The 99,438-nt window shown below is 69.2% G+C and carries 82 protein-coding genes; 44 read left to right on the top strand and 38 right to left on the bottom strand.

Going from position 1 to position 99,438, the window contains the following annotated elements:
• Window positions 1-340: 340 nt before the first annotated feature.
• The 3 genes from Acor_RS26375 to Acor_RS26385 all read left to right on the top strand — a co-directional run bounded on the left by Acor_RS26375 (window position 341) and on the right by Acor_RS26385 (window position 5,493).
• Window positions 341-3,844: a BTAD domain-containing putative transcriptional regulator gene (locus tag Acor_RS26375; protein ID WP_246239135.1), complete on the top strand. Its 3,504-nt coding sequence runs from the start codon at window positions 341-343 to the stop codon at window positions 3,842-3,844.
• Window positions 3,845-3,937: 93 nt separating this feature from the next.
• Window positions 3,938-4,564 carry a hypothetical protein gene (locus tag Acor_RS26380; protein WP_155339444.1) on the top strand — a complete coding sequence of 209 codons (627 nt, stop codon included), beginning with the start codon at window positions 3,938-3,940 and terminating at the stop codon, window positions 4,562-4,564.
• A complete protein-coding gene (locus tag Acor_RS26385; protein WP_155339445.1) occupies window positions 4,561-5,493 on the top strand; it encodes a hypothetical protein in 933 nt (310 codons plus the stop codon). The genes Acor_RS26380 and Acor_RS26385 overlap by 4 nt, the downstream gene beginning before the upstream one ends.
• Here the strand turns inward: Acor_RS26385 and Acor_RS26390 are convergent.
• The 5 genes from Acor_RS26390 to Acor_RS26410 form a co-directional block, all read right to left on the bottom strand.
• Window positions 5,483-5,974, bottom strand: a complete 492-nt coding sequence (locus Acor_RS26390; RefSeq protein ID WP_155339446.1) for a methylated-DNA--[protein]-cysteine S-methyltransferase — start codon at window positions 5,972-5,974, stop codon at window positions 5,483-5,485. The genes Acor_RS26385 and Acor_RS26390 overlap by 11 nt on opposite strands.
• Window positions 5,975-5,985: 11 nt before the next feature.
• Window positions 5,986-7,371: a DNA-3-methyladenine glycosylase 2 family protein gene (locus Acor_RS26395; RefSeq protein ID WP_155339447.1), complete on the bottom strand. Its 1,386-nt coding sequence runs from the start codon at window positions 7,369-7,371 to the stop codon at window positions 5,986-5,988.
• Between the two features lie 64 nt (window positions 7,372-7,435).
• Window positions 7,436-8,386 (bottom strand): NYN domain-containing protein, encoded by a 951-nt coding sequence (locus Acor_RS26400; RefSeq protein WP_155339448.1) that lies wholly within the window; start codon window positions 8,384-8,386, stop codon window positions 7,436-7,438.
• Window positions 8,387-8,497: 111 nt separating this feature from the next.
• Window positions 8,498-8,722: an acyl-CoA carboxylase epsilon subunit gene (locus Acor_RS26405; RefSeq protein ID WP_155339449.1), complete on the bottom strand. Its 225-nt coding sequence runs from the start codon at window positions 8,720-8,722 to the stop codon at window positions 8,498-8,500.
• A complete protein-coding gene (locus tag Acor_RS26410; RefSeq protein WP_155339450.1) occupies window positions 8,719-10,299 on the bottom strand; it encodes an acyl-CoA carboxylase subunit beta in 1,581 nt (526 codons plus the stop codon). Before Acor_RS26410 ends, Acor_RS26405 begins: the two co-directional genes overlap by 4 nt.
• An 83-nt stretch (window positions 10,300-10,382) precedes the next feature.
• On the opposite strand from Acor_RS26410, the gene Acor_RS26415 reads away from it, so the two are divergent.
• The 4 genes from Acor_RS26415 to Acor_RS26430 all read left to right on the top strand — a co-directional run bounded on the left by Acor_RS26415 (window position 10,383) and on the right by Acor_RS26430 (window position 16,927).
• On the top strand, window positions 10,383-11,729 hold the full coding sequence (locus Acor_RS26415) for an APC family permease (RefSeq protein WP_155339451.1): 1,347 nt from the start codon (window positions 10,383-10,385) through the stop codon (window positions 11,727-11,729).
• 163 nt (window positions 11,730-11,892) lie between these two features.
• On the top strand, window positions 11,893-12,654 hold the full coding sequence (locus Acor_RS26420) for an ABC transporter ATP-binding protein (RefSeq protein ID WP_155339452.1): 762 nt from the start codon (window positions 11,893-11,895) through the stop codon (window positions 12,652-12,654).
• Window positions 12,651-14,222 (top strand): hypothetical protein, encoded by a 1,572-nt coding sequence (locus Acor_RS26425; RefSeq protein WP_155339453.1) that lies wholly within the window; start codon window positions 12,651-12,653, stop codon window positions 14,220-14,222. Before Acor_RS26420 ends, Acor_RS26425 begins: the two co-directional genes overlap by 4 nt.
• A 65-nt stretch (window positions 14,223-14,287) precedes the next feature.
• A complete protein-coding gene (locus Acor_RS26430; RefSeq protein WP_155339454.1) occupies window positions 14,288-16,927 on the top strand; it encodes a phosphoenolpyruvate carboxylase in 2,640 nt (879 codons plus the stop codon).
• Window positions 16,928-16,931: 4 nt separating this feature from the next.
• Here the strand turns inward: Acor_RS26430 and fdhD are convergent, their stop codons facing one another.
• Together fdhD and Acor_RS26440 are read right to left on the bottom strand one after the other, a co-directional pair.
• Window positions 16,932-17,759, bottom strand: a complete 828-nt coding sequence (gene fdhD, locus Acor_RS26435; RefSeq protein ID WP_155339455.1) for a formate dehydrogenase accessory sulfurtransferase FdhD — start codon at window positions 17,757-17,759, stop codon at window positions 16,932-16,934.
• A complete protein-coding gene (locus Acor_RS26440) occupies window positions 17,756-19,957 on the bottom strand; it encodes an FdhF/YdeP family oxidoreductase (protein ID WP_155339456.1) in 2,202 nt (733 codons plus the stop codon). Before Acor_RS26440 ends, fdhD begins: the two co-directional genes overlap by 4 nt.
• 143 nt (window positions 19,958-20,100) lie before the next feature.
• Between Acor_RS26440 and Acor_RS26445 the strand changes: the two genes are divergently transcribed.
• The 9 genes from Acor_RS26445 to Acor_RS26485 all read left to right on the top strand — a co-directional run bounded on the left by Acor_RS26445 (window position 20,101) and on the right by Acor_RS26485 (window position 27,193).
• The gene (locus tag Acor_RS26445) at window positions 20,101-20,925 is read left to right on the top strand and encodes a biotin--[acetyl-CoA-carboxylase] ligase (RefSeq protein WP_155339457.1); all 825 of its coding nucleotides are present in this window, start codon (window positions 20,101-20,103) and stop codon (window positions 20,923-20,925) included.
• Between the two features lie 58 nt (window positions 20,926-20,983).
• Window positions 20,984-21,496 carry a PH domain-containing protein gene (locus Acor_RS26450; RefSeq protein ID WP_155339458.1) on the top strand — a complete coding sequence of 171 codons (513 nt, stop codon included), beginning with the start codon at window positions 20,984-20,986 and terminating at the stop codon, window positions 21,494-21,496.
• Window positions 21,493-22,506: an adenylate/guanylate cyclase domain-containing protein gene (locus tag Acor_RS26455; protein WP_155339459.1), complete on the top strand. Its 1,014-nt coding sequence runs from the start codon at window positions 21,493-21,495 to the stop codon at window positions 22,504-22,506. The genes Acor_RS26450 and Acor_RS26455 overlap by 4 nt, the downstream gene beginning before the upstream one ends.
• 48 nt (window positions 22,507-22,554) lie before the next feature.
• The gene (locus Acor_RS26460; RefSeq protein ID WP_155339460.1) at window positions 22,555-23,640 is read left to right on the top strand and encodes an S-(hydroxymethyl)mycothiol dehydrogenase; all 1,086 of its coding nucleotides are present in this window, start codon (window positions 22,555-22,557) and stop codon (window positions 23,638-23,640) included.
• Window positions 23,637-24,260 (top strand): MBL fold metallo-hydrolase, encoded by a 624-nt coding sequence (locus Acor_RS26465; protein WP_155339461.1) that lies wholly within the window; start codon window positions 23,637-23,639, stop codon window positions 24,258-24,260. The genes Acor_RS26460 and Acor_RS26465 overlap by 4 nt, the downstream gene beginning before the upstream one ends.
• An 85-nt stretch (window positions 24,261-24,345) precedes the next feature.
• A complete protein-coding gene (locus Acor_RS26470) occupies window positions 24,346-24,525 on the top strand; it encodes a (2Fe-2S)-binding protein (protein WP_155339462.1) in 180 nt (59 codons plus the stop codon).
• 16 nt (window positions 24,526-24,541) lie between these two features.
• Entirely contained in the window at window positions 24,542-25,024 is a 483-nt protein-coding gene (bfr, locus tag Acor_RS26475; protein ID WP_155339463.1) for a bacterioferritin, read from the top strand.
• A gap of 222 nt (window positions 25,025-25,246) precedes the next feature.
• Entirely contained in the window at window positions 25,247-25,915 is a 669-nt protein-coding gene (locus Acor_RS26480; RefSeq protein WP_155339464.1) for a response regulator transcription factor, read from the top strand.
• A 6-nt stretch (window positions 25,916-25,921) separates the two neighbouring features.
• A complete protein-coding gene (locus tag Acor_RS26485) occupies window positions 25,922-27,193 on the top strand; it encodes an ATP-binding protein (protein ID WP_155339465.1) in 1,272 nt (423 codons plus the stop codon).
• Here Acor_RS26485 and Acor_RS26490 read toward each other — a convergent pair.
• Window positions 27,166-27,648 carry a GtrA family protein gene (locus tag Acor_RS26490; protein ID WP_155339466.1) on the bottom strand — a complete coding sequence of 161 codons (483 nt, stop codon included), beginning with the start codon at window positions 27,646-27,648 and terminating at the stop codon, window positions 27,166-27,168. The two genes, Acor_RS26485 and Acor_RS26490, sit on opposite strands and share 28 nt — an antisense overlap.
• Before the next feature lie 219 nt (window positions 27,649-27,867).
• Between Acor_RS26490 and Acor_RS26495 the strand changes: the two genes are divergently transcribed.
• Genes Acor_RS26495 through purE form a run of 3 tightly spaced genes read left to right on the top strand, consistent with a single transcriptional unit; the run spans window position 27,868 to window position 30,522 of the window.
• Complete coding sequence (locus Acor_RS26495) at window positions 27,868-28,815, top strand: hypothetical protein (protein ID WP_155339467.1); 948 nt, start codon at window positions 27,868-27,870, stop codon at window positions 28,813-28,815.
• A gap of 35 nt (window positions 28,816-28,850) precedes the next feature.
• Complete coding sequence (locus Acor_RS26500; RefSeq protein WP_281353262.1) at window positions 28,851-29,966, top strand: 5-(carboxyamino)imidazole ribonucleotide synthase; 1,116 nt, start codon at window positions 28,851-28,853, stop codon at window positions 29,964-29,966.
• 28 nt (window positions 29,967-29,994) lie between these two features.
• Window positions 29,995-30,522, top strand: a complete 528-nt coding sequence (gene purE / locus Acor_RS26505) for a 5-(carboxyamino)imidazole ribonucleotide mutase (protein WP_155339469.1) — start codon at window positions 29,995-29,997, stop codon at window positions 30,520-30,522.
• 19 nt (window positions 30,523-30,541) lie between these two features.
• On the opposite strand, the gene Acor_RS26510 is transcribed toward purE, so the two are convergent.
• Window positions 30,542-31,849, bottom strand: a complete 1,308-nt coding sequence (locus Acor_RS26510) for a UDP-glucose dehydrogenase family protein (RefSeq protein ID WP_155339470.1) — start codon at window positions 31,847-31,849, stop codon at window positions 30,542-30,544.
• Window positions 31,850-32,045: 196 nt separating this feature from the next.
• On the opposite strand from Acor_RS26510, the gene Acor_RS26515 reads away from it, so the two are divergent.
• A complete protein-coding gene (locus Acor_RS26515; protein WP_155339471.1) occupies window positions 32,046-33,209 on the top strand; it encodes an acyl-CoA dehydrogenase family protein in 1,164 nt (387 codons plus the stop codon).
• Between the two features lie 82 nt (window positions 33,210-33,291).
• On the opposite strand, the gene Acor_RS26520 is transcribed toward Acor_RS26515, so the two are convergent.
• The 5 genes from Acor_RS26520 to Acor_RS26540 form a co-directional block, all read right to left on the bottom strand.
• Complete coding sequence (locus Acor_RS26520; RefSeq protein WP_155339472.1) at window positions 33,292-34,020, bottom strand: hypothetical protein; 729 nt, start codon at window positions 34,018-34,020, stop codon at window positions 33,292-33,294.
• Between the two features lie 535 nt (window positions 34,021-34,555).
• Window positions 34,556-35,218: a maleylpyruvate isomerase family mycothiol-dependent enzyme gene (locus Acor_RS26525; RefSeq protein ID WP_155339473.1), complete on the bottom strand. Its 663-nt coding sequence runs from the start codon at window positions 35,216-35,218 to the stop codon at window positions 34,556-34,558.
• Window positions 35,215-35,793, bottom strand: coding sequence for a TetR/AcrR family transcriptional regulator (locus tag Acor_RS26530; protein ID WP_155339474.1), 579 nt, complete (start codon window positions 35,791-35,793; stop codon window positions 35,215-35,217). The genes Acor_RS26525 and Acor_RS26530 overlap by 4 nt, the downstream gene beginning before the upstream one ends.
• A 42-nt stretch (window positions 35,794-35,835) precedes the next feature.
• A complete protein-coding gene (locus tag Acor_RS26535; RefSeq protein ID WP_155339475.1) occupies window positions 35,836-36,696 on the bottom strand; it encodes an alpha/beta hydrolase in 861 nt (286 codons plus the stop codon).
• Entirely contained in the window at window positions 36,693-37,529 is an 837-nt protein-coding gene (locus Acor_RS26540; RefSeq protein ID WP_155339476.1) for an MBL fold metallo-hydrolase, read from the bottom strand. Before Acor_RS26540 ends, Acor_RS26535 begins: the two co-directional genes overlap by 4 nt.
• Before the next feature lie 75 nt (window positions 37,530-37,604).
• Between Acor_RS26540 and Acor_RS26545 the strand changes: the two genes are divergently transcribed.
• Both Acor_RS26545 and Acor_RS26550 read left to right on the top strand, forming a co-directional pair.
• Window positions 37,605-37,931: a winged helix-turn-helix transcriptional regulator gene (locus Acor_RS26545; protein WP_155339477.1), complete on the top strand. Its 327-nt coding sequence runs from the start codon at window positions 37,605-37,607 to the stop codon at window positions 37,929-37,931.
• A gap of 63 nt (window positions 37,932-37,994) precedes the next feature.
• A complete protein-coding gene (locus tag Acor_RS26550; RefSeq protein ID WP_155339478.1) occupies window positions 37,995-41,558 on the top strand; it encodes a CHAT domain-containing protein in 3,564 nt (1,187 codons plus the stop codon).
• An 11-nt stretch (window positions 41,559-41,569) separates the two neighbouring features.
• Here Acor_RS26550 and Acor_RS26555 read toward each other — a convergent pair whose 3' ends face one another.
• The 4 genes from Acor_RS26555 to Acor_RS26570 are packed head-to-tail and all read right to left on the bottom strand — an operon-like array spanning window position 41,570 to window position 46,147.
• Complete coding sequence (locus Acor_RS26555) at window positions 41,570-42,337, bottom strand: SDR family NAD(P)-dependent oxidoreductase (protein ID WP_155339479.1); 768 nt, start codon at window positions 42,335-42,337, stop codon at window positions 41,570-41,572.
• A gap of 2 nt (window positions 42,338-42,339) precedes the next feature.
• On the bottom strand, window positions 42,340-42,837 hold the full coding sequence (locus tag Acor_RS26560; RefSeq protein ID WP_155339480.1) for a (2Fe-2S)-binding protein: 498 nt from the start codon (window positions 42,835-42,837) through the stop codon (window positions 42,340-42,342).
• Complete coding sequence (locus tag Acor_RS26565; RefSeq protein ID WP_155339481.1) at window positions 42,834-43,838, bottom strand: FAD binding domain-containing protein; 1,005 nt, start codon at window positions 43,836-43,838, stop codon at window positions 42,834-42,836. Before Acor_RS26565 ends, Acor_RS26560 begins: the two co-directional genes overlap by 4 nt.
• Complete coding sequence (locus tag Acor_RS26570) at window positions 43,838-46,147, bottom strand: xanthine dehydrogenase family protein molybdopterin-binding subunit (protein ID WP_174876199.1); 2,310 nt, start codon at window positions 46,145-46,147, stop codon at window positions 43,838-43,840. The genes Acor_RS26565 and Acor_RS26570 overlap by 1 nt, the downstream gene beginning before the upstream one ends.
• Before the next feature lie 278 nt (window positions 46,148-46,425).
• On the opposite strand from Acor_RS26570, the gene Acor_RS26575 reads away from it, so the two are divergent.
• On the top strand, window positions 46,426-47,703 hold the full coding sequence (locus tag Acor_RS26575) for an esterase-like activity of phytase family protein (RefSeq protein WP_155339482.1): 1,278 nt from the start codon (window positions 46,426-46,428) through the stop codon (window positions 47,701-47,703).
• A gap of 124 nt (window positions 47,704-47,827) precedes the next feature.
• Here the strand turns inward: Acor_RS26575 and Acor_RS26580 are convergent, their stop codons facing one another.
• Both Acor_RS26580 and Acor_RS26585 read right to left on the bottom strand, forming a co-directional pair.
• Entirely contained in the window at window positions 47,828-49,564 is a 1,737-nt protein-coding gene (locus Acor_RS26580; protein ID WP_155339483.1) for an ATP-binding protein, read from the bottom strand.
• 193 nt (window positions 49,565-49,757) lie between these two features.
• A complete protein-coding gene (locus Acor_RS26585; RefSeq protein WP_155339484.1) occupies window positions 49,758-50,153 on the bottom strand; it encodes a hypothetical protein in 396 nt (131 codons plus the stop codon).
• A gap of 226 nt (window positions 50,154-50,379) precedes the next feature.
• Between Acor_RS26585 and metH the strand changes: the two genes are divergently transcribed.
• On the top strand, window positions 50,380-53,982 hold the full coding sequence (gene metH, locus Acor_RS26590; protein ID WP_246239140.1) for a methionine synthase: 3,603 nt from the start codon (window positions 50,380-50,382) through the stop codon (window positions 53,980-53,982).
• A 177-nt stretch (window positions 53,983-54,159) separates the two neighbouring features.
• Here the strand turns inward: metH and Acor_RS26595 are convergent, their stop codons facing one another.
• The 9 genes from Acor_RS26595 to Acor_RS26635 all read right to left on the bottom strand — a co-directional run bounded on the left by Acor_RS26595 (window position 54,160) and on the right by Acor_RS26635 (window position 63,125).
• Window positions 54,160-54,807 (bottom strand): hypothetical protein, encoded by a 648-nt coding sequence (locus Acor_RS26595; protein WP_155339486.1) that lies wholly within the window; start codon window positions 54,805-54,807, stop codon window positions 54,160-54,162.
• On the bottom strand, window positions 54,807-56,075 hold the full coding sequence (locus Acor_RS26600) for a hypothetical protein (protein WP_155339487.1): 1,269 nt from the start codon (window positions 56,073-56,075) through the stop codon (window positions 54,807-54,809). The genes Acor_RS26595 and Acor_RS26600 overlap by 1 nt, the downstream gene beginning before the upstream one ends.
• Before the next feature lie 21 nt (window positions 56,076-56,096).
• Complete coding sequence (locus tag Acor_RS26605) at window positions 56,097-56,825, bottom strand: hypothetical protein (protein ID WP_155339488.1); 729 nt, start codon at window positions 56,823-56,825, stop codon at window positions 56,097-56,099.
• Window positions 56,822-57,568, bottom strand: coding sequence for a hypothetical protein (locus Acor_RS26610; protein WP_155339489.1), 747 nt, complete (start codon window positions 57,566-57,568; stop codon window positions 56,822-56,824). The genes Acor_RS26605 and Acor_RS26610 overlap by 4 nt, the downstream gene beginning before the upstream one ends.
• Before the next feature lie 718 nt (window positions 57,569-58,286).
• Window positions 58,287-59,768, bottom strand: coding sequence for an AAA family ATPase (locus Acor_RS26615; protein WP_155339490.1), 1,482 nt, complete (start codon window positions 59,766-59,768; stop codon window positions 58,287-58,289).
• A 79-nt stretch (window positions 59,769-59,847) separates the two neighbouring features.
• Complete coding sequence (locus Acor_RS26620) at window positions 59,848-60,567, bottom strand: dienelactone hydrolase family protein (protein ID WP_155339491.1); 720 nt, start codon at window positions 60,565-60,567, stop codon at window positions 59,848-59,850.
• Window positions 60,568-60,773: 206 nt separating this feature from the next.
• Window positions 60,774-61,139 (bottom strand): PepSY domain-containing protein, encoded by a 366-nt coding sequence (locus tag Acor_RS45575; protein ID WP_155339492.1) that lies wholly within the window; start codon window positions 61,137-61,139, stop codon window positions 60,774-60,776.
• Between the two features lie 46 nt (window positions 61,140-61,185).
• Window positions 61,186-62,448, bottom strand: coding sequence for a sensor histidine kinase (locus Acor_RS45580; RefSeq protein WP_155339493.1), 1,263 nt, complete (start codon window positions 62,446-62,448; stop codon window positions 61,186-61,188).
• Window positions 62,445-63,125: a response regulator transcription factor gene (locus Acor_RS26635; RefSeq protein WP_155339494.1), complete on the bottom strand. Its 681-nt coding sequence runs from the start codon at window positions 63,123-63,125 to the stop codon at window positions 62,445-62,447. The genes Acor_RS45580 and Acor_RS26635 overlap by 4 nt, the downstream gene beginning before the upstream one ends.
• A gap of 128 nt (window positions 63,126-63,253) precedes the next feature.
• Here Acor_RS26635 and Acor_RS26640 point away from each other — a divergent pair, with 128 nt between their 5' ends.
• The gene (locus Acor_RS26640) at window positions 63,254-63,679 is read left to right on the top strand and encodes a hypothetical protein (RefSeq protein ID WP_155339495.1); all 426 of its coding nucleotides are present in this window, start codon (window positions 63,254-63,256) and stop codon (window positions 63,677-63,679) included.
• A 25-nt stretch (window positions 63,680-63,704) separates the two neighbouring features.
• On the opposite strand, the gene Acor_RS26645 is transcribed toward Acor_RS26640, so the two are convergent.
• Window positions 63,705-64,655 (bottom strand): NADP-dependent oxidoreductase, encoded by a 951-nt coding sequence (locus Acor_RS26645; RefSeq protein WP_155339496.1) that lies wholly within the window; start codon window positions 64,653-64,655, stop codon window positions 63,705-63,707.
• 49 nt (window positions 64,656-64,704) lie between these two features.
• Between Acor_RS26645 and Acor_RS26650 the strand changes: the two genes are divergently transcribed.
• Window positions 64,705-65,328: a TetR/AcrR family transcriptional regulator gene (locus Acor_RS26650; protein WP_246239141.1), complete on the top strand. Its 624-nt coding sequence runs from the start codon at window positions 64,705-64,707 to the stop codon at window positions 65,326-65,328.
• On the opposite strand, the gene Acor_RS26655 is transcribed toward Acor_RS26650, so the two are convergent.
• Window positions 65,314-66,768, bottom strand: coding sequence for an LCP family protein (locus tag Acor_RS26655; RefSeq protein WP_155339497.1), 1,455 nt, complete (start codon window positions 66,766-66,768; stop codon window positions 65,314-65,316). The genes Acor_RS26650 and Acor_RS26655 overlap by 15 nt on opposite strands.
• A gap of 94 nt (window positions 66,769-66,862) precedes the next feature.
• Between Acor_RS26655 and Acor_RS26660 the strand changes: the two genes are divergently transcribed.
• A complete protein-coding gene (locus Acor_RS26660; protein ID WP_155339519.1) occupies window positions 66,863-67,864 on the top strand; it encodes a glycosyltransferase family 2 protein in 1,002 nt (333 codons plus the stop codon).
• Here the strand turns inward: Acor_RS26660 and Acor_RS45585 are convergent.
• Together Acor_RS45585 and Acor_RS26670 are read right to left on the bottom strand one after the other, a co-directional pair.
• Window positions 67,815-69,470: a CDP-glycerol glycerophosphotransferase family protein gene (locus Acor_RS45585; protein WP_281353263.1), complete on the bottom strand. Its 1,656-nt coding sequence runs from the start codon at window positions 69,468-69,470 to the stop codon at window positions 67,815-67,817. The genes Acor_RS26660 and Acor_RS45585 overlap by 50 nt on opposite strands.
• Before the next feature lie 78 nt (window positions 69,471-69,548).
• Entirely contained in the window at window positions 69,549-70,931 is a 1,383-nt protein-coding gene (locus Acor_RS26670; protein ID WP_246239142.1) for a bifunctional cytidylyltransferase/SDR family oxidoreductase, read from the bottom strand.
• Between the two features lie 142 nt (window positions 70,932-71,073).
• On the opposite strand from Acor_RS26670, the gene Acor_RS45590 reads away from it, so the two are divergent.
• The 6 genes from Acor_RS45590 (at window position 71,074) to Acor_RS26700 (ending at window position 76,800) form a co-directional block, all read left to right on the top strand.
• Window positions 71,074-72,501: a CDP-alcohol phosphatidyltransferase family protein gene (locus Acor_RS45590; protein WP_281353264.1), complete on the top strand. Its 1,428-nt coding sequence runs from the start codon at window positions 71,074-71,076 to the stop codon at window positions 72,499-72,501.
• Window positions 72,498-73,121, top strand: coding sequence for a DUF5941 domain-containing protein (locus tag Acor_RS45595; protein WP_155339501.1), 624 nt, complete (start codon window positions 72,498-72,500; stop codon window positions 73,119-73,121). Before Acor_RS45590 ends, Acor_RS45595 begins: the two co-directional genes overlap by 4 nt.
• 98 nt (window positions 73,122-73,219) lie before the next feature.
• On the top strand, window positions 73,220-73,954 hold the full coding sequence (locus Acor_RS26685) for a phosphocholine cytidylyltransferase family protein (protein ID WP_155339502.1): 735 nt from the start codon (window positions 73,220-73,222) through the stop codon (window positions 73,952-73,954).
• 27 nt (window positions 73,955-73,981) lie between these two features.
• Entirely contained in the window at window positions 73,982-75,022 is a 1,041-nt protein-coding gene (locus Acor_RS26690) for an iron-containing alcohol dehydrogenase family protein (RefSeq protein ID WP_170317091.1), read from the top strand.
• The gene (locus Acor_RS26695; RefSeq protein WP_155339504.1) at window positions 75,000-75,758 is read left to right on the top strand and encodes a CDP-alcohol phosphatidyltransferase family protein; all 759 of its coding nucleotides are present in this window, start codon (window positions 75,000-75,002) and stop codon (window positions 75,756-75,758) included. Before Acor_RS26690 ends, Acor_RS26695 begins: the two co-directional genes overlap by 23 nt.
• Before the next feature lie 160 nt (window positions 75,759-75,918).
• Complete coding sequence (locus Acor_RS26700; protein ID WP_155339505.1) at window positions 75,919-76,800, top strand: glycosyltransferase family 2 protein; 882 nt, start codon at window positions 75,919-75,921, stop codon at window positions 76,798-76,800.
• Here Acor_RS26700 and Acor_RS26705 read toward each other — a convergent pair.
• From Acor_RS26705 to Acor_RS26725, 5 genes are all read right to left on the bottom strand, one after another.
• Window positions 76,797-77,525, bottom strand: a complete 729-nt coding sequence (locus Acor_RS26705; protein ID WP_155339506.1) for an acetoacetate decarboxylase family protein — start codon at window positions 77,523-77,525, stop codon at window positions 76,797-76,799. The two genes, Acor_RS26700 and Acor_RS26705, sit on opposite strands and share 4 nt — an antisense overlap.
• Window positions 77,526-77,566: 41 nt before the next feature.
• Complete coding sequence (locus Acor_RS26710) at window positions 77,567-78,652, bottom strand: glycosyltransferase family 4 protein (RefSeq protein ID WP_155339507.1); 1,086 nt, start codon at window positions 78,650-78,652, stop codon at window positions 77,567-77,569.
• A 60-nt stretch (window positions 78,653-78,712) separates the two neighbouring features.
• Window positions 78,713-80,617: an acyltransferase family protein gene (locus Acor_RS26715; RefSeq protein ID WP_155339508.1), complete on the bottom strand. Its 1,905-nt coding sequence runs from the start codon at window positions 80,615-80,617 to the stop codon at window positions 78,713-78,715.
• Between the two features lie 242 nt (window positions 80,618-80,859).
• Window positions 80,860-82,941, bottom strand: a complete 2,082-nt coding sequence (locus Acor_RS26720) for an LCP family protein (protein WP_246239143.1) — start codon at window positions 82,939-82,941, stop codon at window positions 80,860-80,862.
• Window positions 82,942-83,208: 267 nt separating this feature from the next.
• Complete coding sequence (locus Acor_RS26725) at window positions 83,209-84,597, bottom strand: glycosyltransferase family 39 protein (RefSeq protein WP_246239145.1); 1,389 nt, start codon at window positions 84,595-84,597, stop codon at window positions 83,209-83,211.
• A gap of 92 nt (window positions 84,598-84,689) precedes the next feature.
• On the opposite strand from Acor_RS26725, the gene Acor_RS26730 reads away from it, so the two are divergent.
• The 11 genes from Acor_RS26730 (at window position 84,690) to Acor_RS26780 (ending at window position 99,043) form a co-directional block, all read left to right on the top strand.
• Window positions 84,690-86,795 (top strand): hypothetical protein, encoded by a 2,106-nt coding sequence (locus Acor_RS26730; RefSeq protein WP_170317090.1) that lies wholly within the window; start codon window positions 84,690-84,692, stop codon window positions 86,793-86,795.
• Between the two features lie 48 nt (window positions 86,796-86,843).
• On the top strand, window positions 86,844-87,761 hold the full coding sequence (locus tag Acor_RS26735) for a glycosyltransferase family 2 protein (RefSeq protein ID WP_155339522.1): 918 nt from the start codon (window positions 86,844-86,846) through the stop codon (window positions 87,759-87,761).
• On the top strand, window positions 87,758-88,831 hold the full coding sequence (locus Acor_RS26740; protein ID WP_155339509.1) for a glycosyltransferase family 4 protein: 1,074 nt from the start codon (window positions 87,758-87,760) through the stop codon (window positions 88,829-88,831). Before Acor_RS26735 ends, Acor_RS26740 begins: the two co-directional genes overlap by 4 nt.
• A gap of 38 nt (window positions 88,832-88,869) precedes the next feature.
• Window positions 88,870-89,712, top strand: a complete 843-nt coding sequence (locus Acor_RS26745; RefSeq protein ID WP_246239146.1) for a class I SAM-dependent methyltransferase — start codon at window positions 88,870-88,872, stop codon at window positions 89,710-89,712.
• On the top strand, window positions 89,709-90,635 hold the full coding sequence (locus Acor_RS26750) for a lysylphosphatidylglycerol synthase domain-containing protein (RefSeq protein ID WP_155339510.1): 927 nt from the start codon (window positions 89,709-89,711) through the stop codon (window positions 90,633-90,635). Before Acor_RS26745 ends, Acor_RS26750 begins: the two co-directional genes overlap by 4 nt.
• A 220-nt stretch (window positions 90,636-90,855) precedes the next feature.
• Window positions 90,856-91,989: a glycosyltransferase family 4 protein gene (locus Acor_RS26755; protein WP_155339511.1), complete on the top strand. Its 1,134-nt coding sequence runs from the start codon at window positions 90,856-90,858 to the stop codon at window positions 91,987-91,989.
• A gap of 15 nt (window positions 91,990-92,004) precedes the next feature.
• Complete coding sequence (manB, locus tag Acor_RS26760; protein WP_155339512.1) at window positions 92,005-93,102, top strand: mannose-1-phosphate guanylyltransferase; 1,098 nt, start codon at window positions 92,005-92,007, stop codon at window positions 93,100-93,102.
• 302 nt (window positions 93,103-93,404) lie between these two features.
• Window positions 93,405-94,187, top strand: coding sequence for a DNA-3-methyladenine glycosylase family protein (locus Acor_RS26765; RefSeq protein ID WP_308805692.1), 783 nt, complete (start codon window positions 93,405-93,407; stop codon window positions 94,185-94,187).
• A gap of 48 nt (window positions 94,188-94,235) precedes the next feature.
• Entirely contained in the window at window positions 94,236-96,842 is a 2,607-nt protein-coding gene (locus Acor_RS26770; protein WP_155339513.1) for a bifunctional FO biosynthesis protein CofGH, read from the top strand.
• Window positions 96,843-97,019: 177 nt separating this feature from the next.
• Window positions 97,020-98,309 (top strand): AAA family ATPase, encoded by a 1,290-nt coding sequence (locus Acor_RS26775; RefSeq protein WP_155339514.1) that lies wholly within the window; start codon window positions 97,020-97,022, stop codon window positions 98,307-98,309.
• A 98-nt stretch (window positions 98,310-98,407) separates the two neighbouring features.
• Window positions 98,408-99,043 (top strand): RloB family protein, encoded by a 636-nt coding sequence (locus Acor_RS26780; protein ID WP_246239157.1) that lies wholly within the window; start codon window positions 98,408-98,410, stop codon window positions 99,041-99,043.
• Window positions 99,044-99,438 lie beyond the last annotated feature (395 nt).

Below are 99,438 nucleotides of genomic sequence, written 5' to 3' on the forward strand. Positions count from 1 at the left end.
GCCCTATCCGGTGCTGCGGGGGGAGCAGGAGGACTGGGATCTGACGCGGGATCGGCGTCCTGCGGGGAGAGGTGCGGGGCGCGGGGGGTCGTTTGAGCGGTGGCGGGAGGACGAGTTTCCTGCGGAATCGTCGGGCGATGAGGGTGGTCGGGGGGCTTCGGGGTCGAGTGGGGGAGATGTCGCTCCGGTTCGGAGAGGGCGGGGTGCGGGTCAGCGGGAGCGTGAGCTGGGGCCCGGTGGGCGGCCTATCAGGGGGGTGGCTCAGGCGCGGCGGGCGCGGGGGTCGGTTGAGGGAGAGCGGTCATCGGGGGCGCAGCGACTCGCTGCGCAAGGGGGTACGGTGCGACGGCGTACGGAGCCGGTTCGGATTTCGCGGCGGCGGACGGTCGGGGATGTGTTCATCGGCTTGGCCGCGTTGGTGGCTTTGGTCGGGCTCGTGGGCGGAGTGCCGTTCGCGTTGACTCGGCTGGCGGGTCCGCCGGTGCCGGACGGGCTCTTCGATCTGGATGTGTTCACCAGCCAGGTCGGGCCGGAGACGATCATCGCGGTGCTGGTGCTGCTGGTCTGGCTCTCCTGGCTTCAGCTGGTCATCTGTGTGGTCGTCGAGGTGTACGCCGGAGTTCGGCGGATCGGCATTCCCGCCAGAGTCCCGCTCGCCGGCGGCACCCAGGCCCTGGCCAATCGGCTGGTCGGCGCGGTCCTGGTGCTGTTCACCGCGACCGCCGTGGCGGTCCCGTTCGCGAGGGTCGCGACCGCCCCGCCGATCCAGCCACACCTGACCTCCCAGACGGCCCCGGTCCTGACCCCCACCGCAGAAGAACGCCCAGCCCTTCAACCCCGAGAGGTCAAGAAGGTGTACGTCGTGCAGCCCCCGCACGGCCGTCACCACGAAAGCCTCTGGGAGATAGCCGAAAAATGCCTCGGCGACGGCCGCAGATACGCCGAGATCTACCAACTCAACCAGCACAAGGAACAGCCAGACGGCAGCCGCCTCCACATGGCCGACCTGATCCGCCCCGGCTGGGTCCTCGACATGCCCGACGACGCCAGAAACGTCCACGTCGTCTCCGCCGACGACAACCGCCGGGAAATCCTCGGCGAACACCCCGGCCCTCCCGCCGAACTCGACGGCCAGGTCCGCTACACACCGCCGAACGCGGCCGACCTCCGCGACGACCCCACCGCGACCAATCGCGACAACAGGTCAGACGCGGGCAATTTGGGTTCGGACAAATCGCAGACCAGACCGGACGCGGGCAAGTCCGGAACAGACCTGGACGGATCGCAGACCAGGCCGGACGCCGGCAAATCAGGGGCGGATCCGGATAGATCGCAGACGAGGCCGGAGGCGGGTAACCCCGATGGGTCGCGTACCGGTTCTGGAGGTAACGAGCGGTCCGGCGCCGGTGGGTCCGATTCGCGTGGCGGTACCGAACTAGACATCACGCGCCCGGACACGGGTGACGTGAGAAGCGGGCAAGCGGGGCGTACGGATGTGGACGATTCGCCGACCAGGCCCCGAATCGTCCTTCCTCAGCCTGAGCGGCCCGATCAAACGGGTGATCGGTCCGGTAGCTCTTCGGCAGGAGAGTCGGCGTCTCCCGGTAAAGCCGGGGTGCCGGACAGTTCGCCCACTCGCCCCGCAGGAATAGAGGGCCAGCTCGGAATCCCGGGAACCGACGGCAGAACCTCCGAAACCGGAGGGTTCTCCGGCGGTTCCCGGGGAGCTTCGGCCGGCGCGTCCATCGGCGTATCGATCGGTATGTCAGCCGACGACAAACTGCCCTTCTCCAGATCCAACGGCTCATCGAGTGGCGATGCGGCATCTCGCCCAGGCAGCGGCGTCCAACCGGGAACGACCCAACCAGGAACGACTCAACCCGGGAGCACGCAGCCCGGAACGACAGGGTCAGGAACGACTCAGCCCGGAACCACTCAGCCGGGGAGCATTCAGCCAGGTGGCGGGCAAGCCGGTGATTCTCCGGCGGTGTCGGCAGATGGCAGTCAGGCCGTTGCCGAGCCGGAAGAAGCCGCCGCTGGGCTGGATCTTGTCGACTACCTGGCAGGCGCCTCCCTGCTGGCGGCCGGCGTACTGGCGCTGCTCGGTCGAAGGCGCCGCGAGCAGTTGTGGCGGCGGGCGTTCGGGTATCGCGTGGTGCGGCCTCGGGGCGACGCGGCCAGCGCAGAAGTGGCCATTCGGATCGGGGCGGACGCGCCCGGGAGCCGGATGCTCGACGCGGGGCTGCGGTTGCTCGGGCGGCAACTGGCCGACGCCGATCGGCGGCCACCGGCGATCTACGGCGTGCATCTGTCCAGCCGCAGCATGGATCTCTGGATCCACCCCCCGGACCGCAATCCACCCGAACCATGGGAAGTCGTCGACGACGGCCAGGTCTGGCGGCTGGCCGCGCACGAGGGCCGCAGGATCGACGAGAACGCGATGAACGACGTGCCCGCGCCGTATCCGGGGCTGGTCTCCCTGGGCACCGCAGGCGGCGGCCGGGTCCTCGTCGACCTGGAAGCGGCCCGCGGCGTGATCTCGATGACCGGCCCGAACACCGTCGCCGCGCTCTCCGCGCTGGCGGTCGAGCTGGCCACCAACCGCTGGTCGGACCACATGCGCATCACCCTCGTCGGCTTCGGCGAGGAACTCGCGCTGCTCGCGCCCGACCGCGTCCGGGCGGCCGGCAGCCTGGCCGAGGTCCTGCCCGAGCTGGAGGAACACGCGCACGGCCAGCCGGGCGACGTCCTCACCGGCCGGATCCACGGCAGGGCCCACGACCCCGCCTGGCCGCCGCACTACCTGCTGTCCGCGATTCAGCCGACCCCGGAGGAGGCGCGCCGGCTCGCCCTCCTGAGCAAGGGTGACAGGACGGCGTCCGGATACGTCGTCGCGGGAGCCGTACCCCACGCCACCTGGACCTGGGAGATCACCGAGGACGGCCGCGCGGTCATCGAGACGCTCGGGTTCGACGTGGACGCGCAGCTGCTGCCGAGGCGGCACTATCAGGCGGTCGTGGACCTGTTCAGGACAGCCGGGCGGACCGAGGGGGAGCCGATGTCCGAGCCGTGGTCGGATCCGGCCGAGGGCCGTCGCGCCGACCTGCCGCCCGCCATCGAGGTGCGCATTCTCGGACCGATCGAGATCAGCCCGGTGCGCGTCCTGGAGGACGGCCGTGCCGCGCTGGCGCAGGAACTGGTCGTGTATCTGGCCACTCACCCGGGCGGCGTGCATCCGGTCGTGCTCGGCGGGGTGCTGTGGCCGCGCGGAGTCCAGCCGATGGTCCGGGATGCCACGATCGCCCGGGTCGCGCAGTGGCTGGGCGAGGATTCCCGGGGCCGTTCCCACCTGTACACCGACGAGTCCGGCCGATTGCGCCTCAGCCCGGAGATACGCACCGACTGGGACCTGTTCCGCGAACTGGTCCGCCGGGGCGACCCGAACTCCCTGGAACGCGCGCTCGGCCTGGTCCGGGGCCCGCTCCTGAACGCCCGCCCGGCGAACCGCTACGCCTGGCTGGCGGCCGATTCCCTCGAATACGACGTCACCGCCGCCGTGGCCGACGCCGCCCACCGGCTCTGCGAGGCCTGGCTGGGCCGGGGCGCGGCGGACGCGGCGGTCGGCGCGGCCAGGGCGGGGCTGCTGCTGGCCCCGGACGACGAGTCCCTCTGGCGTGACCTGCTCCGCGCCGCCCACGCCACCGGCGACCACGCGCGGCTCCGCGCCGTCGTCGACGCCCTGCACCGCCGCGCGGCCTCGCACCCGTACGGCGGCGGCATGGCCCCCCAGACCGAATCCCTGATCGACGAGCTACTCCCGGCCTGGCGCCGGACCACAGCCTGAGGAGGAGCCGGAATGCGCCATGCCGAAACCCGCATAACGGTGGATCCACCCCGGCGTCCGTCATTACGGTCCGATCGACGCACGGGAGGACACGTGGCGACCCTGACCCTGATAGCCGTACTGTCCGCCTGCGCGCCCCCGGCCGAGCAGGATTTCGTCCCGGGCGGCAGCGACGGCACCACCACCACCCAGGCCCGCCCGGCCGCCTCGACCGCTCCCGCCCCGGACCCCGGCGTCGAAACCGTCACCGCCTCCCCGGGCCTTCGGATCGCGATCGAATGGCCGTCCGAGCGGAACGCGATGATCAAAGCCTTCACCGACACCTACGTCCGCCAGTGGCGGGCGGTCGGCACCGGCGGCCGGGACGAGTCCTACCTCGGCGGCGTCATCGAACCGGCCAACCGAGACTCCTACCGCTGGGTGTCGAGCTTCCTGAACGAGAAGTTGTCGGCCCGCGGTACGGCGAAGCTCTACGCCCTCCGGGTCGCCTCGGTGACCGGCCGGGGCGCGGAGATCAACGCGTGTGTGGACGAGTCCGGCATCCAGGTCACGGATGCGGGGGGCGAGCCGATCGCCGATCAGCCGCCCTGGACGACGCCACCACGCTCGACCTGGTTCCAGGTTGCCGCCGTGCGGAGAGGGGACGACGGCACCTGGCGGGTCAAGCTGCTCAAACACGCCGCCTATCCAGACGAACTCGCGAAGGAGTGCCTCCGATGAGAGTGCTGCTCGCCCTGGCGCTCGTGCTCGCCCCGGTCCCCGCCAATCCGGGCGGACCGGGCGGACCGGGCGGCGAATTCTTCCAGAACGGCCGGAGCGTCGGCGTCCAGCTGGCGAATTCCACCATCGTCATCACCGGAAACGGGCTGGGCGCCAAACCAGACGGATACCGGATCAAACGCCCGTGCTGGTACGAGCCCGGACGCAGCGCCGAAGACATGCTGAAAACCCAGGAAGACCTGCGCGCGTTCTGGTTCCACACCTACCCCGGCAGCACCGAGGAGGAGTTCCAGGAGTTCCTGAAACAGTTCAAGGACAAGGTCGGCCAGCCGGGCCGCTGGTGGGCGCCCGCCTACAACGCGGCCGATCCCGCCGGCACGTCCTGCTGGACCGCCCTGGAGGGCGCGATCTGGGTGGATCAGGGCAACACGCCCCCGGCCGGGCTGACGATGACCGAACTGCTGGACATCGCCCGCGCCGCGCTGACCGTCCCCGAACCGCAGGTCCAGCTCAATCCGGACGCCAAGAGCTACGTGAACCTGCCCACCTGGGTCTGGCTGAACGGCCAGGGCCAGACGACCCGCTCGGTCACCGCGACCCTGCCGGGCCTGCTGTCGGCCACGGTGACCGCCACCCTGGGCGACATCAAGATCGACGCCGGCACGACGAGTGACCGGGCCGAAGTCAAGGAGAACTGCGGCCCGGCCGGTCGCCCGTACGTCAAGGGCGGCACTTTCACGTGCGGTGTCCGGTACCTCCGTGCGTCGGCGGACCAGCCCCGCAAGGTCTACACGCTGACCGTCACCACCGTCTGGCCGGTCACCAGCAACGCCGACCAGTCGGTGGTTCCGTTCGTCTTCGACCCCGTCGAGGGGTCCGTCACCCGGGACATCCCGGTGGGGGAGGTCCAGAGCACCGTCAAACGTTGAGCTCGTGGTTGAGCAGCCACTGCTTGACGGGTGGGCCGTAGTAGTAGCCGCCGACGCCTGCCGCCGGGAGCACCCGGTGGCAGGGGACGAACGGCGCGATCAGGTTCTGCGCGCACGCCGAACCGGCGGCCCGAGCGGCCGTCGGCGGGAGTCCCGCGCTGCGAGCCAGCTCGGCGTAGCGGACGGTCATGCCCGCGGGAACCGCGCGAAGCGCCTCGTAAAGGCGCTGCCGGGTGGGTGTCCCGGGCTGGGACACCGGGATCGCGTCCAGCGCGTCCAGCTTGCCGTCCAGGTAGTCGGCCACGGCCTGGGCGGCTTCGGGGAGGTCGCCCACGGTCAGGCCCTCGGCCTGGAGCTGGGGCGAGAGCCGTACGAACATCTCGTGCGGGTCGGCGGTGAAGCCGGCGGCGACGAGGACGTCGTCGCGGGCGAGCAGGGCGAGCGGGCCGACGGGTGTCGGAACGGTACGGGTCACGATCATTGTGGGTCTCCTTACGCATTCCAGATATGGAGGGCGGCGTAGGCGCGCCAGGGGCGCCACCGCTCTATCTCGGAGTCGGGGATGGCCAGCTGGGCCATCTTCTTGCGGAGCACGAGGTCCCCGCCCGGCCAGGCGTCGGGGTCGCGCAGGGCGCGCAGCCCGATGTAGCTGACCGTCCAGGGGCCGATGCCGGGGATTTCCAGCAGCAGCGCCGCCGTTTCCGCGGGGTCGCCGCCGTCCAGGTCGATGTCGCCGTCGGCCACCGCGCGGGCGACCGCGTGCAGGGTGTCGATGCGGCGGTTGGTCAGGCCGAGGCCGGTCAGGTCCTGCTCGGCGAGCTGTTCCGCCGTCGGGAAGCTGTCGCCGCCCGCGATCCGGCCGAGCAGGGTACGCGCTCCGGCGACCGAGATCTGCTGGCCGACGATCGCCCGGACCACCAGCTCGAAGGCGTCGAGGGCCCCGGGAACGCGCAGCCCCGGTCGTTTCGCCACCAGCGGGCCCAACGCGGTGGGTTCCAGGACGGCGGCGATGGCGTCGGGGTCGGCGTCCAGGTCGAGCATGCGTCGGCAGCGGGCGACGATCCTGGCCAGCTGGCGAATGTCGTCCGCGTTCACCGTCAGCCGGATGTGGTCGTCGGCGGGGGTCAGCGTGATCTCCCCGCCGGGGATCACCCGCTGATAGCTGGTCACCAGCTCGTCCTGAAATGTCGTGCTTTCGATGCCTGGGATCGCTCGGGAGGCCAGGAACCGCAGCAACGCCTGCGCATCATAGGGCGCGCGATACGCGAGCCGGAGCGTCACCCCCTCCAGGCCGCCCGCCGCGCGCAGCGGCCCCACCGCCCGGCGCAGGTCCCCGGGCGCGAACCCGTAGGACTCCTTCATGGCGGCGTTGAACTGCCGCACGCTGCCGAACCCGGCCGCGAACGCCACATCCGTGATCGGCAACGCCGTCTCGGTCAGCAACTGCTTGGCCAGCAGCAGCCGCCGGGTCCTGGCCACCGCCAGCGGCCCGGTGCCCAGCTCGGCCACGAACAGCCGGTGCAGATGCCGCTCGGTGACGTGCAGCCGCCGGGCCAGCCCCGCCACCCCGGCCTCGTCCGCGACCCCGTCGTCGATCAGCCGCAACCCCCGCCCGACCAGGTCGGCGCGGGCGTCCCAGCCGGGCGACCCGGGGCTCAGCTCCGGCCGGCAGCGCCGGCACGGCCGGAACCCGGCCGCCTCGGCGGAGGCCGGGTAGGGATAGAACCGCACGTTCTTCCGCGCGGGCGTCCGCGCCGGGCAGATCGGCCGGCAGTAGATCCCGGTCGAGGTCACCGCCGTGTAGAAGCGCCCGTCGAACCTGGCGTCCCGCGCCGAGATCGCCAGGTAACACCGGTCGAAGTCCAGAGTCGTGCTCATAAAGAACACGCTATGCGCCGCTCAGCCCACCCTGCTGGCGGAAATCGGACCTCAGCGTGCGGCCCTATTTGCTGGAGATGCCCACCCCCAGGTCGAACTCCCGGTACACCCTGGCCCAGAAGCCGTCCCGCAGCCAGACCCTGGCCTCGGGGTAGGGCCGCAGCGAGTGACCGAGCTCCTTCTCCGCCTCGATGAGCAGTTCGGTGTCGATGACCGTGGGCAGGATCGGGCCTGGCAGCAGGTCCCTGATGTTGTCCCGGCCGCGGGTGAGGATCCACTTCTGCGCCACATGCTCGCCGACCTCCTCCACCCGGGGACGGCTCGGGCCCAGCTTGGGGCTGCTGGGGGCGCCGTGCAGCTGTTTCGTCGGCGGCGCGACCGGTTTGGCGGCGCGGGCGGCGAACACCTGTGCGGGCGACGGCGGGGGCGTGACCGGCACCGGGATGGGGGCCCGGTTGAAGTACGGCCGGAGAAAGTCGGCGCTGAGAATCTCCACCGTGTCGGATTCCCACACCAGCCGCTCGGCTTGGTTCGTTCCGAACGGCGGTTCGACGCCCCACAGGTGCACCCGGACGCCGTACGCCTGGGCGGCCTCGACGGCGGGGACCATGTCCTCGTCGCCGGCGATCAGCACGGTGTCGCTGACCGCGTGGTGCCGGGCCAGCGCCTCCAGGTCGCTGCGGATCTGCGCGTCCACGCCTTTCTGCTGGCCGCGCGCGTTCAGGTTGCCGAGTCGTACCTTGACCCAGGGGAGCTGGGCGATGACGCGCTGGTCCACGGTCGGTACGCGGTCGCGAGCCGCGTCGTACCAGTAGACGCGCAGCAGTTCGCCGGGGATGCGTTCCAGCGCGTGCTTCTGCAGCGACTGGATCAACTCGTCGGCCGCGACGCGATACTCCTTACGCTCCTTGGCCGAGAGGAGTACCTCTCCGGCCGCCGCGTAGAGGTATCCGACATCAACGAGTACCGCATATTTGGCTGCCATGCTGTGCGCTGCGAGGTCCGGGATGGCCATCTTGTCCTCCAGGCCTCGTCTCCATGTGTTTGGCTGAGGGTAATCGCCCTTTTGTAGATACTCCCAACTCTTGGGCCACTTGACACCCGGTTCGGCGGATCTAATCCATCGCTATTCCGGCAGTCCGCTCGCCCGCCAGGCCCCCGGACCGGCCCGCCAGGCGCGACCTGCGCCGGAGACGCCACGCAGGCTTCTGCCCCGATCCCGCCATGATCCACCCCCCGGTACGGCTGCCGCCGGTGATGGCGTGGCTGCGCTGAGTGCGACGACCAGGGCCGCGATCTCCTCGGGGGAGGCGTCTCCCTTGACGATCTTCAAATGGTTCGACTGGCTCACAGCGGGATGTTCCCATGCTTCTTCGGCGGCAAAGAAGCCCGTTTGTTGCGCAGTGCGCGCAGCGCCCGGACCACCTGGGCGCGGGTGTCGGACGGGCGGATGACCGCGTCCACATACCCGCGTTCCGCGGCCAGGTAGGGGTTGGCGAGGGTGTCCTCGTAGTCGGCGATGAAGCCGGCCCTGGCCGCGTCCGGATTGTCGGCGGCGGCCAATTCCCGCCGGTAGAGGATGTTGACCGCGCCCTGCGCGCCCATCACGGCGATCTGCGCGGTCGGCCAGGCGAGGTTGACGTCGGCTCCGAGGTGTTTTGACCCCATAACGTCATACGCCCCGCCGTACGCCTTTCGGGTGATGACCGTGACGAGCGGCACGGTGGCCTCCGCGTATGCGTAGAGGAGTTTCGCGCCGCGCCGGATGATGCCGTTCCATTCCTGATCGGTCCCCGGCAGGAATCCCGGGACATCAACAAATGTCAGCACAGGGATATTGAAAGCATCGCAAGTCCGGACGAATCGTGCGGCTTTTTCCGAGGCGGAGATGTCCAGCGTGCCGGCGAAACTCATCGGCTGGTTGGCGACCACGCCCACAGAACGCCCCTCCACCCGCCCGAATCCGACCAGGATGTTCGGCGCGAACGCCGCGTGCACCTCCAGGAACTCCCCGTCGTCGAGCACGTGCCCGAGCACGGTGTGCATGTCATACGGCTGGTTCGCGGAATCCGGGATCAGCACATCCAGTTCCGGCACCGGATCGAGCGCCGCGTCCGCCGGGAAGACCGGGGCTCCGTCCAGGTTGTTCGACGGCAGATAGGACAGCAGCGCCCGCGCGAACGCCAGGCAGTCCTCCTCGTCGACGGCCTCGTAATGCGCCACACCCGACTTGGAGTTGTGCGTGTGCGCCCCGCCGAGTTCCTCGAAGGTGACCTCTTCACCGGTCACCGTTTTAATGACATCCGGCCCAGTGATGAACATATGTGACTTTTCCTGAACCATTAGGACAAAGTCGGTCAAAGCGGGCGAATAGACGGCGCCGCCCGCGCACGGCCCCATGATCAGCGAGATCTGCGGGATCACCCCGGACGCGTGCACGTTCCGCTTGAAGATCTCCGCGTACAGCCCGAGGCTGACCACGCCCTCCTGGATCCGCGCGCCGCCCGAGTCGTTGATCCCGACCATCGGGCAGCCGGTCTTGAGCGCGTGGTCCATCACTTTGACGATCTTCTCCCCGAAGACCTCCCCGAGTGACCCGCCGAACACGGTGAAGTCCTGCGCGAACACCGCCACCGGACGCCCGTCCACGGTCCCGTGCCCGGTCACCACACCGTCCCCGTAGGGCCGTTCGCGTTCCAGGCCGAAGCTGGTGGACCGGTGCCTGGCCAGTTCGTCGAACTCCACGAAGGAGCCGTCGTCCAGGAACGCGGTGAGGCGCTCCCTGGCCGTCATCTTGCCCTTGGCGTGCTGCTTCTCCACCGCCCGCGAAGAACCGGCATGCTCCGCCTCGTGCAGCCGCCGGTCCAGCTCGGCGAGCTTGCCCGCGGTGGTGTGTATGTCGATCTCGGAGGCCCGTTCTGCCGTCATTCCGTCAGGGTAACCATTCGCTCACGGCCGTGGCCGCGCGGGCTCCGGCGTTATTGTCGGTGACTCTGGGTAGTGTCCCGGTCATGGAAGCGCAAACATCGCTCAAGCGAGTCATCGGTCGGCGGGTCCTGCTGCTGTTCGTGGTGGGCGACATCCTGGGCGCGGGCATCTACGCGCTGGCCGGGAAGGTCTCCGGGCACGTCGGGGGCGCGCTCTGGCTGCCGTTCCTGGTCGCTTTCGTGCTGGCCGCCCTCACCGCGACCGCCTACGCGGAGCTGGTCGGCAAATATCCCCAGGCCGCCGGGGCCGCCCTCTACGCGAACAAGGCGTTCGGCATCCCCTTCGTCACGTTCATCGTCGCGTTCGCGGTGATGATGAGCGGCATCACCTCGGCCAGCGCCGCCGCCCGCGCCTTCGGCGGGCAGTATCTGGCCGAGTTCGTCAGCCTGCCCACCGTCGTGGGGGCGCTGATCTTCCTGGCCCTGGTGACCCTGGTCAACTTCGCCGGCATCTCGGAATCGATCAGGGTCAACGTGGTGCTCACCCTGATCGAGGCGTTCGGCCTGCTGGTCATCATCGCCATCGGGGTCTACGCGCTGATCGCCGGCGAAGGGAACCCCGGCCGGGCGCTGGAGTTCCACCCTGTCAACGGCGCGTTCCTCGGTGTGCTCGGCGGCACCGCGCTGGCCTTCTACGCTCTGCTCGGCTTCGAGGACTCGGTCAACCTGGCCGAGGAGGCCAAGGATCCGCAGCGCGACTTCCCGCGCGCCCTGTTCGGCGGCCTGGCCATCGCCGCCCTGATCTACCTGGCGGTCGCGTTCACCGCCACCATGCTGGTGGACACCGAGACGCTCAGAACCTCCACCGGGCCGCTGCTCGAAGTGGTCAAGGTGGCCGGGCTGAGCTTCCCGCCCAAGCTGTTCGCGCTGATCGCCCTGCTCGCGGTGGGGAACACCGCGCTCATCAACATGCTGATGGCCTCCCGCCTGGTCTACGGCATGGGCCGGGAGAAGATCGTGCCCGCCGTGTTCGCCGCCGTGCACCCGTCCCGGGCCACCCCGTGGGTGGCGATCCTGTTCACCGTCGGCATCGCGGTCGCGCTGGTCAGCACCGGGGACGTGGGCGGTCTCGCCGACACCACCGTGCTCCTGCTGCTGTGCGTGTTCGCGCTGGTCAACGTCTCGGTCCTGGTGCTGCGGCGGGAACAGGTCGAGCACTGGCACTACCAGGCGCCGTCCTGGGCCCCCGCCGTCGGCGCGGTGGTCTGCGTGCTGCTGGCGCTCCCGATCACCGGCCGGGACGGCTCGGTCTACCTGCGCGCCGCCGTGCTGATCGCGGTCGGCGTGCTGCTCTGGTTCGTGAACCGGCGGTTCGTCGGCGGCCCCCGCGACCTCGACACGACGAAGAACACAACGAAGATCAGCCCGTGACCGCCGAAGCCCTGACCGCGGAAAGCTCTGACCGCCACAGCCGCGTGACCGCCGAAACTTTTGACCGCGAAAGCTCATAACCGATAAACGGTTTGCAACTTCGGTCTGGCTATGTTCGTTATTTCAGAGACGGGGGCACCGTCACGTAGAGATGGGTTGACGCATGGATGAGGCGGTCCGCACACGGGGGCTGGTCAAGCGGTTCGGGCAGCAGACCGCGGTGGCAGGGGTCGATCTGATGGTGCCGAAAGGCAGCTTCGCCGGCCTGGTCGGCCCCAACGGCGCCGGCAAGACCACCACGCTGTCCATGTGCACGGGCCTGCTCCGCCCGGACTACGGGTCGATCGCCATCGACGGGTTCGACGTGTGGACCGACCCGCTGAGCGTGAAGTCCAGGATCGGCGTGCTGCCCGAGGGCCTGCGCCTGTTCGAACGCCTCTCCGGGCGGGAACTCCTGCTCTACAACGGGCAACTGCGCGGCATCCCGCGCGCCCAGGTCCAGCAGCGGGCCGAGGAACTGCTCCGGGTGATGGACCTGGTCGACGCGCAGGACAAGCTGGTCGTCGACTACTCCACCGGCATGCGCAAGAAGATCGGCCTGGCCGCCGCGCTGCTGCACAACCCCGAGGTGCTCTTCCTGGACGAGCCGTTCGAGGGCGTCGACCCGGTGAGCGCGAACACCCTGGTCGAGGTCCTCCAGCGATATACCGGCTCCGGCTCCACGGTGATCTTCTCCAGCCATGTCATGGACCTGGTCGAACGCCTCTGCGACTGGGTCTCGGTGATGAGCCAGGGCCACATCGTCGCCCAGGGCCCGGTGGCCGAGGTCCGGCAGGGCCGCACGCTCAACGAGGCCTTCCTCGATCTGGTCGGCGCGCGCGGGCACGGTGACGGCGAGGGCCTGTCCTGGCTGGGGTCCCGATGATCGGCACCTTCGTCCGGCTCAAGCTGCGCCTGATCGCCGGCAGCCTGCGCGGCGAGCTGATCCGCCAGCTCGGCTTCGGGTTCTCCATCTTCGCGGCCGTGATCTGCGCCTCGCTCGGCTTCCTGCTCTTCAGCCTGGCCCGGTTCGGTGCCGCGGACCTCGCCGTCCAGGTCGGCGCCGTGGTCTTCACCGGGGCCGTGCTCTCCTGGATGATCGTGCCGCTGCTCGCCTTCGGGCTGGACGAGACACTGGACCCGTCCCGGCTGGCCCTGTTCCCGCTCACCACCCGGCAGCTGGCGACCGGCCTGTTCGCCGCCTCCGCCACCGGCGCCTGGCCGATCGCGTCGCTGGTCGCCCTGTTCGGCGGCGTGGTCGGCCTGTCCCGCGGGCTCGGTGGCGTGCTGATCGGCCTGGTCGCGGTGCCGCTGGTGTTCGCGCTCTGCCTGGTCGCCTCCCGGCTGGTCACCACCGCGCTGTCCGGCGCGCTGCGCAGCCGCCGCGGCCGGGACCTGCTCGCGGTCGCCGTGGTGTTCGTGGTGCTGCTCACCCAGCTGCCGAACCTGGTGCTCAACCGCGGCCTGCCGGGCGACGGGATGGGGATGTTCCGGGCCGCGGCCGACGCGCTGCGCTGGACTCCGCCCGGCCTGGCCGCCCACGCCATCGCCGACGGCGGCCTGATCGGCGTGCTGGACCTGCTGATCCTGGCCGCCGTGGTGCTGCTGCTCGGCTGGCTCTGGATCCTCGCGCTGCGGGCCGCGCTGGTCCGCCCGGACGCCTCCAACCAGGGCGGCTCGGTCCGCCGCTCCCGCCGGACCGGCCTGCTCCCGGACAGCAGGCTCGGCGCGATCATCGCCAAGGAGCTCAAATACGCCCGCCGCGAGCCGCGCGGCCGGGTCGCCTGGTTCTCCGCCGCCGCGATCGGCGGCATCATGCTGTTCTCGCTGAACGGCACGCAGAATGCGCAGGATGCGGTGAACGCGCCCGGCTTCGGCCTGGCCGTCGGCCCCGCGCTGATCGCCGCGCTCATGATCGGCGTGCAGTCGGCCAACACGTTCGGCATCGACGGCCGGTCGCTCTGGATGAACGCGGTCGCCTTCGGCTCCGACCGCGACGTGCGCACCGACTTCGCCGGGCGGCAGCTCGCCAACTTCCTGATCTCGGGGCCGCTGCTGGCCGTGATCTCGGTGATCGGGGCCGTGCTGGGCGGGAATCTGCTCTGGGCGGTGCCGGCCACGCTGCTGGCCTGGTGCATGCTCGGGCTCGCGATGGGGACGGGCGCGTTGATGAGCGTGCTCTCGCCGTACACCTATCCGGAGCGGATGAACGCGTTCAGCGGGGCCGCGCCAGGTCAGGGCGGGCAGGCGTTCGTCGCCGGGTTCGGCGCGCTGTTCGGGGCCGGCCTGCTGATCCTGCCGGTGCTGATCCCCACCGTGTTCTTCGCGCCCTGGGTGAGCGTGATCGGGGCGGTCTACGGCGCGGCGGTGGCCTGGGGCGGGCGGCGGATCGCCGCCAAGATCGGCTTCCGGCGTTTCCCCGAGCTGCTGGCGGCCGTCTCCCGGCCCACCTGAGTGGTCTAGTCCAATGGGTGAGACCGGTATCGGGCGGATCACGGCCACTCGCTACTCTTCGAATCATGGCCTCGATCGAACGCCACAGCGCTGTCACTGAGATGCCCGACGAGCTCCGCGCAGACGTCCGCCTGCTGGGCGAACTGCTGGGTCAGGTGATCGCCGAACACGGCGGGCCCGACCTGCTGGCGGACGTGGAAAGGCTGCGCAAAGCGGTGATCGCCGCGCGCCGCCGGGAGACCACCGTGGATGAGGTGGCCGCGCTGGTGAACGCCTGGCCGGTGGAGCGCGCGGTGGAGATCGCCCGCGCCTTCACCTGCTACTTCCACCTGGCCAACCTGGCCGAGGAGCACTACCGGATCCGGATCCTGCGCCGCCGCGACAGCGACGACGTGCCGGTGCCCGAGTCGCTGGCCCAGGCCGTCCGGGAGCTCAAGGACGATCTCGGGGTGGAGGAGCTCAACCGGCTCATCGCCGGCCTGGAGTTCCGCCCGGTGCTCACCGCGCACCCGACCGAGGCCAGGCGGCGGGCCGTGGTCACCGCCATCCAGCGGGTCAGCGCCCAGCTGGACCTGTACAACACGCCGGGGCGGGGCGCGGCCGAGCGGGAGGAGGCGCACCGGCGGATGCTGGAGGAGATCGACCTGCTCTGGCGGACATCCCAGCTCAGAAGCACCAAACTTGACCCGCTCGACGAGGTCCGCACCGCGATGGCCGCCTTCGACGAGACGCTGTTCCGGGCCGTCCCGCACATCTACCGTTCGCTGGACGCCGCGCTCGAACCCGGCACCGGCACCCGCGCCCCCCGCTCCCGCGCCTACATCCGGTACGGCAGCTGGATCGGCGGCGACCGGGACGGCAACCCGAACGTCACCGCCAAGGTCACCAGGGAGGCCGTGCTCATCCACGCCGAGCACGTGCTGACCGCGCTGGAGACCGCCGCCACCCGGATCGCCCGCACGCTGACCGTCTCCGCCGCCTACACGCCCCCGTCCGACCAGATGCTGGCCGCGCTGGCCCAGGCCGAGGGCGACTTTCCCGACCTGGTCTCGGAGATGGCCACCCGGTCGCCGCAGGAGCCGCACCGGCAGTGGCTGCTGTTCACCGCCGCCAGGATCGCCGCCACCCGCCGCCGCGACCTGGACCTGGCGTACCTGTCGCCGGCCGATCTGCTGTCCGACCTGCGGCTGGCTCAGGACTCGCTGAGCGGGGGAGGCGCGGTCCGGCAGGCGTACGGGGAGGTGCAGAACCTGATCTGGCAGGTGGAGACCTTCGGCTTCCACCTGGCCGAGCTGGAGGTGCGGCAGCACTCGCAAGTGCACGCGGAGGCGCTGGCCGAACTGCGGGCGGGCGGCCGCCGCTCGGAGCGCACCGAGGAGGTGCTGGCCACCATCCGGACCATCGCCTGGATCCAGGAGCGGTTCGGGGTCAAGGCCTGCTCCCGCTATGTGGTGTCCTTCACCCGTTCGTCCGACGACGTGATCGCCGTCTACGAGCTGGCCAGGCACGCGCTCGGGGACCGGGCGCCGGTGCTGGACGTGGTGCCGCTGTTCGAGTCGGGCGCCGACCTCGACAATTCGGTGTCCGTGCTGGCCGGCATGGTGGAGTCCGAGCCGGTCCAGCGTCGGCTCGCCGCCAACGGCCGCAGGATCGAGGTCATGCTCGGCTACTCCGACTCGGCCAAGGAACTCGGCCCGGCCGCCGCCACGATGCGCCTCTACGACGCGCAGGCCGCGCTGGCCGCCTGGGCGACCGCCAGCGACGTGCGCCTCACGCTCTTCCACGGCCGCGGCGGCGCGCTCGGCCGGGGCGGCGGCCCCGCCAACCGGGCCGTGCTGGCGCAGGCCCCCGGCTCGGTGGCCGGCCGCTTCAAGGTCACCGAACAGGGCGAGGTCATCTTCGCCAGGTACGGCCACCAGGCCATCGCCCGCCGCCACATCGAGCAGGTCACCAACGCCGTCCTGCTGGCGTCGACCTCCACGGTCGAGTCCCGCACCGCAGAGGCCGCCGCCAAGTTCCGCGACCTGGCCGGTCAGGTCGCCTCGGCGTCCGAGCAGGCCTACCGTGGGCTGACCGAGGCGCCCGGCTTCCCCGAGTGGTTCGCGCTGGTCAGCCCGCTGGAGGAGATCGGCTCGCTGCGCCTCGGCTCGCGCCCGGCCCGGCGGGGACTGGGCGCGCCCAAGTCGCTGGACGACCTGCGGGCCATCCCGTGGGTGTTCGCCTGGGCGCAGACCCGGGTCAACCTGCCCGGCTGGTACGGCCTGGGCAGCGGCCTGTCCGCCGTGCTGGACGCGGGCGGCCGGGCGGAACTCCAGTCCGCGTACAAGGAGTGGCCGCTGTTCGCCTCGCTGCTGGACAACGTGGAGATGTCGCTGGCCAAGACCGACAAGGCCATCGCGTCCCGCTATCTGGCGCTGGGCGGGCGGGACGACTTCGCCAAGCAGGTGCTGGTCGAGTACGACCTGACCCGCAAGCTGGTGCTGGAGATCACCGGGCACTCCCGGCTGCTGGAGAGCCGCCGGGTGCTGTCCCGCGCGGTGCAGCTGCGCGACCCGTACGTGGACGCGCTCTCGCATCTGCAGTTGCGCGCCCTGTCGGCGCTGCGCTCGGAGGAGGCGCTGACCGAGGAGGAGCGGGACCGGCTGTCGACGCTGCTGCTGCTCAGCGTGAACGGGGTCGCCGCCGGGCTGCAGAACACCGGCTGACGGTTCAGAGGATGCGTTCGGGGCCCGCGTACACGTTGAAGCGCTCGTTCCGGAGGAAGCCGACCAAGGTCATGCCGAACTCCCTGGCCAGGTCCACGGCCAGGGAGGACGGCGCGGAGACGGCGCAGAGCAGTTCGAGGCCGGCGGCCAGGGCCTTCTGGCCGATCTCGTAGCTGGCCCGGCCGCTGACCAGGAGCAGCTGGCCGGTGAGCGGGAGACGGTCGTGCAGCAGGGCCCAGCCGACGAGTTTGTCGACCGCGTTGTGGCGGCCGACGTCCTCGCGGGACTGGATCAGGACGCCGTCGGGGGTGAAGAGTCCGGCCGCGTGCAGGCCGCCGGTACGGGCGAACACGCCCTGGGCGTCGTGCAGGGTGGCGGGCAGGCCGTACAGGATCTCGGGGTGGACTTTCACGGCGCTGGTGACAAGCGGGACACAGCGGTCCTTCAACGCGTCGAGGCTGGCGCTGCCACAGACGCCGCAGGCGCTCGAAGTCATGAAATGTCGTTCCAAATGGGGGACTTCGGGGAGGTGGGGGAGGCGGACGGAGACCGTGTTGTAGCGGGCCTCCGGCGGGACGTCGTCGTCGGTGCAGTAACCGATCGCCTGGATCTCGCCGGGCCGGACCAGGCCCTCGCCGTGCAGGAAGCCCGCCGCCAGCTCGAAGTCCGCCCCCGGGGTGCGCATGGTGATCGCGACCGTGCGGCTCACCCCGCCGGCCAGGACCCGGATCTCCAGCGGCTCCTCGGTCGCGAGATCATCCCGCCGATCTTTCGCGATATTTCCGGAAACCTGGCGGACGCGGTAGCGGGTCACCGGGCCTGGGCGGATCATGACGGGTCGAGCGTCGCGTAGGCGTTGTAGTCCGGGATGCGCGCGTCGGGGGAGCGGCGCGCCTTGTCCAGCAGCACGTTGCCCTCCGGCCAGTGGATCTGCAGGTTGCCCGGCATCAGCGGCGCCCGCAGCACATTCCCGGTGAAACTGCCGGTCGGGCTGGTCAGAGTGACCTCGGCGCCGTCGGCCAGGCCGAGCCGGTCCGCGTCGTACCCGCTGATCAGCACGGCCTGCCGGGTCGCGCCGTTGAAGCCGTCCCTGCGCTCGTGGACCATGCTGTTGAACTGCTTGCCGCGCCGGGTGGCGACCAGGAAGGAGCCGTCCGGGCGCTGGAGCTCCGGCAGGTCCACGGCGGCGAAGTGGCCGCGATGGTCCGGGGTCGGGAACAGGCCGTCGGCGCAGAGGTGCCGGCCGCCGTACTGCACGTTGTCCCCGAACTTGGACAGGCCCGCGATGCCCGCGTAGAAGGGCACAGAGCGCTCGATGTCCTCGCGGATCGCCGCCGTGCCGCCGGGGTAGCGGATCAGGTCGGCCAGGTCCGGGCGGGTCCGCGCGGCCAGTTCGGTGAAGATCTTCCACTCGGGCCAGGCTTCTCCGATTCGGCGGCCCTGGACCTCGGGGGAGTAGATGATCCGGCGTTCGGTGGAGGTCTCGGTCACGCCGCCGGCCATCTCGTAGCGGGTCTGGGCGGGCAGCAGCAGCACGTCGCCGGCGCCCGGGACCAGCATCTGGGAGGAGAGCACGATGTCGATGTGCACCCGCAGCCCCGGCCGGGACAGCGCCTCACGGCAGTAGCCGGGGTCGGGCAGGACCTCCAGGAAGTTGCCGCCGGAGGAGATCAGCACGTCCAGGTCGCCCGCGTGCGCGGCGTCGATCATGTCCGTGGCTGTCAAGCCCGGGGTTGTGGGAATCTCGAATCCCCACAACTCCTCGAATTTGGCCGCGTTCTCGGGGGTGACCGGGAGGCCGCCGGGCAGGCCGGTGGCGTACGCGCCCATCTCCGCGCCGCCCTGCACGCCGCTGTGGCCCCGGATCGGCATCAGGCCGCAGTTGTCCCGGCCGACGAAGCCCCTGGCCAGCGCCAGGTTGACGATGGCGCGGACGTTCTCCTCGCCGTACGCGTGCTGGGTGATCCCCATCGACCAGACCAGCACCGCCGACTTCGCCTCGCCGAGCAGCTTGGCCAGTTCGAACATGTCCTGCCGGGTGGCGCCCGACAGGGCTTCCAGCGATTCCCACGACTGCGCGGCGACCGAGTCCCTGACGGCGTCGAATCCGGCCGTGTGGGTGTCGATGAACGTCTTGTCCAGCCAGTCGTTCTCGGCCAGATGCTTGAGCACGCCGTTCAGGAAGCCGATGTCGCCGCCGATGTTCACCCCGAAGAAGTGATCGGTGATCTTCGTGCCGAACAGCGCGGACTCGGCGTTGGACGGCACCCAGTACCGCTCCATCCCCGGCTCGCGATAGGCGTTGAGCATCGCGATCTTCGTACCGGCCTTCTTCGCGTGGTACAGGTACTTCATCGCGACCGGCTGGTTGTTCGACGGGTTCGACCCGATGAACACGATCAGGTCGGACCCGATCCAGTCCTGGTAGGAGCAGGTCGTCGCCGCGGCCCCGATCGCCTGCTTGAGCGCCACCGTCGACGGCGAATGGCAGATCCGCGCCGCGTTGTCGATCGAGTTCACCCCGATCGCCCGCACCGCCTTCTGCGCCGCGAAGTAGTTCTCGTTGGGCACTCCCCGGCTGGTGAGATAGACCCCGACCTTCCCGCCCAGCCGCGCCGCGGCCAGATCCAGCGCCTCATCCCACCCGATCCGGGCGAACCCGGCCTCACCCTGCCGCCTGATCATCGGGTACGGCAGCCGCCCCAGCGCCCGAAGCTCCCCGCTCCGCTTCGGCAACGCGGACACGTCCCGCAGCAGCGCCACATCCAGCGCCGGCATCGTGTTCAGCTCCAGCAGCCGCAGCCGGATGTTGCACAGATGGATCTCGCCCATCGTCCAGTCGCGCATGCCCTTGGTCCCCAGCGCGCACCCGTCGCACGTCCCCTGGGTGAGGATCCGCCAGGCATACCGCCGGTTGCCCTTCACCGACCGGAACGCCTTCCAGAGCTCCAGATAGTTGTTGGGCTTCTGCTCGCCGATCCCGAATGGTTTCCAGCTCGCCCAGTTCTTCGGGTCCGGCCGCTTGCTCATCTTTGACTCCTCTACCAGCGCTTTCCACACCTTATGCCGGAACTTGACTACCTGTCGTAGTCGATCAACAGCAATCCGTAGTTATTCCAGGTCATTGCGGCAATCCGGTCACAGAGCGCCGCTCGGGAGGTGAAAATAGCCGGGTGCCAGACTCACCGTTCCTGGATCTTGACCGTCCGCCGTTGTCGCAGGCAGCGCTGCAGAGCGCGCTCGTGCGACCCGGCTCGCTCTGGTCGGCCGTCAAGGTCGTCGAGCGCACCGGCTCCACCAACGCCGACCTCGCCAACGCGGCCAGGGAGAACATCCGGGAAGGGGCGATCCTGGTGGCCGAGTCGCAGTTCGCCGGGCGCGGGCGGCTGGGCAGGAGCTGGACCGCTCCGCCCCGGTCGGGGCTGACCTTCTCGGTGCTGCTGCGGCCCGACGTCCCGACGGCCCGGCAGGGCTGGCTGCCGCTGCTGTTCGGGTTGGCCGCCGCGACCGGGGTGCGCGCGCACACCGGCGTGGACGTGCGGCTCAAGTGGCCCAACGACCTGCTGGTCGGGGAGCGCAAACTGGCCGGGGTGCTGGCCGAGCGGGTCGATTCCGCGGTCGTGGTGGGCATGGGGCTCAACGTGACGATGCGGCAGGAGGAACTGCCGGTGGACCGGGCCACCTCGCTGCTGCTGGCCGGCGCGCCTTCCCTGAACCGGGGGGAACTGCTGATCGCCGTGCTGCGCGAGCTGGAGGCGCGGTATCGGGAGTGGGTGGACGCCAACGGGGACGTGGAAGCCTGCGGGTCGCGGGCGGCGTACCTGGCGGGGAGCGCGACGGTGGGGCGGGAGGTGCGGGTGGAGTTGCCCGGGGAGCGGGTACTGATCGGGGAGGCGACCGGGATCGACCGAGCCGGCTACCTCGTCGTGCGGTCCGAAGGGACCGACCATAAGCTGAGCGTGGGGGATGTGGTGCATGTCCGGCCAGCCAATCCGTGACGACCGAGTGCCGGACAAAACACGACACGCGCCCGGTGAACGTGCCACGATTCGCTCCATGGGTCTGCCCGATCACCACCTTACGCAGGGGGAGCGAGTCGTCCACTCGTTCCACCCGCACTGGAAGCGGCTCATCGTGCCCTTCCTCGCGCTCCTTCTGGTCGTCGTCGCCTCCAGCGCCGCGATCTACTTCATCCCCGGCGATTTCGAGTACGCCTGGCTGGCCAGGATCACCGTCGCCGTGGTCGCCGTCGTCGCTCTCACGCTGTTCTCCTTCGTGCCGTACCTGCGCTGGAAGACCACGTCGTACACGCTGACGACGCACCGGTTCAACATCAGCACCGGCATCCTGAACAAGTCCGACGACGACATCCCGCTCGCCAAGGTCAACTCGGTCAGCTCCGACCAGACCCTGCTGGAGCGCCTGTTCGGCTGCGGCACCCTGAAGGTCGAGTCGGCCTCAGAACGCGGCGAGATCCTCTACCGGGACATCCCCAAGATCCAGACCGTCAGGACCGAGCTGTTCCGGCTGGTCGAGGACGCCTCGGACGGGAACATCGACGGCAAGTGACGCCCGACGGCAGCGCCCAGGACGCCCAGGACTTCGCCGGTCGGCCGACGGCGGCCGACATCCAGCGGCTGTTCCTCCCTCTGCCGCCGCGCTACACCCGGCACGAGATCGCCTCGGCCGCCGAGATCCCGCAGGAACTGGCCGAGCGGATCTGGCGGGCGCTCGGCTTCGCCACCCTGGCCGACGACGCGGTCGCCTTCACCGACGCCGACCTGCGGGCGCTGACGCGGATCAAGGCGATCCTGGACGCCGGGCTGCTGGACGAGATCACCCTGATCCGGATGACCCGGGCGCTCGGCCGGACCACCGCGCGGCTGGCCCAGTGGCAGGCCGAGATCATGATCGGCGCCATGCTGAATCCGCACGGCACCCCCACCGACGCCGACCTGGCCCGGGTGATGCGCGCCGCCCACCTGCTGCTGCCCGACTTCGAGCGCACCCTGGTGCACGTCTGGCGGGCCCAGCTGGCCGCCTCGGCCGGCCGCCAGCTGGCGCTGACCGAGGTCGGGGAGCACCGGACCACGCTGGCCGTCGGCTTCGCCGACCTGGTCGCCTTCACCCGGGTCTCCCGAGAACTGGACGAACCGGCCCTGGCCGACCTGGTCGAGGGCTTCGAGTCGCGCGCCTCCGACGTGGTCGCCCAGCACGGCGGCCGGCTGGTCAAGACGCTGGGCGACGAGGTCCTGTTCACCGCCACCGAACCGGAGTCGGCCGCCCGGATGACCCTCGACCTGGTGGACGCGCTCGGCCAGGGCGACCCGGGGGTCAGGATCGGCCTGGCCTACGGTCAGGTGCTGCCCGTGATGGGCGACGTCTTCGGCACCACCGTCAACCTGGCCGCCAGGCTGACCGCGATCGCCCGGCCGGGCAGCGTGGTCGCCGACAGCGCGCTGGCCGAGCACGTCACCGGCCTGCCGGGCATCGAGGTAGTCAAGATCCGCCGCCGCCCGGCCAGGGGGCTCGGGCTGATCCAGCCGTACGTGCTCCGGCGGGGGCCCGGCCCTGCTTGACGGCGGGGCCGCTCATGGAAATCCTGATCAAACACACGGAGGTGCGGAATGTCGTATGAAGTCCAGGGCGTGATCGCTAAGGGTAAGGGTGCGCCGGTCACCTTGGAGACGGTGCTGGTTCCCGACCCCGGCCCCGGCGAGGCGGTTGTCACGGTCCAGGCGTGCGGGGTCTGCCACACCGACCTGCACTACCGCGAAGGCGGCATCAGCGACGACTTCCCGTTCCTGCTCGGCCACGAGGCCGCCGGCGTGGTCGAGGCCGTCGGCGACGGCGTGACCGACCTGGCGCCCGGCGACTACGTGATCCTCAACTGGCGGGCCGTCTGCGGCGCCTGCCGGGCCTGCCTGCGCGGCCGGCCCTGGTACTGCTTCGCCACCCACAACGCCAAGCAGAAGATGACCCTGACCGACGGAACCGTGCTCAGCCCCGCGCTCGGCATCGGCGCCTTCCTGGAGAAGACGCTGGTCGCGGCCGGTCAGTGCACGAAGGTCGACCCGCGGGCCAAGCCGGCCGTGGCCGGTCTGCTCGGTTGCGGCGTGATGGCCGGGCTCGGCGCGGCGATCAACACCGGCGGGGTGACCCGGGGCGACTCGGTGGCCGTGATCGGCTGCGGCGGCGTGGGCAACGCGGCCATCCTCGGCTCCCAGCTGGCCGGGGCGGGCACGATCATCGCCGTCGACGTGGACGACCGCAAGCTCGAATGGGCCCGCGGCTTCGGCGCCACCCACACCGTGAACTCGCGCGAGAGCGACGCCGTCGAGGCGATCCGGGATCTCACCGGCGGCCACGGCGCCGACGTGGTGATCGAGGCGGTCGGCCGCCCGGAGACCTACGAGCAGGCGTTCTACGCCCGCGACCTGGCCGGGACCGTCGTCCTGGTCGGCGTGCCCACCCCCGAGATGCGCCTGGACCTGCCGCTCCTGGACGTGTTCGGCCGCGGCGGCTCCCTCAAGTCCTCCTGGTACGGCGACTGCCTGCCCAGCCGCGACTTCCCCATGCTGATCGACCTCTACCTGCAGGGCCGCCTCAACCTGGACGGCTTCGTGTCCGAGACCATCGGCCTGGGCGACGTCGAGGGGGCCTTCGCCAAGATGCACCGCGGCGAGGTGCTGCGCTCGGCGGTGATCCTGTGAGCGTCGACCGCCTGATCACCTCGGGCACCTTCGCGCTGGACGGCGGCAGCTGGCAGGTCGACAACAACGTCTGGCTGGTCGGCTCCGACGAGGAGGTCGTGGTCATCGACGCGGCCCACGACGCCGCGGCCATCCTGGCGGCGGCGGGCGGGCGGCGGATCACCGCGATCGTCTGCACGCACGCGCACAACGACCACATCAACGCCGCCGCCGAGGTCGCGGCCGCGGCCGGGGCGCCCATCCTGCTCCATCCGGCCGATCAGGTGCTCTGGGCGATGCAGTATGGGCCGGAGGTTCCGTACCTGCCGCTGAAGGACGGGCAGGTGATCGACGCCGGGGACGTGGCGCTCACCGTGCTGCACACGCCGGGGCACTCGCCCGGCGCGGTCTGCCTGCACGCGCGGGAGCTGGGCGTGGTCTTCAGCGGCGACACCCTGTTCCAGGGCGGGCCGGGGGCGACCGGGCGGTCGCACTCCTCGTTCGAGACGATCATCGAGTCGATCGAGGACCGGCTGCTCACGCTGCCGGGCGAGACGATCGTGCACACCGGGCACGGCGACTCCACCACCATCGGCGTGGAGGCCCCGCATCTGGCGGATTGGCTGGCCAGAGGGCACTAGCCTGTGTCGAGCCTCACATAGGCAAGCCTTACCAAAGTGGGTTATCTTAGGTGTGCCTAACCTACTTTGAGAGGCTTCCCCCGTCATGTATGTCTGCATTTGCCGCGCTGTAACCGATTCGGAGGTGCACGCGTGTATTGCCGCGGGCGCCACCAGCGCCAGGCAGGTGCGCGACACCACCGGTGCGGGAGGCGACTGCGGCTCTTGTGTCCGGAAGATCTGTGCAATCCTGAAACGGTCCGAAGACCTGATCACGACCGCGTAGATGCAAGGGGCCCGTCATGCAGGGCGACAGGGAGATCATCGCGCTGCTCAACGAGCAGCTGACCTCTGAACTCACCGCCATCAACCAGTACTTCCTGCACGCCAAGATGCAGGAGAACTGGGGTTTCACCAAGCTGGCGAGCTTCACCCGGGCCGAGTCCATCGACGAGATGAAGCACGCGGAGAAGCTCACCGACCGCATCCTCTTCCTGGAGGGGCTGCCGAACTACCAGAAACTGTTCACCCTGCACGTCGGCCAGACCGTGCGGGAACAGATCCAGGCCGACCTCGACCTGGAGCTGGGCGTGGTGCAGCGGCTTCGCCCCGGGATCGCGCTCATGCGCGAGCGCGGCGACATCGTCTCCGCCCTGCTCTTCGAGGAGATCCTCGAGGACGAGGAGCATCACATCGACTACCTGGAGACCGAACTCGGGCTGATGGACACGCTCGGCGACCAGCTGTACCTCCAGCGTTACGCCGAGCCGCCGTCCGCCTCCTGACCAGTTTCCGGTCGGCCCGTCGGGTGCGCCCGGCGGGCTTTCTTTTTTCCCCGGCGTACGTCCAGCGGAGCTTTCCCGACCCGCTACCCCCGCCGGGCGGGTTGAACTACCGCGATAAACCGACCTTTAAGAGTGTTTGCCCAGGTCAATTGATAAGTCAACGACGAGTCAAACCGCGCGCTGCTGCCGGGAAACGATCGCTTAAGGTCCTACGATCGCTTCATGACCTGCGTACTTCTCGCCGAGGATGACACCTCGATCTCCGAGCCGCTTGCGCGCGCCCTGCGCCGGGAGGGCTATCAGGTGGAGGTGAGTCCGGACGGCCCGCAGGCCCTGGAAAGGGCTCTTTCGGGGGGCGTCGACCTCATCGTTCTCGACCTTGGCCTGCCCGAGATGGATGGGCTGGAGGTCGCCCGCCGAATCAGGGCCGAAGGCCACGGCACGCCCGTGCTCATTCTCACCGCCCGTGTCGACGAGGTCGACACGGTGGTCGGCCTCGACGCCGGGGCCGACGACTACGTCACCAAACCGTTCCGGCTGGCCGAGCTGCTGGCCCGGGTCCGGGCCCTGCTCCGCCGTGGCACTTCGGAGACACCCGTGGTCCAGGGCGTTCGGATCGACGCCGACTCCCGCCGCGCCTGGATGGGGGAGAAGGAACTGCACCTGACCACCAAGGAGTTCGACCTGCTCCGGGTGCTCGTCCGGGACGCGGGGAAGGTGGTCACCCGCGAGCAGATCATGCGCGAAGTGTGGGACACCAACTGGTGGGGCTCCACCAAGACCCTGGACATGCACATCTCCTGGCTGCGCCGAAAGCTCGGAGACGACGCCGCCAAGCCCCGGTACATCACCACCGTGCGAGGAGTCGGCTTCCGCTTCGAACGCGAGTAAGGGGCCATGCGGAGGCGTTTGCTCTCCTCGATGCTGCTGGTGGCGGTCATCGCGGTTCTGCTGCTCGGTGTGCCCCTGGGCGTGGTCGTCGTACGGCTCATCAACGACGAGGCCGCCCAGGAGCTCAACGCCGAGGCGACCCGCGTGCTGATCAGCGTGGAGTACGCGATCAGTCAGGAGCAGCCGGTCGACCCCAAGCAGCTGGCGAGCAACTACCCCAACCGCTACATCCAGGTCGCGTTCCGCGGCATCGCGCCGATCGCCGTGGGCACCGAACCCCCGGCGAACCGCTCACTCACCGAGGACGCGCGCTCCGAGAACGGCGTGGTGCGGGTCACCCGGGACACCGCCCAGATCGATCACGAGATCCGGGCCCGGCTGCTGCTCACCATCGCGCTCGCGGTCGCCGCGCTCGGCGTGGCCATCGGGCTCGCCGTGGTGACCTCACGCCGGCTGTCGCTGCCCCTCCTGGACCTGGCGAAGATCGCGGAGCGACTGGGCTCCGGCGACGCCCGGCCCAGCAGGCACCGCTACGGCATCCCCGAACTCGACCGGGTCGCCGAGGTGCTGGACCGCAGCGCCATCCGGATCTCCGAACTCCTCGGCCGCGAGCGCGAGTTCGCCACCGACGCCTCACATCAGCTCAGGACCCCGCTGACCGGCCTCACCATGCGCCTGGAGGAGATCGTCGCCGCCGCCGCTGAGCCCGCCATCGTGCGGGAGGAGGGCGAGGCCGCCATCCTGCAGGCCGAACGCCTCACCGCCGTCATCGACGAACTGCTGGCCGCGGCCCGGCGGCAGCGCCACTCCCAGGCCGAGCCGATCGACATCGACGAGGTCCTGATCCAGCAGATCGGTGAGTGGGAGCCCGCGTTCCGGCGGTCGCAGCGCAGCATCGAACTGGTCGGCACCCGGGGCCTGCTCGCGCTGGCCACCACCGGCGGGCTCAGCCAGGTGGTCGCGACGCTGCTGGACAACTCGCTCCAGCACGGCGGCGGCGCGGTCCGGATATCCACCACCAGCTCGGACAAGTCCATCGTCATCGAAGTCTCCGACCAGGGGCCGGGCGTGCCGGAGAAGATCCGCAACCGGGTGTTCGAGCGGAACGTGACCGGCGGCCGGGGGACCGGGCTCGGCCTCACGCTGGCGCGGTCACTCGTGGTGGCCGACGGGGGACGGCTGGAACTGGTCAAACCGCGCCCGGCGACCTTCGCCGTCTTCCTCCGCCAGGTGGGCGAGAACGGCCGCCGTCACCGGGTGGTCAGCGGGCCCGCCTGATCGACGGCCTCGGCCGGCAGCTCCGGGGCCAGGAAGACCCAGCGTTTGTACGACCAGAAACGGAACAGGGTGCCCAGACCGGTGCCGATCAGCGTGGCGATGTTGTTGGCGATCAGGCTGTCCAGGCCGAGGGTGTAGCGGCTGAAGCTCAGGCAGAGCAGCTCGATCAGCAGGCCGACCCCGTTGAGGACGAAGAACAGCACGTACTCCCGGGCCAGGCCGCTCTGCTCGCGGTGGCGGAAGGTCCAGAAGCGGTTCCCGAAGTAGGCGAAGGTGGCGGCGATCACGGTCGCGATCACCTTCGCGGTCAGGGTGCCCTCCGACCCCCACATGGCCCAGAGAATGTTGACCACGCCAAAGTTGATCACGAAGGCCATGGCGCCCACGGTGCCGAACTTCAGCAGTTCGTGGACGAGTGCGGCGAACCGCTCGTATGCGCGACGGATGAGCTGCACGAGCCGTACGGTCCTTCCTGCTTGGGGGTTCGACCCAGGCTACCGGCCCTGGCTCGGCGCAGGCGTACTGTTCCACCCACACCCAGGTTCTTCCCAGGTCACCAAAGAACATTTCAATAAATTTCCGACTATAAGGTTAAAAGGCAGCGTTGAGGCATTACGCTCGCGCCGACATCGGGCGTTCGCATGGGTGAGGGGACTGCGGGGATCATGGGCCGCATGGGTCGGCGCCTTCGCGGGGGCAGCGTCCGCCGGGGAGCTTGCGTGCTCGGCCTGGTGGGGTTGGTGGCGTGTGGCGGGCAGTCCGTCGCCGGGCCTGTGCTGGAGGGAAGCGAGTCCCCGTCGCCGGTGCTGTCGCTGGACGTCGCCGAGGGCGCGTTGCAGGCGCTGCCGGAGCTGCGGGAAGCCTGGAAGACGTCGGACTGCGAGACGGTGCAGTCGCTGACCGCGGGTCCGGAGCGTGAACTCGGGACGACGGTCTGCTCGGCGAAGAAGCAGGGGCTGGGCGGGGTCGATTTCTCGGATTATTCGGATACCGAGGTGTTTCTGCCGGGCGAGGCGGATGACGGGGCCTGGTTCACGGCGCTCGCGCGCAAGCCCGATCCGGCTTACTTCGTGTTCGTGCACGAGGATGGTGTCTGGCAGTTGGAGCTGGGGCCGATTCCGCTGACCGGGAAGGTTCCGCCGCAGGACTCGGTTCCGGAGGGGGCGGCCGAGATGGTGGTCAAGTCCCGGTTGGTGCCGCAGCAGTATCTGAGTTATCTGACCGATCCGGCGGGTGTGAGCGGAATCACCTTCCCGGCTGGGGATCCGGTGCGGAGCGTGCTGGCGGAGTTGCTCCGTACTCCGCGAAAGGCCAGGCCCGACCGGGTTTCGGTGGATGTGCGGCTGGCGACGGATTCGTCCCGGGCGCTGCTGCTCGACGATGGTGGCGCGCTGGTCTTTCACGCGATCAAACTGGTCTTCACCCAGAAGCCCGGCGCCGGCCGCCATGCTCTTCGCCATCCCCGGTACGACACCGCCGAAGTGAAGGCGTTCACCGGCAAAGCCAAGTCGGGTCACCTGACCGGGAGCGAGATCCTCTTTCTGATCACGAAGGTCAGTAAGGCGGGCAAGATGTCCACTATCGGGCTTCGGCGGGAGCTCGCGCATATCACGGCGAGCTAAGCTAGCCCCTTGTGAACAGCCCTAACGTTGCTCCTGTGGTTGGCATGGTCGGTGCCGGGCAGCTCGCCCGGATGACCCAGCAGGCCGCCATCGCGCTCGGCATCGAGTTGCGGGTTCTGGCGAACTCGCCGGACGAGAGCGCGGCCCGGGTGATCACTCAGACGGTGCTCGGGGATTATCGGGACCTGGATGATCTGCGCGCGTTCGCGGCTGGGTGCGACGCTGTGACGTTTGATCATGAGCATGTGCCGGGTGAGCATATTCGGGCGTTGACTGAGGCGGGGGTCGTGGTGCATCCCGGGGCGGATGCGCTCATCTACGCCCAGGACAAGGCGGTTATGCGGGGGCGGCTTACCGATATCGGGGTGCCGTGTCCGGCGTGGGCTCCTGTCGACTCTTTGTCTGATGTTGAGGGGTTCGCCAAGGAGAATGGGTGGCCTGTCGTCCTGAAGGCCGTTCGCGGGGGCTACGACGGTCGTGGAGTGTGGGTGGTCGGATCCCCGGACGCCGCAGCCGAGGTCCTGAAAAATGGCGTTGAGCTGCTTGCTGAGGCTTTCGTCCCGTTCGAGCGGGAGTTGGCTGTGCTCGTCGCGCGGTCGCCGCACGGTCAGGGGGTCAGCTATCCGGTCGTGGAGACCGTTCAGGAGGACAGTATCTGCGTGGAGGTCATCGCGCCCGCCCCCGACCTGGACGCGGAGGACGCCGCCCAGGCGCAGAAGATCGCGCTGACCATCGCCAACGAGCTCGGCGTCACCGGCCTGCTCGCGGTCGAAATGTTCCAGACCAAGACCGGCCTGATGGTCAACGAACTGGCCATGCGCCCCCACAACAGCGGCCACTGGACCATCGAAGGCGCCAGAACCTCCCAGTTCGAACAGCACCTCCGCGCCGTGCTCAACCTGCCGCTCGGTTCCCCCACCATGACCGCGCCCGTCGTCGTCATGGCCAACCTGCTCGGCGGCCCGGATCCCGACATCTTCCGGCGGTACGAACACGTCCTCGCTCATGACCCGGGCATCAAGCTGCACTTCTACGGGAAGGAAGTCCGTCCGGGCCGGAAAATCGGCCACGTCACCGCACTCGGGACTGACCTCGCCGAAGTACGGGCGCGCGCCCAGCATGCGGTGACGTGCCTGCGGGGGCCGGTCTGAGCTGCGCTTTCTTTGAAGGGATCATGACATGACGCAAACCCAACCCGAGGCTGTACCGCAGGTCGGCATCGTGATGGGCAGCGATTCCGACTGGCCGGTCATGAAAGCCGCCGCGGAAGCGCTTGCCGAGTTCGGGGTCCCGTTCGAGGCTGATGTGGTCTCGGCTCATCGCATGCCGGCTGAAATGATCGAATATGGTCGGCACGCTGATTCCCGAGGCCTGAAGGTGATCATTGCCGGTGCCGGGGGTGCAGCTCATTTGCCCGGCATGCTGGCCTCCGTGACGCCTCTTCCGGTCATTGGCGTTCCCGTTCCGCTGAAATATCTGGACGGAATGGACTCACTGTTGTCCATCGTGCAGATGCCCGCCGGCGTTCCCGTAGCCACGGTGGCCATTGGCGGTGCCAGGAACGCCGGTCTCCTCGCCGTCCGCATCCTCGCGGCCAGCGACTCCGCCCTGCAGGGGCGCATGGTCACCTTCCAGATCGGGCTTCGGGAGCAAGCCCATGCGAAGGGCGCGAAACTGCGGGCGGAGGTGTCCGAGCTTCAGCCGTAGGCCGTACCGGAAAAGGGGGTTATGGGCGGCCGAGGGCGCGGTAGTTCCAGCCTGCGGCGCGCCAGACTTCGGCGTCCAGGGCGTTGCGGCCGTCGACGATGTTGCGGGTGTTGACGACCGCGCCGACGGCCTCTGGGTCGAGGTCGACGAACTCCTGCCATTCGGTCAGGAGGAGGACCACGTCGGCGTCGTTGGTCGCGTCGAGGACCGAATCGGCGGTGCCGAGGTCCGGGTGGGCCTTGCGGACGTTGTTCAGGGCGACCGGGTCGTACACGGTGACCGCGCCGCCCTGCTGACCGATCGTCAGCGCCACGTCCAGGGCGGGGGAGTCCCGGATGTCGTCCGAATTCGGCTTGAAAGCCGCGCCGAGCACGCCTACGATCCGCCGCCGGAATGAGCCGCCGACCAGGTCACGGGCCAGATCGACCATCCGGGCCCGACGCCGCATGTTGATCGCGTCCACTTCGCGCAGGAACGAGAGCGCCTGATCAGCGCCCAGCTCGCCAGCCCGCGCCATGAACGCCCGGATGTCCTTGGGCAGGCACCCGCCGCCGAAACCCAGCCCCGGGTTGAGGAACCGCCCGCCGATCCGCTCGTCGAAGGACAGCGCGAGCGAGAGCTGTTTCACATCGGCGTGCGCCGCCTCGCAGACCTCCGCCATGGCGTTGATGAACGAGATCTTGGTCGCCAGGAACGCGTTCGCGGCCGACTTGACCAGCTCGGCGGTCGGGAAATCGGCGACCACGGTCGGCACCTCGCCCAGCGGCGCGTACACATCGCGGAGAATCTTCTCCGCCCGGTCCGACGCCACCCCGAACACGAGCCGATCCGGCTTCAAGGTGTCCTGAACCGCGAACCCCTCACGCAGGAACTCCGGATTCCAGGCCAGCTCGGCCTGCGGCCCCGCCAGATGCATGAGCTTGTCGGACAGACGCTGAGCCGTACCGACCGGAACCGTCGACTTCCCCACGACCAGGCATTCCCGCTTCAGATGCGGGGCCAGCGACTCGATGACGGCGTCCAGATAGGACACGTCCGCCGCGTACTCGCCCTTCTTCTGCGGCGTCCCCACGCAGATGAAATGTACATCCCCGAACTCACCCACCTCCTGATAGGACGTGGTGAACCGCAACCGCCCGTTCGCGAGGTTCCGCCGCAGCATCTCCTCCAGCTCCGGCTCATGAATGGGCAGCTCGCCGCGCTGCAGACTCGCGATCTTCTCTGGATCGACGTCCAGCCCGAGCACCTCGAACCCGAGCTCGGCCATACACGCCGCGTGCGTGGCCCCCAGATATCCAGTCCCCAACACCGTCAGACGGTACGGCACGGCCACGCTCCCTCCATTTGCCCACCTTTTGCGTGCCGGAATGTTATCCCAGGCTAGGCGACCCTTCTCCCTGCCCCCGGCGCGAGCCCGGCGACCCCCAACAGACGGCAAAGCCGCTCTCTGACGTCGGGGCGCCGCCCTTCCGCGTAGCGCGGCCCCCTGCCGATCCGATACTTGGACGTCCTAGAATCTCGTTATGAGCGTTCCTCTGTACTCGCCCAGCGAAGAGCACGAGATGCTGCGGGAAGCCGTCCGCGCCCTCGCCGACGAAAAGGTCGCCCCGCGTGCCGCCTTCGCCGACGAGAACGAGGAGTTCCCCGCCGACGTCTACAAGGATCTGGTCGCGGCCGACTTCCACGCCGTCCACATCCCCGAGGAATACGGCGGCGCCGGAGCCGACGCCCTCGCCACGGTCATCGTGATCGAGGAGATCGCCCGCGCCTGCGCGTCCTCCTCCCTGATCCCCGCCGTCAACAAACTCGGCACTGTCCCGCTCCTCCTGTCCGGCTCCGAAGAACTCAAAGCCCAATACCTCACCCCCGTCGCCCGCGGCGACGGCATGTTCTCCTACGCCCTCTCCGAAGCCGAGGCCGGCTCCGACGCCGCCGCCATGAAAACCAGGGCCGTAGCCGACGGCGACGACTACATCCTCAACGGCACCAAATCCTGGATCACCAACGCCGGAATCTCCGAGTACTACACAGTCATGGCCGTCACTGACCCCTCCGCCGGCCCCCGGGGCATCTCCGCCTTCGTCGTCGAGAAATCCGACGAGGGCGTCTCCTTCGGCCCCAAGGAAAAGAAACTCGGCATCAAGGGATCCCCCACCCGCCAGGTCATCCTGGAAAACGTCCGAATCCCCGCCAGCCGCATGATCGGCGCCCCCGGCACCGGCTTCAAAACGGCCCTGGCCACCTTGGACCACACCCGAATCACCATCGCCGCCCAGGCCCTCGGCATCGCCCAAGGCGCCCTCGACTACGCGATCGGCTACGTCAAACAACGCAAACAGTTCGGCCGCCCGATCGCCGACTTCCAGGGCCTCCAATTCATGATCGCCGACATGGCCATGAAACTCGAAGCCGCCCGCCAACTCACCTACGCGGCCGCCACCAAATCCGAACTCGCCATGCACGGCACCCCGGTCAAGGACCTCACGTTCTTCTCCAGCGCCGCCAAATGCGCGGCCAGCGACGCCGCCATGGACATCACCACCGACGCCGTCCAACTCCTCGGCGGCTACGGCTACACCCGCGACTACCCGGTAGAACGCATGATGCGCGACGCCAAAATCACCCAGATCTACGAGGGCACCAACCAGATCCAGCGCATGGTCATGGCCCGCCAACTCCTGAAGTAGCCCCTGAGGCAGGGCCCCGGCGTTCCCGTCCTGGGAACCCCGCCATCTCATGTGGCATGCCGGACGTGGAGATGAACCTCGATCATCTGCGATCGGGTGACGGCTCGATGGACGAGGCCCGCCGCGGCTTGGCCGAGGCGTTCGACCCCTCCTGATCGCCGGTCCACTCGGCGGTCTGCGGGAACGGGGCGCGGCGCGCCCGCCAGAGTGCGAGGCCGAGCCAGACGCCGCCCACCGCGATCAGTGCGCCGTGCGCCATGCGCAGCGCGGGCGTGCCGAAGAACTGCGGTAGGAACAGGACGAAGCCGGCCGCGAGCGGGACCGAGCTCCAGCGCGGAAGCGCGCCCGACCTCCAGACCGCCACCGCCGCCATGACCGCGCCGACGGCGAGCAGCACGAGCCCGGCCCCGAACATGGTGATCGCGGCCGGGCCGTACCGGAACTGGTCGGCCAGTTGCAGCAGCGAGGCGTCCCGGTCGCGCACGGCGCGCCCGGCGATGACGTTCAGGCCGAACATCTCGGCGCCGTAATAGGGCAGCGTGAGCCCCACGCCGATCCAGGCTGTGATGGCGGCGCGCAGCGCGAGGCGTTGGCCGAGCACGAGGTACAGGCCCAGCAGGCCCAGCGTCAGCAGGATGAACCCGGCCACGGCGAACAGGTGGGCGGCCATCCAGGCGGACGAGGCCATCGCCTGCGCCCCGGCCGCCGACGTTTCGTCCGAGTAGGGCCGGACCACCGGATACAGCAGGAACAGGATTCCGGCCCCGACGAGGGACAGGGCGGTCGGGCGTGCGGGGGGAACGGCGGTCATGTCAGGCCTCCCATAATGGCGAATCATCGCTCTGTTTCGAGAGCAATGCTCTCTCTTAGGAGCGATGATGTCAATATGGACGGCTGCTTCCGAGAAGTTGTCGCAAGCGGAAGGAGGCCAGGTGTCCATCGTCAATGAAGTCGATGAAATGGCGGCGCGCCGTACTAGAGAGAGCAACCTGCGACGTCGAGACTTGGCCTGCTAGAAATCACGCGCGGCTGGAACACGCGGTCGTTGATGGCCTTCCGGGCGCGGTCGTGGGAGCCGGGCATCATGTGGGCGTACACACGGAGGACAGCCGGTCCACGATCGCCGACCGGCTGGCCTGGGACCATCGCCGCATGCGTGGGGAGCACACTGCCTGACCTGCAGGATTATCGGCCACAGGTGTGGAATTCAGGCACTTTCAAGAAATCGGACATATCGGCCAAATCTTCTCGATGGGCGTATCGCGTGCTGCACACAGCCATCCCTTGAGCGCAGCATATGCCGCACGATCACAGGCGCGCGGCACGCCCGGCAGTTCTCGGCCGAGCTAGGCCAAGAGGCGGGCCGTGAGGGTTGCGGCGCCTGGGCCGGATAGTTGGGGTAGGGCGGTGAGGCGTCCGCAGCACACCAGGAGGAGTGCGGACATCGGAGCTTGGACCTCCAGGCCGTCGCCGGTGGACCAGGATGTGTCGGTTGCGACGAGGCGGAATCCGGCCAGCTTTCGGGCCGAGGGCAGCGGGGGCGGCCAGCGCATCGACAGCAGTCGGGTGGCCGCGACGGACGCGGCGTCGGCCGGCATGTCGAGATGGCGGCCGAGGGGGATGGCGATGTCCTGGCTGTGGACGAGGATGTCGGAGAGTGTTTCCAGGTAGGTGACGCCGAAGTTGTGTCGGCGCGAGCCGATCGTGTCGCGGATCTGGGCGATGATCTGTTCGGTGGTCAGCGCGGCGGCGCGCTGGCGGGCGGCGTGTTGGATCGTCCGGTCCATGCTGCCGCGCCACTTGAAGATCATTCCCATCGCGCCACCGGGACCGACCTGCTGGAGGGTCAGGTGGGCCGCGACGTCCCGTACGGTCCAGCCCGCGCACAACGACGGCTGCCGCCACTCGTCGGCGGAGAGGTCTTCGAGCAGGCCGGTCACGTTCGTCCGCTGTACGTCGATCGCCTTCCAGATGTGGTCGCGGTCGAGGACGAGTGAATTGCTGGTCATGACGGCACCTCCGTGGCTCGCGGGCGGATGACGCTGGCGACCAGCGTCGCGATCTGCGGATAGGGGTCGAACGCGGGGTCCGGAATGGCCAGTTCGTGCAGGACGATCCCGGTCCAGTGGTTCATGATGATCGGCCCGTCGCGTTCGGGATCGGTGGAGCCGGCGAAGCGCAGCCAGTTCAGCACCCAGGTGTTGACCCGAGCGCCGGTGGCGAGGAGCTGTGGCCGCAGCGACGGGTGGATGCCGGCCTCGATCAGGATCGCGTACCGAGCCAGGGTGAGTGTCCGGTTTGGGCCGGTGGCCTCCTGGGCGAACACGGCCAGCGCCTGGGCCAGTTCCTGGGGCGTGCGCGGGTACGTCTTCGCCGCGAGTTCCTCCCAGTTGGCCCGCTCTCGCGCGGAGAACCGCTCCACCACCGCATCGAGCAGGGCATCCCGCGTGGGGAAGTGGTTGGAGGCGGAGCCGGCCGGTAGTCCGGCGGCGGTGTCCACAGCCCGATGGGTGAGCGCGTGGATACCGCGCTCACCCAGGACGGATATCGAGGTGTCGAGCAGGACCTCGCGTCGGGTCGCCATGCTGCGATACTACGATAGTAGTCAGAAAGACTACAATAGTTGTTATGGCTTGAGGTGTCGGTGGAGGAAGTCGGCGGACGTCTGAGCGGCCTGCGTGACGTACGGTTCCACGTCGTAGAGGTCGATGTGCTGGGTGGCGTCCAGCCAGAGGATCTCCTTCTCGCCGGGCGCGCGCTCGTGCAGTTCCCGAGCCAGTTCCGGGGAGCAGTACGCGTCGGTTCTGCCGTGGACGATCAATAGCGGGGTGGCGCCCAGGAGCTCCGCCGCGCCGAGTGCGTCGAAGGTCATCAGCGAGTGGAGTGATCCTCTGGTGACTTCGTTGCGCCAGTGCGGCGAGGCGGACCGTGCGGTGCCGTAATAGGCGTACGGCTCGTCGCCTGGCATGGCGGCATCGCCGATGCCGGGCGTCACCGCGGGCAGGTACTCGTTGTACCGGTCGAGGAAGCTGGCGAGCGCGGACCGGTAGGAGTCGACGTCCTTCGCCATGTGCGCCGGGCTGTTGTACGCGCCCGCGATGCCTGCCACCGCCTTAACGCGGGGATCCCCGGCGGCAGCCCGTACCGCGTAGCCGCCGCCGAGGCAGACGCCGACCACGCCGACTCTGGCCGGATCCACCTCCGGCCGGTTGGCCAGCGCCCCGACCGCGGCCCTCAGATCGGCCAGTTTGCCCTGGCTGTCCTCGTGCTGGCGGCGCCCGCCGCTTTCCCCGAAACCCCGGTGGTCGAAGGCGAGGGTGACGAATCCGGACTGGGCGAGCAACTCGGCGTACGTGCCGACGACCTGCTCTTTCACCCCCGTGAACGGCCCGGTGAGCACCACGGCGGGGTGCGGACCGTCCCCATCCGGGACCCGAAGTTCGCCCACCAGCGTGATGCCTTCGCTCTCGAAGACGATGCGTGTCATGAAATATCCCCAGAAACCGTTAGTTCGGTGGCGACGGCGTCCGCGCCCAGGCTGACCAGCCAGCCCAGGGGCGCGTCGGGCAGGAAGCGGGTCATGGCGCTCTCCAGCTCCTGCTTCCGCGCGTCACTCAGCTCCGCCGCACCCGCGGCCAGCCGCCCGACCGCCTCGCGATACATCAGCAGGTACTGCCGCTGCCGGGTGAGCAGCCCGACATCACCGGACGCGCCGTGCCCCGGATACAACCGCATCCCGGCCAGCTCGCCCACCAGGCGATCGAGCACATCCAGCCACGCGCCCGAATGACCATCCGCGGTGTAGGAATGTACGCCGTCGAAGGCGATGTCCCCGATAAAGGCGACCCGCTCCCCGCCGGCTTCGACGAGCAGATAAGAGTCGGCGTGACTCTCGGCGGGCCCGAGATCGTGCACCTGAATCCGCAGCCCGGCGACGTCCACGACGCCACCACCGTCCAGCTGGCGATCCGGCACCCGGAACCGATCCGGCCATTCCGCGCCGTACGTCGGCTGCCACTGTTCCCGCTTGGCGACCGCGGTCTGCTCGATCGTCTTGGCGACCGCCGTCGTCGCGTACACCGGCACGTCATCGCCGACCACGTACGGCAGCCCGTTGAAGTGGTCCGGATGCGGATGCGTCACAAACGCCGCCACCAGCGGCGCGCGCAACGCCGCGACCCGGGCGGCCAACGCCTTCGCGTCCGACACCAGCAGCCCGGCGTCAACTAGCACCACGCCGTCCGCCGTTTCCAGCAGATAACTGTTTACGAAGATCCCGGGCTCTGCCGCGGTGTACGTGTGGACCTTAAGCTCTGTCATGAACCGGACATTAGGAGCCCTGATCTTGATCCGGCCAGAAGGCACTTCGAAGTGCCCTTCCGTACGGGGGAACCCATGGCACTGGTGATACCCGACGTCATGGAAGAAAGCTGTGCGACCCGGCAGGCGCTGGAGCGGCTGGCCGCCAAATGGCGCGTCCTGCTCATCTACGGACTGCTCGCCGGCCCGCAACGCCACGCCGACCTACGCCGAAGGCTGCCCGGCATCACACAAAAGGTCCTGACCGAGACCCTGCGCGGCATGGAAGACGACGGCCTGGTCGAACGCCGAGTCCTCAAGGACACCGCTCCCCAGCATGTCGAATACGCCCTTACTCCCCTCGGCAAAACGTTGCAGGAACCGCTCTCAGCGATCTGCGCGTGGGCGGTGGAACACGCTTAGCCCCACTAAGCGGGCCGACCTGGACGGAGTGCGGTGCGATTTCGACGGCGTACCACGAATGAATTGCGCGTATCCGTTACCACGCGCATCCAGCAGGCCGTGGCGGCCGATGACGGTTCCCGGGTCCTGTCGGAACAAGCCATGGCCGAGGTACGGACGCTGTGGTCGGCGGCGGCCACCGCCCGGGGAATGGACGTCGACACGGTCACGGTCGTCGCGCTTTTCCACTGGGTCAGATACGCGATGTTCCACTCCGGGGACGCCAGCGACCTGGCCATCGCCTTGGAGCTGTACGCCGAAATCCAGAAGGTCGCGCCTGAACTGGTCCCACCCGAAGTGGCCGAGGCACTGGAACCTGAGTACGACCCGGACGTGTTCGCCGACGTGGGCGTCACCCTCTTCCAGGAATTCCAGCGCACCGGCGACGCATCCCACCTGGACAACGCGCTCCTGGCCTTCCGGAGGGCCGTATCGGACAGTCCATCGGGCGACCCGATGTTGCCCGTGCGCAAGTGGAAGCTGAGCACCGTGCTCCGCACCCGGCTCGACCTTCAGGGCCGGCAGGGCGATCCCGCGGACCTGGAGGAGGCCGTGCGGCTGGGGCGAGCGGCCGCGGCGGAGATCCCGGCCGGTGACCCCGACCGGGCCCCCTGCCTGTCCAGCCTGGCGCTCACGCTGCGCAGCCGCTTCGAGCGCCACGAAGCCGCCGGCGACATCGAGGAGGCGGTGCGCACGGCCCGGGCCTCGGTCGCCGAGGCCGCGCCGGGGCACCCGGCCAGGGGCGTCGTCCTGTTCACTCTGGTTCTGACCCTCCGCAGCCGGGCCGACGCGGGCGACGACGACGAGATCATCGCCGCCTGCCGGGAATCGGCGGACCTGTTCGAACCTGGCTCCCCGGACCAGCTGAAGGCCCGACTGATTCTCGGCCAGAGCCTGTACGACAGGTTCACCCGCCTGGCCCGGGACGACGATCTGGACGAGGCCATCCGGGAACTCACCCCCGCGCTCGGGCCTGACCCCGTCGATCGGCCCGTCCGGGTGGTAGCGCTGCTCGCGCTCGGTCTGGCCCGGAGCGCCCGGTTCAAAAGGACCGCAGAGCCGGGCGAGGAGAGCGCCGCGATCGAGGCGCTCCGGGCGGCCGAGCAGGCCCTGCCGCCAGGGGACGAATCGCGCGGCCTCGTGCTGTCCACCCTGGGAAGTCTGCTGTTCAGCCGGTTCCGGCAGGCCGGGGACCCCGCCGACCGCCAGGCGGCGCTCACCGCGTTCCGCGACACGGTCCAGGCCACCCCGGCCGGTGACGCGCGGCTCGCGGACCGCCTCGCCGAACTCGGCTCCCACCTGCAGATGAGCTACGAGGAGACCGGCAGCCTCGCGCACCTCGACGAGTCGATCCACGCGTACCAGGACGCGCTGGCGCGGCCAGGAGATCACGACCGGGTGCGAAGCCTGGGCATGCTGAGCACCTCGCTGCGGCTGCGGTACGAACTCGCCGGTGACGCGGCCGATCTGGACGCGGCGGTGAGCCTCGGCCGGGCGGCCCTGACGGAAGAGGCCACCGATCCGCTTTCCCGGCTGACAGCACTGAACAGCCTCGGAAACGCGCTCATGACGTCCGCGGACACCGATTCCGGCGGCCGGAGCCTGGATGAGGCCATCGCGGTCCACCGGGTCATGCTCGCGGAATCACAGGCCGGCCAGCCGCTGCGCGCGTACCCACTGATGAATCTGGCCAACGGACTGCGCGCCCGGTACGAACGGGACGGAAACCCAGCGGATTTGGACGAGGCGATCCTGCTCGGGAGGCAAGGGCTGGCCTTGGAGACGCCACTGCCTGATCGTCCCGCCGCCATCGCCGGTCTCGGTTTCGCGCTGCTCCAACGCCACTCGCACACCGGCGATGAGGGCGACCTGGCGGAGTCGATCGATCTGCTGCGTGCGGCGCTGCGCGTCTGCCCGCCCGAACATCCGGTGCGAGCCCGCCTCCACCTCATGAGCGGGCTGGCCCTGCACGCCCGTTTCACCGTCACCCGCGCCCCGCACGACCTGCGCGAGGCGGTGTCGGCGTGGCGGCAGGCGGCCGGCATCGCGACCGGTGACGTCACCACGCGCCTGCGCGCCGCCAGGACCTGGGCCTTCGCCGCGACCGAGGAGGCGGACGCGGAACTCGCGGTCGACGCCTACGCGGCGGCGGTCGGCCTGCTGCCGCTGCTGGCCTGGCCCGGCCTGGATCGCGGCATCCGGGAGGAAAGGCTCAGCCAGGGGCACGGCCTGGCGAGCGAGGCCGCCGCGTGGGCCATCATGGCGGGCCGGCCCGATCGGGCGTTGGAACTGCTTGAGCAGGGGCGTACCGTGCTGTGGGCCCAGGATCTGCGGGTGCGCGCCGATCTGAGCGCGCTGCGGGAGGCTGAACCCGACCTGGCCGCCCGGCTTGATCATGTTCGGGCGCGACTCGATGGGGGATCGGCGGAGCGGCAGGCCGCCACCACGCGCAGGCGGCTGGTCGAGGAGTGGGACGAACTCGCCCGGCAGGTGTCGGAGTTGCCGGGGTTCGAGCGGTTCCTGCGGCCGTACTCCGCCGCCGAACTCTGTGCCGGGGCGAGCGGGGGGCCGGTGGTGGTGGTGAACGTCAGCCGGTTCCGATGTGACGCCCTGGTCGTCACCACCGGTGGCGTCGAGGTCGTGCCGCTGCCCCGGCTCACCGAGGAGGACGTCGTCGAACGGGCGAATCTCCTGCTCTACGGACTGGAATGGGCCAGCGCCCGGTTCGTGTTGCGTGACACGTTCACCGCGATGCTCGCCTGGCTGTGGGAGGCGGTCGCCGAGCCGGTGCTGTCCTTTCCGGCTATCGCCGAAGCCCCGGCGGCCCGGTTGTGGTGGTGCCCGACCGGCGCCCTGACCTTCCTCCCGCTGCACGCGGCTGGCCTGCGCGCGCCCGACTCGGTTCCCGACCGGGTCGTCTCCTCCTATACGCCGTCGCTCGCCGCGCTGGTGCGCGCCGGGAACAGGCCACCCGCCCCGCCGGTACGGCGTTGCGTGGTCGGCGTCTCCGAGTACCGCGCAGACGCCTATCCGGAGGGTCGGCCGTCCCGGCTTCCCGGTGTCGCGGCGGAGGTGGCGCAGGTCAGCGCGCTCCCTGGCGGCGCGACCGTGCTGCGGGACGGTGAGGCCACCCGGGAGGCGGTGCTCAGGCTGCTCGCCCGGCACGAGTGGTCGCACTTCGCCTGCCACGGCCGCCAGGACCTGCGCGACCCCGCGAAAGGCGCGCTGTGCCTGTACGACGGGCCGCTGCCCGTACTGGAGATCGCGGAGCAGCGGTTGCCCCACGCCGAACTGGCCTACCTGTCGGCTTGCAGTACCGCGATCGGCGGCGGCGGGGTACCGGATGAGGCCGTGCATCCGGCGGCGGCCCTGCAGGTCGCCGGGTACCGGCATGTCATCGCCACCCTGTGGCCGATCGCCGACCACACGGCACGGGCGGTCGCGGGCGACTTCTACACGCGCCTCGGCGGCTCGGCCCCGGGTTCAGCGGAGGTGGCCCATGCCTTGCACGGAGCCGTGAACGCCTTACGCGCGGCCCATCCGGACATGCCGGAAATCTGGGCCCCGTACCTCCATATTGGTCCCTGAACGCCCCAGGGCTAGCCGACGGGAAATAGAGGCCAGCCGGCCGTGAGGCCGCCGTCCAGGACGATGGTCTGGCCGGTGAGGTAGGAGGCTTTGTCGGAGCCCATGTAGAGGACGGCCGCGGCCACCTCCTCCGGCTTGCCGGGGCGGTGCATGGGCAGGACGGAGTTGACGGCGTCGCGGGTGTCGTCGCCGCCGGTGAAGTTCTCGTACAAGGCGGTCTGGGTGAAGCCGGGCGCGATGGCGTTGACGCGGATGCCGTGGGCGGCGCCTTCGAGCGCGGCCGCCTTGGTGATGCCGACGACGGCGTGCTTGCTGCCGACATAGAGAGTTGCGTCGGGAAAGCCCATCACCCCGTACGTGGAGCTGACGTTGACGATGCTGCCACCGCCCTGCGGCAGCATGGCGCGGAACTCGTGTTTCATGCTCAGCAGCGTGCCCAGGACGTTGGTGTCGAAGACGGCCGCGTAGCTTTCGTCGGTGATGTCCGTGACCGGTCCCGGGGTGCCCGCGGTGCCGGCGTTGTTGACCGCGATGTCCAGTTGCCCGAAACGTTCGACGGTGCGATCGATGAGTTGGCTCATGTCCTTGTCGCGGCGTACGTCGGCCTGGACGAACTCGGCCTGCGCACCGAGCTTGCCCAACTCGTCGGCGAGTTCGACGCCGGCGTCCTCGTGCCGTCCGGAGACGACGAGGTTCGCGCTCTCGCGAGCGTAGGCGACGGCCACGGCACGACCGATGCCGGTGAGCGCGCCGGTGACGAGAACCACAGGAGTGGCCATGATCAGCTCCCTTCGGATGTGGGCGAACGGTCGGATGCGGGCGGGCAGTCGGTCGCGGCGCGCATGATCGCGCGCCGGATGGGTTCGTAGCCGGTGCACCGGCAGATGTTGGACTCGACCAGGCGATCTACGAGTTCTGGATCGTCGCCGATGGATTCCAGGGCCCCGGCGGCGATCATCAGGAACCCGGGAGTGCAGAAACCGCATTGCAGGGCATGCTCGGCGGAAAAGGCCCTCTGCAGCGGATGCGGTTCCCCGTCCGGCCCCGCCAGCCCTTCCACTGTCCGCACCGCCGCGCCGTCGCACTGTACGGCCAGCATCAGGCAAGCCCGGACTGCTTCACCGTCGACCAGCACCGTGCACGCGCCGCAGACCCCGTGCTCGCAGCCAAGATGCGTGCCGGTGAGCCCGCAGTCCTCGCGCAGCGCGTCAGCCAGGACCCGGCGCGGTTCCACGTCGAGCGGATAGTCGTCCCCATTGACCGTGAGCGTGATGTTCATCGCAGACCTCCTTCGGGTTCGGCATGCGACCGCCAGTCCGCCACCGCCTGGCGGAGCGTCCGGCCGACCAGAACCGCGATGACCTGGCGCCGGTATTCCGGGTCCGCATAAGGCTCGTCGACCGGCGCGGCGTCCTCGTCGGCGGCGGCGCGACCCGCACGGGCGAACGGATGGTCGGCGGGTAGGCGGTTGCCCGCGAGGTCTGCGTCGCCGAATGGATGGTCGACGGGCTGGTGGTCCCCCGCTAGGGCCGCGTCGGCAAACGGATGGTCGTTGGCCGCCGACACATCGGCGCCGATCAACACCCGCTCGGCGGCGCGGGCGCGCACCGGCCGGTCGGCGCAGTTGGCCAGCCCGATCCGCGCGTCGACGATCAGCCCGTCGTGTACGGTGACCGCCGCCGCCACGGCCACTTGAGCGAAGCAGAAATGCGTCCGCCGATGTTCGACGAAACCCACCCCCGTGGAGCCCCCCAGCAGCGGAAACCGTACCGAGGTGATGATCTCGTCAGGCGCGCGTGCCGTCTGGAGTGGGCCGAGGAAGAAGTCACGGGCCGCGATCTCGCGTACCCCACCGGAGCTTCGCACTTCGATCACGGCGTCCAGCGCCACGGCGATGGCGCACCATTCCGACGCGGGATGCGCCCACGCGATGCTGCCCACCAAGGTTCCCCGGGTACGGATGGGCGGATGGGCGATGTTGACGACGGCATTCGCGCAGAGTCGGCCGAGCGGCCCCGGCACTGCCTGCGGCGACTCGAAGACCTGGTGTCGGACGAGAGCGCCGACCCGCACAGTGCCGTCGTCCAGACCGATACGGTCGAGCCCGGCGACGTGGTTGATATCGACCACCAAATCCGGACAAATCCGCCGCATGTGCATCTCAAGGATCAGGCTCTGGCCGCCGGCGAGAACCCGGACGTCGCGCCAAGTGTCCCCGAGGGCGTCCACGGCTTCTCGCACTGTGTGCGGCGCGACGTAGTCGAAGGCGGCGGGCTTCATCAGGCCTCCTCGTACTTCGGCGCGCGCGCCGCCCGCCAGACGACATCGGGCGTGAGCGGCATCTGCAGCAGATCCGGATCGGCGATCTGGAGCGCGTCGGCGACGGCGTTGACGATCGCCGCCGGACTGCCGATACAGCCCGACTCGCCCGCCCCTTTCGCGCCCAGCGGCGTGCTGGGACTCGGCGTGCAGGTGTCCTTGATCTCGATGGGCGGGATCTCGCTGGCGGTGGGGACCAAGTAGTCCAGCAGGCCGTTGGCCATCAGGGGCACCCCATCCTCGCCGTACGGGATGCCTTCGTACAAAGCCTGACCGATCCCCTGCACGGCCGACCCGAACGCCTGCCCACGCACCACCGCAGGATCGAGCACGACTCCGGAATCGTCGACGGCGACCAGCCGCAGAACCCGGACGACGCCAAGTTCCGTATCGATCTCGGCGACGGCGGCGTGAGCGCCGAACGGGAACCCCATGCCCGACTCGAATCGCTCGTGCACCCGAAGCGGGCCAGTCGCCTTCACAAGCTCGGTCAGATCCATGCCAGCCGAGCCATCCCGGACGGGGTAAAGCGTGCCGCCGGACCATTCGACCTCCTCGACCGGCACCCCCCACAGCTCCGCCGCCCGCTCGCGCGCCCGCTCCGCGAACAGCAAGGCGGCGTTTTGCAGGGCAGCCCCATCCACCTGCGCCGACCGGCTCGCGAACGAGCCCAGCCCTTCGGGCTGCGCGTCAGTGTCACCTTCGACCAGCCGGACCCGGTACTCATCGACGCCGAGGGTCCTGGCCACCAGCGCCGGAAATGTCGTCTCATGGCTCTGCCCGCTGGAGGCCGCACCGCAGTGCGCGATGATCGCGCCATCCTCATCCGCTTCGACACCGGCGAAATCATGCAACCCGCCCGGTTCTCCGCCGGAACGCTCGACGTAACAGGCCAGGCCGATACCCAGCGGCAGCGCGTCCGGCCGCGCCCGCCGCCGCGCCTGTTCGGCCCGCCAGGCGTCATACCCGATGGTCTCCAGGGCGAGTTCGAGCGCGGCGGCATAGTTCCCGCTGTCGTAGCGCCTCCCCGTCGGAGTCTGGTATGGAAAGCTCTCCGGCGGAATGAGATTGCGCCGCCGCAACTCCGCCGGATCAAGCCCCAACCGCCGCGCCAGCACGTCCATCGACCGCTCCAGGGCCGCCGTCGCCTCCGGCCGCCCAGCACCACGGTACGGATAAGTCACCATCGTGTTGGTCAGCACCGACCGCACAGTGGCATGCACCCGCGGCGTCATGTACGGCCCGGTCGCCATCCAGGCCGTCTGCATCGGCAAACCCACCCCGAGATGGGGATAAGCGCCCACATCCGCATCGATCTCCAGCTCGTACGCGAGCAACCGCCCATCCTCGTCGGCCGCGAGCCGAACCCGCTGATCCTGCCCCCGCCCCCGAGTGGCGACACTCATGGACTCCATCCGATCCTCGATCCACCGCACCGGCCGCCCAAGTTTCACCGCCAGAAAGACCACCGCGACATACTCGGGAAAGGTCGCACTCTTCGACCCGAACGCACCCCCGGTATCGGGCACCACCACCCGCACCCGCTCGGCCGGCCAGCCCAGCGACTTGGCCAGTTCGAGCCGCAACCGATGCGGCATCTGATGCCCCGACCACACCGTCAACCGCCCGTCCTCCGGCACGGCCAGGATGGTCCTGCACTCCATCGGCGTGGGCAACAGCAACTGCTGGCGATACCGCGCCTCCACCACGGCCGCCGCCCGCCGCCACACCACCTCCTCGATCGGCTCACCCGCCGTCCCACGAAACGCGACGTTGCTCAGCCCGTCGAACAGCGAAACCGAGTCGGCCGCACCGGCGGCGGGCGTGACCACGGCAGGCAGCGGATCGATCCGATAGGTGACCTCAGCCGCCCCGTCCTCGGCCCGATAGCGGTCCTCCCCGAGGACGACCGCGACGGCCTCTCCCGCGTACCGCACCCGGTCCTTCGCCAGCGACGGCCACTCACGCCCGTTGACCGCGTCCTCGGTGGACAACTTCGCGAGCATCGTGCGCGGCACCGGCGGCAGATCCTGAAGATGCGCGGCCTCGTTCGCGCACACGGGCAACTCCGACAGATCCGCTGCCGACCAGGCCCCCACCACTCCCGGCACCTCCCGGGCGGCCGAGCAGTCCACCTCGCGTATGAGGCCGTGCGCGACCCGGCTTCTGACGAACGCCGCGTCCAGACAGCCCGGCACCACCAGGTCGGCGACATACCGGCCGTGGCCGGTGAGCAGTCGCGCGTCCTCGCGTCTGGTCCATAGCTTCACAGCGGACCCCCAGAGCCGGACCCGACCTATTGCCGCGATAGCGCTCGTCCGACGTTAAATAGTTCGGAGCGGAGTTATGCGCACAGCCTACCATCTGACCTGCGAAAACTCCGTTGACGCGAATTTTGGAGAGGCTCGGTTCACGTTAGAGAAATCCTTTGTTCCGGCGGAATTCTCTTTACCGTGCCGGTCGTTTAGGGTCGCTTCAGTCGGAGGTCTTCTGGCGTCAGTAAGTTCAGGCTCGCTGACTTGATCCTGAATGCACGAAAGGCACGCCGATGCTCCGTCCCGCCCTCGCCTGCCTCGCCCTGGCCGCCGCGACCCTAGCCATCCCCGGTACGGCAACGGCCCACCCCGCCCAGAAGCCGGTCGTCATCAAGGACGTGACCTTCCCGACCATGCCGCTGGGCGAACTCCAGAGTTCGATCCAGGACGACCGCGGGATCAACCTGGGCGGCGTCGGCAGCGGCCTCTACCCTGCCTCGCGCCGGGGCGACTTCTGGATGGTCACCGACCGCGGCCCCAACGGCCAGCCCACGGTCAACGGCGAGAAGCGCCGCACCTTCCCGATCCCCGAGTTCACGCCCGCGATCGTCCAGGTGGCGACCCGGTTCGGTGTGGAGATCAAGAAGTACATCCCGCTGGTCGGCCGCTCCGGCAAGCAGATCACCGGCGTCTCGAACCAGCCCGGCCACGACGAGCTTCCGTACACGTGGGATGGTCTGACCGCGCTGCCGTACAACCCGAGCGGGGTGGACGCCGAGGACATCGTCCGGGCGCGGAACGGGGACTTCTGGCTGGTCGAGGAGTACAGCCCGTCCCTCCTGCACGTCTCCGCCAGAGGCATGGTGATCGCGCGGTACGTCCCCGCCGGGCTCAACCTGACCGGCGCCGACTACCCGGTCAAGCCCGTGCTCCCCGCCATCCTCGCCACCCGCCCGCAGAACCGCGGCTTCGAGGGCCTGACGATCAACGGCAACACGCTCTACCTCGCCGTCCAGAGCCCGCTGCAGAACCCCACCAAGGCCGTCGGCGACAAATCCCGGATCGCCCGTATCCTCACCTTCGACATCCGGCGCGGCCGGGTCACCGGCGAGTACGCCTACCAGTTCGAGGACGTCACCACCTTCGATCCGAAGGTCAACGGCGACCAGAGCCAGATGAAGATCTCCGGCCTCGCCCACATCGGCGGCGACCGCCTCCTCGTCGACGAGCGCACCGACAACGTCGCCCGGATCTACCAGATCAACCTCGCCAAGGCCAAGAACCTCCTCGGCGGCCGCTACGACAACGCCGCCACCACCCCCTCGCTGGAAGCCCTCACCGACCTGACCACCGTCAAGCCCGCCCCCAAGTCCCTCATCGTCGACCTCTCCGTGGTCGCCCCCACCCTCCCCGGCAAGGTCGAGGGCATCGCCCTGCTCGACCCCCGCACCCTGGTCGTCGCCAACGACAACGACTTCGGCCTGGGCGACTTCGGCACAGACGGCCGCCTGATCGACTCCGGGGTAAAGAGCCGCATCGTCACCATCCGCCTCCCCAAGCCCCTCCGCTGAACTTGTACGGAGATACCCTGCCTTCCAGCCCGGGAGGCAGGGTTTCGCTGTCTCAGCCGTGAATCGCGATCCTGTGGCCGGGACGTCGGGTCCACGTTCCGGCACCATGGTCGGATCTGTCAGGTCACGTCGCATCGCCGCCGGTCCTGCGCGTGTTCTTGGGGAAGTGCGGACCGAGTCCGTAGCGGATTCCGATGCCCCCGCGAGCGTCGCTGAGCTTCACCAGCACCTGACGTTTCTTCAGTTTGTCGAGGAGATCGCGAGCGGCGTACATGTGAATATCGAAGAGGCGTTGCAGCGTGCGATTGGTCACGTAGCCGTACTCGTTGACATGGTCGATGACCTTCTGGTCGATCTCATCGATGTCCCTCCGCGCATACGTGATCGCGCGGGACATGGCGGCCACTGTCGCGGACAGCAGGCGATACGAAGGGAACGGCTTGCTCGCCGTGCGCCTTGTCGGCTCGATGAGGTGGTATTCCTCTGACATCGCCGAGAGAACTTCCTGGGCTTCGGGCGCGGGGCGCTGAATGAGCGTGCCGAGGTGTATGGCGTCGATGCTGTTGCTCGACCGGAGTCGGGACAGTGCCAGCAAGACGTTGACGTCACGTGCGGCCCTGACGGGAAGCTCGTTGATGAACCGTACGAATGCGTCGTTGCCGATCCCGCCGGGGAGGGCCGCGCGGACCATGGTGCCGGTGTCCTCAAAGGTCGGCGGCTCCTTGCCGATGCGGAGCATCTCCCGATAGGCCCGATCAATACCCTGACCGGTACGCTCAGCGAGTTGAAGAATGGAGATGGTCTCCGTGAGGAGCCGGTTCCGCGGGGTGGAGGGATGAGTCAAGATGTTCTGCGGGGTGACCCCGGCAACCAAGCCCCCAGGACTGGTGATGATCAGGCGCTCCGGGGCATGCTCGATGTCCACCGTTCCCGTGGTTTCGTAAGAACGATGGATGAAGGCGTTGACGATGAGTTCGCGTACGGCGTCGTGCGGATAATCCGTCAGCTGTAGTTGAACCCCTCCCGCGATGTTGAGCGGGTGGATCTCCTGGCGTGCGGCCACCGCGTCGGCGACGGTCTCGATGGCTGCCAGCAGCGGTCGTGTCCCGCGGAGCCGGCCAGTGGCCTCGCTGCCCGAGGTGGGGCGGAATTGGTAGGAATATCCATACCCGGGGACCTTCTTCCGCAGCACCGCTTCGTCGCCCAGGAGAACAACGCCCGCGTTGGTGACCGCCCCGTCCGGCGTGAGCAGGCGGAGTGCGCCCATCAGAGCGAGGTCGTCGAGTTCGACGAGATGGTCGCGCCCGCTGGTGGCGAGCAGTCGGCGCAGTCTCCCCATTTCGACCGGGCTCAGATCGCTGACCTGGGCCCCGGAAGGTTCAGCCGACCAGTCGACCTGACCACGTGCGATCATCACTTCGCGTTGCTGATCCGGGGGGAAGGGCAGACATTCCTTCCCCAGTCGCCGGGTCGCCAGCCCTGCGCCGTTGCAATGGGGGAGGACTCCCTGGGGTACGGACACGGCGATCAATCGCACATCGTCCACGATCTTCTCAGTCACGAACGGCGTTATGGGCGGACGGGTCCGATCGAAGATCTCCTTACGGATCTGATCGAGGCCGTAGGTCGCGGGTACGCCCCGCAGTGCCGACGCCCGCGTGGTGGCCTTGTCGTCAACACCCAGCACCACTGTGCCTCCACCGGCGTTGACGAAGCAGACCAGCGCGTCCGCCAGCAGCGTGTAGGTGGTCTTCGGCGAGTCGGCGACCAACTTGAAGTCGAGGGTCTCAGACTCCAGCGAGTCGGCGGTGACCCCGTTGCCCACTACTTGCAGTGCCGCGTCCACCTCTGATCGCTCCATGGCGTGACGATAACTGAGAAGTGGTCGATTCTGCACGCTTCTCAGTTGGGTTCTCAGTCGGGCAGCTTTCAGAGCCAGAAGATCGCTAGCGCGGTGAGGCCGAGGCTTAGGGCCACAAGACGGAGTGTTCTGGGGTGCTCGGCTGCTTCCCGTCGTGAGGAGATGATCAGCGCGGTGCCCACGGCCAGGGCCGTCAGCAGGTGCAGGCCGTACCACCAGGGGGTGGGCAGTCTGCCCAGGGCGGTGCCGGAGAGGAGATCGTCGGCGGTCCGTAGCCGGCGAGTACGGCGGGCAGGGCCAGGCACAGGACCGCCAAGGCCCAGCGGAACCGGCCGAGGAAGGCCCAGACGATCACGCCGAGGACGAGGAGGATCGCGGAGTTATGGTGGAGTTGCCGGATGAGCAGGCCGCCGCGGACCTCGAAGCTGATATGCAGGATCGAGTTGTGGGCGACGCTCATGGGGATGCCCCGGAGCGGCGTGTAGGAGCCGTTGTAGGCCACCATCTGGTTGCCGGGTGTGTAGAAGAAGGCCAGGAACCCACCGGTGAGCAGGACGACTGCGAAGCAGTAGACCAACATCTCGCCCACCAACTGCCTCACACGCTGCATTCGGCATATTTCACCACAACAGCAGCGGTTGCCGTACGCCGATGATCTCGTGAACGGGCTCGGATGAGAGATCATTAGAAATCCGGCCATGGGCTTCGGTATTCTTGGCGGCAGGTCGAGAGGCGCTGCAACGGGCGGGAGCCCGCCACGCTCGGCTGGAACCAACTCCCAAGGTCGCCTCCGCCATTTTTTGGAGGAGGAGCCTGTGGATCGGACGAGTGCGCTGCGGACCCTGCTGAGCCAGCGGATCGCTGTTCTGGACGGCGCGTGGGGCACGATGCTCCAGGACGCGAAGCTCGCGCCAGAGGACTACCGCGGCGAGCGCTTCGCCGACTACCCCCGGGACCTCACCGGCGACCCGGACATCCTCAACCTCACCCGGCCGGACCTCGTTCTCGACGTGCACCGGCAGTACCTCGCGGCCGGCGCCGACATCACCACCACGAACACCTTCACCGCGACCTCCGTCGGCCAGGCCGACTACGGCGCCGAGGCGTACGTGCGGGAGATGAACGTGCGTGGCGCGCAGCTCGCGCGGCAGGCGGCCGACGAGTTCGGCGGCAGGTACGTGGCCGGCTCCATCGGACCGCTCAATGTCACGCTCTCGCTGTCGCCGAAGGTGGAGGACCCGGCCTATCGGGCGGTCACCTTCGACCAGGTGCGCGCGGCCTACGCCGAGCAGATCGAGGCGCTGGCCGAGGGCGGCGTGGACCTGCTGCTGGTCGAGACGATCTTCGACACGCTCAACGCCAAGGCGGCGATCGCGGCCGCCAGGGAGGTCGCGCCCGACCTGCCGCTGTGGATCTCGGTGACCATCGTGGACCTGAGCGGGCGCACGCTGTCGGGGCAGACCGTCGAGGCGTTCTGGCGCTCCATCGAGCGGGCCGAGCCGATGGTGGTCGGCGTGAACTGCTCGCTCGGCGCGGTCGAGATGCGGCCTCACGTGGCCGAACTTGCACGTTTCGCCAACACCTACGTGGCCAGCCACCCCAACGCGGGGCTGCCCAACGCCTTCGGCGGCTATGACGAGACCCCGGTGGAGACCGCCGGCCTGCTGGCCGAGTTCGCGGGGGCCGGCCTGGTCAACATCGTCGGCGGCTGCTGCGGCACGACCCCGGCCCACATCGAGCGCATCGCGGCCGCGGTCGCCGGGCTCCCCCCGCGCGAGATCGCGGCACCGGCCCCCGCCACCCGGTTCAGCGGCCTGGAGCCGTTCGCGATCGGCCCCGACACCGGCTTCGTCATGATCGGCGAGCGGACCAACGTGACCGGTTCCGCCAGGTTCCGGCGGCTGATCGAGGGCGGCGACCATCAGGGCGCGGTCGACGTGGCGCTGGAGCAGGTACGCGGCGGGGCGAACGTGCTCGACGTCAACATGGACGCCGACCTGCTCGACAGCGAGGAGGCGATGACCACCTTCCTCAACCTCATCGCCACCGAGCCGGAGGTGGCCCGGGTCCCGATCATGGTGGACAGCTCGAAGTGGAGCGTCCTGGAGGCCGGGCTCAAGTGCGTCCAGGGCAAGGGCGTGGTCAACTCGATCAGCCTCAAGGAAGGCGAGGAGCCGTTCCTGGCCCAGGCCAGGCGGATCCGCGACTTCGGCGCGGGCGTCGTGGTGATGGCCTTCGACGAGCAGGGCCAGGCCGACACGACCGAGCGCAAGGTGTCCATCTGCGGGCGCGCCTACGACCTGCTCACGCAGCAGGCCGGTTTCGCCCCCGAGGACATCATCTTCGACCCGAACGTGCTGGCCGTGGCCACCGGCATCGCCGAGCACAACGGGTACGCCAAGGCGTTCATCGACGCACTGCCGCTCATCAAGGAGCGCTGCCCAGGGGCCAGGACCAGCGGCGGCATCTCCAACCTGTCCTTCTCCTTCCGCGGCAACGACGTCGTCCGCGAGGCGATGCACTCCGCGTTCCTGCTGTACGCGGTACGGGCCGGGCTCGACATGGGCATCGTCAACGCCGGTCAGCTCGCCGTTTACGAGAACATCCCGGCCGACCTGCTTGAGCTGGTCGAAGACGTACTGTTCGACCGGAGGGCCGACGCGACCGACCGGCTGGTCGCCTTCGCCGAGACGGTGAGCGGGAGCGGCACCGCCCGCGTCGTCGACCTGGCCTGGCGCGACGCGCCGGTCGGGCAGCGGCTCGCGCACGCGCTGGTGCACGGCATCGTGGACTTCATCGAAGCCGACACCGAGGAGGCCCGCCAGCAGGCGGTCCGGCCGCTCGACGTGATCGAGGGCCCGCTCATGGACGGCATGAAGGTGGTGGGCGACCTCTTCGGCTCGGGCAAGATGTTCCTGCCGCAGGTGGTGAAGAGCGCGCGGGTGATGAAGCGGTCGGTCGCCTACCTTGAGCCGTACATGGAGGCCGAAAAGGAGCAGGCCCGGCTGGAAGGGCGCCTGGACACCGGGCGCGGGCAGGGCACCGTCGTGCTCGCCACCGTCAAGGGCGACGTGCACGACATCGGCAAGAACATCGTCGGGGTCGTGCTGGGCTGCAACAACTACAAGGTGATCGACCTCGGGGTGATGGTGCCCGCGTCGGTCATCCTGGACACGGCGGTCGCCGAGAACGCCGACGTGATCGGCCTGTCCGGGCTGATCACGCCGTCGCTCGACGAGATGGTCTCGGTGGCCGCGGAGATGCAGCGGCGCGGCCTCAAGACACCACTGCTCATCGGCGGCGCGACGACTTCGCGCCAGCACACCGCCGTCCGGATCGCCCCCGCGTACAACTCGGTCACGCTGCACGTTCTGGACGCGTCCCGGGTGGTCGGGGTCGTCTCGGACCTGCTCGACGACGACCGCGCGGCGACCCTCGCCGTCGACAACCGGGTCGAGCAGAAGCGCCTGCGCGAACAGCATGAGGCGCGGATCCGCCAGCCGCTGCTCCCGCTCGCCCAGATCCGGGCCAACCGGTCACCGGTCACCTTCGACGACCTGCCCGTGCCGGCCTTCACCGGCGTCCGCACCGTGACGCCGTCCCTCACCGAACTGCGCGAGTTCATCGACTGGCAGTTCCTCTTCCTGGCCTGGGAACTCAAGGGCAAATACCCGGCCATCCTCGACCTGCCCGAAGCCCGCGAACTCTTCGACGACGCGACCACGATGCTCGAACAGATCATCGCCGACGGCTCACTCCGGCCCGTCGGCGTGTACGGCTTCTGGCCGGCCCACGCCGAAGGCGACGACATCGTCGTCAACGGCGTCCGCCTGCCGATGCTCCGCCAGCAGACCGCCAAGCCCACCGGCCGCTCCAACCGCTGCCTGGCCGACTACCTCGCCCCCGCCGACGATCACCTCGGCGGCTTCGCCGTCGCCATCCACGGCGCCGACGAACTCGCCGCACGGTACGAGGCCGAACACGACGACTACCGCGCCATCATGGTGAAGGCCCTGGCCGACCGCCTGGCTGAGGCGTTCGCCGAGTACATCCACCTGCGCGCCCGCCGCGACTGGTTCGAGCCCGACGCCGCCCCGGCGATGGAAGACCTCCACGCCGAACGCTTCCGCGGCATCCGTCCCGCCCTCGGCTACCCCGCCACCCCCGACCACAGCGAGAAGCGCGAACTCTTCGACCTGCTCGGCGCCGAGGACCTGGGAATCTGCCTCACCGAGTCGTACGCGATGACTCCGGCCGCCGCGGTGAGCGGCCTGATACTGGCCCACCCCGACTCCCGCTACTTCACCGTCGGCCGAATCAACCGCGACCAGGTGGAGGACTACGCCACCCGGCGCGGCGTTCCCGTGGCCGAGGCGGAACGCTGGCTCCGCCCCAACCTGGCATACGACCCGAAGTAACGGAACGACCTTCTGACCTGCCGCGCGGCCTCTGCTATCGAGCCGCGCGGCTGGTGAAATTGGCTGCTCTGGGCCGGTTGGCCGACACCGAGGTAGACCGGGCGCCTCGTGGGCCGAAGGGCCGGCGGCCGCTCTTGAGGCCGTCGACGATGGTCTTCGCTCGAATACGTATCGTGGTCAGGGGGACATGATCTCTCTGCGGGCTACTTCGCCGATGGCGACACCCTGGTCGTTTTCACTGATTGACACGGAAAGTCCTCCGCGCCCATTGGAAGTGATGTGGGCCGGGCCTCTGCCCCGTGGGCAGTTGGCCGGTTCCGCCTGCCGGAGGGCCATGACGAATTGGTGGCTTCCGGTGGGCTGCTCGTTCAGCCGGTACAAGCACGATCCGTTGATATGAGCGATGGTGAGCCAGCCGGTTCTCGCGTCGTCGCCCATCGGAGGGTCTATGACCATCGAAATCTCGTTCGTCAGCTGTCCCTTGTAGACCAGATCCCCGGACCACTCGCCCGTGATCTTGGTGTCCTGGCTCAGTTTGAAGGCGACGAGGAACGCCACGACGCCGGCGACCAGTGTGAGAAACAGCCCAATGACGACCGATATGAGCAACCTGGCCAGCCGGTAAATCCGGGGAATGCGCGGACGGCGGCTCCAGCTGATCGCGAAGCCCACCATCATGAGGAACCCGATGCCGATCATCGCCAGGCGTATGCCGAGCGAGGTCGGTTCCAGAGTCGTCGCGTCGCCGATCCTGACCACGGTCTGGAAGATCCCGGCCAGGAATACGGCGGCGCCTATTCCGGCCAGGAAGAGGCGGATTTCCACTAGGGGATCCGAGCCGCGGGGGGCCTGCCGGGCCGAATGGTGGTGTGCCCGAGCCACTGACTGGAGGATTCGGTGAACGCCGGGTTGCGCATGGTCGCGGCCACCGCCTGGAGGTATGTGGCGTAGCAGACCTCGTAGACGTGGCCGCGAGCGGCGATCTGGGCCTGCCATCGTTCCTCGTGGCGGTCGTTCAGGGTCTTCTCCATGGTGGCGAGGTGTTCATCCCTGTCTCGCAGACCGGTGGCCTTGGCCAGCGCTTTCTCCACCTCGCTGCGCCTGCGCTGGATGTCGGCCAGCTTGGCGGCGTAGGGGTTCTCGCCGAGGTAGCCGTAGGTGAACGCCACGAGGCCGCTCAGCGTGAGCAGCCCGCCGAACAGCAGCGTCACCGTGGGTTGGCTCAGGTCAAGCGCGCTGACCGTGGATGCGATCGGCTGGAGGGTGGCGTCGTCGAAGCCGGGGGCGAACAGCACACTGGCTCGGAGCAGCGCGAGCAGGCCGACGCCCACCGCCCAGGCGGCCATGACGACTAGCGTGGTCACCGTCAGCGCGGACGCCCAGCCTTCGACGGTCAGCCGACGTGTCCAGCCACCCGCTTGGTGCGGTGCGATCAACATTGCTCCGGCGGTTCCCAGGACGAACGCCCAGGTGAGTACCGGACTCTCGCCGAAGAAAATGAATGAGGCATACTGTATGGGAAGTTCGACGGCGATGAGCAGAGCCATGACGGCGACGCGGGCGACCGCCGCGCTGCGGCGCCGGGTGAGGCTGCGGGTGGCCTCCCCCCACCCGCTCGCCGGATGATCGCTCTCGCGGTCGGCTAGCGCGTCCTGCAGTTCTTTCTCCTCCGCCATCAGCTCCGTCCGCTGTTGCTCCTTCTGCGCGGCGAGTTCCTGGTGCTGCTTGAGATCCTGTTTGGCGGCGGCGATGCGCTCGTCAAGACGCTGCGCGTCCCGCAGATGGCGGACCCGCTCGTGGGCCTGCGCCTCGTTGCACTTGGCGTCGATCATGGCCAGGTAAGGCGGCTTGCCGCCGGTGGACAGGCTCCACTCGTCGTACATGCCGGAACTGCCGTCGCGGACGCCGTTCTCGTAGGCTTCTTTGCGGAGCGCCTCCATCTCTTTCTTCGAGGCGGGTTCCTCAGGAAGGGGACCGCCGCGCGGATCCGAGTCCATTTCGAGTTCGAGGCCTGACGCGACCGGTCGGCTGCCGCCGCTGTTGATGATCTGCTGGATCCGCCACCACATAGCCTTCCGCTGAGTTCGACTCATCAGAAGCTCCTTGTCGATATATCAGAGGAAAGTCGGTTGACGGCACCCGGCCGCTGCGAAGAACTCCTGCCAGAACTCCAGCAACTGCTGCTGCCGCACCTTTTCAGGCGTCACCTTGATGCCGAATCCAATGATTTGGACAGTAGACTCCGCGAGGTTGGGCAGGCGATTGCTCGCCTTGATAGCGGATATAATGTTATTTCTGACGTTTAGGCTTGATATATCCGCTTTGTAGAGGTCGAGTTCCTCGGTGCGGTTGGCCATGTCGCTGATGATCATTAGGTGGGCGGGCTCTCCGACGCTGGACGCCTTGAGCCGCGCGTCGAGGATTGCCCCGATGACGTCCGAGCCTGGGGGCTTCGTTTCGGTCTTGGCGCACGTCATCAGCTCGTCCATCACGCTCATCGCCTCGACCTTGCGGGCTTGGTTGATCTGCTTGGCGCGCACCGGGTTGTCGTTCTGGCTGTCCCGGGAAGTGGCGACCAGGTTCATGGGGCTGTGCCGGCAGTTGGACTGGGCCACCGAGCCGGTGATGACGGCGAACGAGACCAAGGCGCAGTCGCTCAGGAACAGCGGGACGCTCTTCTTCACCTTCTCCGGCACGTCGGTGTTCCGCGCGAACGAGGTCGCGTCGACCACCAGGCCGCACCTGCGGCCAGGGATCTCCTCCCCCTGGCAGCCGGTGAGCGCGAAGGTGAGCACGAGCAGGCCGGTCGCTGCCAGGAACCGGAAATTCACACGGTTGATCACTCGGACCCCCTTCGGGTGTCGTCGGGGGCGCTGATGTGGCCCAGAGCCTCTTCGACCACGTTCCTGATGACCGGAGGCAGAAGGTTGAGCAGGTCAGCGGAGAGCAGGACCGCTTCCTCGCCCTCCTCGGAGCGGATGCGCGGCGGATCCCAGTGGGGGATGCGAACCTGGTCGTACGTGGCGCGGCGCCGGTTGGCCAGGTAGCGGCGATCGAGCGCGTTCCGGTAGTGCGCCACCACTTCGTTGGCCCATTCCATTACCTCGTTCACGTCGGTACGCATCTGCCGTACAGCGGCCTCGTAGACGGAGAGGCGGAGGGCGAGCGCCTGACTGGCGGCGGACAGGGCGGCGGCGGTCGCCTGATGTTCCCGGCGGAGCCGTTCGTCGCGTCGTTCGGCGGCCACTTCAGTGAAGGCCACCGGGTAGTGCGGGTTCGCGTGAGCAGGCGGCGCCGGGAGCGGTGGCAGTCGGTCCAGCGTGCGGTGTCCTTCGATGACTTGGCTGGATGCCTGGAGGAGAGCGCCGCGCTCGCGCTCGGCCGCGCCGATGAACCGTCGCACGACTCGTGCGCGCCGCCGCCCGGCCCGGGCCGTGACACTGCGGATGAAGTTGGTGATCTGCTTTTCGTCCCAGCCGTAGGAGTCGTACTCGCCGCCGACTGGGACGTTGTCGTATGGAATTCCGCGTCGGCCGTCGCGACGCCCCATGCGCGCGGCCCAGAGAAGTTCGAGGTTCCGCCCCATAAACTTCGGAATACCGGAAGGTTGAGCCGTGCTCACTTTCACCGCTCCCGTGGGTCAATGTCCGCAGTTCGTGCCCCCACACGCTTCTGCAGGCACTAACGAGGGAGGTGAGGCAAATGTTCCGGGGCAATTCGGTAAGTTTTTGACCGTTCTGTGCGGATAATGACGCCGTGCATGATGTCGGGAGCAATTGGTCGAGACTATTGGATGGGTTTCTGGCCTTTTGTCCAGTCCATTCCCGTGATGGTGAGCAATCACGGCCTCGGAACCGGCGGATTTCCCGTGGTTGGAGCCCCTACTGTGTTCGTCTAGTTTGCTCTGGCCGAAAGGCTGGATTGATGGTTTTGCGATATTCCGCGATCCCCTTGGTAGCGGCGACGAGGCCTTGGTGAGCTACGAGTAGCAGGAGATCCGCGTGCCGTTGTCACGCCGGGGTCGGCTTCGCGAGGCCGAGCTGGAGCCCGGACGAGTACGAGACCTGGGCGTTGTGCCATTCACTGCGGCCGGTTCGACTTTGGCTGTGGCCTTGTGCCGGATCTGCCAGTGCTACCGACAGTGATGAGACGAGAGCGCTTCTTTGACGGTACCGCAGAGGTATTCGGGTACTGATCGCGTCTCCGCACGTAGCTGGCTTGCAGTCGTGTGACGCAGGTCACAGAACTGTAGTTCCCGGGAACTATAGTTCTGTAACTTTGCGTGATCCTGGCCCTCGGGTGGATCAATGGCCGTAGAGGCGATTGAGGTTGATTAGTTCGACGTCGGGGCGTTGGGTGGCGGTGGATTCCAGGTCGGGGGTGAAGCCGGTGGTGGAGAAGAGGGTGAGGATTGTTTCCTCGGTGTTGTGGCCTTCTCGGGTGAGGAGGGTGCGGATGGTGTCCAGGCGGGTGAGGTCGGGGATGCCTCGGCGGGTGAGGGTGGCTTTGGCTTCGCCGATGATGGTGATTCGGTCGGCGTCTTTGGCGAGGACGTCTATTTCGTGTTTGGCGCGGCCGGTGTGGTCCTGGATGGTGGCGTAGCCGACCTGGCCGAAGCCGGTGGGGTGGTCGAGTTCGTCGGGGGCGAAGCGGTGGGTCCAGTCTCGGGCGAGTTCCTCGAAGTGGGGGCCGAGGATCGAGGAACGGAACGTGGGGGCGGCGGCGCGCCATACCTGTTCGGCGCGGCCTAGTTCCAGTTGGCCCAGGTGGGGGGCGGTGATCAGGCGGTCGAAGCGGATGACGGGGTCGGAGACGGTGATGGTGGGTCTGCGGCCGCGGAGGAGGTCTTGGGATCGGGTCAGGTAACCGGCTGATTCGAGGACCGAGAGGGGGTATCGGACGGCGTTGTCGTCTCGGCCCAGGGCTGAGCCGATCTTGGAGGGTGTGTTCGCGCCGTTCGCGACCGCGGTGAGGATGTCGTAGTAGATCGTGCGGTTGGTGATTCTGGGGTCTTCGCGGAGCAGGTAGTCGACCTCGGTGCGGGTGAAGACGCTTCGGTCTGGTTCGAGCAGGTTCTCGGCCAGCCAGCGGTCGAAGTCTTCGACGTTCGCGGGCGGGCCGGTCATCAGGGCGTGGTAGCCGGGGATGCCGCCGACGCAGGCGTGCACTCGGAGCGCGGTCTCCGGGTTGTCGATGTTCCAGAGTTGGGCTGATTCGCGGTAGTCGAGGGCGTTGAGGCGCATGTCCATGATCGCGCGGCCGCGAAGGGGTTTGGTGCCGGAGAGGAGGGTCTGCATGACGCTGAGGGCGGAGCCGCAGAGGATCAGGCGGCCGCCTGGGCCGCGCTTGTTCTGGGAGTCGTCGTAGAGGTGCTGGATGAGTGACGGCAGTTGGGGTGCGTCGGCCATCGCGTAGGGGAACTCATCGATCACGACCAGGGCGGGTGCGCCTGGTGGGGCAGTGCGTGCCGCCGTGTCCAGGGCTGCGCGGAGCAGGACTTCCCACGATTCCGGTGCGCCGAGGAGGGAGGCGCTCAGGCCGGCGTGCTCGGCGATCGCGGCACCGAATCGAGACCGGGCGGCTCGGTCGCCCTCATCCTGGACTGAAGGGATGTAGAGGCCGCCCAGCGCTTCGCAGGCGGCCACGAGCAGCTGTGTTTTCCCTGTTCTCCTGCGGCCGGACACGAGGCCCAGGCGCAGCGGTCCGCTCATGTCGCCCTCGAACAGGAACCGGTCGAGCGTGTGCCACTGCCGCGCCCTGCCCACGATGCTGTCTGGCTTGTCCATCAGATCGCCCTCCCGAATTCAGTAAATCAGTTTCACCTTAGAAGGTGAAATCCATTTACCCTTCTGCCGGGAGGTGGGGTTAGTGCAGGTGGTGGGCGAAGAAGTTGGTGATTCGGTGCCAGGCGTCTGGGGCGGCGGTGGGGTCGGGGGAGATGCCAGCTACGCGGAGGAGGGGGCGGAGGAGGGTGGGGCCGGAGAGGTCCTCGTTGAGGAAGGCGTGGCCGGCGGTGGGGTATTCCTTGACGTCGTGGGGGACGTTTGCCTTGGTTAGGGCGGCTTCTAGTTTGGGGGCGGCGTTTTTGAGGGTGCGGTCGCGGGCGCCGTAGCTGGCGACGATGGGGCAGGAGTTGGCGAGGGTGGTGTCGAGGTCGCGGGGCAGGGGGCCGTAGTTGGCGGAGGCGGCGGCGAAGCCGGTGGTGGTGAGGAGGGCGAAGGCGCCGCCCATGCAGAAGCCGATTACGCCTACTTTGCCGGTGCAGTCGGGGGAGGCGGTCAGCCAGGTTCTGGCGGTTTCGATGTCGGCGAAGGGGCGGCCTTGGCGTTTGCGGAGGGCGCGCATGGTGGAGACGAGGCAGCGGCGGAGGCCGCCCGCGCTGAAGAGGTCGACGGCCAGGGTGAGGTAGCCGGCCTGGGCCATGCGGTCGGCGTGGCGGAGCATCATCGGTTCCAGGCCCATGATCTCGTGGATCATCACCAGGCCGGGCCAAGGGCCGTCGCCGGGAGGTGTGGCGAGATATCCGCGTAGGGGCTGGGATCCGCCGTGCTGGGCGGCTTGCTGGGTTAGGTCGATCTCGGTCATCTGGGCTCCCGCGCTTGGCCCCCGTGCTTGAGCGTCTGACATTACGGGCGGCGGTGAGCGGGTGGTGGGATTTCGTGCGGAAGGCCTGGCGGCCGGACAGGACCACCAGGCATTCGTGTTCCGCTGAGGGGTTCTCGGGCGGGATGGCATCCGAGGTGGAAGGCGCGAACTAGAGCGTTCTCACGCCCAGTCCCAAAGCGCGATGGTTAGTCGCGGTCGATTTTGAGTTTGATGACCTTGCCGGTCTTGATGGAGACGTAGACGTCGTACTCGTAGCGGCCCTTGTGGAGTTCGATTTTCCAGGTGCGGTGGCCGTGTTCGTATTCGCGTTCGACGTCGGTGACGCGGGCGCCGGGGATGGCCTTCTTGGCGATTTTGATGGCCTTGGCGCGGGTGATGTCGGCGGTGGTCGTGGTGGTGGCCGTGGGGGTGGTGGCCGTGGGGGTGGTGGCCGTGGGGGCGGTGGCCGTGGGCGCGGTGGCCGTGGTGGTGGCGGCGGAGGCTGCGGCGGTGCCGGTGAGGAGGAGGGCGGCGGTGGTCAGGGCGCCGGTGACGGCGGTTCGGATTCTCATGGCTTTACGGTGGCTTGGGGAGGGATATAGGCGCGCTTTGCCAGGGTTAAGGGGTGGCAAAGGTGAGCGTGACCGTGGTTCCGCCGTTGGGTGGGGTGGTGAGGGTCATGGTGCCGCCGGCGGATTGGGCGGTGCGGCGGGCGATGTCGAGGCCGAGGCCGGTGGAGTCGCCGCCGCTTCGGCCGCGTTCCAGTGCCTCGGTGCGCATGCCGGGGCCGGAGTCGGTGACGGCGAGTTCGGCGCCGGAGGGGGTGGGCGTCAGCCGTACCGACATGGGGACGCCTTCGGGGGTGTGGGCGAACACGTTCTCCAGGAGGGCGTCCACGGTGGCGGCCAGGTCGTCGGCGGAGGTGGCCACCGGGAGGGGGGTGTCGGGGAGGGTCAGGGTGAGGGGGCGGTTCTGTTCTTCGGCGAGTACGGACCAGAAGGTGACGCGGGCGGCGACGACGGTGGTCGCGTCGCAGGAGCCGCGTTCGCGGGTGCGGCGGCGGACGTCGACGATCACGGAGGTGACGGCGCGGTCGAGGGCGTCGACGCGGCCGCCGAGGCGTTCGGCCTCTTCGGGGTCGGTGAGGGATTCGGCTTCGAGGCGGAGGCCGGTGAGGGGGGTACGGAGGCGGTGCGAGATGTCGGCGACCGATTCACGTTCCTCGTGCAGGAGGTCGTCGATGCGGGTGGCGAGGTGGTTGAGGGCCAGGGCGGCGGCGCGGATCTCCGGGGGGCCGGTGGGGGCGGCTCTGGCGGCCAGGTCGCCGCCGGCGAGGCGGTGCGAGACGTGGGCGAGGCCGGTCATCGGGCGGGTGAGCGCGACGGCGAGGCGGTCGGCGATGAGCATGCCGACGCCGATCAGGGTCAGGCCGAGCAGGAGCAGGCCGAGCCAGGCGGCCTGGACGCCCCGGCTCAGGTCGTCGGCGGTGAGCAGCACCCGGACGACGCTGGTGCCGGTTTCGCCCTGGACGGCGACGAGGATCTCCCGGCCGCCGCCGGGGGCTTCGGCGGACAGGCTACGGCCGCGGGCGGCGAGTTCGACGGCGGGGGATCGGGCGGTTGAAGCGCCTACGACCGTTCCGTCGGGGAGGAAGACGGAGATCTGGTGGCCGTTCGCGGCTGATGAGCGGTTCGCGGTCAGGGCGAGGGCGGCGAGGTCGACGGTGCCGATCAGTGCGGCGACGGATTGGGCCTCGGTGGTGGCCTGGGCGACGGCGCCGTTCTCGGCGGCGGAACGGACCAGCAGGGCCATCGGCACCAGCATCGCGATCAGGACGAGCGAGGTGGTGGCCGTGACCAGGAGGGCCAGCCTCCGTCTCACGTGGGGTCGACCAGTTTGACGCCGACTCCTCGTACGGTGTGAAGGAAGCGCGGTTCCTGGGCGGTTTCGCCTAGTTTGCGGCGGAGCCAGGAGAGGTGGACGTCGACCGTTTTGTCGGTGCCGCCGTAGGGGACCTGCCAGACCTCGGTGAGGAGTTCGCGCTTGGTGACCACCCGGCCGGGGCGGGACGCCAGGTAGAGCAGCAGATCGAACTCGCGCGGAGTCAGCTCGATCGGAACGCCGTTGAGTATGGTCTCGCGCCCGCGGATGTCCATGTGCAGGCCGCCGACCGTGACTGACGTGTCGGTGTCCTCCTGGCCGGTACGGCGGAGCACCGCCCTAATCCGGGCATCCAGATGGGTGGCCGTGAACGGTTTGACCACATAGTCGTCGGCGCCCGCGTCCAGCAGCCGGACGGTTTCCGGTTCGCTGTCCCGGGCGGTGGCCACGATGACGGGCATCCGGCTGACGGCGCGGAGCATGCGCAGCAGTTCGGTGCCGTCCAGGTCGGGCAGGCCGAGGTCGAGCACGACGAGATCGGGCCGGGTGTCGAGGGCCAGGCGCAGGCCGTCGAGCGCGGTGGCGGCCGAGGACACGGCGTGCCCACGATCCCGCAACCCTCGCACCAGGGCGGTACGGATGGTGACGTCATCCTCAACGAGCAGCACGTTTGCCATTTGCGGCCACGTTAGCCGGTTGTCGTTAAGCGCATAAGTCCGTTATCGCCGTCTTAACTCGGGCTTAGCGTTGGATCAGGGAAGGTAATGGGGTGAATCGGCGTACATTGCTTGCGGTTGGTGGATGGGTGGCGGCCGTCGTGATGGCCATGGTCGCGGGCGTCGCGGTGACGAACTCCCTCAGTTCGGTCATCACCGGCCCAAGCGTGCGGCCACTCTCGGCGGAGGAAGTCCGCCAGGAACTGGACATCCCGATCACCGCCACCCCCAGCCCGAGCGCGATCCCGACGTCGACGCGGACAGCGTCGCCCCCCGTTCGCGCCCCCCGCGAGATCCGCGTCATCGCCACGAGCGGCGGCTCCGCCGTGGCCGCCTGCGTGGGCGGCGAGGCTTCCCTTCTCTCCTGGACCCCCGCCCAGGGCTACCACGTCGATGATGTCGACCCAGGCCCCCACAATCACGCCAAAGTGAAGTTCGAAGCCAACGACACCGAGGTCGAACTCGAAGTCCACTGCGAGGCCGGTCGCCCGGTCTCCCGCGAGAAGCACGACTGAGCCGCGGATGCCGATGGATGTCCGGTCAGTTCACCAGCACGATCTTTCCGCGGGCGTGGCGGGTTTCGCTTAGTTCGTGGGCGGACGCGGCCTCGGTGAGTGGGAACGCTGCCGCGACCGGGACCCGCAGTCGGCCCTCGTTGGCGAGTGTGACCGCGGTCGCGAGGCCGTGCACTGCCAGGCGGTCGGCGTGGGTTCCTACGGCTGTGCCGGTGTCGTCGGCCGGTGCTCCGTGTGACAGGCGGACGCCGTGGGCCGCCGCCGTGAGGTCGGCGATTGTCACCACGCGCGCGGTGTCGCCGGTGATGGCGATGAGGTCGGGCAGGGCGCCTCCGGCGCAGTCGAACACCGCGTGTACTCCGGACGGTGCCAGCGCGCGGATTCGTTCGATGAGCCCTGTCCCGTACGTCGTCGGCTCGGCGCCGAGAGAGCGCAGGAAGGCGTGGTTGTGTTCGCTCGCGGTGCCGATGACGGTTGCGCCGCGGGCGACCGCGAGTTGGACGGCGATGGTGCCCACGCCACCGGCCGCGCCCTGCACGAGGACGGTGTGCCCGGTGCCGACCGCGAGTCGGTCGAGGACCCGGGTGGCCGTCTCGACGCTGCCGGCGGCGCCGCCGGCTTCCTCCCAGCTCCATGCGGCCGGTTTGGGCGCCCAGGCGGTCAGGACCGCGAAGTCGGCGTTGGCGCCGCGTGTGGCCGAATTGGTCATGCCGAACACCTCGTCGCCGATGTTCACGCCCGTGACGCCGTCGCCGACTTCGTCCACCACGCCGGCGGCGTCGAATCCGGTCCGATACGGGAATGCCGCGGGCACCACGTCGCGCAGCGACCCGGAGCGGATGCGCATCTCTCCTGGCGACACTCCGGAGGCCCTTACGGCGACGCGGATCTCGCCCGGTCCGGCGTGTGGTGCTGGTACATCGGCGACGTGCACGACGCCGGCCGGACCGTACTCGGTGAATTGGATTGCTCTCATTTCGGCGACCGTAACGGAGCACCCCGTCCGTTTGCCTAAAGTGAGAGCCGTGGCAGCGCAAGTGGTAACGACTCTCCGTTCGGACGCCCGGGACAATCGCGGGCGTATCCTCGCGGTCGCCCGGCTGGCCTTCGCCGCCGAAGGGCTCGACGTGCCGATCCGGGAGATCGCCCGGCGTGCCGAGGTCGGTGTCGCGACCGTCTACCGGCACTTCCAGACCAAGGAAGCGCTGCTGACCGAGGCTTTCGCCGAGCAGATGGCCTCGTGTTCGGCGATCGTGGAGGAGGGCCTGGCGGCGGATGACCCGTGGCAGGGGTTCTGTCTGGTGATCGAGAGGCTGATGGAGATGCACGCCCTCGACCGGGGCTTCGCCCGCGCGTTCACCTCGCAGCTTCCCCAAACGCCCGACTTCGCCGCCGAGCGCGATCGCACGCTGCGCCAGCTGCTCGAACTGGTCCGGCGCGCGAGAGAAGCGGGCTCCCTGCGGGAGGATTTCGTGCTGGAGGACATCAGCCTGGCGCTGATGGCGAACGAAGGCATCCGCGCCGAGGCACCCGAGATGAGGGTGGCGGCGTCGCGTCGCTTCGCGGCCCTGATGATCCAGTCGTTCCAGGCGAACCCCGTCCCGACGCCACTGCCGCCGGCCGTCCGGCTGCCGCTATCCAGAGGCTGATTTGCAGATGTTCTGGGTGGCAGTCTTGGTGGTGGGCGTCGCCGCGGCGGTCGGGGTGGGTTTGGGGGTCGGAGTCGGAGGCTTCTGGACCGTGTGGTTGTCGGCCCCGAGGATCACCTCGATGGCGTCGAGGGTGGGGATCTCGCGGAGTTCGGCACCCGGGAAGGCGGCGGCGACCGTGCGGGCGGAGTCGAGACGGTCGGGCGCGTACCGAATGATCGTGTTCTTGTAGTTGCGGGTGGCCGTGTCGCCGGGGGCGGCCGGGACGAGGAAACCCGCCGCGAGCAGCGCGGATTTGGTACGAGCCCCAAGCCCGGTGATCATAGTGCCGTTGCGGACACGGACCGCGATCCGGCTGGCGGGGATCGTCGTGGCGGTCGGCGACGGCGACGCCGTGGGCGATTTGCTGGGCTTGACCGGCGGGACCAGCGGCTGGTCCGTGTTTATGCGGTGGAACAAGTCCTTCGCGGAAGGCTTGTCCCAGAGGACGGCGGATTCGCCGGTCGCCGTCCGGTAGTTGACGTTGGTCAGGGGGACGGTGGCGAACGAGACGTCGTCGGTGGAGACGTCCTTGAGCTGGGTGGCCAGGCCGAGGAAGTTCTCGGCGAGGGCGTCGTCCACGGTGAGAGTGCGCAGCGTGGAGTTGACCAGCGCGCCCAGTTTGGCGGGATTGGTCAGGGTGTCGCCGCTGAGGGCTTTGGCCAGCAGGGCGGAGATGACCTGCTGCTGGCGGTCGATCCGGTCCAGGTCCGCTCGGCCGGTGGCACGGGTGCGGGCGTAGTGCAGGGCGTTGACGCCGTTGAGCTCGTGCGTGCCGGCGGCCAGCTGCAGCTTGGTCTTGGTGTCGTCGATGGCGACGGGAGTGCAGACGGTGACCCCGCCGAGCGCCTCGACGACATCGATGAAGCCGAGCACGTTGACCGCGACGTAGTGGTTGATCCGCAGCCCGGTCGCCTGCTGCACGGTGCGCACCGCGAGTTTGGCCCCACCGAACTGGTACGCCGAGTTGATCTTACGTTCGCCGAACCCCGGCACATCCAGCCAGCTGTCCCTTGGCAACGAGACGACGGTCACCTTGCGATGGTCCGCGGACAGGTGGATCACCATCATCGTGTCGGTGCGTTCACCCGCCTGCCGCCCGAGGTGCAGCTGGTTCTGCTCTTTCCTGGTGAGGTCGTCGCGCTTGTCCACCCCGACGAGCAGGATGTTCATCGCCCCCTGCGAGGAGGAACCGGCCGTCCCCGCGTCCACGGACTCGATCTGCGCGCTCAGATACCCGGGGATCGCCCACGCGAATCCGGACCCGACCAGGACCAGGCTGGACAGCGATCCGGTGATCACCAGCGAGCGCAGACTGGCCCGCACGCGGCGGGTGCGGGGTGCGGCTACTCGGACCCCGCCGTAGGCGTCGCCGCCCACGTGAACACCCGAGTCCTCCACCCGGTCCCCCCTTGAGGTTGCCGTCTACGCCCGTTCGTACAGTAGCGTGAGCGCAGCCATTAACCCCGTCCCCGACGCGCCCCTAACGAGTCTGATGAACCCCTCGATCTCCGTCATCATGCCCGTCCTCAATGAGGAGCGGCACCTGCGCGAAGCCGTGCAGCAGGTTCTCGATCAGGACTACGACGGCGCGATCGAGGTCGTGCTGGCCGTCGGCCCGTCGCGTGATCGGACCCAGGAGGTGGCGGACGCGATCGCGGCGGCCGAACCCCGGGTCTCGGTGGTGGCCAATCCGACCGGGCGGACGCCGAACGCGCTGAACGCGGCGATCGCCAAGTCGTCGAACGAGATCATCGCGCGGGTCGACGGGCACGCGATGCTGCCCAAGGACTATCTGCGCACGGCGGTCGAGACGCTGCGGGAGACCGGCGCGGACAACGTGGGCGGGATCATGGCCGCCGAGGGGGTCACGCCGTTCGAGCAGGCGGTGGCGTGCGCGATGACCTCGAAGATCGGGGTCGGGAACGCGGCCTTCCACGTCGGCGGCGAGGGCGGTCCCGCGGACACCGTGTATCTGGGGGTGTTCCGGCGGGAGGCGCTGGAGCGTGTCGGCGGATATGACGAGCATTTCGAGCGGGCCCAGGACTGGGAGATGAACCACCGCATCCGCGAGACGGGTGGCCTGGTGTGGTTCCAGCCGAAGATGCGGGTCTCCTATCGGCCGCGGCCGAACGCGCGGGCGCTGGGCAAGCAGTACTTCCACTACGGCCGCTGGCGGCGGGTGGTGGCGCGCACGCACGAGGGCACGATCAACCTCCGGTATCTGGCGCCTCCGGTGGCGGTGCTGGGGATCGTGCTCGGGCTGGTGATCTCCCCGTTCTTCTGGCCGGCCGCGCTGATCCCGGCCGCCTATCTGCTCGCCATCCTGGTGGGCGCGGTGCTGACCGGCCGCGCGCTGTCCGGCGCCGCGCTGGCGAGGCTGCCGCTGGTGTACGCGACCATGCATTTATCGTGGGGCACCGGGTTCCTGACCAGTCCGTCCCGGCTCAGCAAGCCGCGCCCGGCCGGCACTGATCTGCACGATCTCTTCCACTAGCCCGGCAGGCGTTCTCCACCGCCTGGTTGAAGCGCGCCATCGGATCGCCGTCCCCGAGCAGGTAGCTGCGCAGGTCCCGGCGTGCTCCGGCGAGGGCGTCCTCGTCCTTGTCGAGTTGGGCGAGGATCTCCGGGAGTTCGTTCAGGTCCTGGCTGAGCAGGTAGGCGGCCCGCGCGGTCGGGTAGCGCTCGCGGAAGTCGGGCCGCCCGGCGACGTTGGTCACCACATATGGTTTGCCGCTGGCGATGAAGTCGGCGACGACGCTGGAGATGTCGCTGACCAGCAGGTCGGCCTCGTTGAAGCAGGCGTACAGGTCGTCGGTGGCGACTCTGGCCAGCGGTCCGGCTTTGGCGATGATGGCAAGGATGCGCTGGTGGGCCCCGCGGGTGGCGGGGCAGCGGTGGCCGGTGAGCGGGTGCGGTTTGTAGATGAGGTGCAACGCGTTGTCGATCAGGGCCTGGGCGAGTTGGGGGCCCATGGTGGTCACCGAGGTGTGGAACAGGTCCTCGGTCCAGCCTTCCCAGGTCGGCGCGTACAGGACGGTCTGGTACGGCAGCCCGGGGCCTGCGGTCTGGATTCCGGCCAGTTGCGGGCGGCCGACCTCGACGATCGAGGAGTCGCGGACGCCGACCGCCGCCCGCCGGTAACGGTCGCGGCCGCCCTGCCCGGCCACCCAGACTTGGTCGTACACCTTCGTGAACGGGTTGAAGGAGGCTTCCTTGTCGCTGTCGCCGTGGCCGACGAAGACGCTGACCAGGCCGGGGGTGCGGAGCATGTGAATGTTGTTGCCGACGTTGGAGGCGAACAGAGCGACCCTGGCGGTGTCCAGGCCGCGGAAGTTCATCATGTCGACGGCGGACGGGATGCAGAGCACGGGCAGCGTGGTCGGGCCGAGCACGCCGATCAGCGGGCGCTCCCGCAGGACGATCATGGCTCGCCGGTCGACGCGCTCCAGCACGGGCAGCCACATGGACGCCTGGTAGATCGAGCTGGCGGGGCCGGAGAAGTAGAGGAGCACTTCGGGGCGGTAGGCGCGGACCTGCTCGTCCACCGCCCAGATCACGTTGCGCCGGTCGGCGATCGGCGCGGCCCGCCGGACGTGCCAGGCCAGGGCGAGGACGGCGGCCGCCATCAATGTCAGGGCGGCGGCGACGCCGAGGGAACCCAGCCAGGCCACTCCGGTCAGCGCGCCCACGGCGGTCAGCCCGACCGGCAGCACATCGGCGTACAGCAGCCGGACGCCATGCCAGTTGACCAGCGTCTCCGGCGGCGAGGGCGGAAACCGCACGGCCAGGTTCCGGGTTTCGACCGGCTTCAGCCCGTGGCAGCGCCGGAGATAAAGCGCCAGCCCGGTCTGTACGGCCCGCATCCCATGAAACAGGAACAGCCCCCCGGCGAGCAGCGCGAACCACCGCGACTCCGGCCCCACCGTGCGAGCCAGCAGCAACACCGCCGCCATCTCCCGGGACAGAAACCTGACACTCGCCCCCAGATGCACCCGGCCCAGCTGATCCGCCACCTCCTTCGGCAGCTTCACCTCCGCCGCGTACGACACCGCCCCGAACACCGCGAACACCCACGGAAGCGGGCACAGCGCAGCTACCACCAAAACCGGATACGACCCCAACAAAACCGCCGTGACCAGGGCATTTCCGCCCCGGAATGATCCCCCCATGAGGGGTGCTTACCCATTGAGCCGCACATCGACCACTTGTCCGGTCAGGTGGGAGATCAGCACTTCCACGCTGCTCCGCGCCACATCCTTGGCCGCCAGCAGACTCCTCGGCGGCTCCTCGCCGAAGGCGCGCAACCGCATCGGCGTGGCCGTCCGCTCCGGGTTGAGGCAGTTGACCCGGATGCCGTGCTCGGCCCACTCGTCGGCCAGCGCCTGGGTCAGATTCACGACGGCGGCCTTGGTCGAGGAGTAGAGGCTGTAGTCGGCCCGGCCCCGCGTGTACGAACTGGAGGTATAGAGGAGCAGGTGGCCGCGCGTCTTCGCCAGATACTTGAAGGACGCCTTCGCGATGTTGACCGGCCCCAGGTAGTTGACGCCGATCGCCTCCTCGATCGTGCTCTGCTCGGCGTCGCCGAGCTTGCCCATGTGCAGCACGGCGGCGGTGTTGACCACGTAGTCGATCCTGCCGGTCTCCGCGTACACCCGGGCCAGCGCCTCGGCCACCGCGACCTCGTCCTGGACCCGGGTGCCGGTCTCGGAGCGGGAGAAGGAGTAGACGGTGGCGCCGTGCTCCTTGGCCAGGTCCACGATGTCGGCGCCGATGCCGTAGGAGCCGCCGAACACCACCAGGGTGCGGCCGTCCAGGCCGTCGCCGTAGGAGAAGGGGACGGGCGCGGTCGAGGCGGCGAGCTGGAAGAGCTTGTCGGCGATGAAGACGTCGACGGGGTGGGTGACCTTCATGTTGTGCTCGCTGCCCGCCACGATGAAGATCGGCACGTCCGGGCGGTACCGCAGCATCACCCCGCAGTCGTCGGTGGCGGGCTGCTTGTCGAAGTCGGGATCGGCCAGCGCTCGCGCGTACGCGTCCCTGATCACCGACAGCCGGAAACACTGCGGCGTCTGCCCGCGCCGCAGCCGCGCCCGATCCGGGATGTCCCTGATGATCTCCCCGTTCGGCCCCGGCGCCGCGACCACCACCGTGTCCGAGGACGGAATGGCCACGTCCACCGCCTGGTACTCGCCCAGCGCCGTCACACAGTCCGCGATGATGCGCGGCTCGACCAGCGGGCGCACCGCGTCGTGCAGCAGCACGTCGCACTCCCGGTCCCCGAGCGCCCGCAACGCGATCCAGGTGGATTCGGTACGGCTCGCGCCCCCGTCCAGGATCCGGCTCACCTTCGTGAACCGGTTCTTCTCGATCAGGGCGGCGACCTCGTCGGTGAAGCCGGGGGTCATCAGCACGACGACTTCGTCGATGTCCGGATGGCTGTCGAAGGCCGCGATGGTGTGCTCCAGGATGCTCTTCCCGGCGATCTTCAACAGCTGCTTGGGCGTGTTCAGACCGATGCGCTGGCCGATGCCGCCGGCCAGCACCACACCAACGGTTGGCAAACGTGAATCCATCATCATGATCCTCCCCGACGAGCACCATACCCTTGCGGGTGATTGCTCATCAGTGATCACTCAGTTACTTTGCGAGGTACGTGGTCGGGTAGGTGCTATGGACGTCGTCTCTGAGCGAAGGCGGTCTGACATGGGGGAGAACCGGCCGGACACCGTCGCGGTGGTCCTGGCGGCCACCCACGCGGCCCTGGTCGACCGCCTCAGCGAGCAAATGGAAAGCCTGCCCATCGCCGACCTGTGTTTCGTGTCGGACGAGCAGGGCCTGGCCGAGCAACTCCGCCGGGTGGCGAAGGTCGCCAGAGGCGCCGCCGCACCTGTGGCCGTGCTCACCGGCGACCTGGTGGCGCACACCGAAGCCCTGGCAGTCCTGCTGGAACACCCGTCCCGGAGCACCGGCGCTTTGATCGGCCCCGGCGAGGCCATCCCGCCCCGCACCCCGGTCCGGGTCGAGCACGGCAGGGTCGCCGCCGCCGGCAACTCCTTCCACCAGGTCGACGCGCCCAACGCCACCTTCCGCGGCGTCCTCCAGGTCGGCACCGACCACCTGAAAGGCTTCGCCCTGGTCGCCGAGGAGCTCGCCGACCTGGCCCAGGGCGGCAAACTCGGCGCGGCCACCACCGACCAGACGGCCGACCTGCTGCTGGCCGGCCTGGTCAGGTCGGGGGTGCCGGTCAGGGCGGCCAGATTCGGCCGCCTGCACTGCGACCGGGTGCCCGCCGGGGGCGCCACCGCCGCCCTGCTGCGCCTCACCGAGGTCGACGAGGACCAGGTCCGCCTGGACGCGGCGGTCAAACAGGACGACGGCCTCTTCACCACCTACCTGGTCAGCTCCTGGTCCCGGCATCTGATCAAACTCGCGGACCGGCTCGGCCTGACCCCCAACGCCGTCACCGGCATCTCGGTCGGTCTGGCCGGCATCGCCGCGATCTGGTTCTCCGCCGGGGACCGGCAGGCCCAGCTGGTCGGCGCGGCGGCGCTCTACCTGTCGTTCGTGCTCGACTGCGTGGACGGCCAGCTGGCCCGCTACACCCGGCGCTTCTCCCCCCTCGGCGCCTGGCTGGACGCCACCTTCGACCGGGTCAAGGAGTATGTGGTCTACGTCGGCCTGGCGCTCGGCTACGCGGCGGGCGCGCCGATGACCGGGACCGGGCCGGACCAGATCTGGGTGCTCGCGGTCGGCGCGATGATGCTCCAGGCGATCCGGCACATGATCGACTTCTCGTACGCGGGAGCGGTCACCGACGCCGCCAAGGTGGGCGTCTCCTGGGCCCGGCCGCACCGGTCGCTGGCCGTGGCCGTGGACGCGGCCAGGAGCACCGACGCCGCCGCCGTCCAGCGCGAGAACGCGATCGTGCAGCTGGCCGGCCGGCTGGAGGGCGACCGCGCGTCCCGCTGGCTGAAGAAGGTCATCGTGCTCCCGATCGGCGAGCGGATGGCGCTGATCGCGGTCACCGCCGCCCTGTTCAACGCCCGCGTCACCTTCCTGGCCCTGCTCGGCTGGGGGACGGTCGCGGCGCTCTACACCCTCACCGGAAGAATCGCGAGGTCGCTGTCATGACCAGCGTGCACATGACCCGCGTCCCGCCGAGCTCGGTGACGGCCTTCCGGGACGACGGCCCCCTCTCCCGTGGCATGGGCGCGATGGTGGCCGGCCAGCTGCCCCCCCTCCCACCCGCCATCGCCGCCTTCTTCGTCACCGGCGTGCTCCTGCTGGTCGGCATCGCCGGCAGCGAGGGCCTGGCCGTCTTCGCCCCCATCGTGGCCCTGCTGCTGGCCGGCCCCGGCTCCTCACACCGCCACGACGGCCGCCTGGACTGGCTGGTCCCGGTCATCCTGAAGATCACCGAATACGGCTTCATCGCCGCCGTCGGCTTCGCCCACGGGGTGCCCGCGATCATCATCATGATCCTGCTGGGCGCGATCGTCTTCCACCACTACGACACCGTCTACCGGATCCGCCAGCACGTGTACCCGCCGCCGTGGCTGGCCAACGCCGGACTCGGCTGGGAAGGCCGGATGATCGTGGTCGCCGCCGGCGGTCTGCTGGGCGCGAGCACGGCGATGTTCGTCCTATTGGCCCTGTATCTTTGGGCGTTGTTCGGCTGGGAGAGCCTCACCTGCTGGCTGGCCGCCCCCCGGTCCGGGGTGGAGGCGGCTGATCTGGGCGCGCACGACTGAGCCCGATACACGATCAGGGCGCTCTGGCAACTAACCTGTGGGGTTATTGACTTTGCCATCGCGCGACCGTGCGATGAACGGATCGTGAGGAGTGCACGTTGCTGGGAATGGTGCTGGCCGCCGGGGCCGGAAGACGTCTGCGGCCCTACACCGACACGCTGCCCAAGGCGCTCGTGCCGGTGGACGGGGACACCACGATCCTCGACATCGCGTTGCGCAACCTGGCGGCCGTCGAGCTGCGGGATGTCGTGGTGATCGTGGGTTACCAGGCGCAGGCCGTACACGAGCGGAAGGCCGCGCTGGAGGACCGGCACGGGGTGAAGCTGACGCTGGTGCACAACGACAAGGCGGAGGAGTGGAACAACGCCTACTCGCTGTGGTGCGCGCGGGACTACTTCGCGCGGGGCGCGCTGCTGGTCAACGGGGACACCGTGCACCCGGTCTCGGTCGAGCGCACCCTGCTGGACGCGCCGCACACCAGTGACATCCTGCTCGCCGTGGACGACGTGAAGGCGCTGGCCGACGAGGAGATGAAGGTCACTCTCGACGACGGCGCGCTCAAGCGCATCACCAAGCTGATGGACCCGGCGCAGGCGTATGGGGAGTACATCGGCGCCACCCTGATCCGCCCCGGCGCGGCCGCCAAGCTGGCCGACGCGCTCCAGGCCACCTTCGAGCGCGACCCGCAGCTCTACTACGAGGACGGCTACCAGGAGCTGGTCGAGCGCGGCGAGACCATCCGGGTCGCCCCCATCGGCAAGGTCGACTGGGTCGAGGTCGACAACCACGACGACCTGGCCAAGGCCCGCACGATCGCCGGCACCTACATCTAGGGAGGTCAAGTGCCAATTCTGGCAAGGATGCTCCCCGCGCCTCTCTACATGGAGGTGCGGCGCGGCGCGATCGCCCAGCTCGGCCCGCTGCTGGCCGACAGCCGGGTGGCGACGTCCGGGCGGGTGGCGGTGGCGGTGGGCGTCGGCCAGGGAGACCGGATCGCCCAGACGATCGCGCCCTCGCTGGGCGAGGCGCAGGTGCTGCGGGTGCCGGACGGTTCGGTCGACGCGGCCATCTCGCTCGGCGCGGACCTGCGCAAGGGCGCCTACGAGGCGGTCGTCGGCATCGGCGGCGGCAAGACCATCGACTGCACCAAGTACGCGGCGTCGCTGGCCGGGATCCCGATGGTGGCGGTGGCCACCAACCTGTCCCACGACGGGATCTGCTCACCGGTGGCGTCGCTGTCGCACGACGGCGGCAAGGGCTCGTTCGGGGTGCCGATGCCGCTGGCCATCATGGTCGACCTGGACTTCGTGCACGACGCGCCCCCGGCGCTGGTCCGCTCCGGCGTCGGCGACGTGGTCAGCAACCTGTCCGCGATCGAGGACTGGCAGCTCGGCAACAGCGAGCGCGGCGAGCCGATCGACGGGGTGGCGGTGTCGATGGCGCGGACCGCGGCCGAGGCGGTGCTGGGCCAGAAGGTGTCCATCGAATCCGACCATTTCCTGACCATGCTGGCCGAAGCTTTGATCCTGTCCGGCATGTCGATGGTCATCGCGGGCTCAAGTCGTCCGACGAGTGGCGGAGACCATGAGATCCTGCATGCCGTGGATCAGCTTTTCCCCGGGACCTCCAACCATGGCGAGCTGGCCGGGATCGGCGCCGCGTTCTGTTACTTCCTCAGGGAAGACGAAGCGCGCCTGACCCAGGTCATCGACTGCCTGCGGCAGCACCGGCTGCCCATCACCCACGCCGACATCGGCCTGACCGCGGCGCAGTTCACCGAGGCCGTCATGCTGGCCCCCGCCACCCGGCCGGGCCGGTACACCATTCTGGAACACCTGCGGCTGTCCGAGGCCGAGGTTCGCGATCGGGTTGAGGGTTATGTCGACGCCGTCGGTAGCTGAACTGCGCGCCAAGGCGCAGCCCGAGATGACCATGGAGCGGCGCAACGGCGAGCACTGGGCCGGGCTGCTTTACATGCGCAGACTGTCCATCTATGTGACCTGGGCGCTGGCCAAGACCTCGATCTCGCCGAACCAGGTGACCGGGCTGATGATGCTCACCGGTGTGCTGGCCGGTGTGGTGCTGGCCGTGCCCGGCCTGGCAACGGCCATCGCGGCGGCGCTGCTGATCCAGCTGTACCTGCTGCTGGACTGCTCCGACGGCGAGCTGGCCCGGTGGAGCGGCCGGACCTCGCTCACCGGGGTCTACCTGGACCGGGTCGGGCACTACTTCGCCGAGGCGGCGCTGCTGATCGGGCTCGGCTTCCGGGCGTCGGAGACCCTGCCGGACTGGTATACCGTGCTCGGTTTCGTGGCGGCGCTCGGGGCGATCCTGATCAAGGCGGAGACCGACCTGGTGGACGTGGCCAGGGCCAGGTCCGGGCTGCTCGCGGCGACCGAGGTGTCGGCGACGCAGTTCCAGTCCGCCAAGATCCGGCTGGCCCGGCGGGCGGCGGCCGCGCTGCGCTTCCACCGGGTGATCCAGGCGGTGGAGTTGTCGCTCATCGTGGTGGTGGCGGCGGTGCTGGACCTGTGGTTCCCGGCCACCCGGATCCTGACGGTGGCCTGCGCGATCATCGCGGGCGTGCAGCTGGTTCTGCACCTGGTGAGCATCCTGGCGTCCCGGCGGCTGGCTTGAAACCAGGTCTGCCGGACACTCCGTGTTTGGTGGGTGTTCGCCGACGGTTCCGATACCCTTATTCCGCAGCAAGCAGGCATAGATCCGGATTTGACCGCCCATACAGACTCGGTGATCATGAAATCGTGTGTTACCCGCCATGCGTTGGGGCGATGACGCGATGAAGATATCGTGTGTCATCCTCACCATGGGCAACCGGGTCACCGAGCTGGACCGGGCGGTCGAGTCCGCGCTCACGCAGGTAGACGGCGATGTCGAAGTAGTGATCATCGGAAACGGCGCGGACGTGCCCGAGCTGGCGACCACCCCGCCGCCGGGCTCCGCCGCCACCGTCAAGACCGTCCGGCTCACCCACAACGCGGGCATCCCCGAGGGCCGGAACCGGGGCGTGCAGGAGTGCTCCGGCGACGTCGTGCTCTTCCTCGACGACGACGGATGGTATGCCACCGACAAGGTCGCCTCGCACGTCCGGGACCGGTTCGCGGCCGAACCGGACCTGGCGGTGATCTCGTTCCGGGTGATGGACCCCGACGGCAAGGTGGTGCAGCGGCGGCACGTGCCCCGGCTGCGCGCCGGCGACCCCGAACGCTCCTCGCCGGTGACCACCTTCCTGGGCGGCGCGTGCGCGATCAGGCGCTCGGCCTATTTGCAGGTCGGCGGCCTGCCGGAGAAGTTCTTCTACGCGCACGAGGAGACCGACCTGGCCTGGCGGCTGCTCGGCGAGGGCTACCGGATCGAGTACGACGCCGAACCCGTCATGTACCACCCGCTGGTGCTGCCCAGCCGGCACGCCGACTTCTACCGGCTCAACGCCAGGAACCGGGTCTGGCTGGCCCGCCGCAACCTGCCCTGGCCGCTGGCCGCCCTCTACCTGCTCGACTGGGTGGTGCTCACGCTCGTCCGCGAGCGCTCGTCGATGGCGCTCAAGGCGTGGTTCCGCGGCTTCGCCGAGGGCCTGCGCGAACCCGCGGGCGAACGCCGCCCGATGACGTGGCGGACCGCCTGGCGGATGTTCCGCCTCGGCCGCCCGCCGATCGTCTAGATCGCCGGCCCGAAGCTCATCTTCAGGTTGCTGATGGTCGAGGTCAGCAGCGCGTGTTTGGGCAGGCCGAGCTCGCTCAGCTCCTTGGCGATCGGATGGTTGCCCAGCCGGATCAGCGCCCCGCCGGGCCGCGCCCGCACCCCGCTCGGCTTCATCGTCCAGGCCGTCCGCCGGGTCACCCCGTCCAGCTGCGTGTACGCGTGCAGCGTCGGCACCCTGCGCACCGGCACCGGCATCCCCGGCCGGATCAGGATGTCCAGCACCAGCCGCCCGTCCCGCCGCAGCACACACCGCTTGTACGGCGTGCTCAACCGCAGATCGATCTCGGCCAGCTCCTTCGGGAACCCCCAGATCTCCCGCCCCGCCGCCATCGTGAACGCCTGGTCGACCGGCAGCCAGTGCACGAACAGCCCGGACCCGGCCGTCCGCAGATCGGTCAGCCCGGCCCGGAGCGAGCGCCGCGGCGGCGGCCCCGCCTCCGGCGGGCGGACCAGGAAGCCCACCCCGAACTCGTGGTAGGAGTCCAGGTCCGACTCCCGGTACTGGACGAACACCAGCGAGCACACGGCCTTGCCCGGCAGCACCTCGGTCACGTCCAGGCCCGAGTAGGCGATCACCGCGCGGGCGGCGTCGGCGCGCACCAGGTACATCGCGGTGCACGCCGTAGCGTCCCGGATCTCGACCGGGAGGTCGATCCGGCGGCCCTGGATCAGATGACTTGCCATAACGTCCAGTACACCAATGTCCGGCGTGGCCCGTACAGGCCTCAGGCCGGAACGGCGCGCCGGTGGCTGCGGCTGGCGACCAGGCTGGGCGCGCCCGCCCAGGTCTCCAGGTGCGCCACGAACGCGCCGGCCCGGTCCGGCCAGTGATAGCGCGCCCGCGCTTCCGCGTGGCCCTGAGCGCTGATCGTGGCGCGGCGGGCGGGATCGGCCTTCAGGTCCAGGACGGCCTGCGCGGCGGCTTCGGGGTCGCCGAAGGGGACGATCACGCCGTTGCCGTTCAGGGTCTCGACCGCGCGGGGGAGCGGCGTGGAGATGACGGGCACGCCGCGGGCCAGGTATTCGATCACTTTTGTCGGCAGTGAGTCCTGGTGGGCGGGCACGTCGTGCAGCAGCGACAGCCCGGCCAGGGCGCCTTCGGCCATGCGGAGCGCGTGCCGGTTGGGGACGTAGCCGAACCAGTCCAGCAGGCCCGAGCGCTGGGCGTCCCGGAGCAGCGGGCGGATGTGCGGGTCGGCCGGGCCGATCAGGTCCAGCCGGATGCCGTACGGGCGGAGCAGCCGGGCCACCTCGATCAGGTCGGCCGCGCCCCGGGTCTCGCCGAGGCGGCCGATGGCCACGATCCGGTTCTCGTCCGGCCGCTTGGCCAGCGTGTCCGGCACGTACGTGTGGTTGGGGACCACCGGGTGGTCCAGCCCGAAACGGGAGGACTCCTCCGCCAGGATCAGGTGCAGCCGGCGCTCAGCGCGGGCCTCAAGCCGCCGGACCAGCCGAGGCAGGGTTCTGCCGTCCAGCCGGGCCGCCATGTCCTCGTGCACGTCCCAGACGGTCGGCGGGCGGCGCCGGGGCAGGGCCAGCAGCAGGTCCAGGTCGTGCACCAGCAGCAGGTCGGCGTCCTTGGCGCCGCGGCGCAGCGCCGTACGGGCCGCCCTGAGGGCGCGGGCGCGGTGCAGGCCGACGGCGCGGGGCACGTCGATGGCGCGCAGCTCGGGCGCCGGGGTCACGTTGCAGTGGGTGAACGGGGCCACGTAGGTGACCTCGTGCCCGGCGTCGAGCAGCGCGCGGATCTGCCGGTGCATGATCCGCGCGTCCTCGGGATGGCGGGTGACCGTGCCGACGCATACCTTCATAGAGCGAGGCTGACCCTCGGTTCCGAAGTATCCGGATGCGTCGCGTTAATCTCCGCCGAACTACCGCTGAACTTCCGGCTTCTGATCGTCCGGAACGGCCACCGCGGGGGCCGGCTTGCGGTAGAGCCAGGTGAACCTCGGCTCCAGCAGCCACTTGAACAGGGTCCTGGTGATGGGCAGGCACAGGATGATCGCGAACACGAAGGCGCTGGCCACGATCGTCAGGGTGCCGAGCGGGCCGTTCAGCCAGGGCAGCTTGAGCAGGCCCAGGTCCTTGGCGATCAGCACCGGGATGCCGTGCAGCAGGTAGCAGTAGAGCGTGCGGGTGCCCAGGTCGGAGAACCAGGTCTCGCCGCGCGGGATCAGCGCCAGCACCGCGAAGCAGAGGGCCAGCACTCCGGCCAGGAAGGCCAGGCGGAAGCCCATCCCGTACCACCAGGTCATGTTCAGGTCGTGGTAGCTGAACCTGAAGTAGAACGGCGCGAGCTTGAGGCGCGGCGCGAGCACGATGGCCAGGCCCGCCCAGACGGCCAGCAGGGCCGCGCCGAGGATCTTGACCCAGGTGCGCTTGAGGAACTCGAAGTGCTCGGGCTTGAGCACCATGCCGAGCACGAAGAACGGCATCAGGCCGAAGAACCTGTCCATGCTGAAGTCCTGCTCCAGCTGGGAGAAGCCTGAGAACAGGTAGACCGCAATCGCCACCACCAGCGGGTAGCGCATGCGTTTCCACACCGGCGTGGTGAGCCGCCACAGCAGCAGCGCCACCAGATACCAGTTCAGCCAGGCCGGGTCGGTGATGGTGAGGGTCCACTTGCCGCCCAGCGCGAACCTGAGCAGCGCGTAGCCGAACTCCACCACCACGTACGGCACCAGGATGGTGTCGACCAGCTTGTTGACCTTGGCCTTGGAGTCCCAGAAAGAGCGGGACAGGTAGCCGCTGATGATCACGAACAGCGGCATGTGGAACGCGTGGATGAAGATGTACGCGGCCCGGTTGATGTCGTCGGAGCCGACCGTGTCCCGCAGCGAGTGCCCGGACACCACCAGCGCGATGAGCAGGAACTTGACGTTGTCGAGGTACGGCTCGCGCTTTTTCTTCGGCGGCGCGGGCTGCTCGGGTTCATCCCATTCGTCCGACTCGCGCCCGTGCGGGGTCCAGGGGGTGCCCCGGGTGGGGATCTGGGCCTGGGTGCCCTGCGCCCAGGCGGGCAGCGGGATCGGCTCGGACGGGGGACGCTGGAAGTCGGTGCCGGGCTCGTACGCGGCGGGCGCGGCCGGCGGGGGCGCGCTCGGCGCGTCGTAGGGGTTGCGGCGGCGCCACGGGCTCCACTCGTCCGGCGCGTTGATCGGGCCGTTCGGGTCGGGCCACTGCTGGCCGGGGTGCCCGGGGTGGTGTTGTGGCGGGGCCGCCGGCTGGCCTTGGGCGCGCGCGGGCGGGTAGCCCGGGTCCTGCGCGAAGGGGTCCTGCGGGGGATACCCCGGCTGCGGGGCCCCCGCCAGGGGATCGCGGAGGTCGTAGGGGTCCATCAGCGGCGGTCGGGCCGCTCCGGCGGGACCAGTCGGACCAGTCGGACCAGTCGGACCGGTGGGGCCGGTTGGACCAGGCGGGCCGGTCGGGCCATTTGGGCTGGTCGGACCGTTCGGGCCGGTTGGCCCGTTGGGCCCGCCGCCGAAGTAGTCGAACGACGGAGGGCCGCTGTCGGGCTCCTGCCCGCGCGCGCCCCGATGGCGCGGGCGGCGGACCGGGAGCGGGTCGCCAGGACCCTGCAACGGAGGCGGCAGCTGCCGCTCGGGCTCGCCGCCACCCGCGGTGGGGTCGGCCATGTCGTCGGTGATCCTGCTGATCACGCCGGTCGGTTCGTCCTCGACGATCCGCCCCATCACGCCCGTTGGCGCGTCTTCGGCGTCGGGGCCGACGCCAGGGCGCGAAGCCGGAACCGGTGGACGGTGTCGGAGCTCACTCACGGGGAAACGCTCAGCTATCTGTCGGAGACCGGGGGGCCGGCCGTGAACCGGGTAAACCGAGTCACGCCCTAGTCGGACATTAGCGAAGGCGCCCCAGGGGATCAGGTGAACCGGTGAAGCGGGACGCGTCCACAAGGGCTCTTACTTTACCGTCCCCCACCCTCGAATGTCCCCTCAGGTAGCGAACGTGATCAATGAGACATCGGGCCGGAGAGGGATTTCGGTCCCCTCCGGCCCCGATATCAGGTCTGGCAAATATCGGTCTCCGAGTCGACTGTCGACTCGTCCTCGGTGGCCGACAGCGGGATCTTGACGCCCTTCCAGTCCTGGCCGATCACCAGCTGGATGACCGGGCCGACCGCCTTCTTGACCGTCGTCGGCGGTGAGGCCGCCGTGTACGGGCCGGGGTTGGTCGGCTTGAGCGGCTTGGTGTCCGGCTTCACCTCGGCCAGCAGCACATCGGCGAGGATCTTGGAGCCGTCCCAGCCCGCGCCCTTGTAGCTGACCGTCGTCTTGGCCAGGTCGATGCCGTCGGCGCCGACGCCGTTGCCCAGCCTGACCACCTTGAAGCCCTGCGCGCTCAGCTGGTCGGCGACCTCTTTGGCCTTGCCCGAGGTGTTGGTCCCGTTGACGACCTCGACCCGCACCTGAGCGGCCTCGGTCGGCTTGGGGGTGTTGTCGGCGGGCGCCGACGCGCTCGCGGTGGCGGCCGGCTTGTCCTGCACGACCTCGGTGTCGTTCTTGATCGCGGCGAACAGGTTGTTGGCGGCCGGCTGCTTCCACTGCACCCGGTTGCTGTCCCCGACGTACGCCTCCCAGGGCACCGTGGTCGCCTTGAAGCCCTTGGCGGTCAGCCGCTGGGCGCTCCTGGCGATCTCGATCAGCCGTTCGGTGTTGAGGCGGTCGTCCATCTGGACCGACTTGGTGGCGGCGTCGATGAAACCGCCCAGCCGGCCCAGGTCGGTCAGCAACTCGCTGCTGGTGGCCTTCTTCACCACCTGCGAGATGAAGATCTGCTGGCGCTTGATCCGGCCGATGTCGCTGCCGTCGCCGAGCTCGTAGCGGGCCCGCACGTAGGCCAGGGCGGTCTCGCCCTTGACCGTCTGGGTGCCCGCTTTCAGGTTCAGCTTGGCCTTCGGGTCGACCACGGCCTTCGGCACGCAGATGTCGATGCCGTCCAGCGCGTCCACGATGTTCTTGAAGCCGGTGAAGTCCACCTTGATGTAGTGGTCGACCGGGATCTGGGTGAGGGTCTCGATGGTGCGCCGGGTGCAGATCATGCCGCCGTTGTTGAACGCCTCGTTGATCTGGGCGAGGTGGCTGGGCTTGACCGTGCCGGTCTTGCTGTCCTTGCACTCCGGGATCTGCACCATCGAGTCACGCGGGAAGCTGATCAGGCGGGCGCCGTCCCGGTTGGGCGTGACGTGCAGCAGCATGATCGTGTCGGTGCGCTCGGTGGTGTCCTCGCGGGACGCCTTCTGGCCGTACTTGCTGTTGTCGCCGGCCCGGGTGTCTGAGCCGACCAGCAGCACGTTGATCGCGCCGGTCTGGTTCTCCGGGCGGTTGGTGTCCAGCTCGTCGGTGGAGCTGCCGAAGTCGATGTTGGAGAGGGTGCGGCGATAGAGCGTGTACGCGGTGAGGGTGCCGAGCACCAGCACCGAGGTGAGCACCACGCTGGTCCAGCCGAGCGCGCCCAGGCCCTTGCCGCCACCGCCGCCGCCTTTCTTGGCGGGGGGTTTCGCGGGAGGCGGGCCCGGGGGGTGTCCGACGGAGGCGGCCACGGGCGCCGCCGCGGCGGGGACGGGGACGGGGACCGGGTCGTACCCGTCCTCCTCCTTCTTCCGCCTGCCCCAGCGGAGTCGGCGCGGCTCCTCGTCGTCATCGTCGTCGAACCGGTCGCCGACGCCCCAGCGATGCTCGTCGAAGTCCGGGTCGCCGCCGGGCCGACGGCCTGGCGGGGCCGCCTCCTCGTACGGTTCCGGCTGGTACTCCTGGTACATCTCCGAACCGAACGGCTGCTGCGGTGGCGGCGGGTACGCGTCGTAGCCCGGCTGCTGCGGGTACTGCTGCCCCTGCGGATAGGGGCCCGGCGGGTACGGCTGCTGCTGCGGCGGGTAGCCGGGCGGCGGCGGCTGCTCGTACTGCTCGTGCTCGGGCTCCTGCCGGGGGCGGCGGCGGCGCGCGCCATGGCCGTACGTGGTCGGCTCGCCGTGGCCGCCGTAGACGGGCTGGTCGCCCGCGCCGTACGCGTGCGGGCCGGTTTCCGACTGCCCCCAGACCGGCTGGTCCGGCTCGTGCGAGGGTCGGTGCCGATGGTCGCTCATACCGTCTCCTCGCCTGACATCGCTTCGAGGGCACGGGCGAGGCGGAGGCTCGGGTTACAGGTTCGCTCGCTCATTGCGCTCTGAGAGTAGGTCACCGAGCCGGGTCACGGCGCGGTGATCTCGGTTTTCGCGGGGGTTCCACCCGGCAGCCCGCCCGGGTGATCTAGCCGCAAAGCATACTTAAACACGGACATTTCACGGTATGCGAATGGGGTCGCCTTTACGTGGTGTTCACGAAATTCGCAGGTAGATGGGCGGATGGTTGGCTCATGTCCCGATCTTGTGACGTGGGGTGAGGGACAGCGCGGCGGCCATGCAGGCGAGGGGGACCGCGGGCAGCACGTACCGGTAATCGAAGACGGCGGTGGCGACGGGGACGACGAGCAGGGTCCAGGAGAGCGCCCACGGGAGTCCCCAGCGGTCGCCGCCGCGCCGGGCGCGGGCCGCGATCGGCGGGGCCAGCGCCAGGAGCAGGACCAGGGGTCCCGGCAGGGCGGCCACGCCCTGGTAGGCGCGGAGCCAGGTCGCGTAGGGGTCGGCGAGCCGGGTCGCGATGGGGCCGCGCTCGTACTGTTCGGCGTACGTCGCGCCGACGGTGGCGACATAGCGTTCCGGCGGGGGTGGGGTGCGGGCCGGGAACTCGTAGTAGGCGTATACCTCTGGGTCTGGATATATCGGGCGGCCGGGGGTGAAGGTCCTGGCCAGCTCGGTCAGGAGTGAGGCCGCGTAGTCGACCGGCTGGCTCCTGATCGCCAGCAGCGCGAATCGCTGCGCGAGCGCGTCGGTCTCGCTGGTGAAGGTGATTCCGGGGAGCTTCACCAGCGGGGACTCCGGGTCCCAGGCGTAGAACTGCGGGGGTGGCCGCTCGCCGGGCGGTCTCGGGTCGCAGAGCGCGGCGACGTCCGGTGGCGGGCGCATCACGGCGCAGTCCGCGAAGGTCATCGTGCGGACGTACAGGAAGACGCCGTTGGAGCCGACCAGGCCGGCTCGCTGGTAGGTGGCGTAGAACCAGCCCGCGTAGGCCGCGACGGGCAGCAGAGCCCCCGCCAGCATGATCGCGACCGCCCTGAGCCCGCCGTACCGGAACAGGAAGAAGCCGAAGACGGCGATCAGCGGGAGCCCGATCGTGCGGGTGAGCGTCGCGGCGGCCAGCACCAGGCCGATGGCCAGCGCCCGCCGCCGGTCCAGCCGGCCGATTCCGAGCCACCCGGCCAGCGTGATCAGGAACATGAACAGCGTGTCCGAGACGAGCAGATGCTCCAGTTCGACCTGGTACGCGTCCAGGAGCACGGGGGCGGCGGCCAGCGCGCCCACCCACGGCTTCCAGCGCCGGACCGCCAGGTAGACCAGCACGCCGGTGGCCACCCCGAGCGCGTGCTGGACGAACGTCACCGCCGCGAAGCTGTGCAGCGGTTCGAGCAGGCGCAGGAACATCGAATATCCGGCCGGCCGCACCAGATCCGGGCGCGGCCGCATCGCCGTCACGACATAGCTGTAGGAATCCGGAAACCACAGCGCCGGGCGGTACCCCAGCATCGCCCCCAGCCGCAGCAGCACCCCGACCGCGGCCACTCCGACGAACCACTGATGCCGCCGAAACCATGGCAGAACCTCCCGGACCTCGATTCCGGGGCTGGTTTCCGCCTGGGTTGTCACACTCGCGCCTTTCGGTGGATGGCCCGATCACGGTACCCGTGCGCGCGCTGTCCGCGGCTGTCGGAGGCTGCCGTTACGCTCTCGCTATTCCGATGCTCAAGGTTGATCGTTCGCACTGGCCGTCGGCGGGCAGGGTGCTCGCCGTCGGGTCGGCCCTGCCCGCGCTCGTGCTGGTCGGCTGGCTGCTGGCGGGCCTGCCGCTGGCCCTGGCGGGGTGGTTCGCGCCGGTGCCGATGCTGCTCGCGGGGGCCGCCCTCGCCACCCTGGTCGGCTGGTACGGCTTGCGCGGCCTCCCCGAGACCGTCGCCGCCACGGCCGCCCAGGTCGCCGCGATCTTCACGATCGCTCTCGGGTCCGGCGTGTTCAACGCGATCTTCCACAGTGAGCAGCTGATCGTCCGGCGGGATCCGGCCAGCTACGCGCAGTACACGATCTGGCTGGCCACGCACGGGCGGGTGCCGATCCCCGAAGACGTGGCCGCGTTCGGCGGGGCGGATCCGGCGCTGCGCTTCGACAGCATGGGGTTCTTCGCGGCCGACGGCGTGGTGGTGCCGCAGTTCATGCCCGGCACGCCGATGCTGCACGCCGCCGGGGAGTGGCTCGGCGGGGTGGGCGGGCTGCTGCTGATGCCGGCGCTGCTGGGCGCGTTCGCGGTGCTGGTCTTCGCCGGGACGGTCGCCCGGCTGGTGGGGGCGCGGTGGGCGCCGCTGGCCGCGCTGACGTTCGCGGTGTGCCTGCCGATCCTCTACACCTCGCGGACGACGTTCAGCGAGATCCCGTCGCTGATCCTGCTGTTCGGCGGGATGACCCTGCTGCTGGACGCGCGGTTCCGGGCGCGGAGCGGGGCCACGGGGGTGGGGTATCTGCCGGCCAGCCGGGCCGAGCAGCCGGTGGGGTCGTTGTGGAGCGCGCTGCTGGCGGGGTTGTCGTTCGGGCTGGCGCTGCTGGTGCGGATCGACGGGCTTCGCGATGTGCTGCCGGTGCTGGCGTACGGGGGGGTGCTGGTCGCGCTCGACCGGGTGTCGCGGGCATCGGATAAGCGGATATATCCGGATGGGCGGTTGGGGGTTCCGCTGCTGGTCGGGCTCGGGGTCGGCAGCGGGTGCGGGTTCGTGGCGGCGTATGTGCTGGCCCGGCCTTATCTGGAGTATCTGTCCGGGTCGTTGCTGCCGTTGCTGGCGATCTGCGCGGTCGTCGTCGTGCTGACCGTCGCCGGTGCGGCCGTCGCGCCCAAGATCCGGTGGCGGCCGGTGCGGCGGGTGCCCGAACTCGCGGCGGCGCTGGTCGGGCTGACCCTGCTCGCGTTCGCGGTCCGGCCCTGGGTGCAGACCGTGCGGCGCACCCCGACGACGCCCGAGGACGAGCTCACCGCGCAGTTCATCGAAGCCACCCAGCTCGCCAACGGCCTGCCGATCGACCGGACCCGGCTCTACTACGAGGACTCGCTGTACTGGGTGATTTGGTACGTCGGGGTGCCCGTGGTGGTGCTGGCGACGCTGGCGGCAGCCGTACACGCCCAGCGGCTGGCCCGGGGGCGGGGCTTCGCCTGGCTGCTGCCGCTGGCCGTCATCGGCTGGACCACGGTGACCACGCTCTACCGGCCCGCGATCACCCCCGACCACCCGTTCGCGTCCCGCCGCCTGGTGCCGATCGTCCTGCCCGGCCTGATCCTGCTCGCCGTCTGGGGGCTGCGCTGGGCCCGCGACCGAGCGCGCCGCTCCGGCTACGACTCCCGGCTGCTGCTCGCCGCCGGGATGGCCCTGGTCGTGGCCCCCGCCGCGGTCACCTCGTTCGGCACCGCGTTCACCTCCATCGAACGCGGCGAGGCCGCCGCCGTCGCCGGCCTCTGCGAGGCGATCCCCGCCAACGCCGCCGTCCTGATCGTGGAACGCGTGACCGGCGACCGCTTCACCCAGCTCGTGCGCGGCCAGTGTGGCCACCCCACCGCCCGGGTCGCCACCCCCGACGGACTGGACGTCCCCTTCGGAACCGACGTGCGCCGCCTGATCGCCGCCGTCCGCGCCACCGGCCGCGTCCCCGTCCTGCTGGCCGCCGACCCCGAGCAGCTCACCTCGTACGGCCCGCCCGCCCATGTCCTGACTCTCAGGACGCGTCAGGACGAACGCTCCTTGATCAGCCCTCCTGACGGCACCTGGACCCTCATCGTGAACGTCTGGATGTCCATTCCGGATCGCTGATGTGGGATCGCCGATCGGCTGGGCAGAGTACCCTCGACCGTCGTGAGCATGCCCCTTGAGAGCGGAAGCGCTGTGGAAGCCAACCCCTACGTGACGATCGTGCTGCCGTGCTACAACGAGCAGGATCACGTCATCGACGAGGTCGAGCGTATCTGCGCGGCCATGGACGCGAGTGGCTACAGCTACGAGCTGCTCGCGGTGGACGACTGCTCGGCGGACGAGACGTTGCTGCGGCTGCGTGAGGCCGCGCCGCGCTTCCCCCACATGCGGATCAAGGCGTTCCACCGGAACGGCGGGTCGGGGACGGTCCGGCGGATCGGGTCGCAGGAGGCGCGCGGCGAGATCGTCGTGTGGACCGACGCGGACATGACCTATCCGAACGAGCGCATTCCCGAGCTGGTCCAGATCCTGGAGAAGGATCAGACGATCGACCAGGTGGTGGGGGCGCGGACCTCGGAGGAGGGGTCGCACAAGCTGCTGCGGGTGCCGGCCAAGTGGGTCATCAGGAAGGTGGCCGAGCGGCTGGCGGGGCAGAAGATCCCGGATCTGAACTCGGGGCTGCGGGCGTTCCGTAAGTCGGTGGCCCGGCCGTATCTGCGGCTGCTGCCGCCGGGGTTCTCGTGCGTGACGACGATCACGCTGGCCTTCCTTTCGAACCAGCACGATGTGTACTACCTGCCGATCGACTACGCGAAGCGGGCGGGGAAGTCCAAGTTCAGCTTCTTCTCCGACGCGTATCGGTACATTCTGCAGGTGCTGCGGATGATCATGTATTTCAATCCGCTCAAGGTGCTGATGCCGCCCGCGCTGTGGCTGGTCGGGATCGGGGTGGTCAAGGGCGGGTACGACGTGGTCAGGCACGGGTTCTACCTGACCAGCAACACGATCGTGATCTTCCTGTCCGGCATGCTGATCGGGTCGGTGGCGTTGCTGGCGGACCTGATCGTGAGGTCCAGGGCCGAATGAGGGTGGTGATCGTCGGGCCCACCTATCCGTACAAGGGGGGTGGGGCGCAGCACACCACCGAGCTGGCCCGGCGGCTGAGCGCGGCGGGGCACGAGGTGGTGCTGGAGTCGTGGAAGGCGCAGTATCCGGCGTTTCTGTATCCGGGGCAGCAGACGATCGACGTGCCGGAGGGTGAGCCGTTCCCGGCCACCAACCGCGTCCTGGACTGGCGGCGGCCGGATGGCTGGGTGCGGAGGGGGCGGCGGTTCCGGGATGCCGACCTGGTCGTTCTCGTGCTGCTGAGTCCGGTGCAGGTTCCGCCTTATCTCGGCATTCTGTCCGGGTTGCGGCGTCGCGCGCGGGTTGTCGCGCTGTGTCACAACGTGCTGCCGCATGAGGGCAAGCCCTACGATCGGCCGCTGGTCCGGGCGTTGCTGCGGCGGGTGGATTCGGTGCTGGTGCACTCCGAGCAGCAGGCGGAGCTCGCCCGGGGGCTGACCGATCGGCCGGTCCGGGTGGCCGTGATGGCGCCGCATCTGCCGGTCGGCGTGGCGGCGAAGGCCGTCGCGGGGGAGCCGTTCCGGCGGTTGTTGTTCTTCGGGATCGTCCGGCCGTACAAGGGGCTGGATCTGCTGCTGCGGGCGCTGGCCCGGACGCCGGACGTCGCGCTCACGGTGGCGGGGGAGTTCTGGGGCGGGCAGGACGCGACCCGGGCGCTGATCGACGAGCTGGGGCTGGCGGAGCGGGTGGAGCTGCGGCCGGGGTACGTGGCCGAGGCGGAGGTGCCGGAGTTGTTCGGGCGGGCGGACGCGCTGGTGCTGCCCTATCGTTCGGCCACCGCGTCGCAGAATGTGTGGCTTGGGCACGAGCATGGTGTTCCGGTCATCGCCACCCGGGTAGGGGCGTTGCCCGACAATGTCACCGACGACGTGGACGGGCTGCTGGTCGAGCCGGGTTCGGTGGACGCGCTGGCGGAGGCGCTGCGGCGGTTCTACCAGCCGGGGACGCCGGAGCGGCTGCGGGCCGGGGTGAAGGCCGTGGATCCCGAGCCGTACTGGGCGGGGTACTTGAGCCCGCTGCTGGCTGAGTAGTGTTGATCCGTCGATCGGCGAGGAGTGGGGGACGGCCCGTGGGCAGGGAACGCGCCGCGCAGCTGGAGTACTCCGAGTTCCAGTCGGCGATGCTGGACGAGGCGAAGCGGCGGCGGAAAGCCGCCAAGATCATCGCGGTGCTCGGGCACTTTCTCGGGCGGTCCGGGGCCGAGCCGCTGGCCGGGCTGACCGTGGGCGACGTCGGGTGTTCCGCCGGGTTCATCGCGGATGAGCTGGCCGAGGCCGGCGCGCGGCGGACGTTCGGGATCGACATCGACGTGCCGGGGCTGCGGAAGGCGTCCGAGCGGTTCGGGAAGCGGGTCACGTTCGTGTGCGCGGACGGCGGGGCGCTGCCGTTCCCGGACGGATCCGTGGACGTGCTGGTCTTCAACCATATTTACGAACATGTCGTGGATCCGGATGCGGTGATCCGGGACATGCACCGGGTGCTGGCCGACGACGGGGTGCTCTATCTCGGGCTGGGCAACCGGCTGGGGATCATGGAACCGCACTACAAGCTGCCGTTCCTGTCCTATCTGCCGCCCGGACCGGCGGATCGGTATGTCCGGGCGTTCGGCCGGGCCGACCATTACTACGAGCGGTTCAGGACCAGGGGCGGTCTGCGGCGGATGCTGCGCGACTTCCACGTCTGGGACTACACGTTCCCGGTGCTCGCCTCGCCGGAGCGGTTCGCCGGCGGCGAGCTGTTCCCCGGCGCGGTCGGGCGGGTCGCCAAGGCCACGCTGGAGAAGACGCCGCGTCCGGTGCTGACGGGACTCCTCCCGGTCGTGCCGACCTATCTGTGGGTGGCCACCAAGACGCCGCGGCGACCGCTGGGACCGGTTCTGCCGCAGCCGCCGGAGGCGGTCCGGCCCCGGTGAGCCTGAAAGGTCTGCTCCGGGTCGGGTTCCTGCTGGTCGCGCTCGGGTTCGGGATCTGGGCCGTGGCCGGGCAGTGGGACCAGGTGTCGGCCGGGCTGGCCCGGCTGTCCTGGGCGGCGCTGGCCGGGTCGTTCGTGGCGGTGCTCGGGGCGCTGTTCGCGGGCATGCTGATGTGGCGGGCGCTCCTGGCCGACCTCGGCTCACCCCTGCGGATCACCGACGCGGCGAAGATCCTCTTCGTCGGGCAGCTGGGCAAGTACATCCCCGGATCGGTCTGGCCGATGATCGCCCAGATGGAGATGGGCCGCGACCACGGCATCCCCCGGGAACGCAGCGCCGCCGCCTTCTTCCTGACCTATCCGATCTATCTGGCCAGCGGGCTCTTCCTGGCGGCCGGCACACTCCCCGTCTTCGCCGGCGAGTCCGTCGCCGAGTACGCCTGGCTGCTGCTCCTGCTCCCCGTGCTGATCGCCGGACTCCACCCCGCGGTCGTCAACGGCGCGCTCAACCTCGGCCTGCGGCTGCTCCGCAGGCCGCCGCTGGAACGGCCGCTCAGCCGCCGCGGCGTGCTCACCTCGGTCGGCTGGGCCTTCGCCGGCTGGGCCGCGTACGGCGTGCACCTGGCCCTGATCGTCCACGGCCTGGGCGCCCAAGGACCACGCGCGGTCGTCCTCAGCTTCGGCGCGTTCGCGCTCGCCTGGAGCCTCGGCTTTCTGTTCGTCATCGCCCCGGCCGGAGCCGGCGTCCGCGAGATCGCCATGATCGCCGCCCTCGCCCCCGTGCTGGACCGGGGTTCGGCCATCGCCGCCGCCCTGGTCTCCCGGGTGGTCGTCTCGCTGGGAGATCTGGTGTGCGCCGCCGCCGGATGGACCGCCCGAAATCGCCGCCCCGCCAGCGCAAATGTCGATAAATCCGTGGAATAGCCACGGAATCCGTATCTGAGCGGTATCTGGCCATGTGATTTCGCTCACGTTCCGTCGATCCGCGTCTTAGAGTTGCGATGGAAGGGCGAGGGGGATCGGGGATTGCGCTCACAAGGCGCCGCCACCCGGCTGTCGCGGGGGATCTCCCACGCAAAGCGACAAAGCGCGCTTCGTCCGGTTCGAGGGTCCGGGCGGGTCGCGGTGAGGGGAGCGATCCTTCGTGAAACCCCGTGTGCTCGTCGACGCGGCGGCTGTCCCCGCCGACCGAGGCGCCCTGATCAGATACGTTGACGGACTACTCGCCGCGCTGACCCAGGCCGGCGCCGATCTCGCCGTGGTGTGCCAGCGCTCCGACGCCGAGCGATACCGGCGGATGGCCCCATCCGCGCGGATCCTCCCCGGCCCACCCGCGATCACCAACCGGGGGGCCCGGCTCGTCTGGGAGCAGACCGGGGTGCCGGTGCTCGCCCGGCAGGCCGGCGCGCAGGTGATCCACGCCCCCTCCTATTCGATCCCGATCCGGGCCGGGCTGCCGACCGTGGTCACCGTGCACGACGTGACCTGGTTCACCGAGCCGGAATGCCAGGGCACGGCGAAGGCGTCCTACTTCCGGTCCGCCACCCGTACGGCGGTGCGGGGGGCGAATCGGGTGATCGTGCCGTCGAAGGCGACCCGGGATGAGCTGATCCGGGTGCTGGGGGCGGATCCGACCCGGATCGACGTGGCGTATCACGGGGTCGATCCTGAGCTGTTCCATCGGCCGAGTGAGGCCGAGGTGCGGCGGGTGTCGGACCGGCTGGGGCTGCACGGGTATCCGTACGTGGCCTCGCTGGGGACGTTGGAGCCGCGGAAGAACGTGGCGAATCTGGTGCGGGGGTTCGCGAAAGCCGTACAGGATCTGGATTCGCCGCCCGCGCTGGTGCTGGCCGGGGGGCTGATCGAGTCCTCCGACGCGGATGTGGACGCGGCCGTGCGGGAGTTGCCGTCGGGAGTGCGGGTGGTGCGGACCGGGTATCTGCCCTTCTCCGACCTGGCCGGGTTCTACGGCGGCGCGCTGGTGGCGGCGTTTCCTTCGCTGGTGGAAGGGTTCGGGATGCCGGTGCTGGAGGCGATGGCCTGCGGCGCGGCCGTGCTGACCACGCGGCGGACCTCGCTGCCCGAGGTCGGCGGGGACGCGGTCGCCTATACCGAGCCGGACGCGACCAGCATCGCGACCGCGCTGCGCGCGCTGCTCGACTCGCCCGAGCGCAGAACGGCGCTCGGAGCGGCGGGTTCGGCCAGGTCACGCGAGTTCACCTGGGCGGCTTCCGCGGAAGCGCATCTGGTGTCATACCAACGGGCACTGGAGTGTTGAGCTAACCTCACCCCTGTGACGGACAGTTCTTTGCCCGCGCCTCTTGAGGCGATTTTGTTGGTCGGCGGGCGGGGTACCCGGCTGAGGCCGTTGACGCTGGTCACGCCGAAGCCGCTACTGCCGACGGCCGGAGTGCCGTTCCTGGCCCATCAGCTGGCCCGGGCGCGGGCGTTCGGGGTGCGGCGGATCGTGTTCGCCACCGCCTACCGGGCGGCCATGTTCGCGGACGCGTTCGGTGACGGCTCGGCCTTCGACCTGGAGATCGAGTACGTCACCGAGGACACGCCGCTCGGGACCGGGGGCGCGATCAGGAACGCGGCGCGGGCGCTGACCTGCCCGCCGGACGCGCCGGTGCTCGTGCTCAACGGCGACATCCTGTCCGGCCACGACATCCGCGCCCAGATCGACCTGCACCTGTCCGGCGACGCCGCCGTCACCTTGCACCTCACCGAGGTCGAGGACGCCTCCCGGTTCGGCTGCGTCCCCATCGACGAGGACGGCCGGGTGCTCGCCTTCCTGGAGAAGACCCCGAACCCGGTCACCAACCGGATCAACGCCGGCTGCTACGTCTTCCGCCGCTCCGTGATCGACTCCATCCCGCCGGACCAGGTCGTCTCGGTGGAACGCGAGACCTTCCCCACCCTGATCGAATCCGGTGACCGCGTCCTGGGCTTCGCCGACTCGACCTACTGGCTCGACGTCGGCACCCCCGCCGCCTTCATCCAGGGCTCCAGCGACCTGGTCCGCGGCGCACTCGCGTCCCCCGCGCTCCCCGGCTCTCCCGGCGACTCCCTCCTGCTCCCCGGCGCGATCGTCTCCCCCGAAGCCAAACTCACCGGCGGCACCGTGGTCGGCACCGGCGCCACCATCGGGGCAGGCGCTTTAATCCGCGGCAGCGTCATCGCCGACGGCGCCACCATCGCCCCCGGCGTCATCATCACCAGCTCCGTCATCGGCGCCCACGCCACCATCGCCGCAGGCAACGTCCTCCGCGACGCCATCATCGGCGACAACGCCAACATCGGCCCCAACAACGAACTCACCTCAGGCGCGCGGATCTGGCCGGGAATCACCCTCCCGGAAGCAGCCATTCGCTTCTCCAGCGACGCCTGACCCACGTGACCACGCCTTCAACCAGGGTCCACAAAGCGGCCCTTTTGGCGCCGGTGCGGCGAGAGCTGATCGCATACGTAAACGGCGCCGGATAACGGCGATGAACCTGGTTGAGCGTGCTTGAATCGACTGTGCCCGAATCGTCCTTTGCTGAGCGGGTCTGGCGGCCGGAGGGGGCGCTTGACCTGGGGCTGACGTTGTCGCCGCATCCGCATGGGGGTGGGGATCCGACGTGGCGGCGTGCGCCGGATGGGGCGACTTGGCGGGCTTGTCGGACTCCTGTGGGGGTGGGGAGTCTGCGGGTGATCTATCGCGGGGGGCAGGTGCAGGCGAGCGCCTGGGGGCCCGGGGCGGAGTGGTTGGTGGAGGGGCTTCCGGAGTTGCTGGGGGCTTCTGACGATATTTCGGGGTTTGGCGACATGCTGCGGCGGGCGGCGGGGTCGGGGGAGGCTTCGGTGCGGGCCAGGGCGGCGTTTGTGGGGGAGTTGGCCGGTCGGCATCAGGGGTTGCGGATCGGGCGGTCGGGGCGGGTGTTCGAGGCGCTGGTTCCGGCGGTGCTGGAGCAGAAGGTAGTCGGGCGAGAAGCTTGGCGGGCTTGGCGGTGGCTTGTTCGGAAATATGGGGAAATAGCGCCTGGGCCGGTGCCGGAGGGGTTGACGGTGATGCCGTCGCCGCAGGAGTGGCGGCGGGTTCCGTCGTGGGACTGGCACAAGGCGGGGGCGGAAGCCGTACGGGCCAGGACGATCATCAATGCGGCGACGCACGCGGAGAAACTGGAGAGCGGGTCGAGCGCGGAGGCCGATCGGGTGCTCCGGGCACTGCCGGGGATCGGCGTGTGGACGTCGGCTGAAGTGCGGCAACGGTCGCACGGTGATCCGGACGCGCCGAGTGTCGGGGACTATCACCTGCCGAGTGTCGTCGGGTATGCCTTCACCGGACAGAAGACCGACGACGCGGGCATGCTCGAACTGCTGGAGCCCTTCGCGGGCCACCGCCACCGCGTCATCCGGCTGATCGAACTCAGCGGGATCCGGCCGCCGGCGCGCGGTCCGCGCATGGCCGTGCGGGACTATCGGTCTTTCTAGACCCCCTGCGCACTCGCGACCAGCGGCGGGAGTCGTAGGGTGCGGCTTATGACGCCAGAACAGCCTGACGTAGCAGGGGACCGGACCAATGGGAACGCGATGCGGCGGGCGCTGGCCCGCGCACGCGACGGGAAAACGCTCGACGTCGCCGAGGCCGCCGTGCTGTTGCGGGCTCGGGGGACGGATCTGGACACGCTGCTGTCCCACGCCGGACGGGTCAGGGACGCGGGCCTGGCCGCCGCCGGCCGGAGCGGCATCGTCACCTACAGCCGCAAAGTCTTCATCCCGCTGACCCGGCTGTGCCGGGATCGCTGCGGTTACTGCACGTTCGCGACCGCGCCACACCGCCTGGAGAGCGCATTCCTCGCCCCGGACGAGGTGCTGGAGATCGCCAGACAGGGTGCCGCGCTGGGCTGCAAGGAAGCCCTGTTCACCTTGGGCGACCGCCCGGAGGACCGCTGGCAGCCGGCCCGGGACTGGCTGGACGCCCACGGATACGACGACACGCTGTCCTATGTCCGGGCGATGGCCGTCCGCGTGCTGGAGGAGACCGGTCTGCTCCCGCACCTGAACCCCGGCGTCCTGACCTGGCGCGACCTGCAACGACTCAAGCCGGTCGCCCCCTCGATGGGCATGATGCTGGAAACCACCTCACAAGCCCTCTTCCTCACCAAGGGCGCCGCCCACTACGGCTCCCCCGACAAGGACCCGGCCGTACGGCTCCGCGTCCTGGAAGACGCCGGACGATCCAACGTCCCGTTCACCACCGGCATCCTGATCGGCATCGGCGAGACCATCGACGACCGCGCCGAATCGATCTTCGCCATCCGCCGGGTGGCCCGTGAGTACGGCGGCATCCAGGAAGTCATCATCCAAAACTTCCGCGCCAAACCGGACACAGCCATGCGCGGCCTTCCTGACGCCGACCTGCACGAACTCGCCGCGACCATCGCCGTCACCCGCTTGATCCTCGGCCCCCGCATGCGCGTCCAGGCCCCGCCGAACCTGATCGGCGACGAGTACGCGCTGATGCTCCGCGCCGGAATCGACGACTGGGGCGGCGTCTCCCCGCTCACCCCCGACCACGTCAACCCCGAACGCCCGTGGCCGCACATCGACGAACTCGCCGCCCGTACGGCTGACGCCGGGTTCGCGCTGCGGGAGCGTCTGACGATATATCCGGAATATGTGGTGGCTGGGGAGCCGTGGCTCGACCCCCGGCTGCGCGAGCACGTGGCCGCGCTCGCCGATCCCGCCACCGGGCTGGCCCGTGAGGACGCCGTACTGGTCGGGCGGCCGTGGCAGGAACCGGACGGGGGATTCGCGGCGATCGGGCGTACCGATCTCTATACGACGGTGGATTCCGAAGGCCGTACCAGCGATCGGCGGGACGACTTCGACAACGTTTACGGCGATTGGGACGCGCTGCGGGAGCGGCTGCCCGCCGGTAGCGGACCTGTGCGCGGGGACGTCAGGGAGGCGTTGCGGCAGGCCGAGAGCGATCCGGCCGCGCTCACCGACGCGCAGGCTCTCGCGCTGCTCGGTCTCGCGGGTGACCAGAACGGCGTCGGCGCCGACGACGACGGCCTCGCCGAACTGGGCAGGATCGCCGACGGCCTGCGCCGCGAAACGGTGGGCGACGACGTCACCTATGTGGTGAACCGGAACATCAACTTCACCAACGTCTGCTACACCGGCTGCCGGTTCTGCGCGTTCGCCCAGCGGCGCACCGACGCCGACGCGTACACGCTCAGCCTCGACCAGGTGGCCGACCGCGCCGCCGAAGCCTGGGCCGCCGGGGCGACCGAGGTGTGCATGCAGGGGGGCATCCATCCGGATCTGCCCGGGACGGCGTACTTCGACATCGCTCGCGCGGTCAAGGAACGGGTGCCGGACATCCACATGCACGCGTACTCGCCGATGGAGGTGATCAACGGCGCGAGCCGTACGAACCTGTCCATCCGGGACTGGCTGAGCGCCGCCATCGACGCCGGCGTCGACTCACTCCCCGGCACCGCCGCCGAGATCCTCGACGACGACGTCCGCTGGGTCCTCACCAAGGGCAAACTCCCCACCCGCGAGTGGGTCGACGTCATCACCACCGCCCACCGCCTCGGCGTCCCCACCACCTCGACGATGATGTACGGCCACGTCGACAACCACACCCACTGGGTCAGCCACATCCGCCTGATCCGCAAGATCCAGGAGGAAACCGGAGGCTTCACGGAGTTCGTCCTCCTCCCGTTCGTCCACCACAGCGCCCCCATCTACCTGGCCGGCATCGCCCGCCCCGGCCCCACCCCCCGCGAGAACATCGCCGTCCACGCCCTGTCCCGCATCCTCCTGCACGGCGCGATCGCCAACATCCAGTGCTCCTGGGTCAAACTCCGCGACGACCTCTGCCGCTCCGTCCTCCAGGCCGGCGTCAACGATCTCGGCGGCACCCTCATGGAGGAAACCATCAGCCGCATGGCCGGCTCAGAAAACGGCTCCTACAAAACCATCACCGACATCGCCGCCATGGTCGCCCCCACCGGCCGCCCCCTCCGCCAACGCACCACCTCCTACGGCACCCCCACCCCCGAAAGACAATCCACCGCCCAGGCCAGCGACGGCGTCACCCCCAGCGTCCGAAAAATCCTCCCCCTGGTGTAACCACCGGACGGCAGGACGGTCCGCCTTCACGGGCATGCGTGGTGGGTACGGCCGTCTCTGCCGTCTGGCGGTGCCATCATCCGGTGAATCGGGGTGTCGTAAGTTATTCTGTGCAGGATTCCTGCATGAAGCTCTAGATGACCGGGCGGACAGCCTGGTAATCGTGGGAGGTCGACCGTGCTGATCCGGTTCCGGGTGGCCAACCACCGGTCTATTCGGGCTGAACATGAGCTGTCGCTGATCGCCACCGAGTTCGACGAAAGCACTGCGCGGAAGACCGGTCTCCAGCACAAAGGCCGGGATGTTCTCGCTCAGCCCGTGCTGGGGGTGTTCGGGGCGAACGCTTCCGGGAAATCCAATCTGCTCAGCGCCTTCGCGTTCATGCAGGACGCGGTGCGGGACTCGTTCGCCGATTGGGCGAAGACGCCGGACGCTGTTCCTCGCGAGCCCTTCAAACTCGATCGCGAGTCGCGCGCGGCGACGAGCCTGTTCGAAGTCGACCTGGTGCTGGGCGAGGAGCCGGTCCGCTACACCTATGGCTTTGAGTTCTCTGATGAGCGGGTCGAGGCCGAGTGGCTGCACGCGTATCCGCGTGGCCGGCGCAACGTTTGGTTCGATCGCGAGGCGGGCCGTCCGGATTCGGAGGGCGGAGAGTTGATTTTCAAGGGCGAAGGCTTCAAGGGCGAACGTGAATCCTTGGTGAAACTGACCCGCCCGAACGCCTTGTTCCTGTCCGTTGGCGCGGCCTTGAACGATCCTCAGCTATCCCTGATCCATCGGTGGTTTCTCAACGGGCTTTGGCTGGTTCGGCCTGGGGCCCTTCTTGGCGCACGGGTAGAACTGACCAAAGGACTCGCGACCGTGCCAACGCTGGCCGAGCACTACTACGAGCGCATCGTGCGCCTGCTGCGATCAGCTGACCTTGGTGTCACCCGTCTGGATACCGACCCCGAGACCGGGGAGATCAGGCTGTGGCACGGCACGTCGGACGGAGGAGAGGCATCGCTGGATTTCCACGGTGAGGAATCGCTGGGAACGCACGCCTGGATCGCCTTTCTCGGGCTCATGGTCGTGACGCTGGATACAGGATCGCTGCTGATGGTGGACGAGTTGGACGCAAGCCTGCATCCCGCCCTGGCGGCTGAGGTGGTCCGGGTCTTCCAGTCGCCTGAAGCGAATCCGCGGGGCGCGCAACTGGTCTTCACCACACATGACGCGACCTTGCTGGGCAACGCCGTGCTCGATCGTCCGCTTGGCCGGGACCAAGCGTGGATCACTACGAAGAACCGCTCCGGCGAAACCGAGTGGTATCCGTTGGCCGAGGCGAAACCACGCCGGGAGGAGAACCTCGAACGCGGCTACCTTCGCGGTAGATACGGCGGCGTCCCGCGCGTCACCGCAGGAGAGATCGCCCACGAGGTCGCCCGGCACGACCCGTCCGCTCATGACCCGAAGACACCAGCGTGAACAGGCGCACCGAGTCGGGCAACCGGAAACGGCGTGGCCGACTGGACGACGAACGGCCGCTGGTCCCCCGATCGGGCGTACGATCGCGCGAAGTCCGCGTGCTGTACGTCGCCTGTGAGGGCGAATCCACGGAACCCGACTACCTGCGATACCTAAACGAGCGATTCGGAGACGCTGACGGCGGCCCGTGGCGCCCGTTCCGTATTCAGCCGGTTTATCGGAAGAACGGGATGACTCCGTCCGCCGTGGTCGCGGCCGTCAAGGACATGGCCGCCGAGGACGAGGCCTGGGCGCTCTTCGATCGGGACCAGCGGGACGACATCCCGAATGCGATCAAGGTCGCGGCCGAATCCGGCATCGAGGTCGCGTTCTCCCATCCATCCTTCGACCTCTGGCTCCTCCTGTACTTCCAGCCGTTCTGCGGAAAACAGAGCGGCAGCAGCAAGATCGTGATCGAGAAGCTCCGCCAGGCCGGAGGCGCCTTCAAGGACTACGACAAACGCGGCGACAAGAGCATCCGAGACGCCCGTCGGGACGCCTTGAACGGGCGGGAGCGCAGCGCGATCACGAATGCTCGGACCTTGATCGCCTCGTGCCCTCACGGCTCATGCACCCACAAACAATCGGAAACAATCGGAAACAGACCCCGTCAACCGCTCCGCCGAACCCTTGCCGCCAGAGCACTGGTCGGCTCGCTCCGGCCACGCCCCGGACTGTCCGGTTCTCCAGCGTGATCCGTCAACCGACGTCTGGCGCCTCCTGGTCGCTTTGGGAATCGGCGTGGCTAGCGGTTGAAAGGTTGCCCTGGCGTCAGCCCATAAGGGCTGCTCCGACGGCGGCACACAAGGGCGGCCCTTAGCGTCGGCGGATGCGGGGTCACACCGGCGGCGGGGAGTGAGGGCTGCCCCGGCATCGGCGGATGAAGGTTGCTCCGGCATCGGCGGACAAAGGCGGACCTGGCGTCAGTGGATGCGGGCTGCTTGGCGTCGGCGGATGAGGGCGGCGGCCCTGGCGTCGGCGGGTGCGGATTGCCCCGGTGTCAGCCGATGAGGGCTGCTCGGGTGTCGGTGGATGAAGGTTGGGCTGGGGTCAGCGGATGAGGGTGTAGTCGGTGGGGTTTCTTGGGGGG

Origin of the sequence: Acrocarpospora corrugata, from assembly GCF_009687845.1 — a bacterium.
GTDB lineage: Bacteria > Actinomycetota > Actinomycetes > Streptosporangiales > Streptosporangiaceae > Acrocarpospora > Acrocarpospora corrugata.

Coding starts and splice junctions, on each gene's coding strand:
- Acor_RS26440 (WP_155339456.1), bottom strand. CDS start 19,957: ATGAGCAAGCGGCCGGACCCGAAGAACTGGGCGAGCTGGAAACCATTC.
- bfr (WP_155339463.1), top strand. CDS start 24,542: ATGCAGGGCGACAGGGAGATCATCGCGCTGCTCAACGAGCAGCTGACC.
- Acor_RS26415 (WP_155339451.1), top strand. CDS start 10,383: ATGGAAGCGCAAACATCGCTCAAGCGAGTCATCGGTCGGCGGGTCCTG.
- Acor_RS26705 (WP_155339506.1), bottom strand. CDS start 77,525: ATGGCAAGTCATCTGATCCAGGGCCGCCGGATCGACCTCCCGGTCGAG.
- Acor_RS45595 (WP_155339501.1), top strand. CDS start 72,498: ATGACCAGCGTGCACATGACCCGCGTCCCGCCGAGCTCGGTGACGGCC.
- Acor_RS26555 (WP_155339479.1), bottom strand. CDS start 42,337: ATGGCCACTCCTGTGGTTCTCGTCACCGGCGCGCTCACCGGCATCGGT.
- Acor_RS26695 (WP_155339504.1), top strand. CDS start 75,000: ATGTCGACGCCGTCGGTAGCTGAACTGCGCGCCAAGGCGCAGCCCGAG.
- Acor_RS26545 (WP_155339477.1), top strand. CDS start 37,605: ATGGCACTGGTGATACCCGACGTCATGGAAGAAAGCTGTGCGACCCGG.
- Acor_RS26420 (WP_155339452.1), top strand. CDS start 11,893: ATGGATGAGGCGGTCCGCACACGGGGGCTGGTCAAGCGGTTCGGGCAG.
- Acor_RS45575 (WP_155339492.1), bottom strand. CDS start 61,139: ATGAGAATCCGAACCGCCGTCACCGGCGCCCTGACCACCGCCGCCCTC.
- Acor_RS26525 (WP_155339473.1), bottom strand. CDS start 35,218: ATGACCAGCAATTCACTCGTCCTCGACCGCGACCACATCTGGAAGGCG.
- Acor_RS26615 (WP_155339490.1), bottom strand. CDS start 59,768: ATGGACAAGCCAGACAGCATCGTGGGCAGGGCGCGGCAGTGGCACACG.
- Acor_RS26470 (WP_155339462.1), top strand. CDS start 24,346: ATGTATGTCTGCATTTGCCGCGCTGTAACCGATTCGGAGGTGCACGCG.
- Acor_RS26600 (WP_155339487.1), bottom strand. CDS start 56,075: ATGAGTCGAACTCAGCGGAAGGCTATGTGGTGGCGGATCCAGCAGATC.
- Acor_RS26740 (WP_155339509.1), top strand. CDS start 87,758: ATGAGGGTGGTGATCGTCGGGCCCACCTATCCGTACAAGGGGGGTGGG.
- Acor_RS26560 (WP_155339480.1), bottom strand. CDS start 42,837: ATGAACATCACGCTCACGGTCAATGGGGACGACTATCCGCTCGACGTG.
- Acor_RS26660 (WP_155339519.1), top strand. CDS start 66,863: ATGAACCCCTCGATCTCCGTCATCATGCCCGTCCTCAATGAGGAGCGG.
- Acor_RS26535 (WP_155339475.1), bottom strand. CDS start 36,696: ATGACACGCATCGTCTTCGAGAGCGAAGGCATCACGCTGGTGGGCGAA.
- Acor_RS26575 (WP_155339482.1), top strand. CDS start 46,426: ATGCTCCGTCCCGCCCTCGCCTGCCTCGCCCTGGCCGCCGCGACCCTA.
- Acor_RS26530 (WP_155339474.1), bottom strand. CDS start 35,793: ATGGCGACCCGACGCGAGGTCCTGCTCGACACCTCGATATCCGTCCTG.
- Acor_RS26720 (WP_246239143.1), bottom strand. CDS start 82,941: ATGAGCGACCATCGGCACCGACCCTCGCACGAGCCGGACCAGCCGGTC.
- Acor_RS26770 (WP_155339513.1), top strand. CDS start 94,236: ATGACGCCAGAACAGCCTGACGTAGCAGGGGACCGGACCAATGGGAAC.
- Acor_RS26395 (WP_155339447.1), bottom strand. CDS start 7,371: ATGAGCACGACTCTGGACTTCGACCGGTGTTACCTGGCGATCTCGGCG.
- Acor_RS26410 (WP_155339450.1), bottom strand. CDS start 10,299: ATGACGGCAGAACGGGCCTCCGAGATCGACATACACACCACCGCGGGC.
- Acor_RS26495 (WP_155339467.1), top strand. CDS start 27,868: ATGGGTCGGCGCCTTCGCGGGGGCAGCGTCCGCCGGGGAGCTTGCGTG.
- Acor_RS26690 (WP_170317091.1), top strand. CDS start 73,982: ATGCTCCCCGCGCCTCTCTACATGGAGGTGCGGCGCGGCGCGATCGCC.
- Acor_RS26645 (WP_155339496.1), bottom strand. CDS start 64,655: ATGAGAGCAATCCAATTCACCGAGTACGGTCCGGCCGGCGTCGTGCAC.
- Acor_RS26460 (WP_155339460.1), top strand. CDS start 22,555: ATGTCGTATGAAGTCCAGGGCGTGATCGCTAAGGGTAAGGGTGCGCCG.
- Acor_RS26565 (WP_155339481.1), bottom strand. CDS start 43,838: ATGAAGCCCGCCGCCTTCGACTACGTCGCGCCGCACACAGTGCGAGAA.
- Acor_RS26400 (WP_155339448.1), bottom strand. CDS start 8,386: ATGGCCATCCCGGACCTCGCAGCGCACAGCATGGCAGCCAAATATGCG.
- fdhD (WP_155339455.1), bottom strand. CDS start 17,759: ATGATCCGCCCAGGCCCGGTGACCCGCTACCGCGTCCGCCAGGTTTCC.
- Acor_RS26710 (WP_155339507.1), bottom strand. CDS start 78,652: ATGAAGGTATGCGTCGGCACGGTCACCCGCCATCCCGAGGACGCGCGG.
- Acor_RS26700 (WP_155339505.1), top strand. CDS start 75,919: ATGAAGATATCGTGTGTCATCCTCACCATGGGCAACCGGGTCACCGAG.
- Acor_RS26730 (WP_170317090.1), top strand. CDS start 84,690: ATGCTCAAGGTTGATCGTTCGCACTGGCCGTCGGCGGGCAGGGTGCTC.
- purE (WP_155339469.1), top strand. CDS start 29,995: ATGACGCAAACCCAACCCGAGGCTGTACCGCAGGTCGGCATCGTGATG.
- Acor_RS26620 (WP_155339491.1), bottom strand. CDS start 60,567: ATGACCGAGATCGACCTAACCCAGCAAGCCGCCCAGCACGGCGGATCC.
- Acor_RS26390 (WP_155339446.1), bottom strand. CDS start 5,974: ATGATCGTGACCCGTACCGTTCCGACACCCGTCGGCCCGCTCGCCCTG.
- Acor_RS26515 (WP_155339471.1), top strand. CDS start 32,046: ATGAGCGTTCCTCTGTACTCGCCCAGCGAAGAGCACGAGATGCTGCGG.
- Acor_RS26635 (WP_155339494.1), bottom strand. CDS start 63,125: ATGGCAAACGTGCTGCTCGTTGAGGATGACGTCACCATCCGTACCGCC.
- Acor_RS26425 (WP_155339453.1), top strand. CDS start 12,651: ATGATCGGCACCTTCGTCCGGCTCAAGCTGCGCCTGATCGCCGGCAGC.
- Acor_RS26430 (WP_155339454.1), top strand. CDS start 14,288: ATGGCCTCGATCGAACGCCACAGCGCTGTCACTGAGATGCCCGACGAG.
- Acor_RS26735 (WP_155339522.1), top strand. CDS start 86,844: ATGCCCCTTGAGAGCGGAAGCGCTGTGGAAGCCAACCCCTACGTGACG.
- Acor_RS26480 (WP_155339464.1), top strand. CDS start 25,247: ATGACCTGCGTACTTCTCGCCGAGGATGACACCTCGATCTCCGAGCCG.
- Acor_RS26610 (WP_155339489.1), bottom strand. CDS start 57,568: ATGGGGCGGAACCTCGAACTTCTCTGGGCCGCGCGCATGGGGCGTCGC.
- Acor_RS26485 (WP_155339465.1), top strand. CDS start 25,922: ATGCGGAGGCGTTTGCTCTCCTCGATGCTGCTGGTGGCGGTCATCGCG.
- Acor_RS26520 (WP_155339472.1), bottom strand. CDS start 34,020: ATGACCGCCGTTCCCCCCGCACGCCCGACCGCCCTGTCCCTCGTCGGG.
- Acor_RS45590 (WP_281353264.1), top strand. CDS start 71,074: ATGGGGGAGAACCGGCCGGACACCGTCGCGGTGGTCCTGGCGGCCACC.
- Acor_RS26450 (WP_155339458.1), top strand. CDS start 20,984: ATGGGTCTGCCCGATCACCACCTTACGCAGGGGGAGCGAGTCGTCCAC.
- Acor_RS26540 (WP_155339476.1), bottom strand. CDS start 37,529: ATGACAGAGCTTAAGGTCCACACGTACACCGCGGCAGAGCCCGGGATC.
- Acor_RS26385 (WP_155339445.1), top strand. CDS start 4,561: ATGAGAGTGCTGCTCGCCCTGGCGCTCGTGCTCGCCCCGGTCCCCGCC.
- Acor_RS26580 (WP_155339483.1), bottom strand. CDS start 49,564: ATGGAGCGATCAGAGGTGGACGCGGCACTGCAAGTAGTGGGCAACGGG.